94 protein-coding genes and 5 tRNA genes (1 of these 99 running past the window's edge) are annotated in these 115343 nt (G+C 44.9%); 57 read left to right on the top strand and 42 right to left on the bottom strand.

Going from position 1 to position 115343, the window contains the following annotated elements:
- From B2W60_RS03705 to B2W60_RS03690, 4 genes are all read right to left on the bottom strand, one after another.
- On the bottom strand, window positions 1-278 hold the beginning of the coding sequence (locus tag B2W60_RS03705; protein WP_292362557.1) for a 3-deoxy-7-phosphoheptulonate synthase. It extends 790 nt beyond the left edge of the window; the window shows 278 of its 1068 coding nt (coding positions 1-278); the start codon lies at window positions 276-278; the stop codon falls past the left edge of the window.
- Between the two features lie 134 nt (window positions 279-412).
- Window positions 413-1885 carry a sodium:proton antiporter NhaD gene (gene nhaD / locus B2W60_RS03700; protein ID WP_292362558.1) on the bottom strand — a complete coding sequence of 491 codons (1473 nt, stop codon included), beginning with the start codon at window positions 1883-1885 and terminating at the stop codon, window positions 413-415.
- 124 nt (window positions 1886-2009) lie between these two features.
- A complete protein-coding gene (locus B2W60_RS03695; RefSeq protein WP_292362559.1) occupies window positions 2010-2486 on the bottom strand; it encodes a low molecular weight protein-tyrosine-phosphatase in 477 nt (158 codons plus the stop codon).
- Window positions 2487-2492: 6 nt separating this feature from the next.
- Window positions 2493-3380, bottom strand: coding sequence for a fructosamine kinase family protein (locus B2W60_RS03690; protein WP_292362560.1), 888 nt, complete (start codon window positions 3378-3380; stop codon window positions 2493-2495).
- A gap of 85 nt (window positions 3381-3465) precedes the next feature.
- Here B2W60_RS03690 and rpiA point away from each other — a divergent pair, with 85 nt between their 5' ends.
- The gene (rpiA, locus tag B2W60_RS03685; protein ID WP_292362561.1) at window positions 3466-4167 is read left to right on the top strand and encodes a ribose-5-phosphate isomerase RpiA; all 702 of its coding nucleotides are present in this window, start codon (window positions 3466-3468) and stop codon (window positions 4165-4167) included.
- A 59-nt stretch (window positions 4168-4226) separates the two neighbouring features.
- Here the strand turns inward: rpiA and B2W60_RS03680 are convergent, their stop codons facing one another.
- Complete coding sequence (locus tag B2W60_RS03680; protein ID WP_292362562.1) at window positions 4227-4739, bottom strand: peroxiredoxin; 513 nt, start codon at window positions 4737-4739, stop codon at window positions 4227-4229.
- Between the two features lie 157 nt (window positions 4740-4896).
- Here B2W60_RS03680 and B2W60_RS03675 point away from each other — a divergent pair, with 157 nt between their 5' ends.
- A complete protein-coding gene (locus tag B2W60_RS03675) occupies window positions 4897-5913 on the top strand; it encodes a Gfo/Idh/MocA family protein (protein ID WP_292362563.1) in 1017 nt (338 codons plus the stop codon).
- A gap of 48 nt (window positions 5914-5961) precedes the next feature.
- Here the strand turns inward: B2W60_RS03675 and B2W60_RS03670 are convergent, their stop codons facing one another.
- The 8 genes from B2W60_RS03670 to mfd all read right to left on the bottom strand — a co-directional run bounded on the left by B2W60_RS03670 (window position 5962) and on the right by mfd (window position 17352).
- Window positions 5962-7596 carry a methyl-accepting chemotaxis protein gene (locus B2W60_RS03670; protein ID WP_292362564.1) on the bottom strand — a complete coding sequence of 545 codons (1635 nt, stop codon included), beginning with the start codon at window positions 7594-7596 and terminating at the stop codon, window positions 5962-5964.
- A 178-nt stretch (window positions 7597-7774) separates the two neighbouring features.
- Complete coding sequence (locus B2W60_RS03665; protein WP_292362565.1) at window positions 7775-8830, bottom strand: PA0069 family radical SAM protein; 1056 nt, start codon at window positions 8828-8830, stop codon at window positions 7775-7777.
- Window positions 8831-8832: 2 nt separating this feature from the next.
- Window positions 8833-9552, bottom strand: coding sequence for an SIMPL domain-containing protein (locus B2W60_RS03660; RefSeq protein WP_292362566.1), 720 nt, complete (start codon window positions 9550-9552; stop codon window positions 8833-8835).
- Window positions 9553-9572: 20 nt separating this feature from the next.
- Window positions 9573-10577, bottom strand: coding sequence for an alpha-L-glutamate ligase-like protein (locus B2W60_RS03655; protein WP_292362567.1), 1005 nt, complete (start codon window positions 10575-10577; stop codon window positions 9573-9575).
- Entirely contained in the window at window positions 10574-12085 is a 1512-nt protein-coding gene (locus B2W60_RS03650) for an inactive transglutaminase family protein (protein WP_292362568.1), read from the bottom strand. The genes B2W60_RS03655 and B2W60_RS03650 overlap by 4 nt, the downstream gene beginning before the upstream one ends.
- A gap of 9 nt (window positions 12086-12094) precedes the next feature.
- Window positions 12095-12964, bottom strand: coding sequence for an ATP-dependent zinc protease (locus B2W60_RS03645; RefSeq protein WP_292362569.1), 870 nt, complete (start codon window positions 12962-12964; stop codon window positions 12095-12097).
- Between the two features lie 90 nt (window positions 12965-13054).
- A complete protein-coding gene (locus B2W60_RS03640) occupies window positions 13055-13822 on the bottom strand; it encodes a methyltransferase domain-containing protein (RefSeq protein WP_292362570.1) in 768 nt (255 codons plus the stop codon).
- The gene (gene mfd / locus B2W60_RS03635) at window positions 13822-17352 is read right to left on the bottom strand and encodes a transcription-repair coupling factor (protein ID WP_292362665.1); all 3531 of its coding nucleotides are present in this window, start codon (window positions 17350-17352) and stop codon (window positions 13822-13824) included. Before mfd ends, B2W60_RS03640 begins: the two co-directional genes overlap by 1 nt.
- 79 nt (window positions 17353-17431) lie before the next feature.
- On the opposite strand from mfd, the gene B2W60_RS03630 reads away from it, so the two are divergent.
- The 8 genes from B2W60_RS03630 (at window position 17432) to azu (ending at window position 23387) form a co-directional block, all read left to right on the top strand.
- Window positions 17432-17641 carry a hypothetical protein gene (locus B2W60_RS03630; protein ID WP_069295918.1) on the top strand — a complete coding sequence of 70 codons (210 nt, stop codon included), beginning with the start codon at window positions 17432-17434 and terminating at the stop codon, window positions 17639-17641.
- 12 nt (window positions 17642-17653) lie between these two features.
- Window positions 17654-19495, top strand: coding sequence for an excinuclease ABC subunit UvrC (gene uvrC / locus B2W60_RS03625; protein ID WP_292362571.1), 1842 nt, complete (start codon window positions 17654-17656; stop codon window positions 19493-19495).
- A 52-nt stretch (window positions 19496-19547) separates the two neighbouring features.
- The gene (pgsA, locus tag B2W60_RS03620; RefSeq protein ID WP_292362572.1) at window positions 19548-20105 is read left to right on the top strand and encodes a CDP-diacylglycerol--glycerol-3-phosphate 3-phosphatidyltransferase; all 558 of its coding nucleotides are present in this window, start codon (window positions 19548-19550) and stop codon (window positions 20103-20105) included.
- A 38-nt stretch (window positions 20106-20143) separates the two neighbouring features.
- Window positions 20144-20218, top strand: a tRNA-Gly gene (locus B2W60_RS03615).
- A gap of 77 nt (window positions 20219-20295) precedes the next feature.
- Window positions 20296-20369, top strand: a tRNA-Cys gene (locus B2W60_RS03610).
- A 186-nt stretch (window positions 20370-20555) separates the two neighbouring features.
- On the top strand, window positions 20556-21182 hold the full coding sequence (locus B2W60_RS03605; protein WP_292362573.1) for a hypothetical protein: 627 nt from the start codon (window positions 20556-20558) through the stop codon (window positions 21180-21182).
- A 339-nt stretch (window positions 21183-21521) separates the two neighbouring features.
- A complete protein-coding gene (locus B2W60_RS03600; RefSeq protein WP_292362574.1) occupies window positions 21522-22514 on the top strand; it encodes a hypothetical protein in 993 nt (330 codons plus the stop codon).
- A 423-nt stretch (window positions 22515-22937) separates the two neighbouring features.
- The gene (gene azu, locus B2W60_RS03595; RefSeq protein WP_292362575.1) at window positions 22938-23387 is read left to right on the top strand and encodes an azurin; all 450 of its coding nucleotides are present in this window, start codon (window positions 22938-22940) and stop codon (window positions 23385-23387) included.
- Window positions 23388-23447: 60 nt separating this feature from the next.
- Here azu and B2W60_RS03590 read toward each other — a convergent pair whose 3' ends face one another.
- From B2W60_RS03590 to B2W60_RS03575, 4 genes are all read right to left on the bottom strand, one after another.
- On the bottom strand, window positions 23448-24218 hold the full coding sequence (locus tag B2W60_RS03590) for an EAL domain-containing protein (RefSeq protein ID WP_292362576.1): 771 nt from the start codon (window positions 24216-24218) through the stop codon (window positions 23448-23450).
- 55 nt (window positions 24219-24273) lie between these two features.
- On the bottom strand, window positions 24274-24714 hold the full coding sequence (locus B2W60_RS03585) for a BLUF domain-containing protein (protein ID WP_292362577.1): 441 nt from the start codon (window positions 24712-24714) through the stop codon (window positions 24274-24276).
- A gap of 144 nt (window positions 24715-24858) precedes the next feature.
- Window positions 24859-25857, bottom strand: coding sequence for a PA2778 family cysteine peptidase (locus tag B2W60_RS03580; protein ID WP_292363959.1), 999 nt, complete (start codon window positions 25855-25857; stop codon window positions 24859-24861).
- Between the two features lie 10 nt (window positions 25858-25867).
- Complete coding sequence (locus B2W60_RS03575) at window positions 25868-26245, bottom strand: DUF6627 family protein (protein ID WP_292362579.1); 378 nt, start codon at window positions 26243-26245, stop codon at window positions 25868-25870.
- Between the two features lie 491 nt (window positions 26246-26736).
- Here B2W60_RS03575 and B2W60_RS03570 point away from each other — a divergent pair, with 491 nt between their 5' ends.
- A complete protein-coding gene (locus B2W60_RS03570; protein WP_292362580.1) occupies window positions 26737-29499 on the top strand; it encodes a sensor domain-containing diguanylate cyclase in 2763 nt (920 codons plus the stop codon).
- Window positions 29500-29501: 2 nt separating this feature from the next.
- On the opposite strand, the gene B2W60_RS03565 is transcribed toward B2W60_RS03570, so the two are convergent.
- From B2W60_RS03565 to B2W60_RS03555, 3 genes are read right to left on the bottom strand one after another with little or no spacing between them, the layout of a single operon-like run.
- Window positions 29502-30545, bottom strand: a complete 1044-nt coding sequence (locus B2W60_RS03565) for a TIGR01620 family protein (protein WP_292362581.1) — start codon at window positions 30543-30545, stop codon at window positions 29502-29504.
- Entirely contained in the window at window positions 30545-31954 is a 1410-nt protein-coding gene (locus B2W60_RS03560; protein WP_292362582.1) for a YcjX family protein, read from the bottom strand. The genes B2W60_RS03565 and B2W60_RS03560 overlap by 1 nt, the downstream gene beginning before the upstream one ends.
- A gap of 39 nt (window positions 31955-31993) precedes the next feature.
- Window positions 31994-33835 (bottom strand): sensor domain-containing diguanylate cyclase, encoded by a 1842-nt coding sequence (locus B2W60_RS03555; RefSeq protein ID WP_292362583.1) that lies wholly within the window; start codon window positions 33833-33835, stop codon window positions 31994-31996.
- A gap of 192 nt (window positions 33836-34027) precedes the next feature.
- Between B2W60_RS03555 and B2W60_RS03550 the strand changes: the two genes are divergently transcribed.
- The 17 genes from B2W60_RS03550 (at window position 34028) to B2W60_RS03470 (ending at window position 57817) form a co-directional block, all read left to right on the top strand.
- The gene (locus B2W60_RS03550) at window positions 34028-34552 is read left to right on the top strand and encodes a MarR family winged helix-turn-helix transcriptional regulator (RefSeq protein WP_292362584.1); all 525 of its coding nucleotides are present in this window, start codon (window positions 34028-34030) and stop codon (window positions 34550-34552) included.
- A gap of 17 nt (window positions 34553-34569) precedes the next feature.
- The gene (locus tag B2W60_RS03545) at window positions 34570-35028 is read left to right on the top strand and encodes a YybH family protein (protein ID WP_292362585.1); all 459 of its coding nucleotides are present in this window, start codon (window positions 34570-34572) and stop codon (window positions 35026-35028) included.
- 153 nt (window positions 35029-35181) lie between these two features.
- Window positions 35182-37311, top strand: coding sequence for a putative bifunctional diguanylate cyclase/phosphodiesterase (locus B2W60_RS03540; protein WP_292362586.1), 2130 nt, complete (start codon window positions 35182-35184; stop codon window positions 37309-37311).
- A gap of 142 nt (window positions 37312-37453) precedes the next feature.
- Complete coding sequence (locus B2W60_RS03535; RefSeq protein WP_292362587.1) at window positions 37454-38893, top strand: sensor domain-containing diguanylate cyclase; 1440 nt, start codon at window positions 37454-37456, stop codon at window positions 38891-38893.
- A gap of 159 nt (window positions 38894-39052) precedes the next feature.
- Window positions 39053-41482: a nitrite reductase large subunit NirB gene (gene nirB, locus B2W60_RS03530; protein WP_292362588.1), complete on the top strand. Its 2430-nt coding sequence runs from the start codon at window positions 39053-39055 to the stop codon at window positions 41480-41482.
- A gap of 4 nt (window positions 41483-41486) precedes the next feature.
- Window positions 41487-41795, top strand: a complete 309-nt coding sequence (gene nirD / locus B2W60_RS03525; protein WP_292362590.1) for a nitrite reductase small subunit NirD — start codon at window positions 41487-41489, stop codon at window positions 41793-41795.
- A gap of 10 nt (window positions 41796-41805) precedes the next feature.
- Window positions 41806-44454 carry a nitrate reductase gene (locus B2W60_RS03520; protein ID WP_292362591.1) on the top strand — a complete coding sequence of 883 codons (2649 nt, stop codon included), beginning with the start codon at window positions 41806-41808 and terminating at the stop codon, window positions 44452-44454.
- A gap of 185 nt (window positions 44455-44639) precedes the next feature.
- The gene (locus B2W60_RS03515; RefSeq protein ID WP_292362592.1) at window positions 44640-45887 is read left to right on the top strand and encodes a hypothetical protein; all 1248 of its coding nucleotides are present in this window, start codon (window positions 44640-44642) and stop codon (window positions 45885-45887) included.
- 571 nt (window positions 45888-46458) lie between these two features.
- On the top strand, window positions 46459-47325 hold the full coding sequence (locus B2W60_RS03510) for a nitrate- and nitrite sensing domain-containing protein (protein WP_292362593.1): 867 nt from the start codon (window positions 46459-46461) through the stop codon (window positions 47323-47325).
- A complete protein-coding gene (locus B2W60_RS03505) occupies window positions 47309-47926 on the top strand; it encodes an ANTAR domain-containing response regulator (protein WP_292362594.1) in 618 nt (205 codons plus the stop codon). Before B2W60_RS03510 ends, B2W60_RS03505 begins: the two co-directional genes overlap by 17 nt.
- A gap of 325 nt (window positions 47927-48251) precedes the next feature.
- Window positions 48252-49643, top strand: coding sequence for a CmpA/NrtA family ABC transporter substrate-binding protein (locus tag B2W60_RS03500; protein ID WP_292362595.1), 1392 nt, complete (start codon window positions 48252-48254; stop codon window positions 49641-49643).
- A 37-nt stretch (window positions 49644-49680) separates the two neighbouring features.
- Window positions 49681-50703, top strand: coding sequence for an ABC transporter permease (locus tag B2W60_RS03495; RefSeq protein ID WP_292362596.1), 1023 nt, complete (start codon window positions 49681-49683; stop codon window positions 50701-50703).
- 12 nt (window positions 50704-50715) lie between these two features.
- Window positions 50716-51507 (top strand): ABC transporter ATP-binding protein, encoded by a 792-nt coding sequence (locus B2W60_RS03490; RefSeq protein ID WP_292362598.1) that lies wholly within the window; start codon window positions 50716-50718, stop codon window positions 51505-51507.
- Between the two features lie 115 nt (window positions 51508-51622).
- Window positions 51623-52903: an EAL domain-containing protein gene (locus tag B2W60_RS03485; protein WP_292362599.1), complete on the top strand. Its 1281-nt coding sequence runs from the start codon at window positions 51623-51625 to the stop codon at window positions 52901-52903.
- A 23-nt stretch (window positions 52904-52926) separates the two neighbouring features.
- Window positions 52927-54456 (top strand): diguanylate cyclase domain-containing protein, encoded by a 1530-nt coding sequence (locus B2W60_RS03480; protein ID WP_292363231.1) that lies wholly within the window; start codon window positions 52927-52929, stop codon window positions 54454-54456.
- 166 nt (window positions 54457-54622) lie between these two features.
- Window positions 54623-56089, top strand: a complete 1467-nt coding sequence (locus tag B2W60_RS03475; RefSeq protein WP_292362601.1) for a NarK family nitrate/nitrite MFS transporter — start codon at window positions 54623-54625, stop codon at window positions 56087-56089.
- 15 nt (window positions 56090-56104) lie between these two features.
- Window positions 56105-57817 (top strand): bifunctional protein-serine/threonine kinase/phosphatase, encoded by a 1713-nt coding sequence (locus B2W60_RS03470; RefSeq protein ID WP_292362602.1) that lies wholly within the window; start codon window positions 56105-56107, stop codon window positions 57815-57817.
- Window positions 57818-57919: 102 nt separating this feature from the next.
- Here B2W60_RS03470 and B2W60_RS03465 read toward each other — a convergent pair whose 3' ends face one another.
- From B2W60_RS03465 to B2W60_RS03455, 3 genes are read right to left on the bottom strand one after another with little or no spacing between them, the layout of a single operon-like run.
- The gene (locus B2W60_RS03465) at window positions 57920-59860 is read right to left on the bottom strand and encodes a PQQ-dependent sugar dehydrogenase (RefSeq protein WP_292362603.1); all 1941 of its coding nucleotides are present in this window, start codon (window positions 59858-59860) and stop codon (window positions 57920-57922) included.
- A gap of 23 nt (window positions 59861-59883) precedes the next feature.
- Window positions 59884-60888, bottom strand: coding sequence for a zinc-dependent alcohol dehydrogenase family protein (locus B2W60_RS03460; protein ID WP_292362605.1), 1005 nt, complete (start codon window positions 60886-60888; stop codon window positions 59884-59886).
- A 13-nt stretch (window positions 60889-60901) separates the two neighbouring features.
- The gene (locus B2W60_RS03455; protein ID WP_292362606.1) at window positions 60902-61495 is read right to left on the bottom strand and encodes a TetR/AcrR family transcriptional regulator; all 594 of its coding nucleotides are present in this window, start codon (window positions 61493-61495) and stop codon (window positions 60902-60904) included.
- A gap of 200 nt (window positions 61496-61695) precedes the next feature.
- Here B2W60_RS03455 and B2W60_RS03450 point away from each other — a divergent pair, with 200 nt between their 5' ends.
- Window positions 61696-62694, top strand: coding sequence for a catalase family peroxidase (locus B2W60_RS03450; protein ID WP_292362607.1), 999 nt, complete (start codon window positions 61696-61698; stop codon window positions 62692-62694).
- 64 nt (window positions 62695-62758) lie between these two features.
- Complete coding sequence (locus tag B2W60_RS03445) at window positions 62759-63361, top strand: cysteine hydrolase family protein (RefSeq protein WP_292362608.1); 603 nt, start codon at window positions 62759-62761, stop codon at window positions 63359-63361.
- Window positions 63362-63407: 46 nt separating this feature from the next.
- Here B2W60_RS03445 and B2W60_RS03440 read toward each other — a convergent pair whose 3' ends face one another.
- Complete coding sequence (locus B2W60_RS03440; protein ID WP_292362609.1) at window positions 63408-64406, bottom strand: cytochrome-c peroxidase; 999 nt, start codon at window positions 64404-64406, stop codon at window positions 63408-63410.
- A 177-nt stretch (window positions 64407-64583) separates the two neighbouring features.
- Between B2W60_RS03440 and B2W60_RS03435 the strand changes: the two genes are divergently transcribed.
- Window positions 64584-66335 (top strand): pyrroloquinoline quinone-dependent dehydrogenase, encoded by a 1752-nt coding sequence (locus B2W60_RS03435; RefSeq protein WP_292362610.1) that lies wholly within the window; start codon window positions 64584-64586, stop codon window positions 66333-66335.
- Window positions 66336-66414: 79 nt separating this feature from the next.
- Entirely contained in the window at window positions 66415-67854 is a 1440-nt protein-coding gene (locus tag B2W60_RS03430; RefSeq protein ID WP_292362611.1) for a sensor domain-containing diguanylate cyclase, read from the top strand.
- On the opposite strand, the gene B2W60_RS03425 is transcribed toward B2W60_RS03430, so the two are convergent.
- The 7 genes from B2W60_RS03425 to B2W60_RS03395 form a co-directional block, all read right to left on the bottom strand.
- Entirely contained in the window at window positions 67855-68283 is a 429-nt protein-coding gene (locus tag B2W60_RS03425) for a group I truncated hemoglobin (protein WP_292362612.1), read from the bottom strand.
- Entirely contained in the window at window positions 68283-69113 is an 831-nt protein-coding gene (locus B2W60_RS03420) for a DUF3034 family protein (protein ID WP_292362613.1), read from the bottom strand. Before B2W60_RS03420 ends, B2W60_RS03425 begins: the two co-directional genes overlap by 1 nt.
- Window positions 69073-71424, bottom strand: coding sequence for a GGDEF domain-containing protein (locus tag B2W60_RS03415; RefSeq protein WP_292362614.1), 2352 nt, complete (start codon window positions 71422-71424; stop codon window positions 69073-69075). The genes B2W60_RS03420 and B2W60_RS03415 overlap by 41 nt, the downstream gene beginning before the upstream one ends.
- Window positions 71405-72019: a methylamine utilization protein gene (locus B2W60_RS03410; RefSeq protein WP_292362616.1), complete on the bottom strand. Its 615-nt coding sequence runs from the start codon at window positions 72017-72019 to the stop codon at window positions 71405-71407. The genes B2W60_RS03415 and B2W60_RS03410 overlap by 20 nt, the downstream gene beginning before the upstream one ends.
- A 90-nt stretch (window positions 72020-72109) precedes the next feature.
- Entirely contained in the window at window positions 72110-73462 is a 1353-nt protein-coding gene (gdhA, locus tag B2W60_RS03405) for an NADP-specific glutamate dehydrogenase (RefSeq protein WP_292362617.1), read from the bottom strand.
- Window positions 73463-74085: 623 nt separating this feature from the next.
- Window positions 74086-74787, bottom strand: a complete 702-nt coding sequence (locus tag B2W60_RS03400) for a LysR family substrate-binding domain-containing protein (protein ID WP_292362666.1) — start codon at window positions 74785-74787, stop codon at window positions 74086-74088.
- Between the two features lie 51 nt (window positions 74788-74838).
- Window positions 74839-75054: a LysR family transcriptional regulator gene (locus B2W60_RS03395; RefSeq protein WP_292362618.1), complete on the bottom strand. Its 216-nt coding sequence runs from the start codon at window positions 75052-75054 to the stop codon at window positions 74839-74841.
- An 81-nt stretch (window positions 75055-75135) separates the two neighbouring features.
- On the opposite strand from B2W60_RS03395, the gene B2W60_RS03390 reads away from it, so the two are divergent.
- A complete protein-coding gene (locus tag B2W60_RS03390; protein WP_292362619.1) occupies window positions 75136-76716 on the top strand; it encodes a methyl-accepting chemotaxis protein in 1581 nt (526 codons plus the stop codon).
- Between the two features lie 42 nt (window positions 76717-76758).
- A complete protein-coding gene (locus tag B2W60_RS03385; protein WP_292362620.1) occupies window positions 76759-78831 on the top strand; it encodes a putative bifunctional diguanylate cyclase/phosphodiesterase in 2073 nt (690 codons plus the stop codon).
- A 663-nt stretch (window positions 78832-79494) separates the two neighbouring features.
- On the opposite strand, the gene B2W60_RS03380 is transcribed toward B2W60_RS03385, so the two are convergent.
- From B2W60_RS03380 to rnr, 3 genes are all read right to left on the bottom strand, one after another.
- A tRNA-Thr gene (locus B2W60_RS03380) sits at window positions 79495-79570 on the bottom strand.
- Between the two features lie 123 nt (window positions 79571-79693).
- A tRNA-His gene (locus B2W60_RS03375) sits at window positions 79694-79769 on the bottom strand.
- Between the two features lie 159 nt (window positions 79770-79928).
- Window positions 79929-82097: a ribonuclease R gene (rnr, locus tag B2W60_RS03370; RefSeq protein ID WP_292362621.1), complete on the bottom strand. Its 2169-nt coding sequence runs from the start codon at window positions 82095-82097 to the stop codon at window positions 79929-79931.
- A gap of 40 nt (window positions 82098-82137) precedes the next feature.
- Here rnr and B2W60_RS03365 point away from each other — a divergent pair.
- The 4 genes from B2W60_RS03365 to coq7 all read left to right on the top strand — a co-directional run bounded on the left by B2W60_RS03365 (window position 82138) and on the right by coq7 (window position 85204).
- A tRNA-Leu gene (locus B2W60_RS03365) sits at window positions 82138-82224 on the top strand.
- 206 nt (window positions 82225-82430) lie between these two features.
- Entirely contained in the window at window positions 82431-83384 is a 954-nt protein-coding gene (locus tag B2W60_RS03360) for a chemotaxis protein (protein ID WP_292362622.1), read from the top strand.
- A gap of 87 nt (window positions 83385-83471) precedes the next feature.
- Window positions 83472-84542 carry a GGDEF domain-containing protein gene (locus tag B2W60_RS03355; protein ID WP_292362623.1) on the top strand — a complete coding sequence of 357 codons (1071 nt, stop codon included), beginning with the start codon at window positions 83472-83474 and terminating at the stop codon, window positions 84540-84542.
- A gap of 17 nt (window positions 84543-84559) precedes the next feature.
- On the top strand, window positions 84560-85204 hold the full coding sequence (coq7, locus tag B2W60_RS03350; RefSeq protein WP_292362624.1) for a 2-polyprenyl-3-methyl-6-methoxy-1,4-benzoquinone monooxygenase: 645 nt from the start codon (window positions 84560-84562) through the stop codon (window positions 85202-85204).
- Between the two features lie 6 nt (window positions 85205-85210).
- Here the strand turns inward: coq7 and B2W60_RS03345 are convergent, their stop codons facing one another.
- On the bottom strand, window positions 85211-85516 hold the full coding sequence (locus tag B2W60_RS03345; protein ID WP_292362625.1) for a PilZ domain-containing protein: 306 nt from the start codon (window positions 85514-85516) through the stop codon (window positions 85211-85213).
- Window positions 85517-85599: 83 nt separating this feature from the next.
- Here B2W60_RS03345 and B2W60_RS03340 point away from each other — a divergent pair, with 83 nt between their 5' ends.
- The 5 genes from B2W60_RS03340 (at window position 85600) to B2W60_RS03320 (ending at window position 91165) form a co-directional block, all read left to right on the top strand.
- Entirely contained in the window at window positions 85600-87993 is a 2394-nt protein-coding gene (locus tag B2W60_RS03340) for a Lon protease family protein (RefSeq protein ID WP_292362626.1), read from the top strand.
- 68 nt (window positions 87994-88061) lie between these two features.
- Complete coding sequence (locus B2W60_RS03335) at window positions 88062-88478, top strand: hypothetical protein (RefSeq protein ID WP_292362627.1); 417 nt, start codon at window positions 88062-88064, stop codon at window positions 88476-88478.
- Between the two features lie 202 nt (window positions 88479-88680).
- Complete coding sequence (locus tag B2W60_RS03330; protein WP_292362628.1) at window positions 88681-89811, top strand: hypothetical protein; 1131 nt, start codon at window positions 88681-88683, stop codon at window positions 89809-89811.
- A 70-nt stretch (window positions 89812-89881) separates the two neighbouring features.
- A complete protein-coding gene (locus tag B2W60_RS03325) occupies window positions 89882-90523 on the top strand; it encodes an MBL fold metallo-hydrolase (protein ID WP_292362629.1) in 642 nt (213 codons plus the stop codon).
- Window positions 90524-90526: 3 nt separating this feature from the next.
- Complete coding sequence (locus B2W60_RS03320; protein WP_292362630.1) at window positions 90527-91165, top strand: carbonic anhydrase; 639 nt, start codon at window positions 90527-90529, stop codon at window positions 91163-91165.
- A gap of 4 nt (window positions 91166-91169) precedes the next feature.
- Here B2W60_RS03320 and B2W60_RS03315 read toward each other — a convergent pair whose 3' ends face one another.
- Complete coding sequence (locus tag B2W60_RS03315; RefSeq protein ID WP_292362631.1) at window positions 91170-91748, bottom strand: outer membrane protein assembly factor BamE; 579 nt, start codon at window positions 91746-91748, stop codon at window positions 91170-91172.
- A 71-nt stretch (window positions 91749-91819) separates the two neighbouring features.
- On the opposite strand from B2W60_RS03315, the gene fur reads away from it, so the two are divergent.
- On the top strand, window positions 91820-92248 hold the full coding sequence (gene fur, locus B2W60_RS03310) for a ferric iron uptake transcriptional regulator (RefSeq protein WP_414673298.1): 429 nt from the start codon (window positions 91820-91822) through the stop codon (window positions 92246-92248).
- Here the strand turns inward: fur and recN are convergent, their stop codons facing one another.
- Together recN and B2W60_RS03300 are read right to left on the bottom strand one after the other, a co-directional pair.
- Window positions 92249-93922 carry a DNA repair protein RecN gene (gene recN, locus B2W60_RS03305; RefSeq protein ID WP_292362633.1) on the bottom strand — a complete coding sequence of 558 codons (1674 nt, stop codon included), beginning with the start codon at window positions 93920-93922 and terminating at the stop codon, window positions 92249-92251. It abuts the gene before it with no gap.
- Complete coding sequence (locus B2W60_RS03300) at window positions 93916-94788, bottom strand: NAD(+) kinase (protein WP_292362634.1); 873 nt, start codon at window positions 94786-94788, stop codon at window positions 93916-93918. The genes recN and B2W60_RS03300 overlap by 7 nt, the downstream gene beginning before the upstream one ends.
- 170 nt (window positions 94789-94958) lie before the next feature.
- Here B2W60_RS03300 and ndk point away from each other — a divergent pair, with 170 nt between their 5' ends.
- From ndk to pgi, 7 genes are read left to right on the top strand one after another with little or no spacing between them, the layout of a single operon-like run.
- On the top strand, window positions 94959-95390 hold the full coding sequence (gene ndk, locus B2W60_RS03295) for a nucleoside-diphosphate kinase (RefSeq protein WP_292362635.1): 432 nt from the start codon (window positions 94959-94961) through the stop codon (window positions 95388-95390).
- 10 nt (window positions 95391-95400) lie between these two features.
- The gene (gene rlmN / locus B2W60_RS03290; protein WP_292362636.1) at window positions 95401-96507 is read left to right on the top strand and encodes a 23S rRNA (adenine(2503)-C(2))-methyltransferase RlmN; all 1107 of its coding nucleotides are present in this window, start codon (window positions 95401-95403) and stop codon (window positions 96505-96507) included.
- Complete coding sequence (pilW, locus tag B2W60_RS03285) at window positions 96504-97259, top strand: type IV pilus biogenesis/stability protein PilW (RefSeq protein WP_292362637.1); 756 nt, start codon at window positions 96504-96506, stop codon at window positions 97257-97259. The genes rlmN and pilW overlap by 4 nt, the downstream gene beginning before the upstream one ends.
- Before the next feature lie 5 nt (window positions 97260-97264).
- On the top strand, window positions 97265-98191 hold the full coding sequence (locus B2W60_RS03280; RefSeq protein ID WP_292362638.1) for a RodZ domain-containing protein: 927 nt from the start codon (window positions 97265-97267) through the stop codon (window positions 98189-98191).
- The gene (gene ispG, locus B2W60_RS03275) at window positions 98191-99309 is read left to right on the top strand and encodes a flavodoxin-dependent (E)-4-hydroxy-3-methylbut-2-enyl-diphosphate synthase (protein ID WP_292362639.1); all 1119 of its coding nucleotides are present in this window, start codon (window positions 98191-98193) and stop codon (window positions 99307-99309) included. The genes B2W60_RS03280 and ispG overlap by 1 nt, the downstream gene beginning before the upstream one ends.
- A gap of 2 nt (window positions 99310-99311) precedes the next feature.
- Window positions 99312-100586 (top strand): histidine--tRNA ligase, encoded by a 1275-nt coding sequence (gene hisS / locus B2W60_RS03270; RefSeq protein WP_292362640.1) that lies wholly within the window; start codon window positions 99312-99314, stop codon window positions 100584-100586.
- 17 nt (window positions 100587-100603) lie between these two features.
- Window positions 100604-102241 (top strand): glucose-6-phosphate isomerase, encoded by a 1638-nt coding sequence (pgi, locus tag B2W60_RS03265; RefSeq protein ID WP_292362641.1) that lies wholly within the window; start codon window positions 100604-100606, stop codon window positions 102239-102241.
- A 40-nt stretch (window positions 102242-102281) separates the two neighbouring features.
- On the opposite strand, the gene glgB is transcribed toward pgi, so the two are convergent.
- The gene (gene glgB, locus B2W60_RS03260) at window positions 102282-104453 is read right to left on the bottom strand and encodes a 1,4-alpha-glucan branching protein GlgB (RefSeq protein ID WP_292362642.1); all 2172 of its coding nucleotides are present in this window, start codon (window positions 104451-104453) and stop codon (window positions 102282-102284) included.
- A 106-nt stretch (window positions 104454-104559) separates the two neighbouring features.
- On the opposite strand from glgB, the gene glgC reads away from it, so the two are divergent.
- Genes glgC through gcvH form a run of 4 tightly spaced genes read left to right on the top strand, consistent with a single transcriptional unit; the run spans window position 104560 to window position 109343 of the window.
- Window positions 104560-105828, top strand: coding sequence for a glucose-1-phosphate adenylyltransferase (gene glgC, locus B2W60_RS03255; protein WP_292362643.1), 1269 nt, complete (start codon window positions 104560-104562; stop codon window positions 105826-105828).
- A complete protein-coding gene (locus tag B2W60_RS03250) occupies window positions 105818-107500 on the top strand; it encodes a glycoside hydrolase family 57 protein (protein WP_292362644.1) in 1683 nt (560 codons plus the stop codon). Before glgC ends, B2W60_RS03250 begins: the two co-directional genes overlap by 11 nt.
- A gap of 3 nt (window positions 107501-107503) precedes the next feature.
- Window positions 107504-108961 (top strand): 4-alpha-glucanotransferase, encoded by a 1458-nt coding sequence (gene malQ, locus B2W60_RS03245; protein ID WP_292362645.1) that lies wholly within the window; start codon window positions 107504-107506, stop codon window positions 108959-108961.
- On the top strand, window positions 108954-109343 hold the full coding sequence (gene gcvH / locus B2W60_RS03240) for a glycine cleavage system protein GcvH (RefSeq protein WP_292362646.1): 390 nt from the start codon (window positions 108954-108956) through the stop codon (window positions 109341-109343). Before malQ ends, gcvH begins: the two co-directional genes overlap by 8 nt.
- Here the strand turns inward: gcvH and B2W60_RS03235 are convergent.
- Both B2W60_RS03235 and B2W60_RS03230 read right to left on the bottom strand, forming a co-directional pair.
- Window positions 109319-110428, bottom strand: coding sequence for an anhydro-N-acetylmuramic acid kinase (locus tag B2W60_RS03235; protein ID WP_292363958.1), 1110 nt, complete (start codon window positions 110426-110428; stop codon window positions 109319-109321). The two genes, gcvH and B2W60_RS03235, sit on opposite strands and share 25 nt — an antisense overlap.
- A gap of 32 nt (window positions 110429-110460) precedes the next feature.
- Window positions 110461-112053: a peptidoglycan DD-metalloendopeptidase family protein gene (locus B2W60_RS03230; protein WP_292362648.1), complete on the bottom strand. Its 1593-nt coding sequence runs from the start codon at window positions 112051-112053 to the stop codon at window positions 110461-110463.
- A 122-nt stretch (window positions 112054-112175) separates the two neighbouring features.
- Here B2W60_RS03230 and tyrS point away from each other — a divergent pair, with 122 nt between their 5' ends.
- Window positions 112176-113375, top strand: coding sequence for a tyrosine--tRNA ligase (tyrS, locus tag B2W60_RS03225; RefSeq protein ID WP_292362649.1), 1200 nt, complete (start codon window positions 112176-112178; stop codon window positions 113373-113375).
- Between the two features lie 36 nt (window positions 113376-113411).
- Here the strand turns inward: tyrS and B2W60_RS03220 are convergent, their stop codons facing one another.
- Complete coding sequence (locus tag B2W60_RS03220; protein ID WP_292362650.1) at window positions 113412-113909, bottom strand: hypothetical protein; 498 nt, start codon at window positions 113907-113909, stop codon at window positions 113412-113414.
- A 105-nt stretch (window positions 113910-114014) separates the two neighbouring features.
- Between B2W60_RS03220 and B2W60_RS03215 the strand changes: the two genes are divergently transcribed.
- Window positions 114015-115037 carry a helix-turn-helix domain-containing protein gene (locus tag B2W60_RS03215; protein WP_292362651.1) on the top strand — a complete coding sequence of 341 codons (1023 nt, stop codon included), beginning with the start codon at window positions 114015-114017 and terminating at the stop codon, window positions 115035-115037.
- Window positions 115038-115343 lie beyond the last annotated feature (306 nt).

Genomic DNA, 115343 nt, shown 5'->3' with positions numbered 1-115343 from the left:
ACGCGCATAATGATATGCAGATCATCAGCCAGCTCTCTGATTAACGGTTGTAAACGACTGGCATAGTCACGTGCTGCATTTGGGTCATGGATGGAGCAGGGTCCGATAATGACTATCAGCCGATCATCACGCTGATGCAAGATGTCCTGACAGGCTGTACGTGCATTAAACACAGTTTCAGATGCCGCATCCGAGATGGGTAATTGTTCATGCAATTGCGCTGGAGGCAAAACTTCCTGAATACCAACGATGCGTAAATCATCTGTGTTGTAACGCATTATCACCCTGGTTTGTGTTCAAAAAAATAATCGGCAATTGTAATACTTCGGGGCCGTTTTCGCTATTTCAAGTTGTTTGGGCCTGTTGATCTGTCATCTTCTGTGGTAATGATGACCCAAAAAATAAACAGACCCTACGGCAATGCAATGGAAAATAAATCAGCATTCAGCCAGAGATGTACCCAGATACTGGCGATGTAGCCAAGTGCAATGGCCCAAATCCATTTCAAATGAGCAACAAAGGTATAAATACCACGGGCTTGCCCCATTACAGCGACACCGGCAGCTGAGCCGATAGAGAGTAATGAACCACCCACGCCTGCCGTTAAGGTCGCCAGTAGCCATTGTCCATGACTCATGTCAGGCATCATTGATAACACAGCAAACATGACAGGAATGTTATCGATAACTGCGGAAATCAGGCCAACCAGGATATTGGCAGTGGTCGCGCCTAACTGACCGTATAAAAACTCAGATCCCACGCTCAAATAACCAATGGTGCCTAATCCCCCCACACACAAAATAATGCCGTAGAAAAACATTAGGGTGTCCCATTCCGCGCGTTGCAATTGGTCGAAAATGTTGAACGGCACTTTCTGCTGGGTTTCATCCTGGATATTAAATGCAGTCTGTCCATCATTCTCGCGTTTATCGAGCAGGCGTTTGTCACGCATTTTCAAAACATATCCGTGAAGTTTAAGTAAACCAAGGCCCGTCATCATGCCTAACACAGGTGGTAAGTGCAGAAAGTGATGACTGCTGGCTGCCATCGCAATTGTCAGAATAAATAAACCGACGACAACCCGAGCTCCGGATTTAAGCGGGGCATATTCGTGCATTGGAATTGAAGCGACATTTTTGATTGCCAGTGATAATAAAACGGCCGGTATTAACCAGTTGACCAGTGAAGGAACAAACAACGCGAAAAACTCATGAAATGCCAGTACACCTTTCTGCCAGACCATCAAAGTTGTGATATCACCAAACGGACTGAAAGCCCCACCAGCATTGGCTGCGACAACAATATTGATACAGGCGACAGCAATAAATTTATGATTATTACCGGCGACAGCCATTACCACAGTGGCCATCAATAACGCTGTAGTGAGGTTGTCTGCGACTGGCGAGATGAAAAACGCCATTAAACCGGTCAGCCAGAAAATGGTTCTTAACGTAAAGCCTTTATTGACCAACCAGGCCCGAATGGCATCAAAGATGCCACGTTCGCCCATGGTGTTAATGTAGGTCATGGCAGCCAGCAGGAATAAAAATAACTCAGCATATTCCAGCAGGTTGTGACGAATCATAATGCCGGCAGTTTCGTGAAATACCGGATCAGTTTGCTGGGCGTACATAAACGCAATGAGGCCCCAAATCAGACCGGCTGCCACAATGACCGGCTTGGACTTGCGCATGTGTATTTGCTCTTCGGCAATGACTAATGCATAAGCAAGGAAGAATATGGCTAAAGCTGCAAAACCTACCCAGTGGCGAGTGAGATCAAGTAATGCCACATTCTCTGCTGCCCAGATTTCCGGAGAGAAAAATGCGATCAAGACAAATAGTGACCAGCCAGAAAAAGACTTGGATAGGCCTGATATGGGCATAGTTGCTTCCTGAGATGGGGATCAAAAAAGCCTAGATGATACCCCTCATCTCAGGAATGACAACCGTTATTTTAGGTTCTTGTCGATATTACCTGCCTGCTTCCGTTGTGACAGAAAAATAGACCTATTTAGGTCCCAGAACAGTTTTATAGAAACCTTCAGCAGCATCAGTGACTAAATCAAATACATGATTAAAGCCATTTTCCCCACCGTAGTAGGGATCCGGTACATCCGTTTCGTCACGGCCATCGGCATAATCAAGAAACAACTTAACTTTGTGTTGATATTCGACAGGGCAGGCTTGCTGCAGAATATCCAGATTGTCCTGATCCATTGCCAGAATATGATCAAAATGCCCAAAGTCTTCATGGCGAAACTTACGGGCTCTGATAAAGGATAAATCGATACCACGCTGTTTCGCGGTATGCTGAGCACGTGCATCAGGCGGTTCACCGACATGGTAGGCATGCGTTCCGGCCGAGTCCACCAGAAACTTTTCACTGGTGCCTCTTTCTTTTAATAGACTGATAAAAACACCCTCAGCGGTAGGGGAACGACATATATTGCCCATGCAGACAAATAACACTTTGATTTGACTCATTCTTAGCTAGCTCCGTAGCTCGGCCAATAGTTGTGAAATCATGGCATCGGCCTGACCGAGATAGCCGCCGCCAAACAGATTAAGATGATTGATAATATGATATAGGTTGTAAAGAGTTTTGCGTGTACTGTAGCCCGGATCGACCGGACGAACATGACGGTAGGCTGCATGGAAATCACCGCCAAAGCCGCCGAACAGTTCTGTCATCGCCAAATCGGTTTCGGCATCGCCGTAATAACAGGCGGGATCAAATATCACCGGATTACCATGCTCATCCCCGGCAGCATTGCCTCCCCACAGGTCACCATGTAATAACGAGGCTTGGGGCTGATAATCGGTAAAGAAGGCCGGTAATTCGTCAATGAGCCGTTCGCCGTTTTTTTGCAGACTGCCTCTAAAACCATTGCGAGCAGCAAATTCCAGTTGTTTACCTAACCGTTGCTGCTGCCAGAATTCTACCCAATTGTCAGAACGATCATTCAACTGTGGTGTACTGCCAATGGTGTTATCCATATGCCAGCCAAAATACGGTTGTGGGTGCTGGTGTAACATTGCCAGTTGCTCACCGAGTCTGCCATTGGCTCCACCGCGCATACTGCCTAATGTTATATATTCCAATACCAGATAACTGTGGCCATCTGCTGTGCCAAAACAGACTACCTCCGGTACGCGCACGGCATTAAGAGCCGCCATTTCCTGCAATCCCTGAGCCTCTGCCTCAAACATCTCCAGTAGATCTGGACGATTAACCTTGATAAAAAATTGTTTGTTCGGCGTTTTCAGTTGATAGGCAGTATTGATGCAGCCACCACCGACCGTGGAGAGTTGATTTGGTTGGCAGCTGAGTCCGGTGACACTTTCAATTTGCTGGATGATTTCATTGAGTTGGGCCATGTTTTTCTCCATGAAAGGTGAGCAGACAGTTTAACCATGCTAAGCTGAAACGACTATTTTGCCAAAACATTCAAGGAGTTTGTCAATGACCAATACTACTGAGGCAAATCCGCCGAATCCCAAGCAACAGGTGGCGATTAAAGCTGCTGAAATTGTCGATAACGGCATGATTGTGGGGTTAGGTACAGGGTCAACCGCGAACCTTTTTATTGATGAACTGGCTCGTCGGCAACAAGAGCAGCAACTGGATATCCAGGTGGTTGCCAGTTCGGTTATCAGCCGGGTTAAAGCACAACAAGCTGGTCTGAACGTGTTATCTATTGAGTATTTAACCCATCTGGATATGTATGTGGATGGGGCGGATGAAGTGACTATAGACATGGTTTTATTAAAGGGACGTGGTCAGGATCTGGTTTGTGAAAAGCTATTAGCCAGTCATGCCACCGCTTTTTATGTCCTGGTAGATGACAGCAAGATGGTCAAGCAGATTGGCGATAAAAATCCTATTCCGATTGAAGTGATGCCCAATGCCGCCTCGCTGGTGCTGAATCGCCTGGCGAAATTGCAGGCGAAAGGCAGTTTAAGACTGAACGCAGCAGGTGATAACGTGGCTTACAGTGCGGCGGGAAATCTGATTCTGGATATGCAGTTTTCCGGATTGGAAACGGCGCAGATAAATGCCTTATTAACGGTTATGCCCGGTGTAGTTGAGCATGGTATTTTTGCTGATATTGCCAAAGCAGTACTGGTCGGGTCAGCTGACGGGGTCAAGCTATTGCAGGCCTGAATTAAAAAGGGGCAGTGAGAAACCTGCCCCATCCATAAAGATAATAAACTCGCGTACGATTATTTTTTTAATTCTTCGAGAATGGTTTCGGCTTTGGATTTACCAAACTCACCGGAACCCTCAACACCAATATATTTCACTTCGCCGTCGGTAATGATCATCGCAGCCCGGAATGCACGAACCCCCATTCCACCACCGGTTAAATCACGATCCAGACCTAATGCCTTGGTGTATTCAGCACTGCCATCTGCCATCATGCGTACTTTACCATTGGCTTTTTGTTCACGCCCCCATGCCGCCATAACAAATGCATCATTGACTGCCAAACACCAGATCTCATCTGCGCCGGCGGCTTTCAGTGCATCAGCATGTTCGACAAAACCAGGTAAATGTTGAGAAGAACAGAGCGGAGTAAATGCACCCGGTACAGTAAACAGTACAATGGTTTTGCCTTTCGCCATTTCACGCACATCCATCGGTGAAGGATTCATCGGGCAGCCATTCTGAGGATCAAACTCCACACATTCGGTGAGTTTGCCGTCTGGTATCTGTTGTCCAACTTCAATCGTCATAACACGGTCCTCTTAGATGAATTTAACAAACTGACTGATAAGCATAAGCTATCTGTCAGCAGATAAAAACACTGATTAATGCAGGGACTTTCAAGTTTGGTGCTGTTCACTTTAATCGTTATGATGAGCAACACATTGAGATTTAGTGGAGAAAAAAATGGCAGCAGAAAAAACGATTCTTAACTGGGGTATCCTCGGCGCAGCACGAGTCACCGAAAAATTAATTCCCGCCATTATTGAAGCCAATAACGCGCAGTTAATTGCTGTTGCCAGTCGTCGTACAGGTGCTGCGGCAGAGGTTTTGGCAAAACTGGCACCACAGAATAGTGCTATTCAGGCGCTGGATGATCCAGAAAGCTTATTAACCCATCCCGATATTGATGTTATCCATTTGCCAATGGCCAATGAAGAACATGCTGAATGGGCCTTAAAAGCGATAGCCAATGGTAAACATCTATTAATTGAAAAACCGATGGCGTTAACGGTTGAAGATATTGATGCCATCACGCAAGCGGCAAAAGAGAAGGGCGTTAAAGTCATGGAAGGCTTTATGTATCGCTTTCATCCACAGCATGATGCAGTTCGGGAAATCATTGAGTCCGGTGTGATCGGCGAAGTCAGAACTGTCAGTACCCGTTTTGCGTTTCCAATGAAACCGGCACGTTTATATCGGGTAAACCGGCCGATTGAAAACGGTGGTGGGGCGATGTGGGATATCGGCCCCTATGCTGTTCATACCGCCAGATTATGGTTTGAAGATGAACCCAAAGCAGTTACCGCGGTGGCTAAACTGAATGAACATGGCGCGGACCTTAGTTTAACCGGCATTTTTGATTATGGTGATGGTCGCTTTGCCCAGTTTGAAATGAGTTTTGAACACGCCCGTCGCAGTGTTTATGAAATCATTGGCACACTTGGCGGCGTCACCTGTCATACCACCTGGCAATCGGCAGATGAAAAAGCCGTTATTTCCTGGTGGACCGAAGCCGGGCAACATGAAACGGTAGAAGTGCCGGCATCTGACCAGTTTGTGAATGAAATCGAGCACTTTTCCAATTGTGTACTGAACAACACCGATCCGTTACTCAGCCTGAAGGATGCACGGGCAAACTGCCAAGCCATAGTAGCGGCTTTGCAGTCGGTAAAAGAGGGTAAGACCATACAATTGCGGTAAAACCAGCGAAAAAGCCGCTCAACTTGAGCGGCTTTGGTATGGTCAGAGCTAACTGGCCGTTTTAAATTTACTGATGGATTGTTGCAGCATTTCTGCCAATTGATTCAGTTCAGTACTGAGTGATGAGATCGACTGTGAACCGGCTTCGGCTTTGTCAGAAACATCTGTAATCCTGCGGAAGTTATTGTTAATTTCTTCAGCCACCGCCGATTGTTGCTCGGCCACACTGGCAATCTGGGCATTCATATCATTGATGGCCGTGACTGAACGACTGATAACGGCTAATGATTCCCCGGCATGCTCTGCTTGCGTCACACATTGATGCGCTTTGTTTCGGCCTTCTTCCATAACTTTTACGGCAATTAAAGTACGGCTTTGGGTTTTTTCGATTAAGTCTTTAATATTTAATGTTGACTCTTTAGTTCGACTGGCTAAGCCACGCACTTCGTCGGCAACGACGGCAAAGCCCCGGCCATGCTCACCGGCACGGGCGGCTTCAATCGCCGCATTTAATGCCAGTAGATTGGTTTGTTCGGTAATGTCAGCAATGACCTGGACTACGGTACCAATCTTTTTGCTGTCCTCAGACAATTCATCAATGACACGGGCGGCTTCCTCCACTTTGGTGGCCAGCTCTGCGATGCTGGCAAGTGTTTTCGACACTTCCTGATTACCATTAATGGTTTCTTTATCAGCCGTTTGTGCCTGCATCGCGGCCTCACTGGTCAGACGGGCAATTTCCTGTACAGAAGTCGAAATTTCACTGATGGCATTGGCACCATCCAACGTTTGTTGTTTTTGATCGATAACTAAACTTTGATTCTCTGCTGAGGTGGTATTCATCACCTTGGCCGCATCCGATACCTGGCCTGCCGAAGAACTGATGGCTTTCATAATCTGCGATAGTTCGCTGGACATGGTGCTCAATGCGCCGACAATACTTCTGGGAAAACGTGTTTGAGCCTGTTGAGTCAGGTCACCTGAGGCAAATACTCTGATTAACTGAGCTGCCGAATCTGGCTCACCACCTATGGTTGAATAGAGACGACCAATCAGGCGATAGCTGACAAAAATGGCAATGATGATGGCAATCAAAGTGACGGTAATCATCAACGCCATAAAACCACCCGTTTGCTGCCGAATATAGTCAACCTGATCGCTGATGGTTACTTCCTGATAATCGATAAACTGATTTACGGCAGCTAACCACTGAGTGTAAGCCGGAGAAGTGTTTTGCAGCAGATAATCTCGGGCATCAGCATTTCTGCCCTGATTAATCAGTCTGATGGTCTCAGCGGTGTGGGTCAGCGTTTGTTGTTCAATAGTTTTTATATTGTCTAACAGCGTTTTTTCCTGGGTGGTAAATTGCTGTGGATTACTGGTCATGGCTTCAAGGTTGATGGCTGACTCTGCATAAAATTGTTCCAGACGTTCAATATCTTGCAAATGCTGCTGTCGCTCAACGCTGTTTTCACTGAGTACCACATCCCGTATGGAAATCGCACGATCATGTACGCTGCCACGAAAGTTAATCGCTGCGCGTTGTTTGACGCTATCGACTTCATTGATTTTACTCATGGTCCGATCAATTTTGCTGACCTCATTTACACCAATAATGGCAATCAACACCATTAATCCCAAGACGATGCCAAAACCGAGTTGAAGCCTGTTTTTGATAGTCACTGAATATTCCTGAATAATTTGAAAACATGCGCATCATCCAGCATGGCACGTGATTTTTATGTCAAAGCCGCATTATGAATACTCGTTTGACTTATAGAATCAGGAATTTTCTGTAATTGATTAGGAAAAGCGGACCTCAGGTGATAAACCCAGATTTCTTGTACACAGAATTTTAGTATTAAAACAAACGCATTTGGCTGCCTGGAGCCTGAAACAAATCACATCGTAATGGCGTTATGGAGCATTCAAGTTGCGTTCTTTTGTGAATATTTCGAAACCGTTGTTCTAATAGATCAGCAAAAATACCTTCACCACGAAGCCGGTGACTAAAACGGGGATCATTATTTTTACCACCGCGTAAATCATGAATGCGGTTAAGAATATGTTGAGCCTGATTAGGGCGGTAAGTCTGCAGCCATTTTTCAAATAGCGGGCTGACTTCCAGTGGTAATCTAAGCAGAATGTAATTGACATCCAATGCGCCCGCCCGCGTGACGGCTTTGACAATATCCTCCAGTTCGGCATCCGTTAATACCGGAATCACTGGCGCAATCAATACGGTGACTGGAATGCCTGCTGCACGCAAGGTTTGAATAGTTTGCAAGCGACGTTTAGGTGCACTGGCTCTGGGTTCCATCACCCGCGATAAGGCCGGATCCAATGTGGTAATGGAAAGATGGACCCGTACTAAATCCTGTGATGCCATTTGTTGCAGAATATCGATATCACGTTCCACCATGGCCGACTTGGTCACGATATGACAGGGATGCCGGGTTTCATTAAGAACCTGCAGAATTTGTCGGGTGATTTGATAGTCACGCTCTATCGGTTGGTAGGGATCGGTATTCGCGCCCAGTGATATTGGCGAACATTGATAATTTTTCGCGGCTAACTCTTTTTTTAATAATTTTGCAGCATCGGGTTTTGCCGTCAGTCTGGTTTCAAAGTCCAGACCCGGGGAGAGTCCTAAATAGGCGTGGGAGGGACGGGCATAACAATAGATACAGCCATGTTCACAGCCACGATAGGGGTTAATGGATTGGCTAAATGGCAGATCGGGGGATTGATTGCGGGTAATGATGGTTTTCGGTGTTTCAATTTGCACCGTGGTTTTAGGGGGATTATCAGGTTCCTGAAACCAGCCATCCTCGACATTTTCACGTTGAAAAGTGTTATAACGTCCATCTATTTGAGTCGCGGTTCCTCGCCCTTTAATTGGAGATTCGCCAGCCACGCTTAATCTGACAAGTAGTATTCCACAGTAGAAACCACCCGAACTTTCTTTATATGTGGATTGTTTTTGTCACGGGCGGTGATACTGAACTGTCCTTGAGAAGCCCTGCGGATCTTGCCCAAATCACTGTCCGAATCCTGTGCGAATTTCTCGGCGACTTCGCGGGCATTTTCAGTGGCTTCTTCAATCATTTCCGGCTTGATTTCATTAAGCCGGGTAAACAGATATTCAGTCTGTGCCATATAGTTATCACCAGCCAGTACCAGACCTTGTTTGCCCAGATCGGCCAAGGCTGTCATTGCCTGACGAACGGCTTCAATATTTTCTGAATAAACCGTTATGGTTTGGTTTGCCGTATAGCGAAACTCTGCCCGCGGACCGCCACCATATTGTTGAGCTGATTTATCGATAATACTGGGTGAGTTAAAAGTGATTTCAGCTTCATTGATGCCACGCTGACGCAGAAACTCGCGTACTTTATTGCTGTTATCTTCTACCACTTTGTACAATTCGGGCAGATCATTGTTGGCTTCGATGAACTGGATCGGCCAAATCACCACATCGGCAGGATAGTCACGTTCAGATAACCCTTTAACGGTGACACTGCGTTCCAGCTGTTTAAAATCAATCAATGCTTTACCGAGTTGGAAGCCCAGCAAGGTTAACCCCAGAAATAATGCCCCACCCAGAATCAGTGCAGTTGATTTAGTTTGATTAGCCATCTTTTCGGACTCCTGTTAAATCAGTGACGATCAGTAAAGTGTTCCCTTGCATAAGCGACGCGATCAGCAACGCTCATTCTTTTCTTGTGACTGAGACTCTCTATTTGTCGAAGGCGTGGCAATAAGCCTTTGCCATTGGCAATCTGGATGGTAAGACCCGGACGGGCATTTAATTCCAGTAACATAGGGCCTTTAAAACGGTCCAGTACAATGTCAGTACCCAGATATCCCAGTCCCGACATTTCATAACACGATACGGCAAGATTTAACACTTCTTCCCAATGCGGTACTTTCAGCGTCATCATATTCAAACCGGTATCCGGATGTAACAGAATCGGTTTATCGAACTGTACCGCACGCAACGCATGTCCATCACCAATATCAAGACCTACGCCAACAGCACCCTGATGTAAATTGGCTTTGCCGTTTGAGTCAGCGGTTGATAGCCGCATCATTGCCATTACTGGGAAACCGCGAAAGACAATTACCCGCGTATCAGGCACGCCCTCATAGCTGAAACCACTAAAGCAATCATCAAAGTGGATCAAATCTTCAATAATCGCGACGTCGGCCCGGCCGCCCAGAGAAAACAAACCTGCCAGAATATTACTAACATGCCGTTCCAGATCGCTAATGGTGGCAAACTGGCCGTTGGATTTACGGTAACCTTCTTCGCTCTGACGAGTGATAACCATTATGCCTTTTCCACCGGAACCATGAGCCGGTTTAATACAAAAGCCACTTTCGCAGTTTTGCAGAATCTGGCTTAAATCTTTTACAGCGTGTTGCTCACTGATAACACCAATTAAATCAGGGACTTTCACACCAGCTTCTAATGCCAGTTCTTTGGTTTGCAATTTGTCATCAACAAGCGGGAACAGATGCCGTGGATTGTAGCGACTGATATAGGAAACGTTACGGCGATTCATCCCCAATACCCCGATTTTGCTGAGCGCACTGGGATGGGCATAGCGTTCTCGCAGGGTTTCAAACCAACCCATTTTTTTTTCAGCTGGTGCGTTCATTGGTTATGCAGCTTGGTCAGGGGCTTAAAGCGTTTTAATTCCAGTAATCGATAGCCTGTATAGCTGCCCGCAACTAACGTCAGTGCCATCAGAATTAACTGAATGCCCATAAAGTTAAACGTTAAATGGCGTACCCAATCGAGGTTCATGGCAAGGTAAGCGAGGATGGCGACCAGTAATGAGCCACCGCCTTGAATCATAACTTCCTTGGCGCCTTCTTCTTCCCACAGGATCGACATACGTTCGATGGTCCACGCGAGGATAATCATCGGGAAGAAAGTGATCTTCATGCCTTCGGTTAAACCAAATTTATAAGCGATGATTGAGAAGATGGCGATCATACCAATAACCATAATAATGACCGCGGATATTCGGGCGACCAGTAACAAGTTGAGATAGGACAAGTAGGATCGGATCATCAAACCCACACCGACAATCAGTAAAAAGCCGATCAAGCCGGTCAGTAAACTGGTTTGGATAAACGCCATGGCAATCAATACCGGCATGAAGGTGCCTGAAGTTTTAATACCCACCAGAATACGCATCAACACAACAATCAATACACCTACCGGGATCAACAAAATGCCTTTAAAAATGGCTTGTTCCTCAAGAGGCAAGGTATAGAGTGAAAAATTCAGCCATTCGTTATCAGCAAACTTTTGATTCAGGGCTATATTGAATGGTTGTTCCTGCGAAATCATCGAAAAAGTGACTTGAGCATTGGTGGCGCCAACCACTTCCAGTACCGGACCGGAATGGTATTGCCAGAGCAGCATATTTTCTGCCTGACCCTGTACCCCGGTTTCCGGGTTAAAAATCTCGTAATCATTGCCGTCAAATACCTGAATATATTCAATCAACGACTGCCGGCGGCGGCCATCTTCAAGTTCTAACGCATGAATACGTCTGGCTGGAACACCGGCTTCCTGAAGCAATTGTGCAATCCAGACGGTTTTGGGTTTGATCTGCGCAAGCAGTTCAGCGGTTTGTTGCTGGTTATTAAATTCATGAATCAGTTCGCGGGCTAATGTGTAGTTTGAAGAAGAACGTTCAGTGGCACGCTCCAGAATCATCTGCGCTGCCGTCGCATAAGGCTCTTTTTCGACATTAGGTTGTACATTGGTAACCGGTTCCTGGTCCGGTGGAATAGCAAACGGATCGACCAGCATATCGACTTTGTAATAAAGCGATTGATTGCCATTGGCTTCTCTTTTCGACCATTCTGCATAGGTTCCACCAGTGCGATCAACAAAAGACAATCCAAAGCCAGGGCTGGCTGTCTGTTGATTGAGCTGGGTAAAGCCCGGCTGGGTATTAGGAATGGCTAATCGTGCTGTCACCGGATCGCCGCTGGCTTCAAAATCTACTTTAGCTTCAATCGACCAGGTTTGACGCTGCTCTCCCGGGAACCATGGGATATCAAATGCAATATGCCGGTGTAAGGTTAGCGCTGTGCCAGCAAGAAACAGCAGACTGACCAGAATATAAAAAGGCGTACGTGATGCCATGATGGATCCTTACTCTTCGTCTGTTGCTTTTGGGTTGGCCTGTTTGGCTTTTTTGGGTATGGCTGATGCGCGATCTTTCAGTAACTCAGGTTTAGGCTGAACATTTTTCTTCGCAACATCCACTACAGCGATATCTTTTAAAAATTCACGACCCAGCAGAATCGGATAGCTCATATGCGATCGGTCGGTCAAGGTGAATTCTGCCGTATCAGTCATATTTCCAATACGAATGGTCAGTCTGACGACGGGACGTTTATCAATTTCGTTTGTGGACGATTGGCGGATATTGGCCGTTCTGGCTATTGGCGCTTCCACTTCATAGCTGTTATCACTGCCTTCCTCCGGAACGATGGTAAAGCGAGCCCATTTCTGACCATCCCGTTCCAGGGTTACGATATCCTGTGCAGTTAATGATGACGTAGTGGCTCCGGTATCTACACGCGCGGGGAATACACGATTCACGGCTTCAATCCATAGCCATTCGGTTTGCCCCAACACTAATTTATCGTTGAGAGTCATTGGTGCCGGGGGAGGACAGCTCTGGGAATCAATAGGCTGAACAGTTTGTGCTGCTTGAACTACTGCGCGTTGGGCGAGTTTTTCATTAAGCTGAACGACCTGTTCATTAATCTCATCTAACTGTTTACGGGTAATTTGCTGCTCTTTGGAAAACGATTGCAGTCCAGCCTGGTGCTTGTTCTGGTTATCAATGATTTTCTGGCATTGTTGACGGAACTGCGTTTCTAATCTGGATTCACTGTCGCTTAAAGCTGATTTTAACTGTTCGTTAGAAACACTGGGACGAGTCTCGTTTTGAATACAAGCTGTGGTGAACAGGCTTGATACTAATATGATGAGTGGTAGTTTATGTTTGAACATGTTTTTCCTAAATCTTTAAACGGACTATAACGTCAAAACGCTTTTATCAAGGTAAAATTGATAGAACTGCATATTATGAAGTAATCCTTACTAATCCGGAGATTTTTTCTCAATCAGTAAATGTACGTAACGTCCCATGTCACGGTAGGTTGGCATACGGCAATATTGGTGCTCTAATGCCAGTAATTCCTGTTCATTTGTCTGGTTTCGGCTCTCAGAGTTCAAATAATCGCTGAACACACGAATTCCACTGTGCTGAATAATTTCAAAACCATTATTTTGTAAAAACTGAATTATTTCATTTGGATATTGTGGAAAGGGCGGACTGAGCTTATTTCCGATACCAATATAGCGATCATTGAGGATTGGTTCCAGTCTCCAGCCACCGCGAATGACATTTTTGTAGACCATGGCGTTGCGGTTGTAAAACATCAGTGACAGATAACCACCTGTTTTAACGCGATCCATTACCTGTTTCAGGGTCTCCAGGGGACTTGCCAGCCATTCCACTACCGCATGGCAAATCACCAAATCGAAGTTGTTTAACTGCGGGGATAACATTTGAATGGAGGTGTGATGAAAACGGGCCTGCAACTTGGCTTCAGCAAAATGTTGTTGTGCCTGCGCCAACAGTTTTCCAGAAATATCACATAAGGTCATTTGATGACCAAAGCCAGCCAGCCACAAACTGATTTGTCCGGCGCCACAACCGGCATCCCAAACGTTTAGGGATGTTGTCTGGGTAAACTGATGCAGATCCTGTTTGAGAATATCCAGCCGCAACTGACCTTTGAGGGTGTCATAAATACGCGCATTAAAACGCTCAGCCAAATCGTCAAAATTACGATCCTGTTGCATCAGGCGGCCGGCTTGAGCAGATTATCCAGCAGTGAATCAATCGCCAGAATGCGGCTTTCGGCATCCGGCATGTTATCGGTAAAACGTAATTTATCCTGACCATCCAGTTTGAAACGGGAAGGTTGTTTTTGAATCAGCTGGATGATGGTCATCGGTTCCACCTGAGGTTCTTTATCAAACAATAAGCGACCACCTTGGTCATAAACATCAATCTTACGAATGCCGATGGTTTTAGCTTTAAGACGTAACTCATGGACGGCAAACAGGGTTTGCACCGGTTCAGGTAACAAACCAAAGCGATCAATCATTTCCACCTGCAGTTCACGCAAGGCTTCCTTGTCTGCGGCAGCAGCAATGCGTTTATATAACACCAGACGGGTATGCACATCGGGCAGATAATCTGACGGAATCAATGCCGGGACATGCAGATCGATTTCCACTGTATGGCGAGCCATATTATCCAGATCCGGCGTTTTGCCGGATTTCAACGCATTGACCGCGCGTTCCAGCAGTTCGTTATATAAGGTAAAGCCGATTTCCTGCATCTGGCCGCTTTGTTCATCACCCAGTAACTCACCGGCACCCCGAATTTCCATATCGTGAGTAGCCAGGGTAAAGCCCGCACCTAAATCTTCAATCGACTCAATTGCTTCCAGACGTTTAATCGCATCGGCTGTCATGGCCTGTTGCGGTGGTGTGATCAGATAAGCATAGGCACGGTGATGCGAACGGCCCACACGACCGCGGATTTGATAAAGCTGGGCCAGACCTAATTTATCGGCTCTATCAATAAAGATGGTGTTGGCGGTCGGCACATCGATACCGGTTTCAATAATGGTGGTGCAGACCAGCACATTAAAACGCTGATGGTAAAAGTCGAGCATGACCTGTTCCAGCTCTCGTTCTCGCATTTGCCCGTGCGCCACGGCAATACGCGCTTCCGGCATTAAGGTTTCGAGTTCGCGTGCTACCCGATCAATGTCTTCCACTTTGTTATGCAGGAAATACACCTGACCGCCACGTTTGATTTCACGCAGCATACCTTCACGGATTTTGTCGGCATTCCATTGCAACACAAAGGTTTTAATGGCTAAACGGCGTGCCGGGGCAGTGGCAATAATCGATAAATCACGAATGCCGGAAATCGACATATTCAGGGTGCGGGGAATCGGCGTGGCGGTAAGCGTTAATACATCGATCTGGGCACGGTATTTTTTCAGTTGTTCTTTCTGGGTGACGCCAAAACGGTGTTCTTCATCGAGCACAAACAAACCCAGCCGCTTTGGATCGATATCCTGCTGCAATAGTTTATGTGTACCAATCACGATATCAGCCGTCCCTTCAGTGATCGCCGATTTGACATCATCCAATTGTTTCTTGCTACGGAAGCGTGACAAAACTTCAACCCGGATCGGCCAATCAGCAAAGCGATCTTTGAAGTTTTCATAATGTTGCTGAGCAAGCAGGGTAGTCGGCACCAACACCAATACCTGTTTGCCAGATTGAACAGCCAGGAATGCCGCACGCATGGCGACTTCAGTTTTACCGAAACCAACGTCACCACACACCAAACGATCCATAGGCGTTTCCGATTGCATATCGGCAATCACGGCATCAATCGCATCCTGTTGATCCGGCGTGGTTTCAAACGGGAAGGCGGCCGAGAAAGCTTCATATTGTTCATCTGGCGACTGCATTGGCGGTTTTTTATTGGCCGCACGTTTGGCATAGATATCCAGTAATTCTGCCGCCACATCACGTACTTTTTCGGCAGCACGACGACGCGCTTTTTCCCATTGGGTGGTGCCAAGTTGGTGTAATGGAGCCAGTTCCGGGGCAGAGCCGGAGTAACGGCTGATTAAATCCAGCGAAGCCACCGGCACATACAATTTGTCACCTTTGGCATATTCGAGTGTTACGTATTCGGTCGCTACATCGCCGACATCAAGTGTCTGCAACCCCAGATATCTGCCTACACCATGATCTTCATGGACTACCGCATCACCAATCGTGAGTTCGGCAAGGTTACGAATAATGGCATCGGAATCCCGCTTTTTACGGCTGCGACGACGGCGTTGCATAACCTGTTGGCCAAACAGCTGGGTTTCAGCAACAACCGCAATATTTTCAATCTGTAGCAGCAAGCCCTGTTCGAGCGGTGCCACGGTAATACACAGCGGCGCGCTATCATTAATAAACGCATCCCAGTTGTCGACAACTTTCGGCTGCAGCTGGTTTTTACGCAGCAGATCCAGCAGCGTTTCACGGCGGCCAGCGGATTCGGCGGCGATTAAAATTCGCCCAGCGAATTTATCAATAAATTGATGCAGCGCTTCGCAAGGACGATCTTGTTTGGAGTTGAGCGGTAAAGATGGCGGTATTACCGTGGCATAGTTGCTATTACCGGCTGAGCCATCTAATTCAAAATTCTGACATTGCAGCCGTTGCCATTGCTTGAACTGACTGAATAACTCTTCAACAGGCACAAACACATTGATCGGCGGTAATAAGGGTCTTTCCGGATCAACACTATGCTGGCGGTAACGGATTTGGATTTCCTGCCAGAACTGTTCTGCGGCATGGAAGGTATCATTGAGCTGCACTAACAGTGTGTTATCGGGCAGGTAATCGGTGAGTCGGGCGGTTTGCTCGAAAAACAACGGCAAATAAAACTCGATACCGCCCGGCATATTACCGGCACTGACTTCGCGATAAATCAGACTGCGTTGCGGGTCGCCATCAAAAAACTGCCGGAACTGTTTACGGAATAAAGCAATGCTGTCGTCATTCACCGGAAATTCGCGTGCCGGTAATAACTGGATCTGATCAATATTATCGATAGATCGCTGGGTTTCCGGATCAAAAGTACGCAGGGTGTCGATCTCGTCATCAAACAAATCAATACGATAAGGCTGACGACTACCCATTGGAAATAAATCTATAATCGCACCGCGAACCGCAAACTCACCGTGTTCGATAACCTGCGCCACATTACGATACCCGGATTTTTCCAGTTTGAGGCGCCATTGTTCGATATCAAACTGATCGCCGATTTTCAGCTCAAGATGATTGCCATCGAGAAACGATCGGGGCGCAATGCGTTGCATCAGGGTAGCAATCGGGACCAGTAAAATGCCATGATTAAAATCGGGTAAATGATGCAATGTCTGCAGTCGTTCGGAAACAATATCCTGATGTGGCGAAAAACTGTCATAAGGCAGCGTTTCCCAATCCGGAAAATGCAATATTGGTAATTCGGCATTACCCAGATAAAAGCGGATTTCCAATTCCAGGCGATGAGCACTCGCCACATCATCAGTCACCACCAATAATGGGCCGTCATGTTGCTGAGCTGCTTTTGCTAACAATAATCCCTGTGCACTACCGTATAATTGTCCGGCACGAAGTTGATCTTTGGCTGATACAGGCAAGACAGGCTGAAGCAGGTTGGCTGGCAAAAGTGATACCTTGATAGTTAAATGAGAAAGCGCATTATTTTCCCATACTTGACCAAGTACAGCATCCAGCATTTTCAAACAAGATAATGTCCTTACAAACAATAAGTGTTAATGCTATAGTCAAAATTTTGCAACGAAGCGGAGATGGAACATGGTGAAACGGACGGAAAATGTTGTGTTATTAAAAGTAATTGGCACTGCTGAGTTATTAGCTGCCCTGGCCATGTTTTATTTTTATCACGAAAATGTTCCAGCAATAATCGGTGGATTAATTTTGTTAGGCTTGTCGGCCAACAGTTTTTACCAGGCGCACAAATGTTATCAACGTCAATATTCACCCAGAAAAGACGATAATTCTTAATTACGAAATTTAATGAGTCAGGCTGAAAACCCCACAAAAGAATTCCAATTCGATCCGGTCAGTTTTGTAAAATCACTTACCAGCCGGCCTGGTGTCTATCGCATGATCGATGCGGAAGGTACCGTTATTTATGTCGGTAAAGCCAAAAACCTCAAAAAACGTGTAGGCAGTTATTTTCGCAGCAGTGGTTTAACCAGCAAAACACAGGTGATGGTTGCGCAGATCGCGGCGATTGAGACCACCGTTACCCATACTGAAAACGAAGCCCTGATACTGGAAAACAACCTGATCAAGGAGCTGATGCCACGTTACAACGTGTTATTGCGTGATGATAAATCCTACCCATACTTATTGATTTCTGGTGATGACTTTCCACGATTAAGTGTGCATCGCGGTGCCAAGCGTAAAAAAGGCAAATATTTCGGACCTTACCCCAGTGCCGGTGCCGTGCGTGAAAGTCTGAATCTGCTGCAGAAACTGTTTCCGGTGCGTCAGTGTGAAGACAGTTATTATCAAAACCGCAGCCGGCCTTGTCTGCAATATCAAATCAAACGTTGCACGGCACCCTGTGTGGGGCTGATTTCTGAGAGTGATTACCAAAAAGATGTGCAGCACACCATCATGTTCCTGGAAGGAAAAAACCAGCAGGTTATGGATGAGCTGAGTAACCAGATGGATGTCGCTTCGCAGAATCTGCAGTTTGAACAAGCGGCTTCTATCCGCGACAAGATCATCAGCCTGCGACGAGTTCAAGAACGACAATATGTCAGCTCCATGCAAGGCGATTCTGATGTGCTGGCCGCGATTGTGCGTGATGGTCTTGCCGTGGTGGAAGTCAGCTTTGTTCGTGGGGGCAGAAACTTGGGCAGTAAATCCTATTTCCCCAAAGGTTCATCGGATCTGACCGAGTCAGAATTGCTAACCGCGTTTATCCCACAGTATTACTTAGGTAAAGATGTACCTGCCGAAATTCTGCTCAGCCATGAAGTGGAAGATGCTCAACTGTTACAAGATGTATTGCAGACTGAATCCGGACATAAAGTCATCCTGCGAAAACCGCAACGTGGACATGCAACCCGATGGCTACAAATGGCCATGACCAATGCCGAGATTAGTCTGACGCAGCGAATTAGCAGTCGTTCCAATCTGATGCAGCGTTTTGAAATGCTGCAGGATGCGTTGGCTCTCGATGAATTGCCTAAACGCATTGAATGTTTTGATATCAGTCATACCCGTGGTGAGCGCACAGTCGCTTCCTGCGTGGTGTTTGGTCTGGAAGGCGCGATTAAAAGTGACTACCGTAAATTCAATATTGAAGGCATTACGGGGGGCGACGATTATGCGGCAATGAATCAAGCCTTAAGCCGACGCTTTACCCGTTTGAATAACGGGGAAGGCAAACGTCCGGATTTATTATTGATTGATGGGGGCAAAGGCCAAATCAAAGAAGCTCAGGAAGTACTGGCTGAATTAAATTTAAGCGATTTACCAATTTTGGGTATCGCCAAAGGCCCGGCTCGTAAACCCGGCGAAGAAACATTATTTCTGGTTGGTCGTGCAGGCGAAGTTACTTTATCTGCCGATTCACCGGCATTACATTTATTACAGCAAGTGCGAGATGAGGCACATCGTTTTGCCATCACAGGGCATCGGCAACGTCGTGCCAAAGCACGAAAAACTTCCTCATTAGAAGATATTGCAGGGCTGGGACCAAAGCGTCGACAAAAAATATTGCAGCAATTTGGTGGTCTTCAAGAGGTTAAACGTGCCGGAGTGGAAGACCTGCAAAGAGTGGAAGGCATCAGCGCCGCTCTGGCTCAGAAAATATATGACCTGTTCCATCCGGACAATTAAATGCTGCATAGTGCTAACATAGGTATTATCTGTAGTTTTTAACGACATTAATATGCTGAATTTACCAAATCTGCTCAGTCTGCTCAGGGTCTTACTGATACCTGTTCTAGTCATACTGTATTTTGTTCCTAATCCAAGTGCGACCGTTTGGGCAACCGTGGTGTTTGTGCTGGCGGGCATTACCGATTGGCTTGATGGTTATCTGGCCCGGCGCATGAATCTCACGTCACCTTTCGGCGCCTTTATCGATCCGGTAGCCGATAAGTTAATCGTTGTGGTCGCGTTATTGTTGATTCTTTATAAGTCACCGGTCTGGTTTATCTTGCTGCCAGTGATTGTCATTGTATTTCGTGAAATCACCATTTCCGCATTACGTGAATGGATGGCTGAAATCGGTGCCCGTCATGTGGTTCAGGTTTCCTCGATCGGCAAGTGGAAAACGACCTTTCAAATGATTGCCATTGGCTGTCTGATATTCTATAAACCGCTGTTTGGATTACCGGTTTTTGAGATTGGCGTGGGCCTCTTATACATAGCCGCTTTACTCACATTGACCTCAATGATCAGTTACTTGAAAGCAGCCTTGCCAGTGTTGGTAGATAAGGGTTGACAGAAAATATTAAGTGCCTATAATGCACGTCTTCCTAAGCGGGAATAGCTCAGTGGTAGAGCACAACCTTGCCAAGGTTGGGGTCGCGAGTTCGAATCTCGTTTCCCGCTCCAAGAATAAAAAAAGCCGCGGTCAGTCCAAGTCACTACTGCGGCTTTTTAGTTTTGGATAGCTTAAGATGAAGTACCCTGGCTGGGTGGCAGAGTGGTCATGCAGCGGACTGCAACTCCGTTAACGCCGGTTCGATTCCGACCCCAGCCTCCATTTAAAACACCATACCTAAGGCGCTTACAGCGCTTTTTTTATGTCTTCTGTTTTTGCATTCCCACATTATTCAACAGTACTTATTTAAACAAACCCTGGCCACTCATCTATTTTGTATGTAATCCACTTACTCAAATATGCTATAAATTCTCCATCATAAATTTTGACTGGAGCAAGGCGATAAAAATGGATTTTTCACGAGTGACTTTCCCGATTAAAAACTTTATCAAAAAGCCTTTGGTCGCTGCCGGAATAGGTTTTATGGTATCTGTGCCGGCTGAAAATGCTTATGAGTCGGGTATGGCATTGATGTTTCCTGATTTGTTTGATGTGAGCGTTCAGGAGGTTATTGATATTCAACAATCTCAGTTTGGTGCATTGGAAGACTCTATTCAGGAACTCGCTGAACTAACGGTAGGAAATGCTGAAGCTCAAAACGTGATTAGCCAGTTGAGTCAAAACCTTAATCAGGCGATGCAAGCCAACCAATCCTTAACCAGTAAACTGGAAACGGTCGCTCATGATCGGGAAGTGCTTAGAAAAGAACTGTTGAATAAAAAAGGTGGGGATTTGATTCCAACTATCGCTTTGCCTGAGTTCCAGACTATTTATTACCCTGATTTAGGCGTATTAGCGTTACGGGATTACTATCAATCAAGTCGCAGTATTATCTTTACGATTAATGATCAAACTAAAAGGTTAAATGTGGGCGACAGCATTAAAATTGAGCAGGGTAATCAACTGTGTCGTCTGGTTTATCGTGGCATGCATGATGGTAAACATGGAGTGGAAAAAATCTGCAACAAAGCGTAATTGTTTTATTCAGCAATAATCTGGAAAACGTTATGTGTTTTGGCCTTAGTTATTTGGGATCCCTTAATCGTTCACGCCTTGCTTAACCAAAAAATAAACCGGCTATACGTCGGTTTTTTTATCTATGTGTTAGCTGAACGGTTTTAACGGGTTTAAAATCAGGACCTGTTGATCGTTTAGCGTCATAACAAAGGCACTTATGAAAGAGCAGCAGCCCCTAGACTTGATGGGGCCATATAATGGTTTACTGTGTCTTTAAACCTCAAACTAAACTAGTTTGTAGATGGTCTTACAGGCATACTGCAGTTCAGTTTTAATTCAATTTTGTTGGAGACAGCAGTGTTCAAAGTCAAAAAAATCATTTATGTGCCCCTGGCAATCATCGCGATTGCACTTGGCGGAGCGCATGCGGTCGCCAATAATCAGGCTAACCAGGCTGCGCAGGAATTGGTGGACGAATTAGTCACCAGAATTAATCAGAATGGTGGCCAGGTTGAAGTCGGTGAAGTGGCTGCGAATCCATATAACAAAAACATTTCAGTTAAAGATGTATTGGTTACTGATGACGCCGGTCGTAAACATCAGATTGGTTTACTAACACTGAGTGAGATTGAACTGAATCAGGAGCAGGATTTCATTTATGCAATGAATATTTCGACTCAGGATGCGTTATTTACCGTGACGGGTGGTGATGGTACGCCAGAACAGGAACAATCACTGGTGGATACTTTGCGAATCTTGGGGATTAACGAGGATAAAATAGGCCACAATCAACGTCTTGCTTATCGTTACAAACCGGTGGAACGTCAGTTAAGCCTGAATTTGCAGAATCAGTTTTATAATCCCGAACTGACAAAAAAAGACGCGGCTCAATTATTCTCAATGAATCTGCATACTGATTTCAGTCAGATCCCTGATCTGGAAAGTCAGATGCAGCGGCTTAGAAATAATGAGGATATGACAACAACCTCGGCCGAGTGGATGCAGACTGGCTTGATTAAAGCCTCTATCGAGTTTGAAGATCGTGGTGCCTGGCAACCGTTAATCGAGGAAAACGCTAAAAAAGCGGGTGTCTCACCAGAGGTTTTCAAAAACCAGTTGAAACAGCAAATGCTGCAGCAGTTTTCTGCATTACCGGCCATTTCGGCTGATTTGCAGTCACAATTAACTCAGGCCAGCACCCGTTTTATCGACAGTGATAAGCCTCAGGTGGAACTGGATATTAATTCGAAAAATCCACAGGGAACAGGTCTGATGATGACCTTTTTGGCCATCATGATGTCACCTAATGCATTGGAAAATTATTTTGACATCCAGGTTAAAGCGGACTAACAGAAATACTGTTATCTGTTCAGTTGCAACCTGACTTTAAGGGCCTGGTTGTCGTCTGGAAAGCATGATTTTCAATAGTGCCGGTGTTTCTCGGATGAATACAGGAACACTTTCTCAATCTGTGTTGACCTATTGTTATCATTAAAATCTGCTCTCTATAATGAGAACGATTATTATTAAGAACCACGGTTTCATCAGTTTATTTGATAGATAAACTGTCACCAACTGCAGAGGATGATGGTGAGATTTAATCATTCAGCAAAGTGGTGGGTCAGTTGCAGAGATCTGAATGGGATGAAACGGATTAGCATTAATGATGAATCATGTATGCACGCACACAACACGTTTAATTGATAACTGAATTTTGTTGGTGTGCTTATCTTGTGAAGAAGGCAATGTTGCCGGAATTATTGGGAGATCAAAATGAATAAGAATCGTTTGTTAGCCGCTGCTGCCGTATTTATGTTGTTGCCGTTTACTGCATTTGCCGATGAATGTGAATTGGTCATTGAAGGTACTGATCAAATGAGTTTCGACAAGAAAAAAATGTCGGTTCCTGCCAGCTGTGAAACCGTCAAGGTTACGCTTAAACATACTGGCTCAATGGCAAAAGATATGATGGGCCATAACTGGGTGTTAACTAAGACGGATGATATGCAGGCAATTGTGAAAGAAGGTGCTGCCGCAGGCCTGGATAATAATTATCTGCCAGAAGGTGATGACCGTATCATTGCTGCCACGGAAGTGATTGGCGGTGGAGAAACATCAGAAGTTGAATTTTCTACTGAAGGACTGGCTGGTGAGAAGCTGACTTTCTTCTGTTCATTTCCTGGACATAGCGGCATGATGAAAGGCCGTTTTGAAGTAAAATAAACAATGACCTCCCTCCAGAATTTAATTTGGAGGGAGGTTTTTTTTATTTCTTTATTTCTGTCAGCGATAAAGTGCGGGATCAACGTCTGGCAACGCTTCAAACTGTGGTTTGGCAAAATAGTAGCCTTGAAATAAAGCCACGCCCTGATCCCGTATGAACTGAAACTCTTCAATCGTTTCCACACCCTCGGCAATCACGCTTATTTCCAGATCATTGCAGGTCATGATGATTGAACGCACGATGGATTGTCGAACTTTATCGGTATTAATGTTCCGAATCAGTGCCATATCGAGTTTGATAATGTCAGGCTGCCAATCAGCAAGTAGATTTAATCCGGCATAACCCGATCCAAAATCATCAATTGCCGTGGTGAAGTTATGCCGTTTGTATTCATCGAAGATATTTTTCAGGTGATTGTTGTCGTTTACTTTTTCCACCTCAGTGACTTCGAACATTAAATTCTCAGTCGGAAAATTCATCACCTCAGCCGCTTCCAGTGTCGCCCTGATACAGGTTTCAGGTCGATATACGGCATTCGGGAAGAAGTTGATGCTGAGCATACCCTGCAAATCCAGTTGTTTGGCCATCTGGATGGCCTTTACCCGAATGGTCTGATCAAATGAGTAGCGGTTGGTATCGTTCAGTTTGTCCAGTATTGTGTAGGCAGGCTCATTATTCACACCTCTGACAAGTGCTTCATAACCAAAAAGCTGTTTATCCTTAATATTAACAATCGGCTGGAATGCCATTGAAAAACTGAAATCCAGTCCACCACCTTCTAAACACTTATTACAACCTAACGGTTTGAAATTGGGCATTTCAATAGTCATTTGATTCGTTTTCTCTCTTTCTTTGTTCGTATATTGTTCGTATGGTCAGGTGATATCAGATAAATAGAGTCTGATCAGCATTTTTCTGGGATGGGCTATTCAGATAATGTTTCAGCTGAAAAGCAAATTTATCGGCATTATCACTGGATAACTTTTCAGGTAACTCCTGTCTCAGCCTGCGCATGTTACCTTGACTGATATCAATGTAGCCCATTGACCAGTCGTTAAAAATGTATTTATTGCTAAGGCAGATATTAATCAGTTTACAGTCATAATGACGGTCATCATCAAGGATTTTTTGATAGAGTTTAATGACCGCTGTTTCGGGACCTTCAAGTACCTGAATAAAATCGGAATGGTTATAGCAGAGGATGCCATGGATCTGGATTTGCCAATTGTTTTGTCGACTCTGTTGCAGCAGCTTTGTTAAATCGATTTCTGATAAACGCTGATGGGTTTTGCTGCTGTACAAAATTCTCAATAAGCTTTTTGTCAAAATACGGCATCCTGATAGTCATGACGAAAAGCTGTCGCATACCATTTCCGTCAATATTTCAGTTTAGTTTATGTCAGGGAAAGTACTACCACAACCTTAAACATGCATCAGACAGATCGCTAAGATTGTTCTGTTATCCGGTGATCAGTTTATACAGGATATGGTTGGACAGGTTTTATGGGAAATCGGCTCCAAGGCGAACATTTCCTGAAATGTAGACTGAATATTTTGATCGTCAGGTGCCAGTCGTATTGCACAGGCTGCGGAAGCCAAAGCGGTTTGATGACAGCCCATCGCCTTTAACGTATATGCCCGGTTATTTCTCAGTGAGGCTTCTTGCGGGAATTTTTCTGTTAATTGGCCATATATGGTATCGGCTTTAACAAAGCTGTCTTGTTGATAATACAGATTGGCCAATGCAATTCCGGGTTGTTTATTATCTGGCCAATGCGACATTGCTGCCTGGTAAGCTTGTTCTGCTGTAGCTGACTGACCGGTTTTTTCAGCGTCATAAGCGGTCTGTAACCAGACGGCCAGATTGGCAGTGGATGGAATATTTTCCGGTTCAACGATGACCAGGGCCCAATGTTCAGTTCGTGCCCAGGTACGTTCAAAGGTTTGCAGAGTGGTTTGCCAGCGTTTGGTTTCTCCTGAACGCAGGATTAACTCACCTGAATCGATATTAAAACCCACTACTACGGCGTAATGCCAGAAGGGTTTCCAGTTATATCCAAGGTTTTGCATAACCAGAACCGGATTGCCGGCAGCGACCTCTGTCAGTAAATCTTCCATATCAGGTGCTAACGGGTAGGGCATTAAACCCTGCTTGCGGGTGGCTGCAATCATTTCTATCTGCAGACTGCCTTGCTTTTCCGGGATATATACCTGTTCGGTCAGGGTGTCAGGCAGGATGTCTATGCCACGGTATTGCATAACAGTGGCTAAAGCGGCGGGACCACATTGATACTGAGTCTGGGGGAAAAAAGGCACATCCTCCAGTTCAACCATACGGGGTTCAAACGCCTGCTGGTTTAGTTGATTGGTTTGCGGTGTATGACTACAGGCTGGGAGGATTAAACTCAGTAGTAATAAAACACCCAGCCGGAGCTGGGTGTTGGTAATGCCATAACCTTTTTGCATCATTGAAACCAGACTATCTGACCGGTCTGACAAATGGGAATATATCGGTTGCACCAATGGCATCGGTAATCACAAATACAACAAAAATAAGCACAATGGCACCAAGGATCCCGCCGGCTGGCATATCATTGATTTGCTGATTTAATTGGGCAATTTCAAAATCAGTCATGCTGTTGATGCGATCCTGGACTACTTCAGGAGCGACCCCCATTGATAATAATTTTTCCTGAACATCATCACGATCCAGCATCGAAAATAACTGTTCACGATCATATTCGGATTGCTGTGACTGAATCACATCCGGCGTAGTGATCATGGCGGCCTGCACCGGTAAGGTGACGCTTCCAAAAAAGCCCAGTAACGCTATCCAGGCGAATATTTTTTGTTTCATGTACATCCCTCCGTTGGTTTATATCAGGTCAAAAACAAAGACCATAACTGAGCTTAACATGAGTTTAAGATAAGCACTATAACCTATGTAATAAAGCCCCAGAACCCCCAGTTCTGATTGAGAAAAATCCTTCAGCCACTACTCTTATGTATCTGGAATAATCATAAAGAAGTCTGGACAGGTAATGCTCCAGATAATGTTTTGTTCGTAAATTCTGAACGGACGAGACTGAGAAAAATACCCGATAAATTAATTTGGCTGCGCCTTGTTTGACCTGATTTCAGTTCACTGCTGACGCAAACTTGAAAGCACAGAACACCCATGGACATAGCCAGTTGTTAAACTGGGTATGTGATGAAGTTCCTTGGGTTTTGTTATGCTGTACAGGTAGAATTTCTGCATATCTTGCGTAAGGAAAAGCTTAAGCAAAAATAGTGAAACCGCTTTTCGATAATAACGGACAGCATAGTATTCAACGGATCTGAATTTTAATGGAGCTGACGACTATTCGTACTCATCAGAGTTTATTACTCAAACCTTTTACGCTGGTGACATCATTTCTGGCCTTTCTATTTGGTTTGATCGTGACATTTTTTGTGGCAGGAAAAATGGCCGAAACAGAGTATGTTCGGCTCGAAGCCGCATATACACTGACATTTAACCAGGCTGTCAATGCTGTAGTCGGAAAAATAAATGCCTACGAGGAAATGTTGCGTGCAACTCAGGGGCTTTTTTATGTTGCGCCCGATTTATCTCGAAATGATTTTGCCAATTTTTATCAGAGTCTGAAACTCGAAGAAAACTATCGGGGTATTCAGGGACTGGGTTACGTTGTTGCCCTGACTCCAGAGCAAAAACAAACGCATATCAATGCCGTCAGGCAAACCGACTTATTGAGTTATGACATTTACCCGCATGGTAAGCGTGATCAATATTCTTCAAATCTGTATATCGAACCTATGACCAACAAAAATAGGCGGGCGCTGGGGTTTGATATGTATTCCGATGCCACCCGCAAGCAGGCAATGGATCGTGCGGTCAGTACCGGCAGAGCCACCATTACCGAGAAGGTTCCTTTGAAGCAGGATGGCTCACCCTCAACCATTAATGGCTTGTTAATGTACCTGCCGGTGTTCATTGATCCCAGTGAGTCTGAACGGGCAATAGAACAGCGCACTATTCCCTCAGGATGGGTTTATGCGGTGTTTCGGATTGATGATGTTATGCAGGATGTACTGGCGACACATAAACATATCGGTTCACTCAATATCTACGACGATACAGATGAAAACCTGGAAGGTTTATTGTTCACCCGAACGGGAACGACATCCAATGTATCCTTCAGTTTGCAAAAAAGTTATGAAGTCGGTGGTCGGTCCTGGTCTTTTGTTGGTCAGCCTGATCAAGAGTTTGTCAGTACCATTTCACGCAATAACCGCTTAATAACCTGGCTAATCGGCAGTGTTATCTCGTTATTATTTGCTTTGGTGATTGCCGCAATTGCTAAAAGCCGTGCAAATGCCATTCGTATAGCCTCTCAAATGACTCAATCATACCGGCAGAATGCCCGGCGTCTGGCGCTGGCAACGGAAGCCGCTGAAATCGCGATTTGGGAGTGGGATGTGGAAACCAATGTCATACTGTTCGACAGTATGGCTAGCACGGTGTTTGGTTTGCCAGCCGGATCCGACCGATTGGACTACAGTGGCTTTGAGAAGTTGATTCATGAGGCGGATCTGCTTGCTTTTCGCGTTGCTGTAGAAAAAGCCATTCAACAGCATAAAGCGATCGAAATCCGTTTCCGAATTCATCATGGCGATGAGGTTCGGATGTTACACACTTCTGCAGAGTTGTATTTTAATGAGGCGGGTCAGCTCTTATCGTTGGTTGGCGTAAGCTACGACATCACCGAAGACTGGCAACATCAGAAATTGATTCTGGAAACCGAGCAACGTTGGAAACATGCTCTGGAGGGTAGCGGTGCCGGCGTCTGGGATTGGGATGTTGCCAATAATGTTGTGGTGTTTTCAGATAAATTACTGGATATGCTGGGCTATGCTCCGGGCGAAATCATTGGTGATATGGAGCATTGGATGAATTTAATTCATCCTGAGGACAACGAAAGGGTATCTGCTGATATCAAGAGTATGCTCAGTGGTGCAAAACCGGAATATCGTAATGAGCATCGTCTTCTCAGCAAAGATGGCAGCTGGAAATGGGTGCTGGGAAGTGCCACGGTAGGTGAACGTGATGCGCAGGGAAATCCCATTCGTGTCATTGGTACCAAAACCGATATTTCATGGCGGAAACAGGCTGAGCTGGCACTGCAACAAAGTGAAGAACGGTTCCGTAATGCATTTGATACCGCAGCAATTGGTATGGCGATTGTCGGTCTGGATGGTCGTTGGGTAGAAGTAAATGGCGCGCTCTGTCGTATGCTGGGATACAGCGAAGAAGAGTTGATGGATAAAACATTTGTCGATGTTACCCATCCAGACGATCTGGACTTGGATATGGACTATGTTCGAAAGTTACTCAATGGTGAGCTCGAACACTATCAGATGGAAAAACGTTATTTCCATAAAACCGGTGATGTGATTTTTGTTTTACTCAGCGTTTCACTGGTTCGGAATGAAAAAGGCGAGGTCATTCACTTCATTTCACAGATTGAAGATGTAACCGCTCGCAAATCCGAATCGGATCGCATTCGTCAAATGGCCTATCACGATACATTGACAGGATTGCCAAATCGTCGCTTGTTTGACGAGCGTATCAGCCATACATTAGCCCATGCCAAAAGAGTGGGATATCCCATTGCGCTCATGTTTGTTGATATTGATCACTTTAAACAGATAAATGATCAGCATGGACATGATGTGGGGGATGAGATCCTTAAATCGGTAGCAGACAGAATGACATATTGTTTAAGGCAGACCGATACGTTAAGCCGGGTGGGTGGCGATGAGTTTGTGATTCTGTTGACAGAAATTAAAAAGCCGGATGATGCTAAAAAGGTCGCGGGACATATTCTGCAAGCGGTTTCTGAGCCGTTGCATGTGCAGACTCATGACTTTCGTATTTCACTGAGCATCGGTGTCGCGATCTTTTCAGGTGATGATCAAACCGAGACGGTCAGTGAGCTAACCAAAAAGGCTGATATGGCTTTATATGAGGTAAAAGCTGCCGGACGCAACGGGGTGCAGGTATTTGGTTCAAATCACCTTTTCTCTCAACCGGAATTGTCAGAACAGTAGTGTTAATCGGAATCCTGTTCTGCTGTCAGCTTGGTTAATTTCCTGCGTAACAGGTTGGCGAACATATTCAGTTTGGGTTTTTCGTCACTGGAGAAAGCAATTGGCCGGATATGTTGCATCGCATGGATACCAATTCTGGCCTGATAAAGACCCACGCCAAATCCCTGTGCCACGCTGCCGAGAATTTTGCCGCCTAGTCCGATACCCACCTGTTCAGAGAAAAAGCTGATGCCGGCCTGACTGGCATAACTGCCCAAGGCTATTTTGGCGACGCGAAGGTTTAAACGCCATTGAGCCAGACGATTTAATCTTACGCCATAAACGATATTTATCTGATTGATCATTTTCAGTGTTTTCCAAACCACCAGTAACGAATCTACTACAGCGAGCTGGCTGACGGCGATCAGTGCGGCACTGCTTATGCTGGTTCGTTCAATAATGCTGATGGCCTGTTTATCGAGCTGTTTATAAAAATCCTCACTGATACGATTGACCACTTCGCTATCATTCAGATAATCCGGCAGCCTTTTAATACTAGGCGTTAACATTTCAGCCTGGGGTTGGTCCTGATAGAATTTTTCCAGCGAATGCAGCCATTTTTTTGCATTGCCAGTATGTTGTTCATGCTTTAATCGTGCAGCCTCTTCCCGAATCAGATCTGCCTGTTTAAGGTGTTTCTGGTTTCGGCGGAACACCAGTAATTGCTGCATCACCAAGCCAGCCAGAAACAGTGCAAAAGCACTGAATGTTATTCCAAGTACTTTACTTTGTTGCCACAGCATTTGAGCAAAATCAGCAATGTCCCACGCCAGCATAGTGATTAATACAATAAACAGCGTGATGATCAACCACTTTAAACCGCGGTTGCGCCGGGCTGGAATCAGCAAACTATCGTCAAAATCAAGCAATGGATCGGCTTCAACCGAATCGGGAAGTATCGTTTCGTTATTTTCAGCAATTACCTTGAAAAAAGTTTCGGTTTTATCCGAAGTGTGCGGTGCCTGTTGCTGGGGTCTGGATTTAAAATAATCGTCTGTGGAAGTCATTAAAATTTATCTCCAATCAAATCACGCAGCACTTTATCCATGCGGATATGCGCCAGACGGCCGCCAATCAACAAATCAGGATTTACTGGCGCTCTCAGAACAGGTGGATTCCATTGCGATAATTGCTGCCATTGCGTTGCATCAGGCAGTTGATCCGGAATAGGCGGATGACGCAGTTCACCATATTGACCATCCAGCAATCGGGCTGTCAGGTGATCACTGTGATCGTGGGTACTGCGAACAGCTGCAGCAATTTCGGTTTCAATTTCAATACGATTTCTGATCGATTGCGGGCAGATATGGCTAATGATTTCATCACATAGCCGACGTAAGGATTCGTGCTGATTCATTAAAATCCGGTCTGGTTTAGATGCCAGAAACAGAATTTTCTCTACCTGAGGGCTGAACAGTCGATTAAGGAATGCATTATTGCCAACACGATAGCAGTCTATAATTCGACTGAATGCGATCACCATATCGTCGAATTTTTCCTTGCCACCGCTTAATGCTTTTAATACGTCTATCAATACTACCTGTCGGTCTATGCCACGAAAAAATGTTTTGTAAAAAGGCTGAACAAACGCTTTAAGGTAGGTTTTATAACGTTGCTCCATGACTTTGTATAAAGAGTCATCGGCCGCTTTATTCAATTGTTGTTCTGAAAGCGTTTGCAGATTAAATAATGGGATAAACACCGGAAAGTCTCTGCTGTCAGACAATAATGCCCGTCCGGGTTGGATAAAGGTCAGCCCGGCTGTTTTGCAGGTCACCAGAAAATTCCGGTAACGGACAAACAATTCATTAATCTGCTGCTCATCAAAGGTCGCGAGCGGATCCAGCGTATTCAATTCGGCTTCCAGATTTTCCGCCAGTCCGTGACGGATCCCTTTCGAACATAATGCGGCAGTGTCCAAACTCCATTGACGATAATCCTGTTGCAACATGGCGATATCCAACAGCCACTCTCCGGGGTAATCACGCAACTCCAGGGTAAATCGCCGGGTCTCTCCGGTAAACGTGGGCAACATGGATTTTTTTTTGTATTCAATGACCAGACGACAGCCACTTATATGCGTTGTTGAGGGCGGCCAGAGTGGCGGATCATCAGCTAATGCCCGGATGCCCTGCTGATAATCAAACAAAGGCAAATCATCCAACGCCTGTAACTCCACACCGAGTAAGCGTTCATCTCTGGCAGGCAGGAAACCACCTAAATGGGCATGGTTGGAATATTTAAGCTGGTGAATAAGACTGGTGATAAAAGTGGACTTGCCACTACCGCTGAAACCAGTAATGCCAATACTCAGGTGTTTATCCAGGCTGCGCGCGACCCATTTACTGGCTTGCTGATCTATTCCATCAATGGTTTTATTGAGCCGCAGGCCGAGTTTTTCAATCTTTGAGTTCATAGTCATCAGCTTACATCAGTCTTTAATGCTCTGTCTGACTTAAGAAACAGACAACGAGGATGAGCGTTTATCATGGTACATATTGTTATCGGCATACAGAATCAGCCCATCGGCATCTTTACCATCATCCGGGTAACAAGCGATACCAATACTGGCACTAATCGTTAACATGATGCCTTCATTCAGTTCGTAAATAATTGATAAGTGCTGACGAAGTTTGTCGGTGACTTGTCGGGCTTCTTCAATATTGCTGTGACTGAGAATAACAGCGAACTCATCTCCTGCCAGTCTGGCGGCTGTGTCTGACTCGCGAATTGTTTCCCGAATACGTTGTGCCACCAGAATCAATAACAAGTCTCCATTCAGGTGGCCGTATGTATCGTTGACCATTTTGAAATCATTCAGGTCAATATAAAGCAGACAAAATGATTGCTTATACCTTGCAGACTCAACAATGGCTTGATTCAGACGATCATAAAACAATACCCGATTGGGTAATTGCGTCAGACTGTCATGCGTGGCTTGCCATTGCAGCGCATTTTCGGATTTTTTACGCTCGGTAATATCAATGACCACGACCAGCATTCTGTCCTGATTGATCGGGGATGTTCGCGCCATGAAAAAATGTTGCTGGCCCGATATATTCAGCTCATATTCGTAATAATCACCTTCCCCGGTGCCCAGGGTTTTTTGCAGCGCCAGTAATGTCCGTTGTGCCAGAAAGTCAGGTAAAGTCTGGCTGATATGCTTGTTGATGAAGTCTTGTTCCGGTATCAGCAATGGCACCCCATCACCTTGTTCAAAATCAATGATGTTGCCATTTTTATCAATGGTAAACAGCAGATCAGGGATGGCTTTAATAATGGCCTGATTGCGCTGATAGCTCTGTTGAAGGGCGGCTTTACTTTCGAGAAGCTGTTGGTTGGTTTCCAGACGACGCCGGATTAACCAGGCAGAAGTGAGGATCAGCACAATTAATGAAAAAGCGGTCAGAGCACTGTTACGCAGATGCGAAAATCGGTAGTGAGCTATCAACTCATCTACTACGGCACGATTCTCACCAACAAATACGTGGAGCCGCCATTTAGGCAGTGTCTGGTATGCAAACTGATAATTGCTGCTGCCGTGCTGGTAAATGCCTTCACCAGTTAAGGGCAGGTTGTCTGTTTCGGTGTGTTCTTTAACATAGTCCATTGTTTGTCCGGCCTCAAAATCCCGGAACGGTACACGGAATACTATTTCACCTTCTTCATGCACAATCGATGAAAACAATTGGGCATTCACACTGATCCCACTGAGTGCAAGTGAAAAGGTTTTAATATCGATAACTGCGGCAATCACACCCTGAAATTTGTCATCAGAATCATAAAGACCACGACTGATAACCATAACCGGATCTTCATGTCCACGTCCGGGCAACATGGGTTTTGAGGTGAAAACACTATCCGTTTTTAAAGCCTGATGTACTTTAAAATAGTCGCGCCCCGATAAATCCAGCTGGCTACTCTGATGCTGGGGAAACCGTAACAAACCATCAGCATTAATATGCAATAAAGCCTGCATTTCAGGGTTGTTTCGGGAGTACTGCTCCAGCAGGTAGGTGTGGGGCTCTGGATGGTTTATAAAATCAGGATGCGAGCTGATCAGTTTCAGGGTTTGATCAATGGCTTCAAGTTTGGATTCCAGCAGCTGGGTCTGCATCAAAGCCAGCAATTGATTACGTTGAGCAATTTGTTGATTGGCCTGCGAAGAGTAAGCGGATAACTGTTGTTGATAATTGTTAAAAATAATCAGCAGCGTGAGGATAATCACCGTTACAGTGTAAAGCCATAATTTGCCGTTAATCGGGGAACAGAATCTGAAAAGGGAGCTATCGGACATAGAACACCGTTTAAAGACTACATTGGCAAATGACAGAAAATAAACGCCGATCAGTGAAGAATTTTTGATAGTTACAAAACAATTGTGCGATCCCGGTCAACAATAGGGTGAATTTCTGGCTCAAATATATCATTGAATTAAATAATGAATTAGCCTTGACATAGTTAGGTAGCTAACTATATGCTTGCTTACATGTTACAAGTTAAAGATATTCCCAACGCTGAGATATTGCAGAAGTTTGCGGATCGTTACCCGCAAACTGATATTAAAAGTGTGATGACTTTTTTGAATCTGCTGCGTGTAGGTTCAGATCTATCGCATGGACTGAACAGCTATCTGGCTGGATATGACTTATTACAGGGTCGATGGTGGGTTTTGTTATTGCTTATGCGTGAGGATGATCTGAGTTCAACACCATCCTTGCTTGCTGAAAAAGCCGGTGTGTCGCGCGCTACGATGACGGGTTTGTTGGATGGTCTGTTACGCGAGAAATTAATCAGCCGGGTGCATGGCCGGCGGGACAGACGTCAGATTTTGATACGTTTGACAGCTAAGGGCCAGGCTAAACTTGATGAAGTGATGCCGGGGTATTATCAACGAGTCAATTTATTAATGCAGGCGCTGACCGAAACTGAAGCGCTTAACCTGATGTCGTTATTGGAAAAGATATATCAACGACGGCATGTTTTTGAAGATGATCCTATCTTGAATAAATAATCCACAAAGGAGTAACCATGAAAATATTAAATCGTTTATTACCACTGAGCCTGCTTATCCTGACGGTAAGTGCGTGCAGTAATCCAACAGCTGATTATGATGCGCAGGAAGTTGTTAATTCTGCGAATGAGCAGTGGAATGCTGCTTTTAATGATAGCGATATTGACGCGTTAGTTGATCTCTATGCTTCACAAGCCACATTATCCCCTGGTGACGGCAATGTACTAAACGGGCAGCAGGAAATCGCCGCATTGTTTCAGGGATTTTTTGACAATGGCTTGCACAACCATAAGATTACGACCATTGCCACTTATTCTTCAGCAGGTCAGGTTAGTCAATTAGCTAACTGGTCTGCCGATGTCGAAGGTGAAGAGGGCGAAACTATGACATTTAATGGTGTTTTAATGACTGTCCTGCAGCAAAGTGATCAGGGCGAATGGGAAGTCGTTTCACATATCTGGAATATGGCTGAATAAATTAAGTTGTATTTCTCAGAAGAAAAGAGCCGGTCATCATGTGACTGGCTTTTTTTATGGCTATCAGTGATTCGTTTCAAAAATTTGCTTAAGCGATAAAAGCTATGCTAAAAACCCTAATAAATATATGGTTTTAGTATAAGGATTTTATTTGTGAGCGCCTTACTTAAACATCAAAGACACTCGCTATTGGAACTGCTGTTTGATCGGGTGCATGAAGGCATTATTATCACCAATGCCGATAATATTATCGTGGATGTAAACGATACCCTATGCGAAATAACCGGTTACAGCAAGGACGAGCTCATTGGTCAGCAACCCAATCTGCTTAGCTCGGGTAAACAATCTAAAGCCTTTTACAGTGAAATGTGGCAAAGCCTGTCTGAAAACGGTTTCTGGCGCGGAGAGGTATGGAATCGAAAAAAAGATGGGTCGTTTTATGCCGAGATACTGACAATTCATCGCAGCATCGATCCGCTTAGCGGTGAATTGTTCCATCTTGGACTGGTTTCTGACATTACCATGCTCAAGCAGCATCAGGCCGAGTTGGAACGTTTGGCACATTACGATGCGTTGACAGCTTTACCTAATCGCAATCTGCTGGCAGATCGGTTTGAACAGGCCATCGCCCACAGCAACCGAACGCAGACTCTATTGGCCGTATGTTTCCTGGATCTTGATAATTTCAAACCGGTAAATGATGAACTCGGTCATAACGCCGGTGATGAATTATTGATTGAAGTCGCACAACGTATCAGGACAATGCTACGGCAGGATGATACGGTATCCCGTTATGGTGGGGATGAATTTGTCATGCTGCTTGGCGAAATTAAAAATCGCCAGGATTGTGAGCAATTACTGCACCGGTTAACCGACGAGTTGAGCCGGCCATATCAAATTGAAAATAAAACCATCCGCATCAGTGCCTCGATTGGCTATACCGTTTATCCGTTTGATCAGGGCTCCATGCAGACCTTGATAGAGCATGCTGATCAAACCCTCTATAAAGCCAAGCTGGATGGTAAGAAAACTTTCCGTATGTACGAAACAGGTAATGAAGCCTGGCGGGATGAAAAAAACGAACAGTTATATGCTATCCGGCGTGCATTGACTGAGAACGAATTTCAATTATTCCTGCAGCCGAAAATCAATATGTGTAGCGGTGAAGTGATTGGCTTTGAAGCATTAATTCGCTGGCAACATCCGGATAACGGACTAATGTTCCCACAAGATTTTTTGCCATTAATCAATGGCACCTCACTGGAAATACAGTTAGGAGAATGGGTCATTCGGCAGGCTTTACACTATTTACAGCAATGGCAGGCCCAGTCAAAACCATGGCATATCAGTATCAATCTGTCAGCTTATCATCTGGGGAGTAATGGATTTTTACAAAGACTTAATGAGATCATTGCTGAGTTTCCAACAGTGGATTTACAGTACTTCCAGTTTGAAATTCTGGAAAGTCATGCATTGGATGATCTCAGCCTGATTGTTGATGTGGTCCGCCATTGCCGTGAAGAATTCAATATCAAAACGGTGCTGGATGATTTTGGTACAGGTTACTCTTCCCTTAGCCATATCCGTACGCTACCAGTATCCGCTGTGAAAATTGATCAGACGTTTGTCCGCAATATGCTGGCCGATGTCGATGATTGTAAAATTGTGGAAGGCGTGATTGCTTTGGCCAGATCTTTTGATTTGGAAGTTATCGCCGAAGGCGTCGAATCAGTGCGACATGGGCAGATATTATTGTCCATGGGGTGCGAGCTTGCTCAGGGCTATGTGATTGCGAAACCGATGCCGGCTGCACACATTGCTGACTGGCAGCAGCAATTTACATTGCCTGAGGATTGGCTCAGTTACCGCGATAGTCGGCAACATATTAAATGGACACAATTAAACTTGTTTTGTCTGTATTTACAATTGAGTCTGGAAAGTGTCGAGCTTCGTTTTGAAGCGGAGCTGGATGATGTGAACTTATGTCCAATTATCTCGATCAAACAATCTCACTGTGGTGTTTGGTTGGACCGAACTGAAAACCTCCAATTAATTGATATGGAAAGCCTGCAAATTCTGAAAGAAAAATACAGAAGCTTTCATCATCTGTTAACCATGACTCTCAAACTCTACCAGGCTGGGAAAAAACAAAGTGGCCTGCAAAACCTGCATTCACTCAGATCACGTTACCAAGACATCTATGAATATATTCAATCGATTATGAGCGCTTTTCAACCTGGTGAGATAACGGCTTCAAAATCTCAATATGCAACAAACCATTAGAACTTGTTGATCTTTCATCTCCACCTTGTAAGACGGAAAAATAGCCGCCAGCAGTGGTGGATACGAAAGATAAATAAGCCCTAGGATTATGTTTGCAGATTCTCTATGATTGAAAACTTTGTTTTATAACGAGCCGCCAGGAATGCAGAATCGGAAACGACTTTTCACGCTGACAATCAGTTCACTGGTTTTGCTGGGGTTTATGGCAACGAGTCTGATTGGCTATTTCGTTGCCCGCGATTCCACCAGTGATCAGCTGCAAAAGCAGATGCTGCCGCTGACCAGTGATAACATCTATTCTGAAATCCAGCGTGATCTGTTACAGCCATTATTAATTTCTTCACTGATGGCGAATGATACTTTTCTGATTAACTGGGCCGAGACCGGTGAACAGGATCCCCAGCAACTTTCAGATTATCTGGCGCAGATTCAGCGTAAATACAATACGATTACCGCGTTTTTTGTCTCAGAAAAAACCCGTAACTATTACCATCCAAAGGGCATTATTAAGCAGGTTGATGAGACTGACCCGGCTGACAGCTGGTTTTTTAAAACCCGTCAGATCAATACCGATTACGATATCAATATCGACTGGGATACTGCAGAACCCAATCGCATGAGTATTTTTGTCAACTATCGCGTGATGAATCAACAAGGTGAGTTAGTCGGTGTCACTGGGGTCGGCCTGTCAATGGAATCGGTGGCAGAGTTAATTGAAAACTATCAGCGACGCTATGGCCGGGAAATCTATTTTGTTGATCGTCAAGGCGAAATCACCTTGCGTAGCAGTCAGTTTCAGAATGATATCTACCTGCAAAATAAAGACGGTTTAGATAAGTTATTTCTGCAGATCCTCAGTAATCCCAGTGCTTCTGTAACTTATGCAGCCAAAAACGGTAACACTATTTATTTAAACAGCCGTCTGGTACCCGAGTTTGACTGGTTCTTGATTGTTGAACAAATCAATGACCCGGCGGCCGATCGCATTGAAACCGCTTTATGGATCAATATTGCTGTGTCCCTGGCAATCAGCATCTGCGTGTTGCTGGTTGCCCATTTTACTTTACGCGGTTATCAGCGCCGTCTGGAGATGATGGCCACCAAAGATAAATTAACCGGAGCCACCAGCAGACAGGTATTTGACTGGGTATTCAATAAAGCACAAAAAACCGCACTGCGTAAGGACTGGTCTTTATCCATGATTGTGCTCGACATCGATCATTTTAAGATGGTAAACGATAAATACGGTCACCAGTTTGGTGATCAGGTGCTCAAGTCGGTCAGTCGACTGATAAAACAGAAAGTACGTGATGTTGATACTTTATGTCGCTGGGGGGGAGAAGAGTTTTTATTGTTGCTGGAAAACTGTGATCAGCAACATGCTGCAAGAGTGGCCGAAACAATACGTGAAGCTGTCAGTGAACATCAGATTCGGATTAAGGATGAAACTGTGAGTGTGACCATCAGTGCCGGCGTGGCCGAGTATCAATTGGGTGAAAGCATGGATAATCTGATTGAGCGCTGTGATCACGCTATGTACGAATCAAAAAATAAAGGTCGTAATCGTATTACCGTTTATTAAGCGATCTCTAATTCACCATCTTTGTGCGTAGTGCACCGTTTTGCACCACAAAGTTGCATCCTACTTACCTGTTTAAATTTAATTTCCAATAAAATTAAAAGGTTACTTGTTGGCACAGTGCTTGCTCAAGCATGATTAATCGAAATGCAGGAGCGATCCATGAAAGAAAAGTTAGTGCTGATAGGTAATGGTATGGCCGGTGTTCGTACACTGGAAGAATTACTGAAGTTAGCGCCTGAAAAATACGATATCACTGTTTTTGGTGATGAGCCTTACGGTAACTACAATCGCATCATGTTGTCACCTGTGCTGGCGGGCGATAAAACGATTGACCAAATCATGATTAATGACCGTCAGTGGTATGTTGATAATGGCATCACCTTGCATGCCGGTAAAAAAATTACCCATATCAACCGTGTCAAACGCCAAGTGGAAACCGCAGAAGGCGAAGTATTTGAATACGATCGTCTGTTGATGGCGACCGGTTCTCGTCCTTTCATGCTGCCATTGCCAGGCCGTGATCTTCCCGGGGTTATCAGTTTCCGCGATATCGCTGACGTTGATAACATGCTGGAGACGGCCAAATCTTATAAAAAAGCCGTGGTTATCGGCGGCGGTCTGTTGGGGCTGGAAGCGGCGAATGGTTTGATGATTCAAGGCATGGAAGTCACCGTGGTACATATCGCAGATGTATTAATGAATCAGCAGTTGGATAAACCGGCATCAGATTTGATGTTAAATGAATTGCAGGCCAAAGGGCTTAACTTCCTGATGTCGCACGAAACAGCCGCGATTGAAGGTAAAAAACGGGTTGAAAAAGTCGTCTTTAAAAATGGCACAGAAATCGATACCGATCTGGTCGTTATGGCTGTTGGTATCCGTCCGAACATAGAATTAGCCCAGTCTGCCGGCATCCATTGCGAACGAGGTATTGTGGTCGATGACACCATGCAAACCTTCGATCCTAAAGTCTATGCTGTCGGCGAATGCGTGCAACATCGTGGTGCGACATTTGGCCTGGTAGCACCGTTGTTTGAACAGGCAAAAGTCTGTGCCAATCATCTGGCTCAAATGGGTATTGCCCGTTATGTCAGCTCCATTACGTCGACCAAACTCAAAGTCACCGGCATTGATCTGTTTTCTGCAGGTAACTTTATTGGAGATGAAAGCACTGAAGACCTGGTATTCAAAGATGCTGCCCGCCATGTCTATAAAAAGCTGGTCATTCAGGATGACAAACTGATTGGTGCCGTTTTATATGGTGATACGGTTGATGGTGCCTGGTACTTCCAGTTAATGCGTGATGGCACCGATGTGTCCAGCATTCGGGAAAACATGCTGTTTGGTCAGCATCATATTGGTGATTCCGGTCATGGTGCGACAAACTCTGTCGATGGCCTGCCCGATGATGCCGAAATCTGTGGCTGTAACGGTGTTTGTAAAGGCGATATCGTCAAAGCCATCAGCAAACACAGCCTGTTTACTCTGGATGAAGTGAAAGCGCACACCAAAGCTTCGGCATCGTGTGGTTCCTGTACCGGTCTGGTCGAACAATTGCTTGCCTCAACCCTTGGCAGTGACTTCAATGACACACCGAGCAAAAAAGCTATGTGTGGTTGTACCAGCATGAGTCATGGTGAAGTGAAAAACGCCATTAAAGAACAGGAATTAAAAACCATTTCGGATCTGATGACCGCGCTGGAATGGAAAACTGCCGATGGCTGTCACTCTTGCCGTCCGGCGTTGAACTATTATCTTCTCAGCACTTGGCCGGATTATCAGGACGATCCGCAATCACGTTTTATCAATGAACGGGTTCACGCCAACATTCAGAAAGACGGCACTTATTCGGTGGTACCCAGAATTTGGGGCGGGGTAACTAATGCCAATGAATTACGTGCCATCGCCGATATCTCCGATAAATATAAAGTGCCCACCGTCAAAATTACGGGTGGTCAGCGTATTGATTTACTCGGTGTGAAAAAAGACGATCTGCCGAAAATGTGGGCGGATCTGAGTGAAGCCGGTTTTGTCTCGGGCCATGCCTACGGTAAATCATTACGTACTGTTAAAACCTGTGTCGGTTCAGAATGGTGTCGTTTCGGTACACAGGATTCAACCGGACTGGGCATCAAGGTCGAAAAAATGACTTGGGGTTCATGGACACCGCATAAGTTCAAGATTGCTGTATCGGGTTGTCCGCGTAATTGTGCTGAAGCCACCATCAAAGATTTTGGTATTGTCTGTGTGGACTCAGGTTATGAACTGCATGTCGGCGGTAACGGTGGGATAAAGGTTCGTGCGACCGATTTCCTGTGCAAAGTCGCTACTGAAGAGGAAGCGATGGAATACTGCGCGGCCTTTATGCAGCTTTACCGTGAAGATGCTCACTATCTGGAACGTACCGCGCCATGGATTGAGCGTGTCGGTCTGAAAAGCGTACAGGCTAAAGTGGTTGACGATCACGATAACCGCAAAATATTGGCACAGCGTTTTTATGAGTCACAGGAAAAGTCACAGGATGATCCATGGGCAGAACATGCGGCCAAACAGCGTGAAAATTATATTCCCATCAAGCAAGTAGGTTGAACAGATGCAAAATTGGACTGAAGTAGGACCGGTAGAGAGCGTACCGAAAAAGGGCTCACGCGTGATGACCACACCGGATGGGGATGTGGCCATTTTTCGGACCAGCTCAGATGAGGTGTTTGCCCTGTTTGATCAGTGCCCGCACAAAAAAGGCCCCTTATCGCAAGGGATTGTTTACGACAAACGGGTCGCCTGCCCATTACATAATTGGGTTATTGATTTAAGCAGTGGGGAAGCTACTGGCCCGGATGAAGGCTGTACCCGTGCATTTGAAACCAAAGTCGAAGACGGCCTGATTTACATCTCACTCTGAGGATTGACTGTTGGCACAACAAGCAACACAAACAACTTGTCCCTATTGCGGCGTCGGCTGCGGCGTATTGGCTGCACCACAAGCTGACGGTGTAGTTGCCATAAAAGGCGATCCGGCACATCCGGCGAATTTAGGGCGTTTGTGTTCCAAAGGTTCTGCTTTGGGTGAAACCGTCGGGCTGGATAACCGTCTGTTATATCCTCAGATAAACGGCAAGCGGGTCGACTGGGATACCGTGCTGGATCATGTCAGTGACAAGTTGAAAAACATCATTGATGAACATGGCCCGGATTCGGTCGCATTTTATGTGTCGGGGCAAATCCTCACCGAAGATTACTATATGGCCAACAAGCTGATGAAAGGCTTTATTGGCAGCGGCAATATCGAGACCAATTCACGTTTGTGTATGTCCTCGGCAGTAGCCGCCCATAAACGGGCCTTTGGCAGTGATACCGTGCCATGCAGTTATGAAGATCTTGAGCAGACTGATCTGCTGGTGATTGTTGGTTCGAATACCGCATGGTGTCATCCGGTATTGTTTCAGCGAATTACTCAGGCCAAACAGAATCGACCCAATATGAAAGTGGTGGTGATTGATCCACGCAAAACTGCCACCTGCGATATCGCCGATCTGCATCTGCCATTACGTCCTGGTGCTGATGCATTTCTGTTTAACGGATTGTTGAATTATCTGAAACAGCATGACTGCGTGGACTGGCATTATCTTGAACAACATGTGGAAGGCTTCGCCTCATCATTAGACTCGGCCAGCAAAACAGCGGCGAACATCCCTCAGGTAGCACGCCAGACAGAACTGTCAGAAGAAGATGTGGCGAAGTTTTATCAATTGTTTGCCTCGACCGAAAAAACCATCACATTATTCTCGCAAGGCGTTAATCAATCGACCAGTGGTACAGATAAATGTAATGCCATTATTAACTGTCATCTGGCCACTGGCCGTATTGGTAAAGTCGGTATGGGGCCGTTTTCCATCACCGGACAACCCAATGCGATGGGCGGACGGGAAGTCGGCGGACTGAGTAATCAGCTGGCAGCCCATATGGAAATCGACAAGCCGGAACATCATGAACGCTTGTCACGTTTCTGGAACACCGATAGGCTCACCAAAACCGCCGGTCATAAAACCATTGAGATGTTTCAGGCGATCGAGCGTGGCGACATCAAGGCTGTCTGGATCGTAGCAACCAATCCGGTGGTGAGCATACCGGATGCCGATCAGATCAAAAGAGCATTAACACAATGCGAATTGGTTATTGTCTCCGAAATTGAAAAACAAACCGACTGTACCGAATTTGCCGATGTGTTGTTACCCGCTTTGGGCTGGGGTGAAAAAGATGGCACGGTCACCAATTCAGAACGCCGTATCAGTCATCAGCGGGCTTTTTTACCGGCTCCCGGAGAAGCCAAAGCCGATTGGTGGATGCTTAAAGAAGTCGGTAAACGACTGGGCTTTGCCGAGCAATTCCAGTTTGAAACGGCGGTAGACGTGTTTCGTGAACATGCAAGGTTATCGGCCTTTGAAAATGCGGGGCAGCGGGATTTTGATATCAGCGCGCTGGCCAATATCACCGAACAGGAATATGCCGCCCTGCAACCTATTCAATGGCCGGTGACCGATAATGCCCCGCAAGGCACCGCCCGGATGTTTACCGACAATCATTTTTATACAGCGTCCGGCAAAGCCAGAATGATTGCGGTGGAGCCACATTACCCACAAAACGAAGTGGATGATGTGTATCCGTTAGTGCTTAATACCGGTCGCATTCGGGACCAATGGCATACCATGACCCGCACCGGTCGGGCACCCAGACTCAATGCCCATATCAGTGAGCCGATGATTGACATGCATCCGGTAGATGCCGGGCATTGGCAGATCCAGAACAAGGCATTGGCACAAGTCGAGAGCAAATGGGGACGTTTGACCGGACGGGTCAATTTAACTCAGGAACAACGGCCGGGCAGTATTTTTGTGCCGATTCACTGGAATGGACAATTTGCTTCACAAGCGCGTGTCGATACCCTGGTTGCACCGATTACCGATCCGATTTCCGGTCAGCCCGAATCTAAACATACCCCGGTGAATGTACGACCCTTTTTACCACGCTGGCATGGTTTTATTTTGTCTCGCCAACCCTTGAGTCTCACTGAAACAGCCTATTGGGTGAAGGTCAAAGGCCAGCAGTTCTGGCGTTATGAACTGGCCGGTGAAAATTGGGTGGAACAGCCACTTGAGTGGATTCAGAATCTTACCGAGCAACAAGGTGAATGGCTGGAATTCAGTGATCAGCGAGCGGGGCGCTATCGTGCCGCCAATATTCTCGATAATCAGTTACAAACGGTGATGTTTCTGGCGGCGGACCATCATCTGCCGGAGCGCGGCTGGTTGTCACAATTATTTACTGAAGAAACCCTGGATGGAGCTGCCCGGCAAAGTCTGCTGGCGGGACGTCCGGGACCTGGACAACAGGATAAGGGAAAAATGGTCTGTGCCTGTTTTGGTGTAGGTGAAACCACAATTAAAGACACAATCCGTCAAGGTGAGGCCAAATCTGTGGAAGATATCGGCCGTTGTCTCAAAGCAGGAACCAACTGTGGATCCTGCATTCCCGAATTAAAACAGCTGTTAGCAAACTCCTGACGGTTGTTGGCAGAGACTTGTTTCTGCCTGAAAAAATTGACGAGCGGTCTGCATTTACGATGATGCTTTCCACTCTGAACCGCCCTGCGCGTATGCAGCCACAACGACGTGGCAAATCAATCTTTATTTTTTGATATTTCGGTTGCCGAACCAAGGTTCCGCGACCCGTAAGTTAAGGAAAGATCATGTCAAAATTACCTACATATACTGCAACGACGTTGATGGCGAGCTTGATTGGCACATTACCAATCACAGCAGTTTCTGCAGAGAAAGACAGTTTTTTGGAAGCACTGACCGGCGGTAAAGTCAGTTTCTCCGCCCGTGCCCGTTATGAGTCAGTCAAACAGGATAATGACCTGAAAGATGCCGATGCATTTACCGTGCGTTCAACGTTGGGTTATGAAACCGGTCGTTTAAACGGTTTCGGAGCTTTTATTGAATTTGAGAATGTGACCGATTTAGGTGGCGATAACTACAACAGTACGACCAATGGTGAAACCGACTATTCGGTGGTCGCTGATCCGGATGGTACTGAAGTAAACCAGGCTTATCTGAGTTATCAGGGCTTTGATACCTTGGCAAAATTTGGTCGGCAGCAAATCACTTATCGTGATGCACCATTTCATCGTTATATCGGTAATGTGCTATGGCGGCAGAATCATCAGACGTTTGATGCATTTTCCATCCAGAACAAGTCATTACCTGATACCCAGCTGAGCTATGCTTTTGTAAATAAAATCAATACCATTTTTGGTGATGATCGTGATTTTGGCATCATTAAAAATGGTGTGATTGATGTGAAAGCACATCTGTTTAATGCCCAGTACAGTGGTCTACCATTTGGCAAGCTCGAAGGTTATGGTTATTTGTTGGAGTATGAAGATGCTGAGGCCACATCTTCTAAAACGCTTGGTGTGCGATTCAGTGGTGCCCCTGCGATAAATGATGCCTGGAATCTGATTTATACCGCTGAATATGCACGTCAGAGCGACTATAAAAGCGGGACGATGGATGATCAGGATTATTATCTGGCAGAACTCGGTGCCAAACATAAAGGCTGGATGGCCAAACTGTCTTATGAAGTTCAGGAAGGTGATGGTACAGACAGTTTTAAAACGCCGCTGGGCACCAATCATGCGTTTCAGGGCTGGGCAGATCAATTCCTGACTACACCGGCACAGGGACTCAAAGATACCTATCTGACCGTGGTTGGCAATGTATTTTTCGGCGCTAAACTGATTGTTTCATATCACGACTTTGAGACTGATCAGGATAGTCTGGATGCCGGAAATGAGCTGGATATCCTGCTTGAAAAAACCTTTAATCAGCATTACACCGTGGGTGTGAAATACGCTGATTACAAAGCAGATAAAGAGTTTCCATCGCTGGTGGATACGGAAAAATTCTGGGTCTACGGACAAGTTAAATTCTGATATCTCCTCGGCTGATTGTTGGCCAGGCCAGCCCTGATCAGGGCTGGCTTTTTTTTTTGCCTTTATTCCAGGGGCTGTTGTTCTTTCAGATCAGTCTCTGTTAGGACTGAAAATGCACCAGTCAAGGCAGGAGCAATGCCGTTCATCCGGGGGGCATAAGTGTTGTATTTTCAGCCATACCCCGTAGGACCGAGACGATTTTTTCGCCTTGTTCGACAAAAAAATAGCCTACGGCAGAGGTGGATCTGAAAGATCAGCAGACCCAGGGTTTTCGCACCAAAAATAAGCAACTCGTTGTTTATTGCAACCCATTTTAATGCATGGTGTGACTTGGGTGATTCTTAATATATTGAAAAATATAGTGTTTTCCTCTGGCACAGCTTATGCAATGTCCCTTGTGTTGCCACACAAAGAAGGAGGCTACAACCATGGGATACCTAGTTGATTTTTTCTATTTGATGAAAGAGTTTTTCAAACTGCTTTTCTTGGTGTTGATTTCTCCACTGGGCCTAATGGCTGGTTATCTTTTCAGCTGGGAATAATGGAATAAAGATTAGTTGAGAGTCAGACTATGATAGTCAACCCCACCATAGCAGGTGCATTAACGGTAGCGGCATGCTTCGCCGCTACCAAACAATGGACGGTAAGTGTTCGTGATCAACGGCGTGTAAAACATGCCATTTCACAATTGGTTCGTCTCAAGCAGTTAATTGACCTCAGTCAGCAACATCGCGGAACCAGCAGTGCGGTTTGTGCTGGTAATGCCTCCCTCGCAGGCAAGCTGGTTTTCCTGCAAACAGAAATTGATCAATTTATTCAGGCCAGCGAAAACACCGATATGCAAACACTGCCGCAATGGCTGTCGTTTGTCGATCACTGGCCGCGTCTTAAAAAGCAAATCCAGGAACGCAGACTCACTTCACATCAGGTTATTCGTCAGCACAATGCCATGATTGACGGGCAATTGTCGTTGTTTGATGATCTCAGTCGTTTATACAATCTGCATCACTTCATGCTAGATAACATCACCCGTTTGTCCGAACTCTGCCTAGATACACTGCGTGCGGCTGAAACCCTGGGACAAATCCGTGCTGTGGGATCAACCTTGTGTGCCCGTGGGCAGGGCGGTGGTGCTGAGACCATGATGTTGTCTTTTCAACGTTTAACTGCCAACGGCAGAATTGCTGAACTGCTTAGAGAAATGGGTGGGATTCGGAATAAGGATTTGTTAAAGATACTTGCGGGCCAAAGCGACAAAATTGAGCGTGATACTGCTCTGTTATTACAGACGATAGATCAACAAGTGCTGATGGAAGGCGCCATTACGTTATCAGCCGATGATTTTTTTAAAACGGCTACCCGTGCCATTGAAACGGTACTCAATGTGTTTTCTCTTATCATTAATTATGCTGCGGATAATCATGCGAAACTCAACTGACATCACAACACAAAGTTTTAATTCCACATTGGTGTGCGATCGGTCAGATATTGCACAGCAATTAGTCGAACAATTGAACGGCACCATGTTCGAGGTGACCAACCAGTCGGCTTCTCTTCCTAAACTTGCGATGAAACAACTCGAATTCACCGGCATGTTCATTCTGGCAGTGCGAAACTGCGACAGTGACATGATGGCGCTGGTTGATATGTTGCTCAGGCAGCAACCCATGCCGGTGGTGATCTTTACGGATACCTATGATGCACAGGTCGAAAAACAAGCCATTCAGCTTGGAGTCAGTGCGTATGTGGTTGATGGTTTGCAACCGCATCGGGTGCTGCCATTACTCAGCACGGCACGCAATCGTTTTTTGCAACAACAAACGATGCGTGAACAAGTGCAATCACTGGAAACCAAACTGGCGGAACGCAAGATTATTGATCGAGCCAAGGGTGTGTTGATGCAGCAGCGTCAGTGCAGTGAGGATGAGGCTTATCGTCTGTTACGCACTACAGCGATGAACCAGAACATGCGTCTGGCTATGCTGGCAAAACAGGTGCTGGCCACAGCAAACCTGCTGGAAACTCATCCCCAAACCTGAAGCAAATCAATAAATTTGTCTGGTGTTGCACCATCTGGGTGCCAGACATTTTAATTAGCCCCAAATCGACGCAAGTTGCAGCAATGAGCTATATAGGGATCTATTGTAACTAACTGAAATATATGATTTTCTAAATAGGTATGTAGTTGGCATATTAACTGCAATGTGGACTCAAGACAATCCAATGCTGGATTGAAAACTGTAACCGGAATGGATTTTTTCTGGTATCCGGGCAACGCCGCCGTTTTCTGTCCCATGACTTGTTTATTTCGCATCATCTTATTAACAGATGTCTGAACTAAACAGTTTTAAGTTGGAGCTAACTATGTCTTTACCCCATAAGAATTCAAAACCTATGCGTCGATGGCTGTCTGCCGTTGCGATAACTACTGCTATCAGTTTTTCCTCTGCATTAGTTGCCGCCCCCGGAGAACTGGAAAAAGAAGACCTTCGTCTGGGCTTTATCAAACTCACCGATATGGCGCCATTGGCGATTGCTCAGGAAAAAGGTTTTTTTGAAGATGAAGGTCTGTACGTCACCCTGGAAGCTCAGGCGAATTGGAAAGTATTGCTGGACGGTGTGATCAATGGTGCACTTGATGGTGCACACATGCTGGCCGGCCAGCCCCTTGGCGCGACAATAGGCTATGGCACCCAGGCTGACATTATTACGGCATTCAGTATGGATCTGAATGGGAATGCCATTACCGTTTCCAATAAGGTTTGGGAGCAGATGAAACCCCATATTCCCATGCAGGAAGATGGGAATCCACAGCATCCAATCACTGCTGAGGCATTGAAGCCGGTCATTGAATCATTCAGGCAACAAGGTAAATCATTCAATATGGGCATGGTGTTCCCCGTATCGACCCATAACTATGAATTACGTTACTGGCTGGCGGCTGGTGGTATCCATCCCGGTTATTATGCCCCGCATAAAGGTGACAGCAGCGGTCAACTCCAGGCAGAGGCTTTGTTATCTGTCACACCTCCACCGCAAATGCCCTCGACCATGGAAGCTGGCACCATTGATGGTTACTGTGTGGGTGAGCCCTGGAATCAGCAAGCTGTATTTATGGGGATTGGCGTACCCGTCATTACCGATTATGAAATATGGAAAAATAATCCGGAAAAAGTTTTTGGTGTTAGCCAGCAATGGGCTGATAAACATCCCAATACCCATATCGCCATGGTCAAAGCGTTGATTCGTGCTGCACATTGGCTGGATGCCGAGAACAATGCCAATCGTCCTGAAGCGGTGGAGATTTTGTCCCAGAGCTATTACGTCGGTGCCGATTATGATGTGATTGCCAATAGCATGACGGGTACCTTTGAGTATGAAAAAGGCGATAAACGCGATATTCCGGATTTCAACGTGTTTTTCCGTCACAACGCGACCTACCCATACTACAGTGATGCTATCTGGTATCTGACACAGATGCGCCGTTGGGGACAGATTCCTGAGGCCAAACCGGATAGCTGGTACACCGATATGGCCAAGAAGGTATATCGCCCGGACATTTATCAGATTGCCGCAATGGAACTGATTGAAGAGGGCAAGTTAAGTGCAGCCGATTTTCCTGATTTTTCGACTGAAACCGGTTTTAAGCCGGCACAGAATGAGTTTATTGATGGCATTGAATATGACGGGACAGCACCTAATGCTTACCTGGAAAAATTTGCTATTGGCCTGAAAGGAGAGGAGCAGGCGGATTAATCGCCTGCTTTTCATAACACGGACAAAGATGAACTCTATGAAAGATAAATTTATATATTTTCTGGAAATGACGGGGCTGAACTGGTTCGTACCACTGGCGAAAATCGCCGGTGGGGAACCGGCCGGGTTCCAGTTTCAACAGCTGGTCAAAATGATTGGTTTACCGTTACTGGCCATGTTGGCTTTTTTAATGTTCTGGCATGTAGGCGCGGCTAAAGTGGATACCAGTCTCGGACAATTACCGGGGCCGGTTCAGGTTTGGGAACAGGTTAAGGTGCTTAATCAGGAGCATCAGGCCGAACGTCAACGGGCCAGCGACTTTTATCAGCGTCAGGCAGAACGCAATGCGGAAAAGCTGGCCAAAAACCCGGAAGCTGAGATTCGGGTTCGGGACTTTACGGGAAGACCCACTTTTGTCGATCAAATCTGGACCAGTCTGTTTACCGTATTTGTTGGCTTTCTATTAGCCAGTCTGATTGCCATACCAATAGGGATTGTCAGTGGCCTGAGTCAGAATCTTTACAACGCCATCAATCCGCTGATTCAGATTTTTAAACCTGTATCACCGTTAGCCTGGTTGCCCATTGTGACCATGGTGGTCAGTGCGGTGTATATTTCTGCCGATCCGATGTTTTCCAAATCCTTTATTACCTCGGCGATCACCGTCATGTTGTGTTCTTTGTGGCCAACGTTGATTAACACTGCAGTCGGTGTGTCATCTATTGATCGTGACTTATTGAATGTTGGCAAGGTGTTACGACTAGGCTATTTCACCACGGTATGGAAGATCGTTATTCCTTCCTCTATTCCGATGATTTTTACCGGTTTGAGAATTTCTCTGGGTATTGGCTGGATGGTACTGATTGCTGCAGAAATGCTGGCACAGAATCCGGGCCTGGGTAAGTTTGTCTGGGATGAGTTTCAAAATGGCAGTTCCAATTCGCTCAGTCGGATTATGGTGGCGGTGCTGGCAATCGGTCTGATTGGTTTTGTATTGGATCGCATTATGCTCACACTGCAGAAATTTTTCTCATACGACAAAACCGCGAATATTCGATAGGAGAATATGAAAATGGCTAGTTATTTAAATATCGATCATGTCAGCATTGATTTTCCAACGGCTAATGGACCGTTTCGCGCGTTGGACAATGTGAATATCCAAATCAACAAAGGTGAGTTTGTCAGTATAATTGGCCATTCCGGCTGCGGTAAATCCACGGTGATGAATATTGTCGGTGGTTTGTATCAGGCGACAGAGGGGGGGGTGATTCTGCAAGGCAGGGAAGTCAATGAACCTGGACCAGATCGGGCCATTGTGTTCCAGAATCATGCCTTGTTTCCCTGGCTGACCTGTTATCAGAATGTCGAACTGGCGGTGAAATCAGTGTTTGGCAAAACCCGTAACCGTCAGCAGATTCGTGACTGGACCTCGCATAATCTGGAACTGGTGCATATGACGCATGCCAGGGATAAACTGCCAGCAGAGATTTCCGGTGGTATGAAGCAGCGTATCGGTATTGCCAGGGCATTGGCGATGGAGCCAAAAGTGTTGTTAATGGATGAGCCATTCGGTGCTTTGGATGCGTTAACCCGGGCGCATTTGCAGGATTCGCTGATGGAAATTCAGTCAGAATTAAACAACACCGTTATCATGATCACCCATGATGTCGATGAAGCCGTGCTCCTATCTGACAAAATTGTGATGATGACCAATGGTCCGGCGGCCAGTATAGGCGAGATTATGGAGGTAAAACTTCCCCGACCAAGACAAAGACTGGCACTGGCGGATAACCCTGATTACAACCATTATCGTTCTGAAGTGATTAAATTTTTGCATCAAAGGCATGCCAGAAAAGTCGCCTGATGCGTTTTGAATAAGCTATAAAACGCCTAGGCATGGATGCAAATGTGAATCACACCTGCCCAATTTGGGCAGGTGTGATATTTAACAAAACTTCTCGGTGAAATGGCCGCTATATATGTTGTTAAACACAGTTGTATTCCAATCCATGAATAAAGGTATGCCTATGCAGCAGTTGCATGATGCTGAACAAACCAGTCTGTATGTGACGGCTGATTTTCACCATTTAACGTTGAGCAGTCATTTTCAGCCTATTTTCAGCATCTCACATCGTCGACCGGTCGGCTATGAAGGCCTGATTAGAGCGGTTGACCCGCAAAAACAGCCACAAACGCCTCTGGAGTTACTGGCTATCCCCCAAAACGGCGTGGAAAACCTATCCCTGGATCGTCTCTGCCGCCGGCTGCATATGCATAATTTTGCCCGGCAACCGAATGGTGAAGCCTGGTTGTTTTTAAATCTGAATTCACAATGCCTTGTGTCAGAACGGCCGGATGCCGGCTTTATGAATGCGTTATTTGAACAGACTGGTATCGCACCACAACGGGTGGTTATCGAAATTCTGGAAAGTGAAATTGATGACCGGCAATACTTACGCAGTCTGATTCGCCACTTCCGTCAGCTTGGCTGTCTGATAGCCATTGATGATTTTGGTGCCGGGCATTCCAATTTTGATCGTATATGGGAGCTGGAACCGGATATTGTCAAAATAGATCGCAGCATGATTCGTGGCGCCGGCACTTCCAGCCGGGTCGAGCGTATTCTGACCGGTGTTGTCTCGCTGATCCATGAAGCGGGTAGTCTTGTGGTAATCGAGGGGGTGGAAACCGAGCGGGAAGCGTTAGTCGCCATCGCAGCAAATGCCGATATGATCCAGGGCTTTTATTTTGCCAAACCACAGCAGCGTATTACGCCAAACCTCAAGTTTGCTGAAGACATTGATCATTTATTGAAAATACAGCAACGCCAGCGCTTTAAAAACAGCCACCAGATGAATCAGGATTTCAAAAAAATAGAGACACTCTTCCGTCAGGCGGTCAGTGAGTTTTCCATTACCAATGCGTTTGATACCAGCACCCATATTCTATTTAAGGAAAAACGCGCCGTACGATGTTATCTGTTGGACGAAGTTGGTTTTCAGATGGCACGTAATGTTTATTCCCCACATTATCAACAGAAAATGGACGCTCGTTTTACCCCTTTGCTGTCTGGTGATAATGCCAATTGGTCCCACAAACACTATCACTTCCGCGCGATTGAGCATCCCGGTGAAATGCAGGTCAGCCGTCCATATCTGTCGGTTGCTGACTCAAGAATGTGCATAACCGTCTCTCAAACGGTCGTGGTGCATAACAAACTGTACGTGTTCTGCTGTGATCTGGATTGGCAGGACGATTAATTCGGTCAACAAGTGGTGGCTTAATGAGCCGGGGAAAACAGGGGGAGGGGGGAATGCTGGAGGTCATCAAAAAATACCGCTTTTTTTTACTGCCACTTGGTTTAGTAGCGTTTTTTGATATTACCCTGCTGGCAATGAACTACGGCCTTTCTGCTCAGCTTGAAGCCTCATCAATCAATATCAATATTGCCGGCAGACAACGCATGTTGTCACAGAAAATGACCAAGTCCCTTTTACTGATGCATTATCAGCAGAAACAGGGAATAGATACGCAAGCGGCACATCAGGAGCTGATGGATGCCATGGAGTTGTTTGACCAGACCTTAACAGCCATGCGCTATGGTGGTGAAACGCTTAGCGCTGACAGCCGGCCGATTCGGGTCAAACAATTCAACGAAACCGTTATTCAAAAAACGCTGATGCAATCACTGGCATTGTGGGAACCACTGTATCGTTCGATTCAACAAATGCAGCTCAGCGAATCAGCGTTGGAGGAACTGGTTAATGCGATGGTGGCGGATAATCTGCAATTGCTGGCGTTAATGAATAAACTGACCAACCAGCTGGAAACGGCTGCCAAACGCCAGACTTATCTGCTGCGAGGTCTGCAGACCATTATTGTTATCCTGATTCTGCTGTCATTTGCCATGGCCATTAACCGCTTGATACGCCGGGAACAGTATTTCAGCAAATTGATGGAAAAAAGCTCAGATATTGTTATCGGCATTAACTCCGCGACCAGCCGTATTACCTTTATCAGTGCGTCGGTGAAGTTACTTTTACAACGCGATGAAAGTTATTATCTGGGCCATCCTTATCACCGGTTATTTAGTCAGGAATCGGCCTCGCGTATTTCACATTTGCTACTGCTTGCCAAAAAGTTTCGCCCCTTGCCTTATAACCGCTGTGAAGTGCAACTGATTCGGGCTGATAATGCGTTAATTGATGCCGAAATGCTGTTGCAGCTTAATCGTAGCGAAGATGGCCGTACGATTGAGCTAAGTGCGGATATTCGTGACATCACCGAACGTAAACAACTGGAACTGGCGCTGACTGAGATGGCCCATAAAGATAGTCTGACCGGACTGGCTAATCGGGCACAGTTCAGTTTAATGGCAGAGCAGGCCATTTTGCAGGCACAGCGTAAAAGCAGCTCGTTGGCCATGATGTTTATTGATCTGGATAATTTTAAATCAGTGAATGATATTTGCGGGCATCATGTCGGTGATGCGTTGCTGGTTGAAGTCGCGCAGCGGATAAATCAGCGCTTACGCGCATCGGATACGGTATTTCGAATTGGCGGAGATGAGTTTGTGGTGTTGCTGAGTGATGTGGCGCAGAATCAGCATTTGCAAACCGTTGGCGATAAAATCATAGCAGCGCTTTCCGAAAAAATACTGATCGATAACTGCCCTTGTCAGATAGGCGCCAGCATTGGAATTGCCCGCTATCCGGAAGATGGTGAAAACATAGATGCCTTGTTAAAGGCCGCTGATGAGGCTATGTATCGCGTCAAACAATCCGGCAAAAATGCTGTAGCTTTTGTTGCCTGATGGTCTGCACAGCTATGGTGCGCGTTCAGTCAGTTTGATTTAAACAGGTGCATTGGATACCTTTTTAACTGCTTGGATAACTATAAAATCAATAACTTAGAAGTTGGCATAATTCCCGCTTAAGTCGCTCACCAATGTTGGTCAAACGTTCTGAAGTGAGAACTCGATGTCTGCCTCAAATTTAAAATTTTTATCCTTCAGCGGTAACAGCCGCATCTTACATCTTAGCTGGATGGCCTTTTTTATCAGTTTTGTGGTCTGGTTTAACCATGCACCGCTACTGGTTTCGATTAAAGAAACGCTTGGCCTCACCGACCAGCAAATTAAAACCTTATTAATCCTCAATGTTGCTCTGACTATTCCCGCCCGGATTGTGGTGGGCATGCTGGTCGATAAATATGGCCCCAAAATCATGTATTCATTACTGCTGGGTATTTCCAGCATGTTGTGTTTCTTTTTTGCGATAGCCGACAGCTTTGAGCAAATGGCGCTGGCACGTTTTATGTTGGGTTTTGTCGGCGCCGGTTTTGTTATCGGTATCCGGATGATTTCAGAATGGTTTCCTGCCAAACAGGTCGGTCTGGCAGAGGGCATTTATGGTGGCTGGGGTAACTTCGGTTCTGCAGCGGCGGCAATGAGTCTGCCGACCATCGCATTGATATTTGGTGGTGATGAAGGCTGGCGCTATGCCGTGGCTTTGACCGGTTTTATCGCATTGGTTTATGCGTTTATCTATTACAACAGTGTGTCAGATACACCCAAAGGTTCAACCTATTTCAAACCGAAAAAATCCGGGGCGATGGAGGTCACCAGTAAAGGGGATTTTCTGCTGTTAATTCTGATGACCATTCCGATGTATGGCGCGCTGGGGTTGTTAGCCTGGAAACTGTCACCAAACGGGGTTTCATTACTGACTGAGTCGGTGACCATGTTGATCTATGGTGGACTGGTGTTACTGTTTCTCTATCAGCTTTATCATATCTATCAGGTCAACAAATCCATATTTCACACGCCTGTTCCAGAGATTCACCGTTATAAGTTCAAACAGGTGGCAGTGCTGAATCTGGCGTATCTGGCAACGTTTGGCTCTGAACTGGCGGTCGTATCAATGTTACCGTTATTTTTCAGCGAAACCTTTAATATCACTGTAGTGCAGGCAGGTTTGCTGGCCTCTGGTTTTGCCTTTATGAATCTGGTGTCACGACCTACCGGTGGTTATTTCAGTGATAAATTGGGGCGTAAACTGACGTTGACCATTTGTCTGGCAGGGCTGGCCGTCGGTTATTTTGTGATGGGTCTGATAACGCCGGAATGGTTTATTGTGTTGGCCGTATTGGCGACCATGTGCTGTTCGTTCTTTGTACAGGCAGGTGAGGGGGCGGTATTTGCCGTTGTACCTTTAGTACAACGTCGTTTGACCGGACAAATTGCCGGTATGGCGGGTGCTTATGGTAATGTCGGTGCATTGCTGTTTTTGACGGTATTGTCGGTAGTATCTGCTCAGTTATTTTTCTGGGTCATTGCGGCCACGGCCTTAGTCACCTTAATTGTGGTGCAGTTTATGGATGAGCCGCGCGGCCAGATGGCAGAAGTGTTACCGGATGGCACCGTGCAAATGATTGATGTGCATTAATAACGGGATAAGCTCATGCTGAAAGTCCGTTGTGGGCAATATTCTCAGGCTGGCGTAAAAGCTGAAAATCAGGATGCGATTGGTTTTTATGCCCCGGAGAATGCCTTACTGCTGGAGAGCAAAGGGGCCATCTGCGCGATTGCCGATGGCATCAGCAGCAGTGAGCAGGCACGTGAGGCCAGTCATGCCGCAATAACCGGATTCATTGCCGATTATTTCAGTACGCCGGATACCTGGTCGGTCAAGCAGTCAGGCGGTAAGGTCTTAACGGCGATTAATGTCTGGTTGTGCGGGCAGAGCCATCAGTTTCGGGAAATGTCACGGGGCTTTGCGACCACATTTTCTGCGGTGATCATCAAATCGGTGACTGCACATCTGTTCCATGTCGGTGATGCCCGAATCTATCTGTTTCGCAACAATACGCTGGAACAACTGACGCAGGATCACCGCATCAAACTTGATGAAGGTAAAGAATATTTGGGGCGTGCGCTGGGTGTTGATTACGCGCTGGAAATTGATTACAAACATCTCAGTGTCGAGCAAGGCGATGTGTTTGTTTTGATGACTGATGGCGTTTATGAATTTGTTGCTGACAGTGTCATCAAACAGCAGTTGAGCGCAACCGAAGATCCTGAACAATCTGCCAAAATGTTATGTGAACTCGCGTTACAAAATGGCGGCCAGGACAATGTCAGTTGTCAGCTGTTTTGCATTGATGCCTTGGCTGATCCCAAACCGGATGAAGTCTATGCCAGGTTAACGGCGTTACCGTTTCCTCCCGAATTGTATGAAGGTGTCATCCTCGATGGTTATCGGGTATTGCGTGAATTGCATGCCAGTTCGACCAGTCAGTTGTATCTGGCCATTGATACCGAAACCAATCAGAAAGTGGTGTTAAAAACCCCATCCGTCAATTTCGAGGATGATCCGGCGTATCTGGAGCGTTTTCAGCTTGAAGAATGGATCGGCCGTCGAATTGATAACCCGCATGTGGTGAGAATTGTTGAACAGCCGCGTCCACGGCGTTTTTTATATTACGTAATGGAATATATCGCTGGCAAAACCCTGCAACAGAAACTGGATGATGAAGGACCGCTAAGTCTCGGTGAAGTCAGGCAACTGCTACCGCAACTAATTTCCGGAATCAGAGCCTTCCATCGACTGGATATGCTGCACCAGGATCTCAAACCCGGCAATATTATGCTGAGTGATGAAGGTGTGGTAAAAATCATTGATTTTGGCTCCACCCGCATCGCCGGAATTGCCGATGTGGCTTCGCCGATTGAACGCAAAAAATTACTGGGAACCCGGGAATATACGGCACCCGAATATCTGTTGGGTGAACAGGCCGGAGTACAGGCCGATCAGTTTGCCCTGGGATCAATTCTTTATAATCTGCTCAGTGGCCAACTACCTTATGGCAAGCATTTTGAAAAAGCCATTAATCGTCAGCATCTCAGTCGACTGAACTATCAACCGTTAACACAGCTGCAAGCAGAGATCCCGGTATGGGTGGATAAAGCCATTCAAAAATCCGTTCAGCTAAATCCGCAAAGACGCTATGAAGTTTTATCCGAGCTGCAAACAGATCTGACAAAACCTAACCCGGTATTTTTACAAGATGAATATGTCCCGTTGATTGAACGTCATCCGCTGCGATTCTGGCAAACGCTCACTATTTTAAGTGTGCTGTTTAATCTGATATTGCTTTATCTTTTAGTGGGCTAATCAAATCAGCCTTAAAGCTGGAATTCAAGCTGACCAATCTTTATCAGCCGAGATACAAAAAAGCCGGGAATCATCCCGGCTTTTTGATTGCTTTGATTAAATTTACTTAATCGGCAGGAAATACAATTTTCCAGCTTTCATATCGGGCATCAGAATATGTTTGCCATCTGCTGATAAGGCGATATCTGCTGCAGATTCATATTCATCAGTGATAAGTTGGGGTGTCGCTTTGGGGTCAGCCAATTGCCACACCTGGCCACCTGCCCAGTCACTGATATACAGGACACCATTGGTATCCCTGACCAGGCCATCCGCCCCGCCGAAGCCGCTGTTTACTTTAGTGGCTTTGCCGTTGGCGATATCCAGCTGGAATAAGTCACCGGTACCAAAGTCGGCTACCAGCATTTTGTTATAGCCATCCATCAGCAGACCATTAGGCCGTTTAATACCGGATTTGGCATTAATGATTTCGCTGACCTCACCTTCGGCTGAAATTTGATAAATACCAGCATCTTTGCCGTCATCGTCACCACTATCAGATACATAGATATTGCCATGACCATCTATTTCAACATCATTCAGGAACACGGGTTTGCCGGGGAAGCCATCGGCTTTCACCATTATCTCGTGCTGACCGTCGAGACTGATTTTCACCAGTTGATCCACATCGGCGACAAACAGCGTGTTGTTAAACAGGTCGATACCTTTAGGATCATTAAGACCATCAACCAGTGTTTCAGTGCTGCCATCGGTATTTACAACAGTGACTTTGCCATCGCCTGGTTTACCAAATTCGCCGATTTCGGTAACAAATACCCGGCCATCCGGATGTGCGATAGCCGATTCGGGCATCACCAGTCCTTCCACTGTTTTGCTCGAATGAGCTGAGGTTGCGGTGCTGGCTGAGACAGTTTCTTCACCGTAACTGACACGGTAAATCACGCCATTAAAATCATCTGAAACCAGCACTGAACCATCGGGTAACTGCAGCACGTCTGTCGGGCGTCCCCAGGCTTCACCATCGATTAACCAGCCATCAATAAAAGTTTCGTGACCACTGACCTGATTATTATCATCAAAGGTTACACGAACCAATTCATAACCCACTGGCTCGGTACGGTTCCAGGAACCATGCTGGGCAATAATGACATCGCCTTTAAAGTCCTCCGGGAACATGTTGCCGGTATAAAACTTCATGCCCAATGCGGCTGTATGGGCTTGAAACTCGGCTACCGGAAAGGTGACATCTTTCGGCGGAGTTTTGTCTGCCCAGTCTTCGTGGCGTTCTTTACCACCGGCATAATATGGGAAGCCAAAGTGCATGCCTTTTTCGGGAGCGGCATTCAGTTCACCTGGCGGGATATCATCACCCATCATATCGGTATTGTTATCGGTGAAATACAACACGCCAGTGTCCGGCTGGAAATCCATGCCAACTGAGTTACGAATGCCTTCTGCATAGATCTCGGCATCACTGCCATCTGCATTCATCCGGATAATGGTGGCCTCGAAACCTTCGACATCACAGATATTGCAGGGTGCACCAACGGTGACATAAAGCTTACCATCAGGCCCAAAGTCAATATAACGCCAGCCATGATGGGCTTTGTCAGGCAGCTCTTCATATATGACTTCACGCATTTCCTTGAATGGCAAGGTCAGGTCAAAGCCGGGTGCAGCATAACGGGCAATGCGGTTCTGTTCGGCAATATAGAGATTTCCCTGGTGCATAGCGACACCATTGCCGACTTTAAGATCATCAAGAATCGTGACCACTTCATCGGCTTTACGATCCTTATTGCGATCCACAACAGCATAGGCTTTGGGGCCGCGGGTGCCGACAAATACGGTTCCGGTGGATTGGCCGAGAGCCATTTGGCGGGCACCGGGCACTTCGGCATAGACCTCAACTTTAAAGCCCTCTGGTACATTGAGTTTATGCAGATTTTTTTCGACATCTGCGGCACCGGCAAAGCTGCCTGTGCTGATTAGACCAAGCGAGGCAAGGGTTAAGGCACTTACGGTTTTGAGGTTAAACTTCATGGTGTTCCTCCATTGTGAAGATTTCAGATATTCGATGTGGTGACAATAATTTTGCCGACTTGTTGATTGGATTCCATGTATTGATGCGCAGCAACAATGTCATCCAGTGAAAATGTCTTGGCAATAATAGGTTTTAGATGGCCTGCAGCGAGTCCTTTTTCAATAAATTCCACTCCGCGTTGCAAGCGTTTGGCATCCTGGCTGATTTCGAACAGGGTATAGCCGCGAAACGTCAGTCCTTTTCCTAACGCAGCAAACAGCGGGAACGGGGAGCTTTCTGTACTGAGTGCGCCGTAAACGAAAATTTGTGCAAATTGGCCACAGGCATCGGCTAATTCATTCAATGCGGGGCCGGCAACGGGGTCAAACACCATATCTGCACCTTTGCCGCCCGTTATCAGCGTAACCTGCTCAGCGATTTGCTGGGATTCACTGACAATAACGTGTTTGGCGCCATGTTTTAGCAATAGTTCTTTTTTATCCGCGGAACGGGTAATCGCAACCGGGATCGCGCCTGCCTGATTGGCTATCTGGATGGCCGCCAGCCCGACACTGCTTGATGCGGCCGGAATTAACAACGTCTGACCTTCTGTTAGCTGACCGATATCAATTAATGCGCCCCAGGCCGTGAGATATTGCATCCACACTGCTGCAGCTTCTTCATCGGAAATATTGGCAGGTTGCCTGACCAGTGCGTGAATCGGCAACAAAGCTTTTTCAGCATAGGTGCCGTATTGGTTCATTGAAAAAGCCGGGATGACATTCACCTTGTCGCCGATTGAAAACTGGCTGACATTTGGCCCCACCTGTTCGATGATGCCAGAAGCTTCATAACCCAGTCGGGCAGGGAGTTGAGGTGTTTCGAGATACTGGCCATTACGAAACATGACTTCAGCGCGATTAAGACCGATGGTGTTAACTTTGACGAGCACTTCATCGGCTTGCGGAGCCGCCAAATCCATTTCATCCAATTGTAAAACCTCTGGTCCACCCATTTGGTGGAAACGAGCAACTTTGCTCATGCTCATATAAAAATCTCCATTAATTCTGTGGTTTTGTTAATACGTGTTGAAATAAGGTATCGATGAATGCTTGAAGCGGAGCGGTGCTGGAATGCATTTTGGCGCTAAGAACGGCACCTTGCCATCCGGATAACAGAAACTCGGCAAACTGTTCTGTATTGGTATTCCGGGGCAGTTCACCACAATCAATTGCGGCCTGCAGGCAAACGATGAATTGTTGTTTCCAACCTTCAAAGACCTGATCAAGGCGGAGTCTGAACGTTTCATTCTGGCTGGATAATTCCTGGCCGAGCGTGCCAATCAGACAACCACGTTTGCATTTTCCTTCGCGGATTGTGTCCAGACCGTTTTCCAGATAATCACGAATACGTTGTAGTGGTTGGACGTTTTCATTGGACAGAAAGGCATCAATTTTTTCGGCATAATCCAAAGCGAACTCATCAATCACCGCCAGCCCGAAATCTTCTTTACTGGCGAAATAATAATAAAAAGAGCCCTTGGGTACACCAGCCGTTTTCAACACCGTATTTAATCCGGTGGGATTAAAACCATGGCTTCCCAGCACTTCAGTGCCAACCTGAATTAACAATTTTTTTGTTTCTGTGCGTGTCATATTAGACCAGTCGTCTAGTAAATTTCTGACCATAATAGACCGGTCGTCTAGTAAATGCAAACCATCACAAAATAATCCGTTTTGTGTTGCTGTTCTGATTAAATCAGCATGAACTAAATTTCATATAAAAAGCTCATAAAGGTTTAAGCTGGGATTTTGTTTCAGAATTCAGCAAGCAAACAACAACAAGGAGATCGTAAATGGGCACTAAAACATTCAAATATTTGCCATTGGCATTGTTGCTAGGGATGGTTATCAATCCTGTTATGGCCGAGGAAAGAGAGAAATCGACAGTCGAAAAAATTGTTGATGTGCAACATGATTTATTTAACGGGCCGCGTGAGGGTTTACGTTCTAATCACACGAAAGGTGTCGTGCTAACCGGTGAGTTTCATCCCGCTGAGTCCGCACGTCAAATTACTTTTGCAGCCCATTTACAAAAGGATCCATCACCTGTAGTTGTGCGTTTTTCCAATGCGACCGGTTTTCCGGATATCGCTGACAACGATCCTAAGGGACTGGCAAAAGGCATGGCGATGCGGATTGATCTGGGAGACGAGGAATACACCGATATGGTACTCAGTTCAGTGCCACGTTTTCCCGTGGCGACTCCTGAAGCCTTTCTGGAAATGCTCACGGCAGTAAGAGATTCTGCTGCTTCAGATGCTGAAACCAAACCTATCCAGCAGTTTTTAGCTGATAACCCCAAAGCCAAACATTTTGTGGACTATCCCAAGCCATTTCCGGCCAGTTTTGCCAACCTTTCCTATCACGGCATAAATGCGTTTAAATTTACCAATGCTGAAGGTGAGTCGGTTTATGGTCGCTATATAGTAATGCCACTGGATGGTGTTAAAACGCTGGAAAAAGCTGATGCCGAAGCACAAAACGCAAATTACCTGATGAATGAGATTCGTGAGCGATTACCACAGCAAGCTGCTAAGTTTCGCTTATCAGTGCAACTCGCTGAGGACGGTGATGAAGTAAACGATGCGACTGTAGTCTGGCCAGATGATCGTCAGGTGGTCGAGTTAGGTACTATCGTGATCGAGGCGGCGATGGCGGATGCTGCAGCTTATGAAAAAGCGACTATGTTCAATCCCTTGGCCTTGCCGGAAGGTATAGAGCCTTCAGCGGACCCGATTTTACTGGCCAGACCCGGTGCGTATGCGGTCAGCTTTCAACATCGTATGGATTAATCATTATTCAGAGCTGGCTAAAATTGCAAAAACGCACCCATTAAAACATTCAAAGAGGATTGTTATGACACAAGCATCACAAACGTTAAGAGATATCGTAGGCTTAGGACATCAACCCGCCAAACTGAGTGATTCGGCGTTAATTATGATCGATTGTCAGAATACCTATCGAACCGGTGTTATGCAGCTGACCGGGGTGGAAAAAGCCATTGTTGAGGCTAAAGCGTTACTGGAGCGTGCAAGAGCACTGAATATTCCTGTTATTCATATACAACACGATGGCGGTGTTGGCTCACCCTACGATTTAACGACAGAGCTGGGACAGATATCCAACGAAGTTGCCCCCAGAGATGGGGAATACGTTATTACTAAAAACTTTCCCAATTCATTTATTCAGACGGAACTGGATGAGCGGCTAAAATCATTGAACATTGAGAATATTGTGTTGGCCGGTTTTATGACGCATATGTGCGTCAATTCCACAGCACATGGTGGTTTTAATCTGGGCTATAAACCGACGGTCGTGGCCAGTGCCACGGCCACACGCCCACTGCAGGCTGCACATGGTAAGGTTATATCGGCTGAACTGGTTCAGGATGGTGCCATAGCATCAACCCGGGATTTATATGCCGCTGTGGTAGATAGCATTGCTGATTTGCCAGATTAAGCGATACTAAAAAGCCCGGTAGTGGATTTAACTACCGGGCTTTGTATTAGTTTTCAAAAGGGACTGGAACGGGGGTATTCGCTGTGGAAGGCGGCAATTGCGGAATGGCAAATTGCGGCTGATCGCCCGTCAGGGTTTTCAAAAATGCAGTGATATTTTTGATGTCCTGTTCTTCCAGTTCCTGACCTAACTGTAATCTGGCCATGACATCCACAGCATCTTCCAGTTTCCAATATGCACCATCATGGAAGTAGGGATAGGTCAGCTCGACGTTGCGTAAGGTGGGCACTTTAAATGAAAAACGGTCGGCATCTTTTCCGGTGACAGCAATACGACCTTCTGCAGGATTTTCGGTCTGGTAGGGCTCCATGATCCCCATCCTCTGGAATGAACTGCCTCCTACGGCTTCACCATTATGACAAGCCACACAGCCGATTTGTTTGAACTTTTGATAACCGGCAATTTCCGTATCAGTTAACGCATTGTCGTTACCTTTAAGCCACAAATCAAAACGTGAATTGGGGGTAACCAGTGTTTCTTCAAAGGCGGCAATAGCATTGGTGACTTGGTCCAGAGTAATGTCATCACTGCCATAAATTTTATTGAACTCAGCCACATATTGTGGAATCGAACGCAATACATCGATGGCCAGAGAGTGACTGAAAGCCATTTCCATGGGATTGGCAATGGGACCAGCAGCCTGTTCCTGTAAATCAGCTGCACGACCGTCCCAGAATTGTGCGAGATTCATACTCGAATTGAGTACGGTAGGAGAGTTAATCGGGCCTTGCTGCCAATTATGTCCAATCGAAGTTGGAAGATTATCACTACCACCCATACTGAGGTTGTGGCATGAATTGCAGGAAATAAAACCGGAACGTGACAGTCTGGGATCAAAAAAAAGTTTTTTCCCGAGTTCAACTTTATCCGGTTCGGTAATAATAAATGTCTGGATGGGTTTGATTGGTTCATTTGCCAGACGATCAGCCATAACAGGAGATATATTCAGCATGCTGAACAGTCCCACTAACAGTATTTTATGCATCCCGCACCTCTATCCACCAATTATTGATAGTTTGATTGTAGGTGGAGCAATAATTTGCTGTAGGGTAAACGGGCACAGAATTGATCTGGATCAATAGATCCATCAATCATGATGAGGCATATCAGTTCGTTATTAATTGCTATCATGACAAAAAAATAATTATAGAGAGAAAAGAAAATGCGTTTAAAAGACTTCATCTGGATGGGAGGGTTGCTGGCGGGTATTTCCTTTCCGTTATTAGCTGCAGAACATGAATGGCCGGTCTATGGTGGAAATGATCTGCACCAGCGTCATAGCCAGTTGGTACAAATAAATAAAAGTAATGTGACGGGCCTGGTCGAAGCATGGGAGTTTGATACAGGTATCAACGATACTTTTCAGGCAACACCGGTAGTCCAGGATGGCGTAATGTACGTTTCCCTGCCATTCAATGACGTGGTCGCACTGGATGCAGGCAATGGAAAGCAGTTATGGCGTTATCAGCATGATCTGGACAAGGATTATCCTATTTGCTGCGGATCGGCTAATCGTGGGGTGGCCGTTGCCAATGGCATGGTATTTACCGGCACCATTGATGCGAGATTAATCGCTCTGGACGCTAAAACCGGTAAAAAACGTTGGGATCATCAGGTAATAGGGGAAAACACGGGTATCAGGGAAGATGTCAGCAAACTGGATGATACTGAGCTTGGTAGTGTTTCAGGGACCTCAGGTGCGGGTATTAATATGGCACCAATGATCTATCAGGATACTGTCATTATCGGCATCACGGGGGTCGGTTATGGGTTGCATCTGGATGCTACAGACTCTGACTCACCCTTGGGCACGGTTGTGGGTATTGCCGGAAAATTTGGTCGTCGTGGTTTTATGGCTGGCTATGATATTCATACCGGTGAGCAGAAGTGGCAGTTTGACACCATTAAATCAGAGAACTGGGAAGGAAACTTCGTTACCAAAACGGCTGATGGCATTGAATTACCTCGTGATATTGCCAAAGAAAAAGCGGCGATGAAAGAACATGCTGATGCCTGGCGTTATGGAGGGGCCTCGGCCTGGAGTACTCCGGTTATTGATCCCTATACCGGGATTCTGCATTTTGGTACAGGTAATCCTTCGCCACAAATGGAAGGCTCTTCGAGGCCCGGAGATAATCTCTACAGCAGCTCATTACTGGCACTTGATGCGAAGAGTGGTGATTACAGGTGGCATTATCAACAGGTGCCGCATGATAGCTGGGGCTATGATGTCGCCAGTCCACCGGTATTATTTGATATTACGATTAAAGGACAGCCTGTTCCGGCGATTGGTCAGGCAGGAAAAACCGGCTGGTTTTATGTGCATGACAGACGTAACGGTAAGTTTCTCTATAAAAGCGACGCTTTTGTCCCGCAGAAAAATATGTTTTCACTGCCCAGTGCAGAGGGCACTATTATTTATCCCGGCGTAATGGGCGGTGCGAACTGGTCACCTGTATCAGTGGATGCCCGCAGACGCCTGGTGTTTATTGCCGGTATTCACTGGCCGGTGGAATATAAACTACATCAACAAGCGGCGGCAGAGGGTAAGGAAGCCGTGCGTTACTCTTCAATGTCGCCATTAAACACCCCGGAAAAACACGGTTTATTGACAGCAATTGATTTAGATGACGGCAAAATTGTCTGGCAGGTTAAAACTGAAAATCCATTGATTGGTGGGGTATTAAGTACCGCCAGTGGCTTAGTGTTTACCGGTGAAGGCAGTGGTGAACTTATGGCTTTTGATGCTGATTCCGGGGACAAACGCTGGAGTGCTAAAACCGAAGCAGGCGTCAATGCGCCGCCTATTAGCTACAGTATTGATGGCAAGCAACATATTGCTGTCGCAGTAGGTGGTAACCGCTTATTTGGTTTTAAAACCGGGCAGAAAATCAAGGTCTGGCGTTTACCCTGAATTGATACCTGTTTCACTATTGTCACCATATCTCTCAATAAGATTTTTATAGATGAATACATTTGGAAACTTTGAATAGATGAATGGTATCAAGGCCAGGGTGATCCTGCTTTGTACCAGCCTGATTTTATTAACGGCCTTCACTATGCAGCTCAGTCATGGCTGGTTTATTCATCAGCATAATCAACGGCAGATTCATGAGCAGGTTGCCAATGCCTCGCATTTCCTGCATCAATACATTGATAGTCGTGAAACCAGCTTGCGTTATTCAACTGAAATAATAATTCAGGATTTCGGCTTCCGGGAAGCCCTTGCTACCAACGATTTGCCGACAATCAGCAGTATGCTCACGAATCATGCTCAGCGGATCCAGGCTGACCTGATGCTGTTAGTTGATAATGAAGGAAAGCTGGTTGCAGCGAATGAACTGAATTTTCCGTTAACGGAACTGGTTAATCTCAATTGGTCTGCATTGCAAAAAGTTTCTGGTCAGGGTCAGTTTGCAGAGATCAATAACCGTTTATATCGTTTGTTCAGTCTGCCGGTAAAAGCGCCTCATCAAATCGCAATGGCGTTTATTGCGTTTGAAGTGACCATTCCTCTGCTCGAGACATTAAAGGTGAAGACAGGGCTGGATATTATTTTTCAGTCCTCTCAGTCGGAGTTGTTTTTAACGACATTAACCATAGATAAAACTGAATTTGAAGAATACTTACTAAAAGATACTTCGCCGAATCTATGGTGGAAAAGGTCGCAATATTTATTGGAGCAGTCGTTCCTGCAAAGCCCGTTGGATCAGCAAATTGAATTGTTTTTACTGGCAGATTTATCAGTTTTTTACCGGGTTTTGGACCGGTTAAATTACTCGTTACTGGCATTAACATTTTGTATCGTATTATTGGCAGTGATTCTGAGTACACTGCTGGCCCGTCGATTGGCAAATCCATTGTCCAGCCTTTATCAGGATCTTACTTATCGGGCAACGCATGACCATTTAACTAAACTGTTAAATCGACATGCTGCTATTGAACGTATTTCTGAAGAGCTGATACGTTCCTCGCGCAGTGACAAAATCTACTGTGTGGCTCTGTGTGATATTGATAACTTCAAAAAAATAAATGATACCTATGGTCATGCCGTGGGTGATGAGGTGCTACGCCGGTTTGCATCCCGTTTAAAAACCACATTACGTCATTACGATGTGCTGGGGCGGTTTGGTGGCGAAGAATTTTTAATTGCCTTGCAATTAAAGCCTGATGAAGCAACGGCATCTTTTGAACGTTTGAGAACAATTATCGACTCGGCACCAATTGTCGGTGGTTCACACTTAATTCCGGTTACGATGAGTTGTGGGGTGTGTTTATTGTGGCCGGAGGAGGCCGTGCCGCCGATAGATGTGATTTTGCAGGCTGCCGATACGGCTTTATATAAAGCAAAAGATCATGGCCGTAATCAGGTTATATTTACGCATGTTCCACAGTTTCCAATGGTCGAAGCAGCCATTGAAGATGAAGTGTAATTAAAGATAGATAATTTCTTTGCGTAATGGCGCGAGTCGGGCAATCAGCTGATTTTGAATACGGTGTGGAATGCCTTCAGTGTCCATGGCATTAATTAATAAATCCACCATATGGTTAAAGTCTTTTTCATTGATATTCATACCGGTATGAATATCCACCATGTTATCGCCGGTGTATTTGCATGGACCATCGCTGATTGCACAAAAATGCTCTATCAGGTTTTCCTTAAAACGACTGACACTGGCTTCAGCGAAATAATGAAATATTTGTTTGTCTTGTCCAATCTCCTGCACCAGGTTTTCCACGATATTCTCAATGCCAGACTCTCCACCTAACTTTTTGTATAACGTGGTATCTGGGGGGCTGGCACAAGCTGATATCATCAAACAAAGTGCGACGAGAACGCTATATCGATATTTTAATGACATCAAAAGTAACCTGTAACAGAAAAATACGGGCCTTTTTGGTTTTTTGCTCCGGCGATTTCACCTAAGTCCAGCCAGGCGGCAGTTACGCTGATAACCTTATTGGGAAACCAGGCGATAAAGACATTAGACCAATCATCTTCTTTTAAACCCAGATTATCGGGTTTTTGACGGTATTCAACGCCTAACGCTAAATGTCGGCTGAATAATATTGCGGTGGAGGCTTCCCAAAAAACTTCACGCTGATTATCTCGCCCAGCATTACCGAAACCTAACAATCCAGTTTGATTGGCTTCTGTGGAGCGGGCAGTGATATTCCATAGCCAGTTATAACCAGCTATCGCGCCAAGATGCAGCTTACTTGCCGACAGATAGATATCGGTACCGGAATCTTCATCAGCGCCTAACAGATACGCCACAGTCGGATCATCAAGTTTTTTATGCTGCATGCCCAGACTGATTTGCGGGAAACGACTGTAGACAATATCGCCATAAAGTCGTGCTTTAATGCCCAGGACGCGTTGCTTGATATTCAGATTTAAGGTATCAACATGAAATTTCTGTTTGGCGACAGAAAATTCAACGCGATCATAAAAAGACGCTTGAGCACCACAGACATGCAAGTCGTAATGATCAACATTGGCACCACTACAGAATACGTTGGCAGCAATTTCATCACGGCTGCCATATCCGGCCAACTGTGCCCATGGAACAAAACCACCCCCGGCAGAACCTTCAATTGTGGAAATTCCGGGGGTGGCAATTAATTTGCCATCAGCAGCATAGAGCTGACTAGTGAGTGTTAATGTCAGCAGGAACAGAATAAGTGGCATTATTTTCACCTAACCAAGCGACAAGATCATTGGCATCTCGTGGTTTACTAATTAAATATCCCTGCACGCTATCGCAATCCATTTGTGTTAATAATTCATAACTGGCGCTGTTTTCAACGCCTTCAGCGACCACTTTCAGGCCGAGAGAGTGTGCCAGAAAAATAGTTGAGGAGACAATTTTCTGATCGGTATGTGATGTATCCAGATTTCTGATGAAACTCATATCCAGTTTCAGTTCATCGACTGGCAGAATTTTCAGTTTGGACAAAGAAGACTGACCAATTCCGTAGTCATCAACAGCAATTTTATAGCCCGCTTTTTTAAGACTTTTAAGTACCTCAATACCTAATGCTTCGTCGTACATGATATCGCGTTCAGTAATCTCAATGGTGACCAAGTCTGGCGGTATATTGTATAAACCGAATTGGGAATGCAGGAAGCGGCAAAATTCTGGATGTGCCAGATCTTCAGCCGAAACATTGATAGCGGCTTTGAGGTGTAACCCCATATCACGCCAGATGGCCAGTTGCTTTAGTGTTTGCTCGATGACCCAGTGACTGAGCTCAACAATCAGACCAGATTGCTCGGCGAGACCAATAAATTTATCCGGTGCGATGCGTCCTAGCCCCGGACGATGCCAGCGGATCAGTGTTTCAACCGTGTCAATTCTGCCATTGCTGAGTTCAACTTTTGGCTGGAAATTCAAGAATAATTCATTATTGCCGGGTTGTTTGAGTAAAGTTTGCAATGCTTCGATAATCGATAACTCTTCAAGATGTTCTTCATCTTCGCCCGGGGTATACACATGAATGGATGTGCGATTGATACGAGCATGATCCGCTGCAATCCTGACCCGGCGCAGCATGGTTTTGCTGTCAGTACCATCCGCAGGATAACAGCAAACACCAGCATAAAACTGAGCCGTCAAACTGATATTACTGATCTGAAAAGTCTGGGCCAGACTGTCCAGTAAAGATTCAACAATTTGCTTTGGACTTTGGCCTGGCATTAACTGGATCACTGATAAAAACTCGATACCTTCCAGTCGGGCATTGGTTTTATTTCCCGAGGTTTTGAACTGATTAAGGCGAGTTGCCAGTGCGTTGAGAAAAGCATCAGCGACTTCCGGTCCCAGTCGATCATTGATTTGCCTGAAATTTTGAATATACATCGCTACCACAATACACTGACTGTAGTCACGCATAATCGTGGTAAGCGTGCTGCGCATCGTGTGAATATTAAATAAACCGGTCAGGACATCATGTCGGGCTTGCCAGGTGACAACTTGTTCACGTTGTTTTATCTCTTCCCCCATATGGCGAAAAGCGACTGTTAAATCACGGACTTCACTGCTGGAGCGGCCTGGATCACGCCAGGCATCGTAATTCCCTTTGGCAAACTGGTGAGCAATTTCAACCAGTCGGGCTAAAGGTGTGGTCAGTTTGTGCGCGATGATCATACTGATAATAATGGCTGCCACTACTACCAGTAAAACAGTGAGCATGAGCTGTTTTGCCAGATCATCATATTGCTTATAGATCGGTCTTAAATCCGTGGTTAGCAGTATGCTGACAGGGTTTACGCTACTGGTGGCCGGTAACACTTCTGAATTGATAAAGGTTGGTCTTTGCAGCCCAAGCCATCTGCTTTGCATGGCATTCATCTTAGCAGCGAAATCTTCATCAGAATCAAGGCTATCCAGAGTGGAATAAACCGGCTGGTCGTTTTTAAGCAGGGTGATCTCCAGATCGGTAAGATGCTTCAGTTCATTCAGTGTGGTTTGATTCAACTCGAAACCAAGCAGACTAAACGCTATTGTTCTGGGGGCCATCACGGGCAACAGGATTAATTCATAGATTCGATCATTCAGCATCACAATATGTGCGACACCCGGTTTTTCCATCAGATCTTCCACTATCTGCCGTAGTAAGGTCTGATCGTAATGATTTGAACGACTGCTGGAAATCAACTGACCTGATAAATCGGTCAGTAACATTAAATCAGCTTTAATACGTGCGCCATGATTAGCCAGTACGCTGGCGATTGTATCGCTGTCACTGGATGCCACAGCCTGCTTAAAACCGAAATCTGCTGTCAGTACTCTCGCTGAATTCACCAGATTGTTTTCGTTGGAACGTATGTATTGACGCAGAATATTTTCTGCCTTGATGGTGTTCTGCTGTATCTGATGCTGATTAAACTTATTTGCAGACCACCAGGATATCGACTGAATAACCAGCGTCGACACCAGTATCAGTGAGAGGGCAAATAACAGAATTTGCGTGCGTAATTTAGTGATGCCCAGCCGCACCGAATGTATCCTCAAATGACTCGCGTGGGGGAGGAGGCGTCAACTCCAGCTGGATAATATATTCTCCCGGAGTATTTTGAATTAACGGATCTATTTCAACGGTTTTCCGGCTTTCGGCACCATTAGTTGTATATGGGTGCCATATACTTATCAGTGGCTTTGGTGCTGTTGTGTTAATAAAGGCGATGCCCTGCTCGGATGAGGTAACAACCGTTTCATGCTGGGCAACATAAATATAGCCGATCATGGCGTCATGAATATTGCAGCCGACCACAACTATGCCGGGGCTTTCAAAGAGTATTGGCTTTTCGGGTTTATCCGCATAAAGCTTGAGTTCAAATGTTTTAGCTTTGGAAAATGAGTAAACGTGATGACGGATATTGTCACTGTTAGGAAAATCAACAGTCTCTCCCTGCTGAATAATAATCTGTTCAGGAACAAAGGTTTTATCTATCTGATCCATGACGGTTACAGAATCTGGTTCACCATGACTTTCAGAGGAACTAAGCACTTCAATTATGGCGTTGGGGACAGCCTGTTGATTCTGATCAATTATTTTTAACGTAATTGCATCAGCCCGTGCAGCCAGTGTCATTGATGTGAACAATATGCTCACAGAGAACAAATAAATGAGTCTCAAATTTAAACCCCATAGGTCTTATGTTAAGAACTGATTACAAGAACCTTATACCAGTCCCTGTTCGAGCATGGCATCCGCGACTTTGCGAAATCCGGCAATGTTGGCGCCAAACACTAGATTACATGGTTGATGAAACTCTATGGCTGTTTCTGCACAGCGTTGATAGATACCTTGCATAATCACCTGTAGTCGTTTGTCCACTTCAGCAAATGACCATTGGGTCATACTGGCATTTTGTGCCATTTCAAGCTGGCTGGTGGCGACACCACCGGCATTGGCTGCTTTAGCTGGAGCATAATGAATTCCGGCGGCGATGATTTCTGCCTGTGCATCAGCGGTACAAGGCATATTGGCACCTTCAACAATACAGGTAATGCCATTCTGACAGAGCGCTTTAGCATCTGCCGCCGAGACTTCATTCTGAGTAGCGCATGGAAAAGCGGCATCTGCTTTTAATCGCCATACGGCATGGCCATCTTTTGGATATTCTTTTATTGAAATAAATTGAGCATCCGGGTGAGATTCCAGATAGTTGATTAATGAAGTTCGTTGTGTTTCTTTTAATTCCCTGAGTAAAATCAGATCAATACCTTTCTCATGATAAATCGTCCCGGTACTATCAGAGCAGCTAACCGGCAATGCGCCACATTGATATAGCTTTTCGATGGTATGTATGGCTACATTTCCCGCTCCGGATACCAGACATCTTTTACCATCCAGAGTGTCATCGTTAGCTTGCAACATATTTTCAGTGAAGTAGACCAGACCATAGCCCGTTGCTTCAGGACGTACCAGTGAACCACCCCAGTTGAGCGACTTGCCGGTCAGTACACCTTCAAAATGAAGATTCAAACGTTTGTATTGGCCAAAAAGATAGCCGATTTCGCGTTTTCCGACCCCAATATCACCTGCAGGGACATCAATGGTCGCACCGATATGACGATGTAATTCGGTCATATAGGCCTGACAGAAACGCATGATTTCGTTATCTGAGCGGTTTTTAGGATCAAAGTCCGAACCGCCTTTACCACCACCAAGCGATAGGCCTGTCAAAGCATTTTTAAAGATCTGCTCAAACCCCAGAAATTTAACCGTGCTGGCATTTACCGAAGGATGAAAACGGATTCCGCCTTTATAGGGGCCGAGTGAAGAGCTGAATTGGACGCGATAACCCTTGTTGACCTGCACGTTACCTTCATCATCCTGCCAGACGACCCTGAACATGATCTGACGTTCCGGTTCGACAATACGTTCAATGATATTTTGTTGCAGATAGATCGGGTTTTTGTCGAGTAAGGGGCGAATAGACTGCAGGATTTCTTCGGTGGCCTGATAAAACTCGGGCTGACTTGGGCTGCTTCGTTGCAGCTTTTTCATCGTCGTCTCAATATAAGACATTCATACCTCTGTGTTTAGGTTTAGTGCTCAGTTATGGTGATAATTTAACAGAAGCAGCCAAGCTTTTCAGACTTGGTAAGGTGTCAAAGGTTCGTAATGTTGTATGGATGGATAGTTTACAGATACAAACTAAATTTTTTATCAGCAACCTTTATCAATCTTGATGGCATCTTCAGTCGTCTCTTAGGTACAAGTTTTATGAATTAATCTACCAATTCATTATTTTTTCATGTAGAAAAATAGCAATTCATATCAAACTCACAGTGTTGAACCACAGGTTACACTTTCGCACTAAGTAATCGTTAAGTAGTAGATACCTGAAGTTGACTTATAAAATATGATCATATTACTCCAGGTAAATATTTATTTTAAGAATATAGGGTTAAATATAATGATCGCATTTTTCTGAAGTAATGCTGGATCAGTTAATGAGGGTTAAAGATAAAATATTTCTATATTCTTAACTAAAAAATACGGCTGGTTTACAGTTTTATTAAAAATATATTAATTTGAAATATTTTTCTTATATTGGTTGTTTCTTCAGTATTGAAATAGTAAATAATTCCCCAGCTTAAAAATATAAGAAAACTTGATTTCTAATCTGATTGGCTGGGGGGAGGGATCTAAATACTGTTCTGATCAGACAATGATTTTTCTGAATAATTATTATTGAAAGTATTTTGAAAATAGTTATCAGAAATTAAATTTTCAAAAACCATATGCCAATCTTCCATGGATAAATTGTTGGATATGAAGCTAAACTCAATTTCAGGCCCTGGTTGAACAAGCGGCTTATAACGTGTCCCTTTCATACAAAGTCCCGCCATAGATTCTGCTATGAAAGCAACACCTGTGCCCGCAGCAACAAATCCAAATATAGCATTACAGCTATCAGCCTCGATTATAGCGTTCGGAGAGAACTGGGCAGCCATGCAGCATTCAAGTATATGGTCATATAAGCTGGGGTTCTGGGGCTTTGGAAAGAGGATTAATGTTTCATATTGAAGTAGTTCGATCGGTATTTCATTTAGTGAGTTAAAAGGGTGGTTGTCCGGTATCATCAGCCCCATTAGTTCAGGGCGTATACTTATAGTCAGTAGGCTTTCGTGCTTCGGTTGAGCCATAATGAAGGCACAATGGATGTTATTGTTAAGTACTTTATCAATCAGTTCTGTCGTATTCCCTTCAGAGAATATCAATTCATAGTTTTCCAGTTTATCTGTGATTTCGCGTATCATTTCAGGTAAAAAACTGCTCATTGCAGCACATGTATAACCTAATTTTAATTTTTTCTTTTTTGTTAATGAAGTGAGTGACTCTGTTATTCCATTCAGGCTTTCAAAAACTATTGGTAATTTATTTTTTAGTTCTTCACCTTAAGGCGTTAATTTAACAGTGTTGTTTTCTCTGATAAAAAGTTGGCATTTTAATGCTTCTTCAAGTTGTGATATTTTTCGAGAAATTGCAGGCTGAGATATAAACAGATTTTCTGCTGCTTTGCTGAAACTTTTTTCTTTCGCTATTTCAAGAAAAGCTCTTAGTTGTTTCAGGTCATAATTGAACTGATAGCTTTTTGTTATACGTTGATTCATTTTTGGTATTAGACCTTTTGTTTAAAGAAAATATAGCCTTGGAGGGCGCTTAATTCTGTTTTTAAATTCCAAGGCTATAAAATGAAGATTAATGAACCGGTTACGCAAGTTGAAGAATCTTATAAAAGTGATGCAAATATACTTACCACTACAAATAGTAAGGGAATTATTACCTATGTCAATCGGGATTTTGTCGATATAAGCGGTTTTACTGAAGAGGAGCTGGTTGGTAAAAGCCATAATGTAGTAAGACATCCAGATATGCCCCCTGCAGCCTTTGCTGCTTTGTGGGAAAAGGTAAAATCCGATAAATCGTGGATGGGGATGGTCAAAAACCGTTGCAAAAATGGTAACCACTACTGGGTTGACGCTTATGTCACTCCGATAATGAAAGATGACGGAACACGTGAATATCAATCAATAAGAAGAAACCCCCGAAGAGAAAATGTTGATCGTGCCTCCAGACTCTATGAAAAACTCCGTAAAGGCAAAAAAGTTGCAGAGCTTAAAAACTCCATTTCAATAATCTTCAAAATAACGGTATTGATATTTTTGCTGATGATGATCCAGGTTATTTCAAGTCTGTTTTTTCAGAGTTGGCTATCAATTACTATTATTTCGCTGGTCTGTATCACTATTGCCGTTGGCGGGGTATATATCCTGCTAAGCCCCTTAAAAAGCATTGTTTCCAACGCGCGGAAAATCATAAATGATCCTGTGGCAAGGTATATTTACAGTGGGCGGCGCGATGAACTGGGCGATATTGCGCTGGCCATGAAGTTTCTGGAATCGGAAACAGCTGGATTAATCGGTCGTGTTGCCGACAGTGCAGCAACCATGGGCTCAAACACTTCTACACTAGGTGGTGCCATCAAGGCTTCCAAAGGTTATGCAGAACAGCAGTTTAATGAAACGGAACAGGTTGCTGCAGCAATAAATGAAATGTCGGCAAGTATCCAGGAAGTTTCACGCAATGCCCAGAGCAGTACATTAATTGCCAACAAAGGTGTGGAGGAAGTCGAAACAGGCAAAAAGGTTGTGCAAATAAGTGTCGACCTGATGCAGACATTGCGTGCGGGAGTAGAGCAGGCTGCCGATACCATTAAAGCTTTGGAAAAGAGTAGTAATGATATCGCTATTGTTCTCGACGTCATTAATGATATTTCGGAGCAAACCAACTTGCTTGCATTAAATGCGGCAATTGAAGCTGCCAGAGCAGGGGATGCCGGGCGTGGATTTGCCGTAGTCGCTGATGAGGTTCGCTCTCTTGCCAGTCGTACACGCAGTTCAACAGAAGAAATTCGTGTAATGGTGGAGAATCTTCAAAATAATTCAGCGACAGCTGTTAAAGCAATGAATGATGGTTTGAAACAGGCAGAAACCTGCGTGGGTCACAATCAGGATACCGTCAATTCCTTTGCCAACATTTTAGATGTCATTCAGCAAATTAATGATATGACCATGCAGATAGCATCTGCCGTAGAACAGCAAAGTGCCGTTGCTGAAGAAATCAGTAAAAGCATTCACAACATCAGAGATTCATCAGGGAATAATGTGAAGGAAGCAGATAACACGGTTTCAATAAGTACACATATGTTGTCATTAGCAACAAACTTTGAATCACTGGCTGCTCAATTCTGGGCAAAACAAACTAATTCATAACTATCATTAATAACGGGGTAAGAAAATAGTCCGGAGTCCATTATGTTCGATCTGAAAAATCAAGGGTTTCTCTTGATGCAACTGTTTCAAAAAGCCCAGGAAGGAATGATTATTACGGATGAAAAAGCACGTATTCTTGCTTGCAATGAAGCGTTTTGCCAGATTAGTGGTTTTAGCGAACAGGAATTAATTGGACAAAATCCCAGCATACTCAGCTCAGGACGGCAGGACAAAGATTTTTACACGAACATGTGGCTCACTATTGAAGAAACCGGCTTTTGGGAAGGTGAGGTATGGAACAGGAAAAAAGATGGTTCTTTCTATGCTGAATTGCTGAGTGTTAATAAAGTCAGTGTTCCTGGTACTGATAATGTCCACTATCTGGGGATGATGTCTGACATAACAAAAATGAAAGAGCATCATGCAAGCCTTGAAAAGTTAGCCCACTATGACGCTTTGACCAGTTTACCCAACAGAAACTTGCTGGAAGATCGCTTTAATCAGGCTGTTGCCAAAGCAAATCGAAATCATGAAATGTTGGCGGTTTGTTTCCTGGATCTGGATGATTTTAAACCGGTCAACGATACTTATGGACATCATGTTGGCGATTTGCTGCTAATAGAACTGGCTGAAAGAATAAAATCCCAGCTGAGAAAAGAAGACACTGTATCCAGGTATGGCGGGGACGAATTTGTCATTTTGCTGAGCGAAATTCACAGTCGGGCTGATTGTGACGCGATACTTCAAAAACTTTTGCATGCTGTCAGTCAGCCATATCAGCTTGTTGAAGGACGTCAAATAACCATCGGGGCCTCGATTGGTTACACCCTTTATCCTTTTGACAAAGGATCTTTGGGGTCATTAATAGAGCATGCTGATCAAACCTTATATCAGATTAAAAATGCAGGTAAATCAGCTTTTTTAATGTATGGAGACACGGAAAAGGTTAAGGAGATTTCGAAAGGTTCGTATAGTCACGCGGCCATATTTTCAGCGATAGATGATGAACAGATGCGTTTGTTTTTCCAGCCGAAAATTGATATGACCTCTGGCGACATTGTTGGGTTTGAAGCGCTTGTTCGCTGGCAGCACCCATCAAAAGGTCTTTTATCTCCGATTGAGTTTCTGCCCTCTATAAATGAGTCTGAAGTGGAAGTTCGTTTAGGCCACTACGTTATAAGAGAGGCTTTAAAATGTCTGGCGAATTGGCATAGCTACGGTTTAAAACTACGTGTCAGTGTTAATCTTTCTGCATATCATCTTGCAAGAAATTCATTTATAAAAAATCTTGAAGTTATTTGTAATGAGTTTCCAGATCTTGATTTGAGCTACTTTCAAATTGAAATACTGGAGAGCCATGCTTTGGATGAGTTATCCTCAATTCAGACAGTTATCTCGGAATGTGAAAAAAAGTTTAATATTTCGATGGCTCTTGATGACTTTGGTACTGGATATTCATCCCTGAGCCATATTCGAACGCTCTCTATAAAAACAATCAAAATAGATCAATCTTTTGTCCGAAATATGCTTAATGATGCTGATGATTATAAGATTGTTGAGAGTGTCATTTCGCTTGCGAACTCCTTTAATATCGAAGTGATTGCGGAGGGGGTAGAGTCGCTCAAACATGCTCAGATCCTTTTGTGCATGGGATGTAAGATCGCTCAAGGTTATGCTATTGCCAGACCTATGCCATCAGAGAGTGTGCTGGATTGGGCATGCAACTTTTATATGCCAGAAGTCATTGTTATTGAGAACAGGAAAAATGATTGTTTAAGAACTTCTCAATTAAGATTGTTTATGCATTTTCTTGAAATAGAAGTTGAATTTTTGAAAAGTAATATCAAGTCTAAAACCAGTAGCAATTTCCCCTTAATTTCATTGACACATAGCCATTGTGGATTTTGGTTAAAAAAAGCTAAGAGCATTCAGTTTATTGAAGAACTCCATGTGGAACAGTTGGAAAACCAATATTCAAAACTGTTGAAATTTATTTCCAATATCCATGTTTTATATCAATGTGGTGACAGGCAATCGGCACAGATTGCGTTTCAAGATATAGAAGAAGAATATAAAACTCTGATCGAGGCAGTAAATAATTTACGAAACAGATAAATTTCTTCGGGTATGCTTTGGCAGCCTAACAGGCTAGGGCTTGTTTATCTTCGCCTCTGTTGTGACTGAAAATGCACCAATCAAGGCGCGAGGAGTGTAGTTTGTGAGATACATCCGTGTATCTCACCCCTTCTTCGGGGCTGACGCTCAAAAACGTTTATCTCCATGGATGGAGTGTATGCAAAAGCAATGTCTGAAACATTGCTTGTTCCGGCGGTTTTGTAGTCGTTCTAAATAAACGACGAGCAACACAGGCCGGCATACAGTCCATCCGTGGACATAAGTGGTGCATTTTCAGCCACAACCCGCAGGGCTGGGACTATTTTTCCGCCCCACGGCGTTGGAAATGAATTATGTAGAACAACTACATCGCATCATTTCCGCCTTATTGGACGGAAAAATAGCCTCCAGCATTGGTGGTTATGAAAGATAAACAAGCCCTGGAGTGCGGCAGCTGAATAATTTTCAGCGGCAGATGACAGAAAATTAACCATCTGTTCCGGATAATTTATTCGCTAAAAGGATTAAAGAAACAGAAAAATGGTTTGGCACGTGGAAAAATCTTTTTGGATTAGCTTTTAAGATGAGAGAGTAAAATCCAGCAAAATTTCCGGAGCAAAAAAAAGCCTCAGAAGCGATGCTTATGAGGCTTTTTTTAATATATGGAGCCGGAGATAGGACTTGAACCTACGACCCACTGATTACAAATCAGTTGCTCTACCAACTGAGCTACACCGGCAACAAGAGGCGCATTATACAAACAGTCCGTGTGGCGTGCAAGCCTGAATCACGTGTTAAATAAAATGCTGAATCGATTATTTACTTACATTCGTATGAAGGTAAACAGGCGATTTCAATAAAGTGGGGTGAGTGATGGGGCTCGAACCCACGACCACCGGAATCACAATCCGGGGCTCTACCAACTGAGCTACACTCACCACAGAAATCTATTCAGAAAGTTACTCAAATAACTGGGTGACTTTCAGGAAGTCGACAATTGTACTGCCTTTATTTTTCTGGTCAAGGGAAATTGAGGTCTTAGGGGCTGTTTATCTTTCAGAGCCACAACTGAGGCCGCTATGAAAGCTCAACAGGCACTAAGCCAAATCCAGATCGATTTTCTTTTCATCCAGATCAACGCGTACCACTTTAACCCGAATAGAATCACCCAAACGATAGGATTTACGCGTTCTTTCACCCATTAATCGATGACCACTGGCATCAAACTGGTAATAATCATTTTTAAGGGCCGTGACATGAACCAAACCTTCTATATATATATCACTGAGTTCAACGAATAAGCCAAAGCCCGTTACCCCGCTAATGACACCTTCATGTACTTCACCAACACGATCACGCATATATTCGCATTTGAGCCAGTCAGCGACGTCACGAGTGGCTTCATCGGCGCGACGGCTGGCCATGGAGCAATGCTCGCCCAGCTGAACCATAGCTTCTTCGGAATACCGCCAGGCTGCCTTTTTTTGCCTGGAAATGGCATGTTTGATGGCTCGATGAACCAATAAATCCGGATAGCGACGAATTGGCGAGGTGAAATGCGCATAGGCTTCCAGACCCAAACCAAAATGACCGACATTGTCTGGAGAGTACACAGCCTGTTTCATGCTGCGTAACATGACCGTTTGCAACAAGTGCCCATCAGGACGTTTACTGACAGTTTTAAGTAATGAAGCATAATGACCCGGTTCAGGCTCATCACCGCCGCCTAAAAATAACCCGAGTTCACCCAAAAATTCCCGCAGGGCTGACAGTTTTTCAATTGAAGGCACTTCATGTACACGATATAAAACCGGTAATTTACTGGAGAGCAGATACTTCGCTGCAGCAACATTGGCCGCGATCATAAACTCTTCAATCAACCGATGCGCATCATTCCGTTTACGTGGTTCAATTGAAGCAATCTTCCGGTTTTCATCAAACAGGAACTGCGTTTCGGTCATTTCAAAATCAATTGCGCCGCGTTTATCACGGGCTTTGAGCATGATATGAAACAATTCATACATGGTTTCAAGACCCGGGAGCACATGAGCGAATTGTTCACGCAATGCCGTATCGCTATCTTGCAGGATGCTGGCAACCTGTTCGTAAATCAGCCGTGCCTTGGAGTTCATTACAGCCTGATGAAATTGATAGGATTCAATTTCACCATCCTGATTGATGATCATTTCGCAGGCCATGCACAAACGATCAACTTCAGGGTTTAACGAGCATAATCCGTTGGATAATGCTTCTGGCAGCATAGGAATGACCTGGCTCGGGAAATATACCGAGGTTGCCCTTTCCTGAGCGTCCTGGTCGAGATCATCTTCAGGTTTAACGTAATATGAAACATCGGCAATGGCGACCCACAGACGCCAGTTACCTGAATCAAGTTTTTCGGCGTAAACAGCATCATCAAAATCACGTGCGTCCGAGCCATCAATAGTGACTAAGGGCAGATCACGTAAATCCAATCTGTCTTTAATTGCTTCCTGTGGAATGGTTTCACCAAAGCTTTCTGCCTGGGCAAGTGCTTTGGGGGACCAGACATGAGGTAATTCAAAGCTGCGCAGCGCAATATCGATTTCCATACCCGGTGCCATGTGATCGCCAAGTACAGCAACAATCTTACCCAGAGGAGAGCGATGTTTATTAGGATGTTCGGTAATTTCGGCTTCAACGATTTGGCCGTCTTTGGCATCCATTAGCTCATGTGCAGGAATCATAATATCCTGACTGATACGACGATTATGCGGTATTAAATAAAACAGGCTGGCATCTGCCTGCAAACGACCCACCACAGTTTGATTGGCCCGCTGTACCACTTCTACAATCGCACCTTCTTTACGACCTTTACGATCAGTGCCACTCACACGGGCTAGTGCGCGATCTCCATGCAAAACCACACGCATTTCTCGTTCGCTGAGAAATAAATCTTCGCCGCCTTCATCGGGGATCAAAAAGCCAAAGCCTTCGGGATGACCCATTACGCGGCCACGGACCAGATTCATTTTGGAAACAATGCCATAGGCATTTTTACGATTACGTAATATTTGTCCGTCACGCTCCATAGCGCGCAAACGGCGGCGCAAAGCTTCAGTTTGGTCTTCCCCTTTAATATCCAGAAGTTTGGAAAGGTGTTTTCGGGAAAGCGGGGCTTTGTGTTCTTTAAGCAGCTCGAGAATAAATTCACGGCTAGGGATGGGATTGTCGTATTTCTCGGCTTCACGACCCTCAAAAGGGTCCGTTATGTTTTGTTCAGTCATTGACAGTTTTTATCTCGATCTATATGATGCGCGTCTTCTTGCCCAGGTGGCGGAATTGGTAGACGCGCTAGCTTCAGGTGCTAGTGTACGTATGTACGTGGGAGTTCGAGTCTCCCCCTGGGCACCATTCCGAATTTTTTTCTCTTTGTCACCCGACCATTTTAACTGCTTTGGTCGTTCCGGGTGAATGTTTCTCGCTTTAAAATTCCCAGAATCCTATTATTGCTGCTATTGAACCGCATTTAAGGTTACGATATTGTGCAACTTATACCGTGTCAGGTGCATCTTGATTGTGCCCAACGGATTATTAGCTTTTGCACAGTGAGAACGGACATGGCAACTTTTATAGATTCAATCGACGAACGCACCCAGCTTGCGGGCACCAATCACCTGGAAGTATTACTGTTCAGCCTTGGGACAAATGATGATACCGGTCGTAATGAGCTATTTGGTATCAACGTTTTCAAAGTCAGAGAAGTCCTTAATATTCCCGAAATTACCGGTGCTCCGGAAATGCCTGATGGTATTGAAGGTTTTGTCAGTTTGCGTGGCGATATGGTTCCTATCATCAATCTACAAAAGTTTTGTAAATTAAAATCACAGGAACCTCCTAAAATTCTGATGATAACGGAATACAACACTCACGTTCAGGGCTTTTTGGTGACTTCTGTCGATACCATCCAGCGATTAAGCTGGCAGCAGGTTAAAGAACCACCTCCATTAATTTCCAAACGTTTAGGCGGTTTAGTGACTGCGGTTGCTGAATTACAGGATAAACGTCTGGTGATGATCATGGATGTTGAGAAAGTGTTAGCTGATACCGGCGATTTCTATGATGATACTGCGTTTGAAGGCATCGAAAAAATGGAGAACGGTAAAAAGTATAAAGTGCTTTATGCTGATGATTCCAATGTTGCACGCAAGCAAATTACCCAGACTCTGGACAAGCTTGGGGTGAACCATACGGGTGTTATTAATGGCGCACTTGCCTGGAAAACGCTTGAGAAACTGGCTACTCAGTGCGAAGAGGAAAGCCGGGACATTACCACGGAAATCCAGGTTGTTTTAACCGATGTTGAAATGCCGGAGATGGACGGTTATGTACTGACCCAAAAAATTAAATCTGATCCACGCATGGCGCATCTGCCAGTGATTATGCATTCATCCTTGACTGCGGTAGCGAATCAGGCAATGGGACGAGGGGCAGGTTCTGATGCCTATGTATCAAAATTCCAACCGCTTGAATTAGCCGCAACGATTCGTGGTTTTATTGAAAACAAACATTAATAGGTAGGTCTACGCCATACTGATCTGAATTATGTTCGATAATGCTGATGCTTTTCGGCGCTCCGTTCTGATAAAGGCAAAACACTAATGCAACACCGTCATAGCAGTATACGAATTGTTGACAACCTTGCTGAAATTACCCGACATCATGATCGGCAGGTTTTGGAAAAAAGTCTGCTAAAAACGTTAAATGAATTATTTCCGGCACAATCCTTACGCTTGTTTCGGGTACGACGTCATGATCTGGTTCACGATATCAGCCTGTTGGCTTTCTGTGTGAATGACGTCATTTCGTCTTCTGACCAGCATCCCAAGCTGAATTCAGAAACGGCGGATGAACTGAGCGCTGCCATGACAGAAGCGATTGATAGAGAAGATATTGTTTCTTATCGTCAATCCGGGACGACAGGTTGGAATGTCATTTATCCCGCCTATGATTCACATGGCGAAATCTTTGCCAGTCTGGTTCACCATTGTGAAGAGTTGCCGTCACCCATTGACCAACGACTGGTCCATGGCATCCTGAGGGTGTATGCCAACTATCTGGCGTTAATCGATAAATCCCAACGCGATAAATTAACCGGTTTATACAATCGGGAAACGCTCGATGAGCAGATTACTAAAATTCTGGTCAATCAAAGCAGTGAACTGAATAAACTGATGGCTTCACCCAATGATTCCCGACGTCGTCGATATGCCATTAAACATTGGTTGGGCGTGGTGGATATTGATAAATTCAAAGTGATAAATGACACCTATGGTCATCTTTATGGTGATGAAGTGATTATTCTGGTTGCCCGGTTAATGACATCCGGTGTGATCCGCGACGACGATCTGATTTACCGTTTTGGTGGTGAGGAATTTGTAGTGTTGCTTAAAGCCGCTAATGAAACAGATGCCATGCAGGCATTTGAACGAATTCGTAAGGTGGTGGCAAATCATAATTTTCCTCAACTTGGCCAGGTCACGGTCAGTATTGGTTTTGTTGAAGTCTCGGCTCAATTATCGCCAACTGATGTTATCGGCCAGGCCGATGAGGCTTTATATAACGCGAAAAACGAAGGCCGAAATCAGGTACAGAACTACCATCATCTGCTTGCTGAAGGTAAAGTCACTGAGCCAAAGAAAATGACTGGCTCGGATGTAGAATTATTCTGAATTAACCCAGGAAAAATATGAGTTTCCGTAATCTGTTATTAACCGACAAAGTTATTATCGAACTGGATAAAGCATTAACGACTGTTTTGGGGGCACCGCCCTCCAGTGGCCGTGAGACTCCTGCCATGAACATTGATGATACGCCTCTTAACGATAGTGAACGTCGACAGTCAGTTGCTTTGATGCGGGTAAATCACGCTGGTGAAGTGTCTGCCCAAGCGCTGTATCAAGGGCAGGCATTAACTGCGAAATTAACCAATGTACGAGAAGCGATGCAGCAAGCTGCCGCTGAAGAAAATGATCATTTGCTGTGGTGTGAACAACGTATTCATGAACTTGATGGCCGTACCAGCTTGCTCAACCCCCTCTGGTATGTCGGTTCGTTTATGATTGGTGCTGTGGCTGGGAGAATCGGTGATAAATGGAGTTTGGGGTTTGTTGCTGAAACCGAAAAACAGGTAATTGAACATTTGGATGAACATCTGGATAAGATGAGTGAGGACGATCTGCGTAGTCGGTCAATTCTGGCGCAAATGCGTGAAGATGAGCGCCATCATCAGGATACTGCTTTAGCTGCTGGCGGTGCCGAACTGCCCTGGTTGGTTCGTAAAATCATGCAGCCCATGTCCAAAGTGATGACCCATAGCAGTTACTGGCTGTAAACCGGCTTAATATATTGTCGTAAACTTTACCGAAATGTTGAATTTTCCGGGATGTTCATCTAATGGCTGAACTCGGACCACTTCAGCTTCTGCGACAAAGTCAGCAAGCTCAGGGTTATGACTTTTTATACTGATTTGCAGTATTTCGCCCTCAATTACTGTTTCATCCGAAATCAAACTTAACCCACTCGCACTTAAATCCAGCCCTTCAGCGTGAAAAAATTCAGCTTGATCCTGACGTTTAATGTTGACCGGACCATTGACACGCATTCGGAAAAAATCGCGCTTCTCTTCATAATCCTGACCTGTCATAAGCTTGATTCCTTTTAATATGCAGTTGCCTATCAGATGTGCCTAGCCTAAGCTAAGTTCTGTTCATTCGTCCAGAGATATCCATGCCTGTTACTCAACTTGCTGCGTCACAACTTTACCATGCCTGTAATCCGGCTGATCTTCCCTTCAAAACTACGGCTACTGTCGAGCCTTTAACAGGGTTGATTGGTCAGGAGAGAGCTCGCGAAGCGATTGACTTTGCAGCGAATATTCAGGCTGATGGTTACAACCTTTACGTAATGGGTGAGGCGGGTATGGGGAAAAAGTCACTTGTCAGTGAATTTCTCACCAAACATAGCGCCAGCCGGCCAGATGCAAAAGACTGGGCCTATTTGCATAATTTCGATCTGCCCCAGCAACCCAAAGCTTTGTCATTACCTGCCGGAGAAGGTGCGCAACTTAAGCTGGATATTGAGCGTGTCATTAAAGAGCTGCAGCAACAATTACCGTATGCCTTTGATGATGAATATTATCGGGGACGGCTTCGTGCCATTGAGGAGGCCAGTCGTCAGCATCGGGTGCGTTTATTCGGAGCTTTGCAGATTGAAGCGGATAAACATGGTGTCGTGTTACTGAGAATGGAAGATGGTGCATATGCCTTTGCTGCACAACATGAAGGTGAACCTTTATCGGGAGAAGATTTTGAAGATCTTCCCTATGCCAAAAAAATGGAAACCGAAGAAGCCATTGCTAAATTGCAGGTGGCGATGCAGGAAACGTTGAGCGAAATTCATGAATGGGAACATGACACAGCAAATAAAATTACTTCGCTCAATGATCAGGTGGCCTTGGAAGTGGTTACCCGGCAAATAGATTTTTTACGCCACGCATATCCGAAATCCCAGCTATTACAGAATTATTTTGATGATATGCAGTTTGATATCCAACGCAATATCGAGATGTTTCTGAAAAATGAAGAGCGTCAGGAAGAGGTTCATGTTGATAATTGCCTGAAACGTTATCAGATTAATCTGATTGTGGATAATGCCGAACTGCATGGCGCACCGGTGGTGTATCTGAATCAACCAAATCATCAGAGTCTGTTGGGGTGTGTTGAGAACATGGCGATGATGGGGGCTTTGGTTACCGACTTTACTTTGATCAAAGCTGGCGCGTTACATCGGGCCAATGGTGGTTTTCTGATTGTGGATGCCGAAAAGCTGTTAGAACAGCCTTTTGCCTGGGAAGGCTTGAAAGCCGCTTTAAAAGCGGCTGAGATCCCGCTGGAAAATCTGGAGCGTACCTACAGTTTAGTGGCAACGGTGTCACTTGAACCTGAACCGATCCCGTTATCAGCAAAAGTTATATTGTTGGGAAATCGTGATCTGTATTATCAGCTTTATGAATGGGATCCTGAATTTGCAGGGTTATTTAAAGTGCTGGCTGATTTGGAAGATGAATTGCCGCGTACAGCAGAAACGCATATGCAAATGGCTAAATTGATTGCCTCAACCGCAATGAATGAACATTTGCCGGCCTTACAGCAAGGGGCAGTTGCATTGATGATCGAATATGCGGCCAGATCCATCAACGATGGCCAGCAGTTGTCATTGCATATTGGGGATATGACCGATCTGTTACGTGAATCGGCTTATTGGGCAAGAAAATACCAACAAGCGGAAATCACCGCTGATGCCGTCGATCATGCCTTGCAGCAACGTCTCAGAAGGGTTGATAGGGTGCGCTCTGTGGTTTATCAGCAAATCCAGCGGCAAATCATTCAGCTGGATGTGCGTGGCAAACGTGTCGGTCAGGTGAATGGTTTATCCGTTTTAAGTATCGGTGGCTTTCACTTTGGTGAACCCACCCGAATTACCGCCAGTTGCCGCTATGGCGATGATGCCATAATCGATATCGAACGTGAGGTAGAATTGGGTGGCAACCTGCATGCAAAAGGTGTAATGATTCTGGCGGCTTATCTGGGGTCATTTTACGCAGCGGACAAGCCACTATCCATGGCGGCCAGTATTGTGTTCGAACAGAACTATGGTGAGATTGACGGAGACAGCGCGACAGTCGCTGAATTATGTGCCTTATTATCGTCCATTGCTAAAATTCCGTTGAAACAATCCATGGCAATTACCGGTTCAATGAATCAGTTTGGTCATGTTCAGGCAATCGGCGGAGTCAATGAAAAAATTGAAGGGTTTTATGATGTCTGCAATCTGGTGGGATTAACGGGGTCACAGGGAGTGATTATTCCGCGCAGTAACATGCAGCACTTGATGTTAAAGCCTGAGGTGAGACAGTCTGTCGAGAATGGGTTATTTCATATTTATGCCGTTGATGATATTGCTGATGCAATCAATGTGTTAACTGATCACGAAGTTGGCGTGGCAGATGAGCAGGGAAATTACCCTGAAAATAGTTTTAATGCGGCTGTAGCAGCAAGATTGGCTAATTGGGCTGAGTTGCATAAACATGATAAAGAGTCTAGTCACGAAGCCAGTGATTAGGCTTTAGTCCGGGATATGTCTGCCGTTAACCAGATCAAGCAAACACGCTTATTGAAAGGTATGCAATTATGAAAAATCAATTTTTTATTAAACTGCACAGTCTGGTATTTATATTGATAGCTTTTCCGGTGCAGGCCCTAACACCGGTGCCAGTTCCAACAGAGCCCATTTATTACGAGCCACCCGTAGTTGAAATTACGGACGAAATTCGTAAGCATAGCTGTGTTGAAATTGATGGTGCGATTAATCAGCTTCATCCATACCGATATAGTTACAAACCTGGCTTTTATGACGATGGCAGTAACAAACTGGCTGCTACGTTAATTGTTTTTGATACGATTCCGGTTGTCGAAGGATGGTTGGGATTGGCTTATCTGGGTTATTCATCCCTGGTCGATGAAAAAGAAGCAAGACGTACGCAACAGATTGAGCAGAAAATTGCCATGTTGCAAAGGGTAAAAGCTGAAAAGCATTGCTTTGAATGAGATCTGTTTTCTATGCGTCATCGCATGGTTTTACTTGTAGTACGCTTTAGTTCTGGGGTAGTATCGAATTGTAAAACTACCCTGAGAGGTAAACACAATGAGTAGCACAATAGATATTAAAACAAAGTGGTACGAGACCAATCACGCAACGATAACCAGCATTAAAGCTAAGTTGCAATCCGCAAACGCAGTGAGAGATAAAATGAAAAAACTGCCTTGGTACAAAGCGGCGCAGAATCCTGTTAAGCATTCTGATCGTCCATGGTATGAAGCCAATATGGTGAAACATCTTGATACCAAGAAAAAATGGTATGAAGCCAATTTGCGTAGTGCTGTTGAAACAGTGCGGGCAAATCGTCATTGGTATGAAGCGAATCTTGATAATACGCCCACTGAAACGCATTGGTATGAGTTTGCCGATTCACAATACAGTGATCTGAAAAAACGCTGGCAACAGGCCAATCTGGCTAAATTCCGTGAGCAGCATCATAAATGGTATGAGGCCAACCTGGATCAAACACCAACGGACAAGCACTGGTATGAATTCAGCGATGAACAGACTGCCAGTGATAAGAAATGGTATGAAGCGAATCTGCAGGCCGCACGTGAAAGTCACCAGAAATGGTATGAGGCGAATCTGCATCCCGATCCCCATGCGGATATCAAAAAGAAATGGTACGAAGCCAATATCAGTCTGGCGCGTACACAGCAGATAAAACGTGACTGGTTTGCCTACAATACTCACGTGGCCCGTGAAAATGCTAAATGGTATGAAGCCAATCAGCGTCCTGCACAAAAACGTGATACGCACTGGTATGAAGCCAATATGGTGGATCATCTTGATACCAAGAAAAAGTGGTATGAAGCCAATTTACGCAGTGCCGTTGAAACGGTTAGAGCGAACCGGCAGCACTGGTATGAAGCGAATCTGGATAATACGCCTACTGAAACACACTGGTATGAGTTCAAAGAGGCGGGTGATACCGACTGGAAAAAACGCTTTCAGCAGGCGCATCTTGATAAATTTCGTGAGCAGCACAGCAAATGGTATGAGGCGAATCTCGATCAAACACCAACCGACAAACACTGGTATGAGTTCAGTGATGAACAGACTGCGAGTGATAAAAAATGGTATGAAGCCAACCTGCAAGCGGCGCGTGAAAGCCATAAAAAATGGTATGAAGCGAACTTGCATCCCGACCCGCATGCAGATATCAAACAGAAATGGTATGAGGCCAATATCAATCTGGCGCGTACCCAGAAAATCAAACGTGATTGGTTTGAAAACAATATGCGTTTAGCGCGTGAAACGCAGAATAAAACAGACAAATAGTCATTAGCAAATAAGACTATCAAGGCAGCTGGTTTAGCGACCAGCTGCTTTTTTTTGGGAGTCATAACAGATGCACATTACATGCTTCACCGTTGGTGCATTTCAGGTCAATACTTATTTGATTCAGGATGAAGCAACTGGAATGAGTGCTATTGTTGACACTGGCGAAACGGATGAATTAGTCAGAAAGGTTCTGGCTATCCATCCTCTGCCGGATATCCAGATGATATTATTAACTCATGGTCACCTCGACCATGCAGGCGGTTTAATTGCATTGCAAAAGCAGTTTGATGTGCCTACGTATTTACCGAGAAAAGAACTCCCACTGTTTGAAACACTACCTGTCCAGGGTGACTGGTTTGGTGAACCAGCATTTAATCGCCAATGCGGTCGCATTGATCATCTAGTGGATGATGGTGATGAAATTCAGTTAGGTGAGACCACACTGAGGTTTATTTCCACCCCGGGGCACACTCCAGGACAGGGTTGTTACTATGATGAGCAGGATATTTTCGTAGGAGACACGTTATTTTCCGGCAGCGTAGGGCGAACTGATCTGCCAATGGGAAATCCGGCTATAATGCAGCAGAGTCTGCAACGATTGATGCAATTACCAGGACATCTGCGAGTGCATAGCGGTCATGGGCCGGTTACTACCATTGCACATGAGAAACAACATAATCCTTTTTTAACGTTTTTGAGACACGTATAAATAATGGCTAATACAGATAGATTAATTGAAGGTTTTCAGCGATTTAAAAAACACTATTTTGGTCAGGACAGTCGTCTTTACGCCAGCATGAAAACCGGACAGCCAGCGAAAACCTTAATGGTCGGTTGTTGTGACTCTCGCGTCGATCCTGCAATTTTGACGGATTGTGATCCAGGGGATTTGTTTACCGTAAGAAATGTGGCCAATCTGATACCACCTTGTGAACTTGATGGCCTGCATCATGGTACCAGCTCCGCACTTGAGTTTGCGGTGAACAATTTGCAGGTCGAGAACATCATAGTCATGGGACATGCTAACTGCGGGGGTATAAGAGCGTTATGGGAAGATGATGGACAGCAAAACTCCAAGTTTATCCATCAATGGGTATCAATCGCGCAACCAGCAAAAGAGTGGGTCAAAAAGCATCATCATGGTGATGAATCTGCACAACTCAAAGCCTGTGAACAACGGGCCGTTTTAGTCTCATTGGATAATCTGATGAGTTTTGAATGTGTACAGGAACGTGTCGAAGATGGCCGGTTGACATTACACGGATGGTATTTTGATTTGGCCGCAGGTGAATTACTTTGTTTTAATTCCCAAACCGGTGAATTTGAACCGGTTCAGGAATCAACTGGTTAAGCGTTTACTGAATATCCGGAAGCTGACCTGCTGGTTGGTCTCCCATCCGGTCATTTGTATTTTCCGGTAGCGCTTCTTTCTGTTCTTTTTCAGCTGGATCAGTTTCGTTATCGTCATCAATGGTTTCGACGGTTTCTTCACCGAGGCCAATCAAGTTCAACATACTATTGAAAATGCCTGTTTTCTGTTCGGTGAGAGGCACCACAACATTGGTATCGGTGCGCTGATCTTCCGTTAATTGAATGTTTTCAACAATACGGGTGTTACCGTCAATATAATCAAGTGTTTCGGCTTCATCAAAATACAATGTAATCCGCCGTTGCTCACGAGAACCATTTCCCGGATGAAAACTGTAAATATAATCCCAACGGTTTGGATGGAATACATCAATTAACATCGGCGTTCCCATCACAAATGACACCTGGCTTTTGGTCATGCCGGGCTCTAGTTTGCTGAGCATTTCCTGGGTAACCTGATTACCTTGCTGAATATCAATTCGATAAACACCCGGGATTTTATCTTTGCTACAGGCGCTGAGAGTGAGAATAACCAAGGAAAGGCTATAAATAAGCAGGCTTTTCATTTAGTATTTGTTTCTGTGTTGATGACGAAAGTGCGATGATACGCTATTCGTAACTATTCTACGAGGCAACAATAATAATGGAAAGACAAGATTTAAGAAAAGCGGGATTGAAAATTACTCTGCCACGTTTGAAGGTGTTGGAGATACTGGAACACTCCAAACAGCGCCATTTAAGTGCTGAAGATGTTTACAAAGCCTTATTGGAAATGGGCGAAGAAATCGGCCTGGCAACTGTCTATCGTGTGCTTACCCAATTCGAAGGTGCGGGGCTGGTCTCCCGACTGAATATTGATGGTGGTCATGCGGTATTTGAATTGGAAGATGGCGCACATCATGACCATTTATTTTGCGTGAAATGTAACCGTATTATAGAGTTCTACGATGAGGTCATTGAAGAGCGGCAAAGAGCAATTGCTAAAGCAAATGGTTTTGAAATGACTGACCACAGCCTTTACATTTATGGCATTTGTAACCGCGAAGACTGCCAAAAAGAACGGTAATTAACGTTGTCCCTGATCCAGCATCTCTTCAGCATGTGAACGAGTTTTCTGGGTCAGGTTCATTCCACCCAGCATTCGGGCAATTTCTTCTATACGCTGCTCGCGATTAAGGTCGCTTATTTCAGTGTGGGTCTTGTCTTCACCCAGAATTTTCGTAACCTGTAATTGCTGATGGGCCTGCGCCGCCACCTGAGGCAAATGGGTAATGCAAATCACTTGCTGGGTAGATGCCAGTAATTTGAGATGCTGGCCAACAATTTCCGCTACGCCGCCACCAATTCCTACATCCACTTCATCAAATATCAAAGTCGGCACACTTCGCTTGCCAGCCGTGACGACCTGAATCGCCAGACTTATTCGTGCTAATTCTCCACCTGACGCAATTTTGGCTAATTCGCCTGCCGGTTGGCCGGGATTAGTACTGACTAACAGCTGAATATGATCTGCGCCATGCTCACTGAATTTGCCTTCCTCAAAAGGTCGAATAACAAATTCTATACGTCCAGCCGGGATAGCCAGTTGCTGAATAGATTCAGTAATGGTTTCTGCCAGCGGTTTTGCATGTTGCTTTCTGTTTGCACGGACTTGCGCGCACAACTCCAGGCATTGCTTTTCCAAAGAGTTCAGTTTCAGCGCCAGTTCAGTTTGGTTTTGTTGGGATTGGGAAAGGCTGTTTAACTCTTCACACAAAGCCTGATAGTGGGCTGGCAGACTTTCAATTTCGACATGGTGCTTACGCGCCAGATCATGCAAAACCGATAGCTGCGTCTCAACCGCTTCAAGCCGGGACGGATCCAGATCGGCACTGTCCAGGTAATGGCGAAGGGAAGTAGCCGTTTCATCCAGATTGATCGCCGCGCTGTTCAGAGTCTCAATAATCTCGGCAAAGCGAGGTTCATATTGCTGTAATTTTTCCAGTTCTGCCAGAGCAGAACCGATAAGGTCATACGCTGCGCCCTGATCCTGATCAAACAAGTGATGCAGAGTAGATTCACTAGTGTGAAGTAACTGGGCTGCATGAGCTAATTGTTGTTGTTCCTGCAACAACTGTTCAATGCTGCTATCTGTTAAATCTAATGGTTCCAGCTCACTGATCTGATAATTCAATAATTCCTGACGGGCCAGTTGCTGTTCAGATTGCTGACGTATTGCAGCCAGTTGTTGCTGGATTTGCAACCATTCAGCCTGAGCTTGCTTGAGGGCCTTAAGGGGGGCTTTATTATTCGCTACAATATCCAGTAACTCTCGCTGGGTTTCAGCACGTAATAAGGATTGATGTTCATGCTGGCCATGGATATCAATGCTTAATTCACTGATATTGCGAAGTTGGCTGAGCGGAACCTGGCGAGCGTTGATATAAGCTTTCGATCGCCCATCCCGGCTTATGGTCCGGCGAAGATGACATTGATCGTCATCATCCAGTTCCTGATCCTTGAGCCAGTCTTGTAATGCCGGATTGCTGCTGATATCAAAGCTGGCTTCAATTTCAGCGCGTTCACTGCCATGACGAACCATATTTGAATCAGCACGATCACCCAGAACCAACCCCAGGGCATCAACCAGAATGGATTTACCGGCCCCGGTTTCACCTGTCAGTGATGTCATACCGGATTTGAAAGTTAAGGATAAATCTTCCACGACCGCCAGTTGGCGAACAGTTAACGCAGTCAGCATGTCAGTTTTCGGCCCCATTCCAGTTTGGCACGTAAAATTGAATAATGATCATGATCTTCGAGATGCAGTAAATCAATGCGGTTAGGATGTCTTTGAATCCGGATACTATCACCGGGTTCAAGTAAATGACCTGGACGTCCGTCACAGGTAACCATCGCAGTCGTAATGTTTTTTTCACTCAATGTGATATCGATGACACTGCTTGCTGCAATAACTAAGGGCCGGTTACTGAGGGTATGTGGACAGACGGAGGTTAGTACCATCGCATCCAGATCCACATCAAGAATAGGACCGCCAGCTGACATCGCATAAGCAGTTGAACCTGTCGGTGTGGCTATAACCAGTCCATCAGCGCGTTGGCTATTTAAAAACCGGCCGTTAATGTGGGTTTCAAACTCAATCATATGCAGGCTTTGGTGAGAATGCACTACCACATCATTCATGGCGATACAGATTGGCTGTTCCGCGTTATTCAGATGCGCTTGTAGTAAAAAACGACTGTCATGACGATAGTGGCCATCCAGAATCCGGGTTAACTGGGATTGCAGGTTGGTAAGCGTCACATCTGCTAAAAAACCCAGTCGCCCCACATTAATTCCGACGATGGGTAAATCAAAGCCAGCTAATGCTCTTGAGGCTGAGAGCATGGTGCCGTCACCACCAATGGCGATCGTCAGATCACATTTTGACGGGAAATCGGCAATTGAAATCACCTCAAGGCCAGGTAAAAAACTCATTGGCTCATTACTTAATACCTTTAAAGCCCGGGAGTGCAGGAATTCACTGACTTGAATTACGGCCGATTCCAACACAGGATCATCTTTGCGGATAAACAGACCGATACGTTTAAATGTATTATTTATCATCGAATTTGCATTTGAGTTTTATCAAAAATAGTCTGCTGATGGTAATGGTTTTGTCATCAAATCCAAAGCAAAATTGCCTGCTTAATAAAAACTCTTGGAACGCTTCTATCTCTGAGCCCTATAGATGCTAGAATATGTCGATTTAATCCAATCAATCAATGAGGATACACATGGCGACTGAACGTACATTGTCAATTATCAAACCGGACGCGGTAGCAAAAAATGTTATAGGCGAGATTTACTCACGCTTTGAGAAAGCCGGTCTTTCTGTTGTAGCTGCCCGCATGGTGCATCTTACACAACAGCAAGCGGAAGGTTTTTATGCTGAACATAAAGCACGTCCGTTTTTTGGTGATTTAGTGAGCTTTATGACTTCTGGTCCTGTGATGATCCAGGTTCTGGAAGGTGATAATGCTGTGATGACTCACCGCGATTTGATGGGTGCAACTAATCCTGCTGATGCAGCACCAGGCACTATTCGTGCAGATTTTGCGCAAAGCATCGATGAAAACGCAGTTCACGGTTCAGATTCAGCTGAAAGTGCCGCACGAGAAATTGCCTACTTCTTCACTGACGATCAATTGTGCGCTCGCACACGCTAGTCTTTAACTGATGGCAACCGCATTGACCAATCTGCTTGGTCTGGATCTGAAAGGTCTGGAAGGGTTTTTCATCGAAATCGATGAGAAACCCTTTCGTGCGCGCCAGCTTTTACAATGGATTCATCAATATCGCGTTACTGATTTTGCTCAGATGAGCAATTTAAGTAAAACCCTGCGCGAAAAACTGAGTCAAATTGCCGAAATACGTGTACCGGAATTACTACACGAACATATATCCACTGATGGTACCCGCAAATGGATCATCAAAATGGATGGTGATAATTCGATTGAAACGGTGTTTATTCCTGAAAACGGACGAGGCACGTTATGTGTGTCTTCTCAAGTGGGATGTGCATTGACTTGTACCTTTTGTTCCACTGGGCAACAAGGTTTTAATCGTAATCTCAGTGCCGCTGAAATTATTGCTCAACTATGGATTGCCAATGAAGCCTTAGGCAAAGATCCGAAAGGCAATCGAATGGTGACCAATGTCGTGATGATGGGCATGGGTGAGCCGCTGACTAATTATACTAATGTCATTACCGCGATGAATCTGATGCGAGATGATCTGGCCTACGGTATTTCCTGGCGGCGACTTACATTGAGTACCTCTGGTGTGGTGCCGATGATTGATCGATTGAAAGAAGACTGTCATGTCAGTCTGGCCATTTCATTGCATGCTGCTAATGACAAGTTACGCAGCGAGATTATTCCGTTAAACGATAAATACCCGATTGCTGAATTATTGGCTGCTTGCAAACGTTATGTGACAGGTGAGCAATTGCGCCGGCATATCACTGTTGAATATGTCATGCTCGCTGGTATCAATGATTCAGAACAGGATGCACGGGATTTAATTCGAATTTTAAAAGGCATCCCCAATAAAATTAATCTTATACCGTTTAATCCATTTCCAGGCACCGATTATCAGTGTTCATCCCGAAATGTCATTAATCGTTTTAAAGAACAATTGATTGCTGCCGGTCTGGTCGCGACTGTACGAAAAACCCGTGGTGATGATATTGTGGCAGCCTGTGGTCAATTGGCTGGCGAAGTTCAGGATAAAACTCGTCGCACTCAGAAATTAGCTGAACGGGAGGTTGTGTTCGTCCGATGAAATCATATTTACAAATAGGTTTTCTGGCGACCTCAATCATGGTGCTCACTGCATGTGCTACAACAGGACCACGTGAACACATTGCGCCTGATCCTAAAGCTGCTGAATTGAATATGCAGTTGGGCTTAAGTTATCTGCAACGTGGTGATTACGAAATCGCCATGGAAAAACTGGATAAAGCACTTAAACAAAACCCGAATTTACCAAGTGCTCATAACACTATCGCTCTGCTTTATCAGCGCTTGGGTGAAAATGAAAAGGCCGAAAAACATTTTAAAGAAGCTGTCAGTAGGTCGCCACAGTATTCTGAAGCACAGAATAACTATGGCGTTTTTCTGTGCCAACAAGGTCAATATGAAGAAGCAGAGAAGCGTTTTTTAAAAGCTGTTGAAAACCCGCTTTATCAAAGTGCGGCAATGGCATTTGAAAATGCCGGTCTGTGTACCAGAGAAATTCCGGATTTGGTTAAGGCTGAATCCTATTTCAGACGAGCCTTACAGATTAACCCTAACCTGAGTAAATCATTAATGGGTATGGCAGATCTGAGCTATGAGCAAAAAAATTACATGCAAGCCCGGGCTTATGTTCAGCGTTTCAACAGTGTATCGCCCTGGACTCCCCAGTCGTTACTGACAGCGATTAAAACTGAGTCAAAACTGGGTAATGAGGATGCCGTATCCAGTTATAAATTAATTATGCGAGCCCGGTTCCCGGATTCCGATGAAATGCGTATGGTCAATGAAGGTATTTAACATTTATGACTGAGAGTCATACAGAAGAACCGAGTGTTGTTTCATCATCAGTTGATGTTGGCAAACGTTTACGTGATGCTCGGGAAGCAAAAAAAATCTCTGTTACAGATGCTGCAGCTCAACTGAGAGTAACTCGAGATGCCATTGTACATCTGGAAGAGCAAAACTGGGATAGATTGCATGGACGAACCTATGCCCGGGGGTATTTTTTGAGTTATGTAAAGTTCCTGGGGCTTCCGCAGGATGAAATGCTTGCAGGGTTCAATATAGAGTTTAGCGAGAATGAGAGCCGAAGCCCATCGGTCGCCCCCATTCAACAAATTAAACCAGCAAAATCAGCATTTCCATGGCTGCCATTAATTTTGTTGATCATTGTTGCTGTCGGAGCTTGGTTTGCCTATCAACAATGGCAAACCCATCAGGTTAACAGTCTGGCTGAGGAATTACCCAGTCAACCGTTTATCGAACCAGTAGAAGAACAACAAAGCGAGGAGAGCAGTGACGACTCCATACCAATAATTGAATCAAATGCTGAGCAGTTCACAAATGCTGATCAGCCGCCATTATTGAACGAAGTGGATGAGTCGCTGACAGCTTCTGAGCCTGCTTTAGCAGAACAATCATCTACGACAATTGAACTAATGGAAAACGAAGCGGCTGAGCCGTCAACTGTCGTCGATGCAAACCAAAAAGACCTCATCATTGGTATCAACTCAGACTGCTGGGTTGAAGTTCGTGATGCCAATCAGCAGGTATTGATTAGTCGGGTAGTCAGGGGCGGGAACACTGTTGAATTGACTGGGACCACGCCTTTTCAGGTCTCACTGGGACAGGCCAATGCCGCCTCAGTCAGATTTGATGGTGAGATTATTGATGTCTCTGAATATACACGCGGAAATGTAGCTCGCTTTACTTTGGGAGGAGACTCGTAATGCATACGCCTTCACCTATTAAGCGTCGAAAATCCAGGCAAATCATGGTGGGAAATGTTCCGGTTGGCGGTGACGCGCCGATTGCCGTGCAAAGTATGACCAATACCGAAACAACGGATGTTGCTGCGACGGTTGATCAAATCCAGCGTTTGCAAAAAGTAGGTGCTGATCTGGTTCGTGTTTCTGTACCGTCCATGGATGCTGCTGAAGCATTTGGCGCGATTCGTAAACAAGTGGATATTCCGTTAATCGCCGATATTCATTTTGATTACAGGATTGCCCTGCGTGTAGCGGAACTGGGCGTCGATTGTTTGCGTATCAATCCAGGCAACATCGGTCGCGAAGATCGGGTCCGTGCGGTTGTGGATAAAGCGCGTGATTTTGGTATTCCAATTCGTATTGGTGTAAACGCGGGGTCACTGGAAAAAGAATTACAAAAAAAATATGGTGAACCCACGCCAGAAGCATTGGTTGAATCAGCCTTAAGACATATCGATATTCTGGATCGGCTGAACTTTCCTGATTTTAAAGTCAGTTTGAAAGCATCAGATGTGTTTATGACAGTTCATGCCTATAGACAATTAGCAGATCAGATTGAACAACCTTTGCATTTGGGTATTACAGAAGCAGGCAGCCTGCGCAGTGGTGCCGTTAAATCCGCAATTGGTCTGGGAATGTTATTGGCTGAAGGTATTGGTGATACCATTCGCGTCTCTTTGGCAGCTGATCCGATCGAAGAAATTCGTGTTGGGTTTGATATTCTGAAAAGTCTGCGAATCCGCAGTAAAGGCATTAATCTGATTGCCTGCCCATCCTGCTCCAGACAGGAGTTTGATGTTATCTCGACCGTGAATGCACTTGAAGCTCGTTTGGAAGATATTATCGAGCCAATGGATGTTGCTGTCATTGGTTGTGTGGTGAATGGTCCGGGAGAAGCAAAAGAGGCTGCAATCGGTTTGACAGGTGGTTCACCAAATCTGCTGTACCGCGATGGAAAACCACACCATAAATTAGATAACGAATCATTGGTCGATCAGCTGGAAAAAGAAATTCGTCAGCGGATAGCCATGCGCAGTGATCAACCCGAAAAAGTAATTCCGATAAAGGACATAAGCTAAAGGTGGCAGAGATTATCCGTTCTGTCCGGGGAATGAACGACATTCTTCCGGAAATGACGCCGTATTGGCAATCAGTGGAAACCAGCCTTAAAAAGGTGCTTGATGGCTATGGCTATCAGGAAATCAGGTTACCCATTCTGGAAAAGACCGAATTGTTCAAACGCTCTATCGGAGAAGTTACTGACATCGTTGAGAAGGAAATGTATACCTTTGACGACCGCAATGGTGACAGCCTGACCTTGCGGCCTGAAGGCACGGCCGGATGCGTCAGGGCCGCTATGGAGCATGGTATGTTCCAGCAGCAGCAACGTCTCTGGTATATGGGACCAATGTTTCGTCATGAACGCCCACAGAAAGGCCGGTATCGTCAATTTCACCAATTAGGCGTTGAAGCTTATGGTTTCAGCGGTCCTGATATTGATGCGGAAATGATTCTGTTAACAGCACGTTTATGGAAAACTCTGGGGTTGAAAGATATTTCTTTGCAGATCAATTCGCTTGGAAGTACTGACGCTCGACTCAATTATCGTGAAAAACTGGTTGAGTATTACCAGGATAATTATTCACAACTTGATGAAGACAGTCAGCGACGATTAGTCAGTAATCCGTTACGTATTCTGGATAGTAAAAATCCCGCGATGCAGGCGCTTAATGACGCGGCACCCAAACTGATAGATTATCTGGATGCGGAATCTGCCGGGCATTTTGAGCAATTGTGTACTACCTTACGAGCAGCAGGCATTGCGTTTGAGATAAATTCGCGACTGGTTCGAGGGTTGGACTATTATGGCAAAACCGTTTTTGAATGGGTGACCGATCAGCTGGGAGCGCAAGGCACAGTCTGCGCCGGAGGACGTTATGATGGTCTGATCGAACAGCTGGGTGGTAAAGAGTCCACTGCTATCGGTTTTGCCATTGGTCTAGAACGTCTTATTGCATTGCTGGAAGCAGGAGGGGCTTTACCTGAAACGGTATCTCCTGATGTATATCTGGTTGCCGTTGGTGAAGCCGCAGCAGCGCAATCCTTGCTGCTGGCAGAAAGCCTTAGGGACCAGCTTCCCCAACTTCGCTTGATTAGCCACTGTGGTGGTGGTAGTTTTAAAAGCCAATTCAAGCGGGCTGATCGCAGTGGAGCGCGCTGGACCTTGATTTTGGGGGAGGAGGAAATGGCGCAGCAAATCATTGGCGTGAAAACCATGGCAACAGGTGAGCAACAAACCTTGCCCTGGTCTGAACTCGCGACTTTTCTTTCTGAATCAAAGCTCAATAACCGTTAACAAAAATAAGTAGAAATATGACGCCACTAAATATCGCCGAATGGCAATCATTGGATAGACATTATTCTGATATCAAGTATCTGTCGATGCGTGAGCAATTCGTACTTGATTCGGGACGTTTTGAGCGGTTTTCAATTCGCTCAGGTGATTTGTTATTGGATTATTCCAAAAATCGTATTACTCAGGAAACCATTGAGAAGCTGATCGCCCTGGCAGAAGCAGTAAAAGTAGAGTCCTGGATTGAACGCATGTTTTCTGGTGAGCAGATAAATCACACAGAAGGGCGTGCCGTATTGCACACGGCATTACGCAATCGAGCCAATACGCCTGTTTTGGTGGATGGTGAAGATGTGATGCCACAGGTAAATGCCGTTCTCGATAAGATGGCTGCCTTTTGTGAGCAGGTTCATAGTGGTAAGTGGGTGGGTTTCAGTGGCAAAAAAATTACCGATATTGTAAATATTGGTATTGGCGGTTCGGATCTTGGCCCAGCTATGATCTGTGATGCGCTGGAGCCTTATGGTATTGATGGTCTTGAGGCGCATTTTGTTTCTAATGTTGATGGTACTGATCTCAGTACTACGCTGGAAAAACTGAATCCTGAAACGACCCTGTTTATTGTTGCTTCAAAAACCTTTACGACTCAGGAAACCATAACCAACGCTCAGTCTGCGCGGAATTGGTTTCTCAAAGTTGCCACACAGGCAGATGTCGCTAAACATTTTGTTGCTGTCTCTACCAATGCCAAAGAAGTTGCCAGATTTGGCATTGATACGGCCAATATGTTTGAGATCTGGGACTGGGTTGGCGGCCGATATTCATTGTGGAGTGCCATTGGCTTACCGATTGCACTGTATGTCGGTATGGATAATTTTATTCGTCTGCTGGAAGGTGGACATGAAATGGATAACCATTTCCGCAGTAAACCATTAGCCGAAAATATCCCGGTTATCATGGGCATGCTGGGAATCTGGTATATCAATTTCTTTAATGCCCAAACGCATGCCATTGTACCGTATGACCATTCATTAGCCCGTTTCCCGAATCATATGCAGCAATTGGATATGGAAAGCAACGGCAAGTTTATTAACCGGCAGGGTGCCCGCATCAGTTATAAAACCGGACCGGTTATCTGGGGGACGCCCGGAACTAATGGTCAGCATGCCTATTTTCAGTTGATTCATCAGGGAACACAGTTAATACCGGTGGATTTTGTATTGCCGGTTAATAGTCATTACCCCGAATGTGATCATCAGTCTATTCTGCTGGCCAATGGCCTGGCGCAAGCTGAAGCCCTAATGAAGGGGAAAAGTGCCGAAGAAGTCAGGGAAGAGCTGATTAAAGAAGGTTATGAAGGCAAAACGCTGGATGCATTATTACCCCATAAAGTCTTTCCGGGAAATCGTCCAAGTAATGTGTTGTTATTTCCTAAATTGACACCGGAAATGCTTGGACAGCTGGTTGCACTCTATGAACATAAAGTGTTTGTACAAGGGGTAATCTGGAATATCAATTCGTTTGATCAGTGGGGCGTTGAACTTGGCAAGCAACTCGCAAAAGCCATTCTGCCCGACTTACAGGGCAATGCCGATATTTCCGTACATGATAGTTCCACAACTGAACTTATCAAAATGATCCGTACTTTACGTCAGTAATAGTATTCAGCGGCTCGTGTCATACGAGCCGCATGCTGCTTCAATGTTTCTTGCGAATAATGAGTCCTGCTAACGGCGGCAAATTTACGACAATTGAATAAGGTCTTTCCGACCATTCAGTTGGTTCACTATTAACTAGCGGACTGACGGGATAATTGCTGCCAGAGTAATATTCCGAATCTGAGTTGATGACCACTTCGTATTCACCTGCTTCCGGTACGCCAATGCGATAATTGTCGCGCACGACAGGGGTAAAATTAAACACCGCTACCACAATAGCGTCCTGTCCACGCCGCAGAAAACTAAGCACCGAATGCTCACGATCATTACAATCAATCCACTCAAAACCATGGGCATCAAAGTCATGATAGTGAAGTGCCGGACTTTCGCAATACACTTTATTCAAATCGGTAACAATCTGTAATAAACCTTGATGCTGCGGATAGTCGAGTAAATACCATTCAAGCGATTGTTCACTATTCCATTCGCTACCCTGCCCAAATTCCGACCCCATAAATAATAACTTCTTGCCGGGATAACTGAACATAAAGGTGTAAAGCAATCGCAGATTAGCAAATTGCTGCCATTCATCCCCAGGCATTTTATAACGCATCGACTTTTTGCCATGCACAACCTCATCGTGTGAGAAGGGCAGAACAAAATTCTCTGTAAATGCATAGAGCAAACCAAAGGTCAGTTGATCATGATGGTAACGTCGATGGATGGGATCTTGTTTCATATATTCGAGAATGTCATGCATCCAGCCCATATTCCATTTCATCGAAAATCCTAGTCCGCCCATATCGGCAGGCCTTGAAACCATTGGATAAGAGGTCGATTCTTCGGCGGCGATAATACAGCCAGGATGAGACTGATGCAGAATCGTGTTCACTTCCTGGAGAAAACTAATGACTTCAAGATTTTCACGTCCGCCATGAATATTGGGTAACCATTGACCTTCTTCACGCGAATAATCCAGATACAACATTGAGGCTACGGCATCAACCCGCAGACCATCTATATGAAACTCCTCCAGCCAGAAAAAAGCACTGGATAACAAAAAGTTGCGAACTTCATTGCGTCCATAGTTGAAAATCAATGTACCCCAGTCCTGATGTTCACCACGCCGTGGATCTTCATGTTCATAGAGTGCTGTGCCATCAAAACGGGCTAAGCCGAAACTGTCTTTTGGAAAATGTCCCGGGACCCAGTCGAGTAATACGCCGATATTATTTTGATGGCATTTATCAACTAAATATCGAAAATCATCCGGTGATCCGAAACGACTGGTTGCTGCATAATACCCGGTAGTCTGGTAGCCCCATGAAATATCCAGTGGATGCTCAGTAACCGGCAACAATTCAATATGGGTAAATCCCAGTTTATTGACATATGGCACCAGTTTGTCAGCCAGTTCACGATAGCTGCAGAAACTTCCGTCACTGTGTTTTTGCCAGGAGCCAAGGTGGACTTCATACACGCTATGTGGTGTATTCAGCCACTTGGCATGTTCTCGCCCAGACATCCAGTCTTTATCCTGCCATTGATAATTGCTGTTAAACACCACTGAAGCGGTGCTGGGACGCAGTTCGGCCTGTTGACAGTATGGGTCCATTTTCAGGTGCAGACTGCCATCATGATGATTACGTATTTCAAACTTATACAGCTCACCGATATCCAGGCCAGGAATAAATAATTCCCATACGCCGGTACTGCCCCTGGAGCGCATCGGATGACATCGACCATCCCAGCGGTTAAATGTACCTACGACACTTACACGCTGAGCATTGGGTGCCCAAGTGGCAAATATGACCCCTTCGACACCATTGACTGTACGTTTGTGTGAACCCAGTATTCGATAGGCGTGCCAATGTTTACCTTCAGCAAACAGGTACAGATCATAATCTGAAATCTGTGGTGGAAAGCTGTATGGATCATAATGGCTCTGAATTTGATTTTCCGAAGTGGTACGATGAATCTGATAGGGAGATGTTAAATCATCGGAAGCACCTGTCCATTCGAAAAGATCTGTACCTTGAACTCGCTGCATAGGTAAATTGTCACCTACTGTAGCTGCCTCGGTATCAGGTAAAAAAGCCCTTACATATATCCCATTTTTTGTTGGATGACGTCCCAATACTGCAAAGGGATCATGATGTCTGGCTTCTATGATTTTAAGTTGGTCGTCTGTCAAATTTTGTTCAAAAACCATAGATATACTGTCCTATAAATATTTCTATTGCTGACCACCTTAACGATGTGGCACGCTTAAAGCCATTACAACATATTTCACTGCATAGCTGGCTGGAGAATTCAATATGCCCAAAAATAATAGTACGCGTTTTGTCAGTCGACTGACCAGGGATACTCTGGCATTGATCCTTGCAGGAGGGCGTGGCTCTCGCCTGAAGCAACTGACAGGATGGCGTGCAAAACCTGCAGTGCCGTTTGGCGGAAAATTCAGGATTATTGATTTTCCATTATCCAATTGTGTTAATTCCGGTATTCGCAGGGTGGGTGTATTAACACAATATAAAGCGCATTCACTGATTCGGCATATTCAACAGGGTTGGGGCTTTATGCGCGGTGCCCTGGGCGAGTTTGTGGAGTTACTCCCAGCCTCTCAACGTACCGAACAGGGGTGGTACACCGGTACAGCAGATGCCGTTTATCAAAACATTGATATTTTGCGAAATCATGGTCCCGAATATGTATTGATACTGGCAGGTGATCACATTTATAAAATGGATTATGGTGATATGCTGGCGGAACATGTTGCGCAAAATGCCGATATGACGATTGGCTGTATTGAGGTACCACTGGATCAGGCTAAAGCCTTTGGCGTAATGTCTGTTGATACCAATCATCGCATTGTTGCATTTAACGAAAAACCGGAAGATCCTGCTCCTATTCCAGGGCAGGATGATGTGGCATTGGCTTCGATGGGGATATACATTTTTAATGCGGGCTTTCTTTATGAACAGTTGATTAAAGATGCTGATGACCCAAGGTCCAGTCATGATTTTGGTCATGACATCATTCCGTCGTTAATAAAAAAATATAAAGTTGTCGCGTTTCCGTACAAAGATGTTCAGGGTAATGACCCAGGTTATTGGCGCGATGTAGGAACTATTGATGCTTTCTGGTCTGCGAATCTGGAGTTGATAGGCGTGACACCCGAATTAAATCTTTATGATGAAGATTGGCCGATCTGGACTCATCAGGCGCAACTGCCGCCAGCCAAATTTGTTTTCGATGATGATGACCGCCGCGGCATGGCTGTAGACTCCATGGTTTCAGGTGGCTGCATCATTTCTGGTTCCACCGTTAGACACTCTGTATTGTTTTCAAATGTCGAAGTTCACAGCTTTAGTCTAATCGAAGATAGCGTGGTACTACCGGATGTTACTGTTGGCAGGCACTGTCGCCTGAAGAAAGTTGTGCTGGATAAAGGCTGTATCGTGCCTGAAGGTACCATTATCGGGGAAGACCCCATACTGGATGCGCAACGTTATGAAGTTTCACCCAATGGTGTTGTATTAGTGACACCGGAAATGCTGGGGCAAAATTACCGTTATGTCAGATAAATTAAAAGTTGTGCTGTGCTGGCATATGCACCAGCCACAATATAGTGAACCTATGGGCGGAAGTTATCAGCTTCCATGGACCTATTTGCATGCGATAAAAGATTATGTCGATATGGCATGGCATCTGGAGCAGGTACCTGATGCCAGAGCAGTAGTAAACTTTGCTCCTACCCTGCTTGAGCAGATTGATGATTATGATCAGCAGTTGAAAGGTCGTTTCAAAGGCACGGGTTGTCTTAAAGATCCTTTGTTAATTGCCTTGGATTCACCAGTACAGCCGGCGCATATTGAAGAGCGTCAAACGATTTTAAATGCCTGCCTGCGTGCCAATGATGAAAAACTTATAGCGCCGTTTCCAGTTTTTGCAAAACTGGCAGAAATGGCTAGATGGGTATTGGAAGATAAACAACGTCTGGCTTACCTGAATGATCAGTTCCTGGTCGATATGCTGGTCTGGTATCACTTGGTGTGGATGGGTGAGTCTGTTCGACGAAATGATGTTCGCATCCAGACATTAATGAAAAAAGGGCAGCAGTTTAATTTTCATGATCGCCGACAATTGATGATTGTTATCGGTGAACTTCTGAGTGACTTGATTCCACGTTACAGACGGCTTGCAGAAGCGAAAAAAGTAGAACTATCAGTCACGCCTTATGCACATCCAATTGTACCGTTATTGCTGGATATAAATAGTACTCTTGAAGCAATGCCGGATGCCCTGCTACCACAAATCCGTCATTACCCCGGAGGTGAATCACGTACTGACTGGCACATGGAAAAAGGTTTAGCGGTATTTGAATCCTTTTTTGGGTTTCGCCCCCAAGGCTGTTGGCCATCAGAAGGTGCAGTATCAAAGCCGACAATAGAATCGATTGCCAAACATGGATTTCAGTGGACTGCCAGTGGTGAAAATGTATTAAGAAATAGTCTCAATAAAAGTGATTTGTCTGACAGTAATATTCATAAACCCTATCAGCTTGAGGGTAAAGGGCCGGCATGTTTTTTCCGGGATGATGGATTATCGGATTTAATTGGATTTACTTATACCAAATGGAGTGCTGAAGACGCCGTTAACGATTTTATTCACCATCTGACAAATATTAAAGCAACAACTGAAGGCGATCCAGATAGAGTGGTTTCTGTCATTCTGGATGGTGAAAATGCCTGGGAACACTATTCCTATAACGGTTTTTACTTTCTGCAAAGTCTGTATAAACAGCTTTCTCGGCACCCTGAGTTTGAGTTAACCACCTTTGCTGAGTGTCTGGAAAAAGGGTGTAAATCGGCCTTATTACCAGAAATGGTGGCAGGGAGTTGGGTCTATGGTACGTTTTCAACCTGGATTGGGGATGTTGATAAAAACCGTGCTTGGGATTTACTTAGCCAGGCCAAGCAGGTTTACGACACAAAAATTGCAGAAGTAGCAATTGATGATGACATGCAACAAGCTATCGACAAACAACTCGCCATTTGTGAAGGATCTGACTGGTTCTGGTGGTTTGGGGATTACAACGCTGCTGACAGTGTCAGTGATTTTGAGCGTCTGTTCAGGTTGCATTTATCGAACCTTTATCAAATGCTGGGAGTTGAAGTACCACAAATCTTGTCAGAAGTTGTATCTTCGGGAGGAGGGGAAGCCGAGCAGGGTGGCACAATGCGCCGTGGTGGTTAATTAATGAAACAGGCACATATTTTTGATCAGCGCAGGGCAGGTGTCTTAATGCATATTACCAGTTTACCGACGGGTAATTTAGGTGCAGATGCTTATCGCTTTGTAGACTTTCTGCAACAAGCCGGGGTAACTATCTGGCAGATGCTGCCGCTAGGGCCGACTCATGAAGATGGATCGCCTTATCAATGTTTATCGGCACATGCCGGCAATAACAAGTTGTTGTGTGTTGACTATATTCAAGCTCAAGCCTGGATTAAGACAGAAGAACTAGCAGGTAAAAAAATCTTCACTATTGTTGCGAATGCTTATAAGCAATTTGTTGAGAATAGTACTGAAACCGATAAACTGGCGTTTAATAATTTTTGTCAGCAACAGGCCTTTTGGCTGGAAGACTATATTTTATATCGGGAGCTTCGCAATCTGAATCATGCATTGCCTTGGTATGACTGGCCACCCGAGTTTCGGGATCGTGAACCAGCTACGCTAAAATCGCTTAGTGAACAACGTTCAGAATCATTGAACATACGTCGTTTCGAACAATTTCTCTTTTTCCAGCAATGGCATAATTTAAAAAACTATGCGAATCAACATCACGTTAAATTGTTTGGTGATATGCCCATTTTTGTTGCTCATGACAGTGCTGATGTATGGGCTGCGCCGGAATTATTTACTTTAGATGAAAATGGACAGGCTACAAAGGTAACCGGTGTTCCGCCAGATTATTTTTCCGCGACAGGGCAACGTTGGGGTAATCCGCTTTATGACTGGCAGGCACATCTTGATGAAAATTTCGACTGGTGGGTAAAACGTTTATCCACTCAACTGGAATTATTTGATTTAATTCGAATTGATCATTTCAGAGGCTTTGAAGCATGTTGGGAGATTCCAGCCAGTTGTGAAACTGCAATAGAGGGAGATTGGGGTAAAGCACCCGGTGAGGCATTATTCAAAAAGCTGCTATCGGTTTTTGGCGAACTTCCTTTAGTTGCCGAGGACTTAGGTATCATAACTGAAGAAGTAACGGCTTTACGTGAACAGTTTGCGATGCCGGGTATGAAAATTCTGCAATTTGCCTTTGGCGGAGACGCTGATAATCCCTATCTTCCTCATCAACATTGTAAGGATAGTATTACTTATACAGGTACACACGATAATAACACCAGCTTGGGATGGTACCGGGAGATTGAAGAAAGTACCCGACAACACTTGCATGAATATATCGGGCCGAGTGATGAAGCAATGCCATGGTTGTTGATTCGAGTTGCTTTGAAATCCGTTTCTCAGCTTGCTGTTATTCCTTTGCAGGATTTATTCGAGCTTGAAGGTGAGCATCGTATGAATGTTCCCGGAACTCTGGATGGCAACTGGAAATGGCAGTTTGAATGGAGTATGGTTCCAAAAGATTGTACTGATCGATTAAGACACCTGAATCAAACTTATGGACGCATCATTCATGAATAATTCAGATGATTATTATTACAGTGAGTCCCATGTTTGGCTTGAAGAGCAGAGTACAGGCCTTTATACACTTGGTATCACAGAGCATGCCCAAAACAGTCTGGGAGATATTGTTTTTGTTGAATTGCCTTCCGAAGGCCAGCAATTTGCTGCTGGCGAAGGATGTGCCGTGATTGAGTCAGTAAAGTCAGCCTCAGACGTGATTATGCCTATTTCAGGTGAAATTATTGCTATTAATCAGCAGTTAGTGGATATGCCTGAACTAATTAATCAAGAACCTTTTAATAATGGTTGGATTGTGCGTTTTCGTTCCGAGGTTCCAATTGATGAAATTGCAGCAGAGTTAATGTCTGCTATTGATTATGAAGCCTTCTTAGACCAGTAAACTGCACCTAATATGCTTGGGCTCTGTGCGCCTGTAACATAACGTAAATCAAGCGCGTTTTGATGTATGGTTTGTTCGGCAAGCCATGCAAATGCAACGGCTTCAACCCATTGAGGATCCAAACCGATTGCTGCTGTAGTCGTTACCTCGATGTTATCCAGAGCGATTTGTAATTGTTGCATTAAAGCTGTATTTCTCGCTCCTCCCCCACAGACATAGACTTTATCCGTTTGTCTGGCGTATTGATGAATCGCATCAGTAATGGTTGATACAGTAAATGCCAGTAAAGTTGCCTGTATATCCTGAGCATTTACATCTTCACATTTTGCCATGATCAATTGCTGCTTTAACCAGTTTTGATTAAATAATTCACAACCCGTACTTTTGGGAATTTGTCTGTCAAAATAAGGATCAGACTTTAATTGCATCAGTAACGTTTGGTTAATTTCACCACCCTCAGCCCACTTTCCCTCATTATCAAATAGAAGGCCTTGATGTTTTTGAATCCAGGAATCCATAAGCGTATTTCCTGGTCCGGTATCAAATCCTTGGAGAGGGCTACCGCTATCCGCTGGCAATATACTGATGTTGCTTATACCACCAATATTCACAATAACGCGATTTTCGTTATCTGAACGAAACATAGCTGCATGAAAGGCAGGAGCTAACGGGGCCCCTTGACCGCCATTGACAATATCTTTTTGGCGGAAATCACAAATCGTTGTAATCCCCGTTTTTTCAGCAATAACATTGCCATTGCCAATTTGCATGCTAAACGGATAATTTGAATCAGGTGAGTGTAATACTGTTTGACCATGACAGCCGATGGCATCAATTTGATGTATCGTAGTGGTCGCTGAGGAAGTTAGCAGGCTCAGAATAGCATCAGCATATGCATGGCCAAGTTCAATATCTAATGCACCCAGTTGGGAGAGCTGACAGCGTTGAGAGTTAATCAAATCTTTCAATGCTTTTTGCAGTTCAACAGAAAAAGCTGTCGAGTGATGAGCGATTAATTTCGACGGCTCTGTTGGCGATGTTTCGATTAATGCAACATCAATTGCATCAAGACTAGTGCCTGACATCACACCGATGTAAAAGCCCATTTCTGTATTAATTAATCTTGGCGTAATGCCAGGGTTGGGACTTGTAAGTTGTCTAAACTGGCAAGTAGTGGTTGGGCAAGCGTCTTGAATTGCGCCAAATATTGACTTGGAATAGGTTCTGCTTTGGGCAAAGCGACGGTTAATGGATTTTTATGAACACCATCTACCCGAAATTCATAGTGCAAATGTGGCCCGGTAGCCAGGCCACTGCTACCAATATAGCCAATAATTTCACCTTGTCTCACACGTTGACCGACACGAATGCCTTTTTTGTACTTTGACATATGAGCAAAAAGTGTTGTGTAACGTCCACCATGTGACAGGATAACAGTACGGCCATAACCACCTTTAGTACCAACAAAGTCGACTTTACCATCACCGGTTGCCAGGATTGGTGTTCCGGTTGCGGCGGCGTAGTCAACACCGCGATGAGGACGGTTGGTTTGTAATACGGGATGTTTACGATTAGGGTTAAAGCCTGAACTTATACGTGAAATTGGCACTGGAGTTCGCGTAAAGGCCTTACGCATACTGTCGCCATTTGGTGTGTAGAAACGACTTTCACCGTTATTATCAGTGAAACGGATAGCACGGAAGGTTTTACCCCGATTGGTGAATTCTGCTGCCAGAATGTCACCATCAGCAATTTTTTCACCGTCTAGGAAGTTTTCATTATAAATGACTTTGAAGCTGTCACCCTGACGTAAATCCAGTGCAAAATCGACATCCCAGCCAAAAATATGGGCCATTTCCATAATTAATCTGTCTGACATGCCCGCTTTTTGTCCATCGACGAATAATGAACTTTGAATTTCGCCTGCAACCAGTTGACGTTGCTTATCGAGTTCACGTTCAACGACAGCTGTTTCAAAACCATTTCCAGTAGACGTTAAGGTTAACGTTTTCATCGGATTTAACTGTAATTGAAGCTGCTTAAGCACTAAGTTTTGATCAGTGTCGGTTATTGTTCCAAATCGAAATATTTGACCCGGCCGAAGGTTGAGAAGCGCTTTGGCATCGTCACCAGCCGTCTGAGCAACGTTATAAACATCACGGGCACTTAAGCCAGCTTTTGGAAAGATTAAAGAAAGGTTATCGCCAGATTTTACTTCGATTTCTTGCCAGCTAAGCTCGTCAGATGTGGATATTGCAGTGTTTTCTTCATTTGGGGTGAGAGCATCGTTTATGATAGAAATTTCTGTTTCTAGGGCAGGGGGGCTTTGTTGGTTAAGATGCAGGCGCTCGATTTCAGCAGATTCATCCGAAGAGATATCAGATTGAACTGGTTGAACGGTCTCGTTAATGTTGGAATCAAAAGGATCAGGTTGTACTGCAACGGACTTTGAGGGTAGAGAAATGATTGATTGATCTGACGCTGTTGTACTTTCGCTGCCTGCAGGCATATTTGGTAAGGCGACGGATTGGGTTTGATTGGTTGTTGCACTGGGTTCGCTTGTTGCAAGCACAATGCCCGTTATAAAAATACCGGTTAAAGCCATTAAGGATAAGATTGCAATATGTCTATTTTTGTGGGGAGACAGCGATTCAGATTTGAATAACTTTGATTGATGTGATGAGCTCAGAAGTCTATTACGTTTCTTCATGGGCATTCCCCGTTTATAGTAAATTCGTGCAATTCTCTCAGCATTTGCCCAGAATTGAAACCCCTCGGAGGCAAGATCTTGTGTTATATTGCCCGCCAATTTTTATAGTGCGGAGAACGATGATGAGAACTGTGCAAGAAACTTTGGCAGAAATCCGTCGTGGAGCAGAAGAAATTCTGGTCGAAAAAGAGTTAATCGAAAAGCTGGAAAGTGGTAAACCACTTCGTATTAAAGCTGGTTTTGACCCTACAGCTCCAGACTTGCATCTTGGTCATACGGTGTTACTCAATAAGTTACGCCTTTTTCAGGATTTAGGGCATGAAATCCTATTTTTGATCGGCGATTTTACCGGAATGATTGGTGATCCAACCGGCAAAAATGTGACGCGTCAGCCATTAACGCCAGAACAAGTGCAGCTGAATGCGGAAACATACCAACAGCAGGTATTCAAAATTCTGGATCCTGAACGGACTCAAGTAGTTTTCAATTCGCATTGGATGAACGAGTTGTCTTCTGCCGATATGATTCGACTGGCTTCTCACCATACTGTTGCACGCATGTTAGAGCGTGATGATTTTCATAAGCGGTATACAACTGGCCAATCCATTGCCATTCATGAGTTTTTGTATCCTTTAATTCAAGGATATGACTCAGTTGTGCTAGATGCTGATGTGGAATTGGGTGGAACGGACCAGAAATTTAACCTGCTTATGGGGCGCGAGTTACAAAAAGCTTACGGGAAATCACCACAATGCGTTCTGACGATGCCGCTTCTGGTTGGGTTGGATGGTGTGCAGAAAATGTCCAAATCTTTGGGTAACTATATTGGTATAGATGAAAGTCCTAAAGATATCTTTGGCAAACTTATGTCAATTTCGGATGAACTGATGTGGCGTTACATTGAATTGCTCAGTTTTAAATCGTTAGAAGAAGTCGCTGATTGGAAACAATCAGTAGCAGAGGGACGTAATCCCATTGAAATTAAAAAGTTATTTGCTGAGGAAATTGTTGCACGTTTTCATGGCGAAGCTGCTGGACCACAAGCTCGTCAGGACTTTGAAAATCAATTCAAAAAAGGTGAAGTCCCTGATGATATTGCGGAAGTTACCCTTACCGTTGGTTCTGAAGGTATGCCGATAGCCAATGTCCTTAAAGAAGCCGGGCTGACAAGCAGTACCTCAGATGCGATGCGTATGATCCAGCAGGGGGCTGTAAAAATTGACGGCGAAAAAGTAGATGATAAATCTTTGTTGATTAAAGCCGGTATCGTAGGCGTGTTTCAGGTAGGTAAACGTAAGTTCGCTCGTATTATTACCAACTGATCCTGTTTAGCGGGAGCATTTATCAGCTTACGTAATTCAGACAACTTGCCGACCGCAGCGCTTACAATTTTTTGTGTTTGAATCGTCATCAAAAGTAGTGCGAAATATAATGACAGCAGCTTTGCCAAAGCCATAACTGGTTACTAAAAGACTCGAATATAAATAGACATTAAAAGTAGTAAACAAGATCCCCGTAGGTATATAGGTTTCTGATAGCGGATCCAATACAGGAAACATTGCATACAATAAAAAAAGACTGGAATTGGTAAATGCTCCCGTTACCATCGCCCAGCGAACATGCCATGGCAATCCAATCCTTGCAGCATAAAACCCCAGAATCAAAGCACTCATTAATAAAAAGTCTATGTGAGCCTGCAACACTCGCATAGGTTTACCAGGAAATAAAGTCTCCAGAAAGCCAATCTGATTATAGATACCCACGAGTGACCAGGCCAGTAATAAAGCCATCAATATCCATAAGCAGGCCCCTCTTATCAGCACCACATTTCCGGCGTGGTTATCATTCTGTTTCATACTCTCTCCTGTTATTATTCTGAAATACAACAACAGTATGCCGAGCTTAAAATGAGTATTCTTTTCTCTAACGGCAGAGATCCTTGTACATTTGGGTGATGAGTTATGACAAACGCACTGATTACTCCCGCTGGCCAGAGAGCTGATGGTCGTGATTCGCTTGTTCGTCTCGGAGGGCAGCGTTTTTGCACGGAGCAACAACCCAGCGCTCAGCGGGTAGAGTGGCTGAAAGAAGTCATTGGCCGGGAATATGCTAACGTCGATATTAAACCGCCCAAGGATATGGTGTTATTCAATGATATGTTGATTTATCCCTGGCAAGAAGGTGTGCGGTTGTCACCTATCCAATCTAACGCAATTACACTGGAACGATTACCTCAAGAACCTTCTCAGGCCAGTCAAGACTGCTATTTCATGGTCGTGCTTACTTCCGGAAAATACAAGTTGGAACAGGGCGGGAGAGAAGTTTTTCTTAAACCAGGTGAAATGACGATTTATGACGCGACAGAGCCGCACAGAATTACCATTCCAGAAGCTTTTTCCAAGATATTGATTTCTATCCCCCGCAAGATTCTGGATCCACGGCTAAATAATATTGGAAGAATTACGGCTACCCGGATTCCTTCGGCTGAAGGTATTGGAGCACTCACCAGCAGTCTTATTCAATCTACAGTTAAACAACTGGAACAATTTTCCAAACCTACGTTTCAGTCATTATCGCAGCCAGTGGTTGATATGTTGACCTTGTCACTAGGGCAGGTTGTTGAGAATAAACTGACAACAACCAGCCACCGTCAGATTATGTTGATACGTATCAAACAATATATAAAGAGTGCTATGAGCGACCCAGAACTCACGGCAACAAAAATTGCCGATGCAACAGGCTTATCGAAACGTTATCTCAACAACTTATTCAACGAAGAAAATACCTCGCTGATGCACTTTCTGACAGAACAGAGATTAGAGTCGTGCCGACACTGTCTGGCAAGCGCCTTTTATGCTCACCTGTCTGTCACCCAGATTGCTATGCAATATGGTTTTAACAATATGTCCCATTTCAGCCGGATTTTTAAAAAATATTACGGGTATGCACCTAGGGCATATCGTCAACTATTTACCAATTTCTAGACTTGGCAGCACCAAAGTAAGTAAAAATTTACCTCTCGCCTATCGCACGTATTGTCATAATGACCAAAAAAACGACTGAATGGGGAGTGGTTAATGAGTAAGTTTTAATTATTTAATCAGTATTTTTCTTATTAATTCATAAGACTAGCGTCACCTAAAAACAATCAAGAAAAACTTCCTGTTGACGTATTCAGTTCAATCTGTAGAATGCGCCGTTCTGTTTCGACAGGCGGCTCTCAACGCTGATAAATAAACGATTTGAGGGTTGACAGATTGAGCGGTTTCTGTATAATTCTCGCTTCTTTG

This window comes from Methylophaga sp. UBA2496 (assembly GCF_002341635.1).
Classification (GTDB): Bacteria; Pseudomonadota; Gammaproteobacteria; order Nitrosococcales; family Methylophagaceae; genus Methylophaga.
The sequence above is the reverse complement of the archived record's forward strand: the minus strand, read 5'-3'. Positions and strand labels throughout refer to the sequence as shown.

Bases quoted from the DNA above. Each gene is read 5' to 3' on its own strand.
- B2W60_RS03545 (WP_292362585.1), top strand. From the start codon at position 34,570: ATGAAAATATTAAATCGTTTATTACCACTGAGCCTGCTTATCCTGACG.
- B2W60_RS03630 (WP_069295918.1), top strand. From the start codon at position 17,432: ATGGTGAAACGGACGGAAAATGTTGTGTTATTAAAAGTAATTGGCACT.
- B2W60_RS03580 (WP_292363959.1), bottom strand. From the start codon at position 25,857: ATGATGCAAAAAGGTTATGGCATTACCAACACCCAGCTCCGGCTGGGT.
- B2W60_RS03355 (WP_292362623.1), top strand. From the start codon at position 83,472: ATGCAACACCGTCATAGCAGTATACGAATTGTTGACAACCTTGCTGAA.
- azu (WP_292362575.1), top strand. From the start codon at position 22,938: ATGAATAAGAATCGTTTGTTAGCCGCTGCTGCCGTATTTATGTTGTTG.
- B2W60_RS03250 (WP_292362644.1), top strand. From the start codon at position 105,818: ATGTCAGATAAATTAAAAGTTGTGCTGTGCTGGCATATGCACCAGCCA.
- B2W60_RS03345 (WP_292362625.1), bottom strand. From the start codon at position 85,516: ATGACAGGTCAGGATTATGAAGAGAAGCGCGATTTTTTCCGAATGCGT.
- B2W60_RS03640 (WP_292362570.1), bottom strand. From the start codon at position 13,822: ATGCAACAGGATCGTAATTTTGACGATTTGGCTGAGCGTTTTAATGCG.
- B2W60_RS03485 (WP_292362599.1), top strand. From the start codon at position 51,623: ATGTTGTTAAACACAGTTGTATTCCAATCCATGAATAAAGGTATGCCT.
- tyrS (WP_292362649.1), top strand. From the start codon at position 112,176: ATGAGAACTGTGCAAGAAACTTTGGCAGAAATCCGTCGTGGAGCAGAA.
- B2W60_RS03565 (WP_292362581.1), bottom strand. From the start codon at position 30,545: ATGACTTCCACAGACGATTATTTTAAATCCAGACCCCAGCAACAGGCA.
- B2W60_RS03410 (WP_292362616.1), bottom strand. From the start codon at position 72,019: ATGACACTGGCTGCACGGGCTGATGCAATTACGTTAAAAATAATTGAT.
- B2W60_RS03450 (WP_292362607.1), top strand. From the start codon at position 61,696: ATGGGCACTAAAACATTCAAATATTTGCCATTGGCATTGTTGCTAGGG.
- B2W60_RS03335 (WP_292362627.1), top strand. From the start codon at position 88,062: ATGAAAAATCAATTTTTTATTAAACTGCACAGTCTGGTATTTATATTG.
- rnr (WP_292362621.1), bottom strand. From the start codon at position 82,097: ATGACTGAACAAAACATAACGGACCCTTTTGAGGGTCGTGAAGCCGAG.
- B2W60_RS03505 (WP_292362594.1), top strand. From the start codon at position 47,309: ATGCGAAACTCAACTGACATCACAACACAAAGTTTTAATTCCACATTG.
- B2W60_RS03645 (WP_292362569.1), bottom strand. From the start codon at position 12,964: ATGTTCAAACATAAACTACCACTCATCATATTAGTATCAAGCCTGTTC.
- pilW (WP_292362637.1), top strand. From the start codon at position 96,504: ATGAAATCATATTTACAAATAGGTTTTCTGGCGACCTCAATCATGGTG.
- gdhA (WP_292362617.1), bottom strand. From the start codon at position 73,462: ATGTCTTATATTGAGACGACGATGAAAAAGCTGCAACGAAGCAGCCCA.
- B2W60_RS03655 (WP_292362567.1), bottom strand. From the start codon at position 10,577: ATGAACGCACCAGCTGAAAAAAAAATGGGTTGGTTTGAAACCCTGCGA.
- B2W60_RS03570 (WP_292362580.1), top strand. From the start codon at position 26,737: ATGGAGCTGACGACTATTCGTACTCATCAGAGTTTATTACTCAAACCT.
- glgB (WP_292362642.1), bottom strand. From the start codon at position 104,453: ATGGTTTTTGAACAAAATTTGACAGACGACCAACTTAAAATCATAGAA.
- ndk (WP_292362635.1), top strand. From the start codon at position 94,959: ATGGCGACTGAACGTACATTGTCAATTATCAAACCGGACGCGGTAGCA.
- B2W60_RS03650 (WP_292362568.1), bottom strand. From the start codon at position 12,085: ATGGCATCACGTACGCCTTTTTATATTCTGGTCAGTCTGCTGTTTCTT.
- B2W60_RS03385 (WP_292362620.1), top strand. From the start codon at position 76,759: ATGTTCGATCTGAAAAATCAAGGGTTTCTCTTGATGCAACTGTTTCAA.
- nhaD (WP_292362558.1), bottom strand. From the start codon at position 1,885: ATGCCCATATCAGGCCTATCCAAGTCTTTTTCTGGCTGGTCACTATTT.
- B2W60_RS03470 (WP_292362602.1), top strand. From the start codon at position 56,105: ATGCTGAAAGTCCGTTGTGGGCAATATTCTCAGGCTGGCGTAAAAGCT.
- nirD (WP_292362590.1), top strand. From the start codon at position 41,487: ATGCAAAATTGGACTGAAGTAGGACCGGTAGAGAGCGTACCGAAAAAG.
- nirB (WP_292362588.1), top strand. From the start codon at position 39,053: ATGAAAGAAAAGTTAGTGCTGATAGGTAATGGTATGGCCGGTGTTCGT.
- B2W60_RS03690 (WP_292362560.1), bottom strand. From the start codon at position 3,380: ATGGCCCAACTCAATGAAATCATCCAGCAAATTGAAAGTGTCACCGGA.
- B2W60_RS03510 (WP_292362593.1), top strand. From the start codon at position 46,459: ATGATAGTCAACCCCACCATAGCAGGTGCATTAACGGTAGCGGCATGC.
- B2W60_RS03465 (WP_292362603.1), bottom strand. From the start codon at position 59,860: ATGAAGTTTAACCTCAAAACCGTAAGTGCCTTAACCCTTGCCTCGCTT.
- pgsA (WP_292362572.1), top strand. From the start codon at position 19,548: ATGCTGAATTTACCAAATCTGCTCAGTCTGCTCAGGGTCTTACTGATA.
- rpiA (WP_292362561.1), top strand. From the start codon at position 3,466: ATGACCAATACTACTGAGGCAAATCCGCCGAATCCCAAGCAACAGGTG.
- B2W60_RS03420 (WP_292362613.1), bottom strand. From the start codon at position 69,113: ATGCCACTTATTCTGTTCCTGCTGACATTAACACTCACTAGTCAGCTC.
- uvrC (WP_292362571.1), top strand. From the start codon at position 17,654: ATGAGTCAGGCTGAAAACCCCACAAAAGAATTCCAATTCGATCCGGTC.
- B2W60_RS03550 (WP_292362584.1), top strand. From the start codon at position 34,028: ATGTTACAAGTTAAAGATATTCCCAACGCTGAGATATTGCAGAAGTTT.
- B2W60_RS03215 (WP_292362651.1), top strand. From the start codon at position 114,015: ATGACAAACGCACTGATTACTCCCGCTGGCCAGAGAGCTGATGGTCGT.
- recN (WP_292362633.1), bottom strand. From the start codon at position 93,922: ATGCTGACTGCGTTAACTGTTCGCCAACTGGCGGTCGTGGAAGATTTA.
- malQ (WP_292362645.1), top strand. From the start codon at position 107,504: ATGAAACAGGCACATATTTTTGATCAGCGCAGGGCAGGTGTCTTAATG.
- B2W60_RS03300 (WP_292362634.1), bottom strand. From the start codon at position 94,788: ATGATAAATAATACATTTAAACGTATCGGTCTGTTTATCCGCAAAGAT.
- pgi (WP_292362641.1), top strand. From the start codon at position 100,604: ATGACGCCACTAAATATCGCCGAATGGCAATCATTGGATAGACATTAT.
- B2W60_RS03480 (WP_292363231.1), top strand. From the start codon at position 52,927: ATGAGCCGGGGAAAACAGGGGGAGGGGGGAATGCTGGAGGTCATCAAA.
- B2W60_RS03460 (WP_292362605.1), bottom strand. From the start codon at position 60,888: ATGAGCATGAGCAAAGTTGCTCGTTTCCACCAAATGGGTGGACCAGAG.
- ispG (WP_292362639.1), top strand. From the start codon at position 98,191: ATGCATACGCCTTCACCTATTAAGCGTCGAAAATCCAGGCAAATCATG.
- B2W60_RS03660 (WP_292362566.1), bottom strand. From the start codon at position 9,552: ATGGCTAATCAAACTAAATCAACTGCACTGATTCTGGGTGGGGCATTA.
- B2W60_RS03475 (WP_292362601.1), top strand. From the start codon at position 54,623: ATGTCTGCCTCAAATTTAAAATTTTTATCCTTCAGCGGTAACAGCCGC.
- B2W60_RS03560 (WP_292362582.1), bottom strand. From the start codon at position 31,954: ATGAACTCAAAGATTGAAAAACTCGGCCTGCGGCTCAATAAAACCATT.
- gcvH (WP_292362646.1), top strand. From the start codon at position 108,954: ATGAATAATTCAGATGATTATTATTACAGTGAGTCCCATGTTTGGCTT.
- B2W60_RS03490 (WP_292362598.1), top strand. From the start codon at position 50,716: ATGGCTAGTTATTTAAATATCGATCATGTCAGCATTGATTTTCCAACG.
- B2W60_RS03280 (WP_292362638.1), top strand. From the start codon at position 97,265: ATGACTGAGAGTCATACAGAAGAACCGAGTGTTGTTTCATCATCAGTT.
- B2W60_RS03695 (WP_292362559.1), bottom strand. From the start codon at position 2,486: ATGAGTCAAATCAAAGTGTTATTTGTCTGCATGGGCAATATATGTCGT.
- B2W60_RS03230 (WP_292362648.1), bottom strand. From the start codon at position 112,053: ATGAAGAAACGTAATAGACTTCTGAGCTCATCACATCAATCAAAGTTA.
- coq7 (WP_292362624.1), top strand. From the start codon at position 84,560: ATGAGTTTCCGTAATCTGTTATTAACCGACAAAGTTATTATCGAACTG.
- B2W60_RS03435 (WP_292362610.1), top strand. From the start codon at position 64,584: ATGCGTTTAAAAGACTTCATCTGGATGGGAGGGTTGCTGGCGGGTATT.
- B2W60_RS03445 (WP_292362608.1), top strand. From the start codon at position 62,759: ATGACACAAGCATCACAAACGTTAAGAGATATCGTAGGCTTAGGACAT.
- B2W60_RS03235 (WP_292363958.1), bottom strand. From the start codon at position 110,428: ATGTCAGGCACTAGTCTTGATGCAATTGATGTTGCATTAATCGAAACA.
- B2W60_RS03390 (WP_292362619.1), top strand. From the start codon at position 75,136: ATGAAGATTAATGAACCGGTTACGCAAGTTGAAGAATCTTATAAAAGT.
- B2W60_RS03575 (WP_292362579.1), bottom strand. From the start codon at position 26,245: ATGAAACAAAAAATATTCGCCTGGATAGCGTTACTGGGCTTTTTTGGA.
- B2W60_RS03315 (WP_292362631.1), bottom strand. From the start codon at position 91,748: ATGAAAAGCCTGCTTATTTATAGCCTTTCCTTGGTTATTCTCACTCTC.
- B2W60_RS03455 (WP_292362606.1), bottom strand. From the start codon at position 61,495: ATGACACGCACAGAAACAAAAAAATTGTTAATTCAGGTTGGCACTGAA.
- B2W60_RS03320 (WP_292362630.1), top strand. From the start codon at position 90,527: ATGGCTAATACAGATAGATTAATTGAAGGTTTTCAGCGATTTAAAAAA.
- B2W60_RS03325 (WP_292362629.1), top strand. From the start codon at position 89,882: ATGCACATTACATGCTTCACCGTTGGTGCATTTCAGGTCAATACTTAT.
- B2W60_RS03605 (WP_292362573.1), top strand. From the start codon at position 20,556: ATGGATTTTTCACGAGTGACTTTCCCGATTAAAAACTTTATCAAAAAG.
- B2W60_RS03680 (WP_292362562.1), bottom strand. From the start codon at position 4,739: ATGACGATTGAAGTTGGACAACAGATACCAGACGGCAAACTCACCGAA.
- glgC (WP_292362643.1), top strand. From the start codon at position 104,560: ATGCCCAAAAATAATAGTACGCGTTTTGTCAGTCGACTGACCAGGGAT.
- B2W60_RS03515 (WP_292362592.1), top strand. From the start codon at position 44,640: ATGTCAAAATTACCTACATATACTGCAACGACGTTGATGGCGAGCTTG.
- B2W60_RS03535 (WP_292362587.1), top strand. From the start codon at position 37,454: ATGCAGAATCGGAAACGACTTTTCACGCTGACAATCAGTTCACTGGTT.
- B2W60_RS03330 (WP_292362628.1), top strand. From the start codon at position 88,681: ATGAAAAAACTGCCTTGGTACAAAGCGGCGCAGAATCCTGTTAAGCAT.
- B2W60_RS03675 (WP_292362563.1), top strand. From the start codon at position 4,897: ATGGCAGCAGAAAAAACGATTCTTAACTGGGGTATCCTCGGCGCAGCA.
- B2W60_RS03430 (WP_292362611.1), top strand. From the start codon at position 66,415: ATGAATGGTATCAAGGCCAGGGTGATCCTGCTTTGTACCAGCCTGATT.
- B2W60_RS03495 (WP_292362596.1), top strand. From the start codon at position 49,681: ATGAAAGATAAATTTATATATTTTCTGGAAATGACGGGGCTGAACTGG.
- B2W60_RS03360 (WP_292362622.1), top strand. From the start codon at position 82,431: ATGGCAACTTTTATAGATTCAATCGACGAACGCACCCAGCTTGCGGGC.
- B2W60_RS03340 (WP_292362626.1), top strand. From the start codon at position 85,600: ATGCCTGTTACTCAACTTGCTGCGTCACAACTTTACCATGCCTGTAAT.
- rlmN (WP_292362636.1), top strand. From the start codon at position 95,401: ATGGCAACCGCATTGACCAATCTGCTTGGTCTGGATCTGAAAGGTCTG.
- B2W60_RS03590 (WP_292362576.1), bottom strand. From the start codon at position 24,218: ATGACTATTGAAATGCCCAATTTCAAACCGTTAGGTTGTAATAAGTGT.
- B2W60_RS03500 (WP_292362595.1), top strand. From the start codon at position 48,252: ATGTCTTTACCCCATAAGAATTCAAAACCTATGCGTCGATGGCTGTCT.
- B2W60_RS03425 (WP_292362612.1), bottom strand. From the start codon at position 68,283: ATGTCATTAAAATATCGATATAGCGTTCTCGTCGCACTTTGTTTGATG.
- B2W60_RS03555 (WP_292362583.1), bottom strand. From the start codon at position 33,835: ATGTCCGATAGCTCCCTTTTCAGATTCTGTTCCCCGATTAACGGCAAA.
- B2W60_RS03440 (WP_292362609.1), bottom strand. From the start codon at position 64,406: ATGCATAAAATACTGTTAGTGGGACTGTTCAGCATGCTGAATATATCT.
- B2W60_RS03220 (WP_292362650.1), bottom strand. From the start codon at position 113,909: ATGAAACAGAATGATAACCACGCCGGAAATGTGGTGCTGATAAGAGGG.
- B2W60_RS03395 (WP_292362618.1), bottom strand. From the start codon at position 75,054: ATGAATCAACGTATAACAAAAAGCTATCAGTTCAATTATGACCTGAAA.
- mfd (WP_292362665.1), bottom strand. From the start codon at position 17,352: ATGCTGGATGCTGTACTTGGTCAAGTATGGGAAAATAATGCGCTTTCT.